The organism is Paraburkholderia sp. RL18-101-BIB-B (assembly GCF_046026985.1).
Lineage (GTDB): Bacteria > Pseudomonadota > Gammaproteobacteria > Burkholderiales > Burkholderiaceae > Paraburkholderia.
In genome coordinates, this window is the sequence record NZ_JARESV010000005.1 from 115,343 (window position 1) to 230,413 (window position 115,071).

The window sequence follows — 115,071 nt, forward strand, 5'->3', positions numbered from 1 at the left end:
CTGGTGTCGCCAGGAGTACCAGGACTCCGGAAAGCCATGACATAGCAGCACAAGCGGGCCGCTGCCCTGGCTGGCTACACGCATGCGCAGTGCTCCCACCTGCAGCGTCTCGAGGCGAAGTTCGTCCAAGGTCTGCTCCATGAGGTCAGTTTAGAGTAGCAAGCAACGCTGGCAGCCTGGCGGCGGCTGCTGCGGCCTTGGCCCCGCTCTCCTGCAACAAGGCGAGCTTGGCGGTGTCGTCGGGCCGCATGCCACGCATGATCGCGTTCTGGCTGTTCAGCCGGCATTGCGACAGCCAGGCGTTCAAACCCGCGTTCTGCCGCCAGCTTGTCATGTTAGCAAGGGTCACCGCCCACATGCGTAGCCAGTCGATCGGATGCTCGGGGCTGGGCACGAGGCGGCACAGCGCGTTCTGCTCGTCCGGATCCGCGACATGGCTCTCGACATACGCAATCAGCGCGGCGCTGAACACCGGTTGGCACCAGCGCACCATCAGCAGATTGATCTGGTCGCCGTCGAATATAGGCAGCGCGGGCGGCATCTGGATCGCGCGGGCGGAGCAGTCGATGTAGAGCGTATCGGGATCGGCGGGTAGCGAGCCTCGATCGAGCGTGATCTGCGTCGACTGCACCGATTGCAGATGACCGAGACGCACAATGTCTTCAATGCGCCGGAGTTGTTCCAATTCCGCTTGAGAAATGATGGCGCATCGGTACATGCTGGGTTCGACTGCCTTGTCGATGCGCACGAGCAGCCCGCGCCGCTCCAGCCTGGCAAATAGATCGGGGATCGAAGTCGCCTCGGCGATGGCTTCGAACTGACCGATGGTGCTGCCGATCGTCCTCTCCAGATTCTCCGCGCCGGGCTGCGTGTTGGCGCGGTCCAGCAGCCACGCATCGCGCGGCATGATCCAGCGGATACGCGACGGCGCCACTCCGTTTTGCAGCAGCCAGAGGCAGGCATCCATTCCAGTTTTACCGGAACCGACCACCGTATAGCAGGCATGCGGACCTTGTATGTCGGGTAGCCGGTTCAACGGAATGCAATTCACGTCTGCTGCAACCGTGTACTTGGGAGGATGCGTCGACGGCACTTCTGTCCGCGCATGAGTGGCGTTCACGAGTTTCCTGCGCGCAACGACTTGCCGTTCGTCGCCATTCATCAACGACTTGAAGTGATGCGTGCCGCCTACGCCCGCGCTGTATTCGCTCATTGGAAACCATTGAACGCGGCCCGAGGGCAAGAAGCGCTGCCGCATCACCTGGTCGAAATGGCTCAGCACTTCCGCGCCGCTCGCCAACTCGTACATGCCTATGTTCAGGCCAGTCTCGTCTTTGGTCCAGGTGCTCAGCTCGCGCGAGTTCACGCCGTAAAAGGCGGACGGCTGGTGCAGACCGACGAATGGATAGGCGTCGTTCCAGTGACCGCCGGGACGATGGTGTCTGTCAACCATCACCACGTGGGCATCGGTCTCGCTGAGCAGCGTGTCGACGAAGGCCATGGCAGTCGCGCCCGCGCCGATGACGAGGTAGTCGGTTTCGATCGGTTGAGTGTCCATTGTCTCTCGCTCCCGATGCGTTCTACGGCGGCAACGCATTGCCGATGAATCATGTCGGTGCCGTATGTAAGCGCTCCAGCGAATCAATAAACCTCAATCGATCATTTTGCCGAGTTGCCCATTCGCCCACCTCAAGGGGATACCCGCACGCGTAGCTCGATGTTGATCCGCTCATGAATGGCCTCGCAATGACGAACGAGCGCGGGACGCGAGAGCACGTACTGTTTCAGCGGCGTGTCGATCTCGTAGAAGTAGATGTTGGCGACAAAGCCATAGATCGCCGCGTCGACGGCGGCAGGCTCGGGTCCAAAAACAAATCCGTCGTCGCCGAGCAGATCCGCCACGACACGCAGATCGTCGATACCTCTCGCATAGACCTGCTCCGGCTCATAGCGGCCAATGCCTTGATAGTGATACCGCAACCGGTTGTATTCGCGCGCGGCTTCGAGATCGCTCGCGCTCACGTCTGCGTGCGTTGCGAGAATGGCGTCGCGGAAAGACGGCCAGAAGCGGTCGTCGCGCCAGCGTGAAAAGCTCATCGGCCAGTACAGGTCGTCGAGCGTTCGCCGGACCAGAAAGTCGAGATTCAATTGCCCCGGCGAGAGCGCGTGGTCGATGCCTAGATCGTATCGACGCTTTAAATGCACGATGATCCGGTCGCTATCGCCAATCGTTTCTTCACCGTCGACCAGATACGGCAACTGTCCGCGCGGTGCAAGGCTCGTGTCGAGGATGTGACGATGCTCGAAATCCATCCCGCACAGACGCATGAACGCGAATACCTTGAGACCGAAGGGATTGTTGTCGGCGACGCCAAACAGGTCGGGATACGAATAAAGCGTCAGCATGAGGCGCTCCTCGCCAGGGGCCGTCACTCTACGCGGAAGTCGCTACTGCGGCGCGCGGAAGTAAGCGGGTACGATGCTCCCAAGCTTACTCGACTCGCGGTTGAACGTCATGTAATCGGCGTGTGCGTCTCGTGCGCGCGCGAAGACGATATCGACCTGATCGGCTTTTTTTCCAGGCGCCGTACACAAGCTCCCGAACTCAGTGACCCAGACCGCTCTTGGCGAGTTGCTGCTCCACGAACTGGGCAAACAGTGAATGCAAATGTGTCGTCGGGTGAAGGTCGTCGGCAAACATGTACGTCTGGTCCGCGTTAGAGCTCACGTACGTAGGCGGCGAGCACAGCAAGGACGTATTATTGGGCGTTTTCTTGGGGTCGCAGGCCTGCGCCGTGTTCGAAACGGTGAAGCCATTGGCCTGAAAGTTCGCGATGATCCCGTTCAACCACGTGTAGGCATCGATCTGGATGACTTTCGCTTGCAGGCCACTGGTCTGCAACGCGGTGGTCAGGGTATCGTTGAACAGTTGCGATAACTGGGTCAAGTTGGCCCCGCCATCGGACGACGTGATGCCGTCCGGCGAGAGTCCGACATTCGGAAGATTGACAACCACGACGTGCACACCGCCGTTCTGGACGATCTGCCCGATTATCTGAGCGAGGGTGTTGGCCGCCGTCTGCACGGTCGGCGCCGCAGCCGGCAGCGGCCCGGCGCGAAGCACGTCGTTCGCGCCCGCCCAGACGAGCACCAGTTGATTGGCGTTAAAGCTGCTGTGCGCGGCCAGATAGCTCGAAACCTGCTGATTGACAGGCATTTCGACGTTGCCGATCACCGCAGTCAGAAAATCGGATTGGTTTGCCGGCGTCGCTACCGTGGCGCCGCCTTCCGCATAGCCGAGGCCGCCCTGCGCACTGAGCTTATGCGTAATGTCGATCGTGTATGCGGCCTTTAGCGTGTCGCCATAGTACTGCGCGACATTCTGAGTCCACACTTGTCCGGGATTCGTCGTGAAACGCCCGCCGCCGACAGCGCTTGCGAGCGGCGCGTAGGTGCCGACGTCGGAAAGACTGTCGCCGAACGAGACGATTTGCAGATTGATGCCGCCTGCCGGTGTGGCTGCGCTGCCGCTATTATTCGAGTCGCCTCCGTGCCCGCCACACGCCGCGAGCAGTGAGATCGCCGCGGCAAAAATTGCAGCGCGTACCTTGTCATTTATTCCATGCATCGCAGCGTCTCCCTAACCGGCCGGAGAGCTGTGGCCGCTTTGCGGCTTAACCGCGCGTCGCTCTCCCGATAAGCACTCCATTCAAGCAAAAAGCGTGCGCTGTCGCAGTTGGCGTTGCCGGGTTGTCATGCACGCTCTCGAGCGCGGCGGACGACATGAAGCAGTTACGGGGAGTACGACCGTCGTCAATTAAAGGATTCCATATCAATTCAGCGCCGGGATTTTCCGCATGTGCCTCATGACTTATCGGACACATCTGCCAGCGTAGAATCACACACTCACTTCGAAACACGCGCTCCCTATTACACACAAAACGGATCCGACATGGAAATCAAGTGGATCGAGGACTTCATCGCACTCTCCCAATATCAAAGCTTCTCGCGCGCGGCGGAGTTCCGCAATGTCACGCAGTCAGGGTTCAGCAGGCGCATTCAGTCGCTTGAGCAGTGGGTGGGCGCGGACCTGATCGACCGCAGCAGTTTCCCTCCGACGCTGACGCCAGCCGGGCAACTGTTTCGTGAGGCCGCGGTCGACATATTGGGCAAGCTGTTCGATACGCGAGCCATCATTCGCATCGATCAACGCATGGCCGGCAAAGGCTTGCAGATTGCAGCGGGTCATACGATCGCGCTGAGTTTCCTGCCCGCCTGGTTGAAGGCGCTGACGGCACGTTTCGGTGAGGTCCGTGCCCGCGTGATACCCACTAATGTCCACGACTCCATTCTGATGCTCGTGAACGGCAACTGCGAACTGATGTTCGCCTATCATCACCCGGAGCTTCCCCTTCATCTCGACCCGATCAGGTATGAGCATGTCACCGTCGGCGTCGATGTACTGCTGCCAGTCTGCCGGCCAAATCCACGTGGTGCGCCCGTCTTCCGGTTGCCGGGAACAGCGGCCCGTCCATTGCCGTTGATTTCGTATACAGAAACCAGCTATTTCGGCCGCTGCCTTGCACTGCTTTTGAGCCGGGTCGACACGACGCCGGCTTTGCGGCCTCACTACGAGTCCGATATGGCGGAGGTCCTCAAGAAACTGGTCCTGGAAGGCGAAGGAGTCGCGTGGCTTCCCAAAAGCTCGATCGTCACCGAACTCGACTCGGGCGAGCTGGTGCTCGCGGGCCGCGACACATGGAATCTTGAAGTCGAACTTCGCGCCTACCGTGATGCGTCGAATCGCAATGAGTTTCTCGACACGCTCTGGCGCCACCTTCGCGCCGCGTCACCTGCGGTCGATTAGGGGTTATCCCGCGTTATGCGAGTTTCGCATATCCCCATGCAGGACCCGCATCGAGTCTTTTTCGATCATCTCTATCATCCGTCCATACACAGAAACGCCGCGTCGCTAACGACGTTTTTGCCTCCTGCCAGCGTACTGCGGTCACGTCTGACCCTTGTGCGCATCCCTCGGACTGATGGAAATGAAAAACCGCCTAACTTTCTATATTGTGGTCGGCATGGCGCTCGGCGTGATTGTCGGCTACGTGTGCCACCGGAGCGCCGCCGGTGCTGCGGAAGCGAAGACCATCGCCGGTTACTTCTCGATCATCACCGATATCTTCTTGCGGCTCGTGAAGATGATCATCGCGCCGCTCGTCTTCGCCACGCTGGTGTCCGGTCTCGCCGGCATGGAAGGGACGAGCGACGTGCGCAGAATCGGGCTCAGGTCGGTGGGATGGTTCGTGTGCGCCTCACTGTTCTCGCTCGCGCTCGGCCTCGTCCTTGCGAACGCGCTGCAACCCGGCGCGGGACTGCATATGACGCAGACCAGTTCCGATGTGGCCACGGGCCTCAACACCGCGGGTCTGAACTTCAAGGACTTCGTCACGCATGCGTTTCCCTCCAGCATCATCGATGCGATGGCTCGAAATGACATCCTGCAAATCCTCGTCTTTTCGGTCCTGTTCGGCGTCGTCCTGAGCGCCATCAAAAAGGACCCGCGTGTCACACCGCTGATCGCCGCCATCGATGCGCTCGTACCTACCATGCTGAAGTTGACCGACTATGTGATGCGGCTCGCACCCATCGGTGTTTTCGGCGCCCTGGCATCCGCGATTACGGTGAACGGCCTGGATGTGCTGGCCACGTACGGCAAGCTCGTCGGCAGCTTCTATCTCGGTCTTGTCACGCTGTGGATCGTCCTCATCCTCGTCGGTCATGTCTTTCTGGGCAAGTCGATCTGGAAGTTGCTAAAAGCCGTCCGGGAACCCGCCATGCTCGCCTTCTCGACTGCGAGCAGCGAGGCCGCTTATCCGCGTCTGACCGAGAAGCTCGAAGCGTTCGGTATCGACAAGAAAGTCGTCGGCTTTACGTTGCCGCTTGGCTATGCGTTCAATCTCGATGGCTCGATGATGTACCAGGCGTTTGCCGCGATTTTCATTGCGCAGGCGTTCGGCATCGACATGCCGCTCAGCGCGCAAATCATGATGTTGCTGGTCCTGATGTTGAGCAGCAAGGGAATGGCCGGCGTCGCAAGAGGTTCCGTGGTGGTGGTCGCCGCTGTTGCGCCGATGTTTCACCTGCCCCCGTCCGGCGTGGTGCTGATCCTCGCTATCGATCAGATTCTCGATATGGGGCGAACCGCCACGAACGTGATTGGCAACAGCATCGCGACGGCCGTTATTGCGAAGTGGGAAGCGAAGCGGGCCGTCAAGCAGTTCGCCGATGGTGACAGCGTTGCCTTGGGCCAACTGCAAGGCGAGACGAAATGATCAGCGCAAGCGTGCTGAGCGGGAAGAAGTTCGGCGTGGTGGGCGGCCTGGGTCCACTGGCGAGTGCCGACGTCTTTTTCAAGCTCGTCAAATCGACGCCCGCGTCGAGCGATGCGGAACACGTCGACGTCATCTTCGAACAGCATCCCTTTGGCGGCGCGGTCACGGGTAGCGAAGCGACGACTCAGCGCAAGCTGTACATCTTCGACATGATGAGCAGTTTCGAGAAGCGAGGCGTGACGACCGTCGTACTCCCGTGCTTTCTCAGTCATACGTTCATCGATGAGTTGAAGGCTAACTCGCCCCTGCAGATTGTCGATATGGTCGAAGCCGTGCGCAGCCATGTTCGCAGAAAATTTCCGACCGCGCGGCGAATCGGCGTGCTGACCTCGGACTACACCCGTCGAAAAGGATTGTTTGAGAAGTATTTCGCGGCACCGGAATTTGAAATCATTCATCCCCGTCCACGTGACGGCGTCGACCTCATCACCGAAGCGGTCTACGGCGCGAACGGCGTCAAGAGCGGAAACCTGTCCGGCCGGCCCGTTGCGCTTCTGCGCGAGGCGTGCGAGGACCTCATTGCGCAAGGCGCCAATATCATTGTGCCGGGCATGACCGAGGTCGCACTCGTGGTCGGGGAAATGGGTGCTTTCCGAGTGCCACTGATCGATTCGAATCTTGCCTATGCGCAGTACGTGATAGCGGGCGATTACGGTTCGCCCGAATCAATCTTCAAGGTGGGCGTGGTGGGTGGGGTCGGGCCCGCGGCTACGGTGGACTTCATGCAGAAGATCGTACGCAACACGCCGGCGAATCGCGACCAGGACCATATCAGGCTTCTGATTGAACAGAATCCCCAGATTCCCGATCGCACGGAAAACCTGATCGGTGACGGGCCCGACCCGACTATTTCGCTTTACGCGACCTGCAAGAAGCTCGAGTCGGGCGATGCGGACCTCATCGCTATTCCGTGTAACACCGCGCATGCATTTGTTGAACGCATTCAGCCGTATCTCGGCATACCAATCGTCAATATGTTGACGGTGACGGTCCGCCATCTCCGCGAGACGTTTCCGCTGCTTCGTTCCGTCGGCGTGCTGGCAACTTCGGGCACGATCGCAAGCGGCGTCTACGAGAAGGCTCTTGAATCAGGAGGATTGCAGCAAATCGTGCCTCGCGCGGATTTGCAGGCGCGGGTGATGGAAGCGATCTACGGCAAGGAAGGCGTGAAAGCGGGATTTACCACCGGGCAGTGCCTGGACGATGTCTGCGCCGCCATTGACGGGCTCATTGCGGAAGGCGTCGAAGTGATCATCCTGGGATGCACCGAGTTGCCACTTTTATTGCCACAGAAGAGTTTCGTCGGCGCGACCGGCATGCACGTCAGTCTGGTCGACCCGACCGATGTCCTGGCACAGCAATGCGTGGCCCTGGCAACGGCGGCCGCGGAACGGCCCACTACCCGATCGGAACACTCACCCGGTCAAATTCGCTGACTAACGCGACATGCCAACGAACACAGTAGACGCCTGTAGAAAGTAGTACTGCCTGATGACGTCGACATGCGACGTCTTTCTTTGCGCTGTTAAATCCTTATAGGACACTGGACATGAACACCAAGACTACCCTTCAACAGGCTGCCTGTCTGCGTAAGTCGAGCACAACGCTAGCCGCTGTGCTTCTGGTATGCGCTGGTTCCTTGTACGGCACCAGCGTTTGGGCTGCGGAGACAACCTCTGATAACGCGGCCGCTACCGATGCGGCAAGCCCGGCCGCCGCCTCGCCGCGGATTCTCGTTTTGGCGACCGGCGGCACGATTGCCGGCACAGCCGACCCGCGTTCGGCCATTGGCTACAACTCGGGCAACGTCAAAGGTCAGGAACTGGTTCGGGCGGTTCCAGGCATTGAGAAACTCGGGAGCATCACCTCTGAGCAGATATCCAATGTCGGATCGCAGGATATGAACGACGAGATCTGGTTCCGGCTCGCGCGCCGCATCCAGGAGGCCTTCGATCGAAATGAAGCGGATGGGATCTTGATCACCCACGGCACGGATACGATGGAAGAAACGGCATTCTTCCTGCAAAACGTCGTGCGCTCGGATAAGCCGGTGATTCTGGTGGGGTCGATGCGGCCCGGCGGATCGACGAGCGCGGATGGCCCCAACAATCTCTACGAAGCCGTGGAAGTAGCAGCGAGTCCGAAAGCGCGAGGTCGAGGTGTGATGGTGGTCATGAATGATCAGATCCACGGGCCGCGCTGGATTACCAAGACCAACACGACAGCCGTGCAGACTTTTGCTTCGCCGAACGCGGGTGTAATCGGCTATGTAGATCCGGCCAGCATTCGTTTCGTCGCGCCCGCGCCTGCTCTTGCCTCGACACGCGATACCCTTGGCTTGCCGGCAAATGGCCGTCTACCGCGTGTGGAAATCGTCTATGCGCACAGCAACATGGACGGAGCGCAGATCGATCACGCTATTGCCGATGGAGCCAAAGGTATCGTGCTGGCGGGCGAAGGCGATGGCGATGCATCCAAGGAGGCGCTGGCTGCCCTCGACCGGGCGGCGAAAAAGGGCATCGTGGTTGTCCGCTCGACGCGCGTGATGTCGGGGTTCGTCAACAGAAACGTGGAAGTCGAGGACGACAAGCGTGGTTTCGTCGTCTCGCTCGATCTGAATCCACAAAAGGCGCGCTTGCTCACCCAGTTGCTGATCGCGAACGGTACAACCAATCCCGCCAAAGTCCAACAGGCGTTCTCCGGCACGTTTTGACGGGGGTGCGCGGCACGAGCCAATCTTGGACGGCCAAGCGGCCGTCTTCGATTGGCGAGCCGTGACAGCCGATCCGCTCGTTAGTCTCGCGCCCTGTCGATCGCGCTGACAGCCAACTCCCGCGCAAGGTCCGCGTACAGTTCGGCCCACTTGCCTATCAAACTGGGATCATCGGTCAGGAAAAGCGGGTGTTCGGCCCAGGCGCTGACATCCGCACCTTTCCAGGCCATTTCGAATATCCGCAACTCCTCATCCTCGCTGACGCCGACGTCGACCAGTTCGCCGAACGAGGCGAGGTTGGACAGCGACACCTCATGGGCCGCAATGCCGTGGATAGCACCCAGCGCGCCGGTCGCCCGCTTTCGAGCATCGTCGCGGCCACCGGCAAACAGGAACACGATGCTTTCGTCGTGCGCGTTGTTGAATACCGCCCGATACAGCGAGGTTTTGCAGCGATGGCTCAGTTGCGTGCCCATGGTTGCCCCCGGTTCCGAAAACTGTTCGTCGTTTTGCTCCGCCGCCTGGGTCCCGCTGATTGGCGTCTCCAAACGCTGCTGCCGGTCGCGGTATCTGTCGCTGCTCCAGTACAGGTAAATACCGCACACGACCAGGCAGGCCACCGCGAGAATCCCGACGCCCCCAAGTATCGCCAGATCCGCATGCGCCATTTCAGGCCTCCTCTAGTCTCGCGCGTGCCTCGCCCGCCATTTGCTGGACCATGCCGGCACGCCATCTATCAGAATACGGCGGCCCCGCTCGATTTTTTAAACCGTCCCACGCACGAAGCGGACGTGGGCGGCGAAGAATCGGTCCGCTCGCACCGCCGACGTGGCCATGATCCGCGAGCGTAGGGACGATGCTTCGAGTATCTGATGGGAGTTGTTATTGATCAACAGAGCACACCTCTCTATTGACCAATCGGCCCCGCTATAGGACGCTATTAGGCTGACGGCAGTGCACCGGACGGCTGTCACGCCCGCTCCGATCTTCCGAAACTGCGCCTCCGCATACGCCGGGCCTAGGTCGCGGCAACAAAGTCCAGCGGCTCCTTTTGCAGTTCAGCCGCGATGAAGTCGACAAATGCGCGACCCGCCAGGCGGGTGGCTCGGTCACCGGCCTTGTCTACGATGTAAAGACAGGCCATGTCGAAACGGTCGTCCCTTCTGCACCGCTGCGACCCGACTCGGATCAATGAACGTCAACAAGGCTCGGCGGCATGCGCAAGCTCTCGCGCATGCCGTCCACCGCATCTACACACCAGCCAGCGCCGGCAGATCCACCTCATATGAAACGCGTTCGCGCCAGCTACTCATCTCTGGCTGATGAACCACGCGACTCTGACGCGGCGCGCTTTCGACACGTCTCGGCAATGGCGCCGGATAACGCGCACGTTTCTTCTCCAGAATGGCCTGGCTCAAAAACTCAGCGCTGTAGGCATTCAACAAGTGCGCATGATGCGCTTCGATATAAGCGGCAATCTGCGCCTGTTCGCCTTCGATCATGGCCAGTAACGCCAGCGTCTGCGCATCCCAACGAAAGCGCAGGCCGAGTTCGTCGAAAGCGGCGTTATAGGCGCACAGCTGCGCCTGGATTTCGGCATGGTGCACGCTGTCGCCAGCGTCGAATTGCAAGGGGTTCATGGTCGTCTCCATCAGGCAGGTGGCATGACCAAAGAGTAGAAGAGCCCATGAATAAACAATAGTTAAAGTTTTTTCGAAAAACGATAGTGCTTTGTTTATATATTGGTTTACCCCAAGTAACCTCAGCGGCCCGATCTGCGCACTTAAACAGTGGAGCGTCGCCCTCAATCAAGCCATGGCTAAGGGCGACAGTCCATCCATTAGGAATACCTAATGCAAACCATAAAATGTTTTAACTTTTACTTATTACTGTTCTCGCGCAGCATCCCCTCAGACGCGCTGCACGACCTATTGCCTCTCACCCGGCGGTTTTGCGTTTGACGGGTAAGGGTTTTCGTTAGTGCAGCTCCCTCTGGCCGACCATTGGCGCCTCGTTGCCCGCAAACTTAGCGGCGATGAAGCGGTTCGATCACGTAGGTCCAACGCGCCGCTTGAGCGCGACGGAATATACAGGAGACGGAGACATGGGCTATTCCAGTGCATCGGAAAGAGGCCGTACTGCATTCACGCATCACCGCTGGGTGCAACTCGCGATCGGCATTGTGTGCATGGGACTCGTCGCGAACCTGCAATATGCGTGGACGCTGTTCGTCGTACCGATGGACAACGCCCACCATTGGGGACAAGCGGCGATCCAGACCGCGTTCACGATCTTCATCGTCACCGAAACCTGGCTCGTGCCCGTCGAAGGTTGGCTCGTCGATAAGTTCGGGCCGCGCCCGGTCGTAATCGGCGGCTCGCTGTGCGCGGCGCTCGGCTGGATCATCGACGCGCATGCGAGCAGTCTCGCCGCGCTGTATGTCGCGGCAGTCATCGCCGGGATCGGCGCGGGCTGCGTGTACGGCACCTGCGTCGGCACGGCGCTCAAATGGTTTCCGGACAAGCGCGGTCTCGCGGCTGGTTTGACCGCGGCGGGTTTTGGCGCTGGCGCGGCCGTCACCGTGATTCCGATCGCCGACATGATCCAGCGTTCCGGCTACCAGCACACGTTCATGTTCTTCGGCATTTTCCAGGGCGTCTGCATTCTGCTGCTCGCCACCATGCTGATCCGGCCGAAGCCGCCCGCAACCGCCGTCGCCGCTAAACGCATCGTCGCTAGCAAGATCGACTACACGCCAGGCGAGATGATCCGTTCGCCGCTCTTCTGGGTGCTGTATCTGATGTTCGTATTCGTCGCGGCCGGCGGCATCATCGCGACCGCGCAGCTCGGGCCGATTGCGAAGGAATACGGCTTTGCCAAGCTGCCTGTGAATCTGATGGGCGTCACGCTGCCGCTCCTCACGATGACACTGTCTATCGACAACCTGTGCAACGGCTTCACCCGTCCCTTGTGCGGCTTTCTGTCGGACCGCATCGGCCGGGAAAACACGATGTTCATGATCTTTCTCGGCGAAGGCGTCGCACTGCTAGGACTCATGCAGTTCGGCCATAACCCGTACGCCTTCATGTTCTTCGCGGCCGCCGTGTTCCTGTGCTGGGGCGAAATCTTCTCGATCTTCCCGGCGACCTGCGCGGACACGTTCGGCAGCAAATACGCCGCAGCCAACGCGGGAACGCTTTACACCGCGAAGGGCACGGCATCGATGCTGGTACCGCTTGCATCGGTGCTGTCGGTGAACGGCGGATGGAGCACGGTGTTCATCTCGGCCGCCGTGGTGTCGATCGCGGCAGCCGTGTCCGCAAAGTTCATCCTCGCCCCCATGAGAAAGCGCTGGATCGAAAACTCAGGCGCGCCGACCAGCGTGGTCATCGCTGAGGCAAGGCTGCAGCCGTCGTCCGGCGGCACGCCTGATTGACTGACCACGTGAGCGCACCGCTCGCAACAAACCACACAACGCCCCGCCACCAAGGAGAGATGTCATGGCAGAAGCCGACCAGCCCACAACAGACGAAACGTCGACACAACAGGCGACCGAGACGACCGACGGATTCCATCTCGTCATCGACGCGCTGAAACTGAACGACATCAACACCATCTTTGGCCTGGTCGGCATCCCGATCACCGACCTGGCGCGGCTTGCCCAAGCCGAAGGCATGCGTTTCATCGGCTTTCGCCATGAACAGCACGCAGGCAATGCGGCGGCCGTTTCCGGTTACATGACGAAGAAGCCGGGCATCTGCCTGACGGTGTCGGCACCCGGCTTTCTGAATGGACTGACCGCGCTCGCCAACGCGACCACCAACTGCTTCCCGATGATCCTGATCAGCGGTTCGAGCGAGCGCGAAATCGTCGACCTGCAGCAGGGTGACTACGAAGAGATGGATCAGTTGAATGCGGCCAAGCCGTACGCGAAGGCCGCGTATCGCGTGCTGCATGCGGAAGATATCGGCATCGGCGTGGCGCGGGCAATCCGGGCTGCGGTGTCGGGCCGTCCGGGCGGCGTGTATCTGGACTTGCCTGCCAAGCTGCTCGCGCAAACGCTGGACGCCGTGAAAGCGCAGCAATCGCTGGTACGCGTGATCGACGCCGCGCCGCGTCAGTTGCCCGCACCGGAATCGGTCAAGCGCGCAATCGATGTGCTGAAGAGCGCCAAGCGTCCGCTGATCCTGCTCGGCAAGGGCGCGGCGTACGCGCAGGCCGACGCGGAGATTCGCGCGTTCGTCGAACAAAGCGGCATCCCGTATCTGCCAATGTCGATGGCCAAGGGCCTGCTGCCCGATACGCACGAGCAGTCGGCGTCGGCGGCTCGTTCGTTCGTGCTGCAGGAAGCCGATGTCGTCGTGTTGATCGGCGCGCGTCTGAACTGGTTGCTCTCGCATGGCAAGGGCAAGACGTGGGGCGCCGAGCCGAAGAAGTTCGTCCAGATCGACATCTCGCCGACGGAGATCGACAGCAACGTCGCGATTGCCGCGCCGGTGATCGGCGATATCGGCTCGTGCGTGGCGGCGCTGCGCGAAGGCATCGATGCGAGCTACACGAAGCCGAGCGCCGAGTGGACCGGCGCGATCGCCGAGCGCAAGAACAAGAACCTCGCCAAGATGGCCGCGACGCTCGACAAGAATCCGTCGCCGATGAATTTCCACAGCGCGTTGCGTGCGATCCGCGACGTGCTGAAGACGCGCCCGGACATCAACGTCGTCAATGAAGGCGCGAACACGCTCGACTACGCGCGCAGCATCATCGACATGTACGAGCCGCGCAAGCGCTTCGATTCGGGCACGTGGGGAATCATGGGCATCGGCATGGGCTTCGCGATCGGCGCGGCGGTGACGAGCGGCAAACCGGTTGTAGCGATCGAAGGCGACAGCGCGTTCGGCTTCAGCGGCATGGAACTCGAAACCATCTGCCGATACGACCTGCCGGTCTGCACGATCGTCTTCAACAACAACGGCGTGTATCGCGGCACCGACGTGAACCCGACTGGCGGCAAGGACGTCGCGCCGACCGTGTTCGTGAAGAACGCGCGCTACGACAAGATGATCGAGGCATTCGGCGGCATCGGCTATCACGCGACCACGCCCGAAGAGTTGACGAAGGCGCTGCTCGAATCGATCGCTTCGGGCAAGCCGAGCCTGATCAATGCCGTCATCGACGAAGCGGCCGGCACCGAAAGCGGCCGACTGACCAATTTGAATCCGCAAAGCGCGGCAATGAAAAAGTAGTCTGGGCAACCACGGAGATTTCAACATGAGCAAACCTCTCGAAGGCATCAGGATCATCGACTTCACGCACGTTCAGGCGGGCCCCGCATGCACGCAGTTGCTCGCCTGGTTCGGCGCGGACGTCATCAAGGTTGAACGGCCGGGTTCCGGCGACGTGACGCGCAATCAGTTACGCGATATCCCCGATGCGGACGCGCTGTACTTCACGATGCTCAACAGCAACAAGAAGTCGCTCACGCTGGACACGAAAAAACCCGAAGGCAAAGAGGTGCTCGAAAAGCTGATCCGCGAATCGGATGTGCTGGTCGAGAATTTCGGCCCGGGCGCGTTGGACCGGATGGGCTTTTCGTGGGAACGGCTGAACGAACTCAACCCGAAGATGATCGTCGCCTCGGTGAAGGGCTTCAGCGACGGCCACCACTACGACGACCTGAAGGTCTACGAAAACGTCGCGCAATGCGCAGGCGGCGCGGCCTCCACCACCGGCTTCTGGGACGGCCCGCCGACCATCAGCGCCGCGGCGCTCGGCGATAGCAACACCGGCATGCATCTGGCCATTGGCATTCTGACTGCATTGCTGGGACGCGACAAAACCGGCAAGGGCCAGAAAGTCGCCGTGTCGATGCAGGACAGCGTGCTCAACCTGTGCCGCGTGAAACTGCGCGACCAGCAGCGGCTGGAGCGTGTCGGCTACCTCGAGGAATATCCGCAGTATCCGCACGGCGAATTCAGCGATGTGGTGCCGCGCGGCGGCAATGCGGGCGGCGGCGGCCAGCCGGGTTGGGTGCTCAAGTGCAAGGGCTGGGAAACGGATCCGAACGCTTACATCTACTTCACGATCCAGGGTCACGCGTGGGAACCGATCTGCAAAGCGCTCGGCAAGCCCGAGTGGATCGATGACCCGGCCTACAAGACGGCGGAAGCACGTCAACCGCATATCTTCGACATCTTCAAAACGATCGAAGGCTGGCTTGCCGACAAGACCAAGTTCGAAGCGGTCGACATCCTGCGCAAGTTCGACATTCCGTGCGCACCGGTGCTGACGATGAAGGAACTGGCCAACGATCCGTCGCTGCGCGCGAGCGGCACGATTGTCGAAGTGCCGCACAAGAAACGCGGCTCGTATCTGACTGTCGGCAGCCCGATCAAGTTTTCGGATATGAAGCCGGAAATCACCGCCTCGCCGCTGCTGGGCGAACACACGGAAGAAGTGCTCGCGAGCCTCGGCTACAGCAAGCAGGACATTTTCAACCTGCGCGAAGTAAAAGCGGTTTAAATGGTGCTATGCAAGGCCGGGTATAAGCCCGGCCTTGCCGATGCGGCGTCCCTGGCGGCGCCGTATTCTATTGAGCATTCGTGTTTTCACATTGGGGGAGCGCCATGCAGCAAGCCATCGACTTCCAGCAACTTGCCAACGCAATCGGCGACGCGATCATCATTTCAGACGCCCGCGGCAGCATCACATTCTGGAACCCCGCGGCTGAACGCATGTTCGGCTTCACGCAAAGCGAGGCGCTCGGCAACTCGCTGGACCTGATCATCCCGGAACGTCTGCGCGGCCGCCATTGGGACGGCTATCAGAAGACCATGGCAACAGGCGAAACCCGCTATGGCAACGACGTGCTGCGCGTCCCCGCCGTGCACAAGGACGGGCGCTCGCTGTCGATTGCCTTCACGGTCGCCTTGCTGCACTCGCCGACAAACGAACTCACCGGCATCGTCGCAGTGATCCGCGACGAAACCAGCCGCTTTCAGGAGGATCGCCTGCTGCGCAAGCGGCTTGCCGAACTGGAGGCATCCGCCGGCGCGTGAGCGCGTCGTTGCCCCAGTCCTTCGCCGTTCCCGCCGTCGTCTTGCCGTCCGTCGCTGTAGACTCTGCCAGATCGCGTTTTCAATCACACCGGATCAGGCAACATGGACCGCATCGACGCAATGAAGGTGTTCGTCGCCACGCTCGACGAAGGGAGCCTGGCCGGCGCGAGCCGTCGGCTCGGCCGCTCGCCCGCCGCGGTTAGCCGCGCCATTGCGTTCCTGGAAGAACATGTCGGCACGGCCCTGCTGCATCGCACGACACGCACGATCAAACTGAGCGAAGCCGGCGAGCGATATGCCGCCGCCTGCCGGCGCATTCTCACCGATCTCGAAGAGGCCGATCTGCTGATCGCCGGCGAGCGCTCCGCGCCGCGCGGGCTGCTCACGATCACCGCACCGGTGGCCGCCGGCCAGGACATGCTGCAGCCGATCATCGACGAATTCGTCGACCGCTATCCGGCGGTCTCGGTGCGCCTGAATATGCTCGACCGCCCGGTGAGCCTGATTGACGAAGGGATGGATCTGGCGTTGCGCATCGCTCATCTGCCCGATTCGACGCTGGTGGCGATCCCCGTCGGCGAAGTGCGGCGGGTCGTTGCCGCGTCGCCTCGCTACCTGGCGAAGCACCCGCCAATCACCGAACCTGCCGATCTGGCCCAGCATCAGATCATCTCCATGACCCACTTCGGCCTGGATTCGTGGAGCTTTCCGCCGCCGAACGGCTCGACGATTCCGCGCGTTGTGCAATTCACGCCCCGCTTTATCGTCAACAGTATTCAGGCGGCCGTGGCCTCGGCGGTCGCGGGACACGGCGTCACCCGCATGTTTTCCTACCACATCGCCGAACAGGTCAAGGACGGCTCGCTCAAGATCGTCCTGAGCGACAACGAGCCCGCTCCGCTGCCGGTCCACCTGCTGACGCCGCACGGGCGCCTTGCCGTGCCCAAGGTGCGCGCGTTCGTCGATTTCGCGGCGCCGCGCCTGCGCCAGCATTTCACCCAATCCCAGCGGATTACCACGCGAAATTGAATCGTTTCGCGGAAGAATGTCTACCGTGCCGCGTGGATTCTCTCTTCAATCGGTTCAATCTAGACTTAGTCCCATCGAGATCACCTAGCGCAAGCGGTCGGCCGTCCCGGCCAGTTCACTGACGCAACCGACGCCACGCTCGACTCGAATCGGCAATCTTCGCAACGGGCAAACATCCTGCACGTGGACGGCGGCCACAGCGCCGGCGCTCCAGGCATCGCTCGTCCCATTGCGAGGCATTCCGCATTCAGTTTGCAATCCTCATGAGAGGCATTGCGAGCCGTGACCTTCGTACCTATCGTGTCGAGCCCGCCAGCAAGACGAGTCGGCACGCAACCGAACAGTGGAGGCAGTGATGCAACGTGCAGTCGTCAACGAACCGATCCCGCCGGCATTCAATGTCTGGCGCGGCACGCTGGCAGGAGCCAGCGCGAGCCTTGTCGGTATCGGCCTCGCGCGCTTTGCTTATACCCCGTTATTGCCGGCGATCGTCAGCGCGCACTGGTTTCCGGCGTCGACCGCTGCCTATCTCGGTGCAGCCAATCTCGGCGGCTATCTGGCGGGCGCGCTCGCAGGCGGTTGGCTGGCACGGCGTTTCGACGCCACGTTCGTTCTGCGCGCGATGATGCTGCTCGTGACCGCCGCGTTCGTCGCCTGCGCGTTTCCGGTTTCGTTTCTCTGGTTCTTCGGCTGGCGCTTCGCATCCGGCCTGGCGGGCGGCGCGCTGATGGTGCTGGCCGCGCCGACGGTCCTCGCGCACGTCACCCCATCGCGCAAGGGCTTTGCGAGCGGTGCGATCTTCAGCGGCATTGGTCTTGGCATCGCGGCATCCGGGACGATCGTGCCGATACTGCTGCGTCAGGGCTTGATTCAAACGTGGCTGGGACTTGCCGCGATCTCCCTCGCGCTGACGGCCGTCGCGTGGAACGGCTGGCCCGGCCGAGGCGAATCCGCCGTGCAGCACACGGCGCATCACCGAGGGCATGGCCGGTCTTATCCGGCTGCATCGATGCGCGCGCTCTACACCGAGTATGCGTTGAACGCCGTGGGGCTCGTTCCGCACATGATCTTTCTGGTCGATTTCGTGGCACGCGGCCTCGGCAAGGGCCTCGATGCCGGCGCGCAATATTGGGTGCTGTTTGGACTCGGCGCGATTGTGGGCCCGTTGCTGAGTGGTCATCTGGCTGACCGTACCGGGTTCGGCCCGGCGCTGCGCGTGGCCTATCTCCTGCAGATCGTCGCGGTCGCGTTGCCGGCTGTCGTGCGCGGACCTGCGGCACTGATCGTGTCGAGCGTCGTAGTCGGCGCGTTCGTGCCGGGCATCGTCGCGCTCGTGCTCGGCAGGGTCAATGAATTGCTCGCCCATCATCCGGCTGCCCAGAAAGGCGCCTGGAGCGCGGCGACCACCAGTTTCGCCGTCTTGCAGGCCGTCGCGGCGTATGGCTTGTCGTTCCTGTTCGCGCACGACGGCGGCAACTACGCGACGCTGTTCGTGATCGGCGCGGCGTCTTTGGCGCTTGCTCTGGCGGTGGATCTGTTCGCGGCGCTTCGCTTCGGTTCGAAGCAAGCCTAGCCACACCGCTCCACGCGTTTCTATCCACTACTCGAACTGTGAGAACCCCATGACCTCCGATATCCGCTCTCTGCAAGCACTTGGCGTGCAACATCCCATCATTCAGGCGCCGATGGCAGGCATCTCGACGCCCGCACTGGCCGCCGCGGTTTCCAATGCCGGCGCGCTCGGCTCGATCGCCGTGGGTGCGAGCACCGCGCAGCAAGCGCGTGAACTGATCGTCGCGACACGCGCGCTCACGAGCAAGCCGTTCAATGTCAACGTGTTCTGCCATCGGCCGGCGTACAGCGATCCGCTTCGCGAAGCGACCTGGCTTGCGCATCTGCAGCCGCTGTTCGCCGAGTTCGGCGCCAGAACACCCGCTGCGCTCAAGGAGATTTACACGAGCTTTGTAGTCGACGAGGCACTGCTGCAAGTGCTGATCGAAGAGCGTCCCGCTATCGTCAGTTTCCATTTCGGGCTGCCATCGCGCGAATGGATCAATGAACTGCATCGCGCCGGCATTCTGCTGTTCGGTTGCGCGACCACGCCGCACGAGGCCATGCAGATCGAGCAGGCCGGACTCGATGCGATCGTCGCACAAGGTGCGGAAGCAGGCGGTCACCGCGGCGTCTTCAATCCGGACGATGACGCGATGATCGGCACCCTGGCACTGGTCAGGCTGATCGCAAAACAGTCGACGCTGCCGGTCATCGCCGCGGGCGGCATCATGGACGGTCAAAGCATTGCCGGCGCACTGCTCCTCGGCGCTCGCGCCGTGCAGATGGGCACCGCGTTCGTGCTGTGTCCCGAATCGGGCGCGGATGCCGCCTACCGGAGCGCACTGACCACCCAACGCGCGTACCGGACGGCCGTGACGGCCGCGATCTCCGGCCGCCCGGCACGTGGACTGAGCAACCGGTTCTTTACCGACGTCGACTCGCCGGACGCGCCGCCGCTGCCGGACTATCCGATTGCATATGACGCCGCCAAGGCGCTGAACGCCGCGGCCCGCGCAAAGGGCAGCACCGAATTTGCCGTCCAATGGGCCGGCCAGGGCGCGCCGCTCGCGAGAGCATTGCCTGCGGCGGAGCTGGTTGCCACGTTGGTGAGCGAACTTGCCGAAGCAGAGGGCCGGTCACGCTCGCAGTCATTTGCCGGGACGACGATATGAACACCCCTCCACAAGTTTCACTGCCGTCCGCTCAGGCAACGCGCAGTCTCGATTATTCCGCGCGACATGAGCGTTACTGGCGCCGCAATCTGGCCGTGTGCGTATTCGGCTCGTTCACCACGCTCGTCAGCCTGAGCATGCTGCTGCCGTTCTTGCCCATCTACGTCCAGCAACTCGGTGTGCAGTCGCAGTCCGCCGTCATCCAGTGGTCGGGAATCGCGTTCGGCGCCACGTTTTTTGGAACTGCGATCACCGCGCCCGTGTGGGGACGGCTTGCCGATCGTTATGGCCGCAAGCCGATGCTGGTGCGCGCGGCCGTCGGCATGGCGGTGGTGATGTCCTTGATCGGCATTGCGCACAACGTGCATCAGCTCGTCGCCCTGCGCTTGCTCGCGGGCCTGGTGGGCGGCTACTCGTCGGCGTCGACGGTGATGGTCGGCACACAGGCGCCGAAGGAACGCGCGGGCTGGGCGCTGGGCGTGCTGTCGACGGGCGCGCTGGCCGGCAATCTGATCGGGCCGCTCGTCGGCGGATTCTTGCCGGGCTGGCTCGGCATTCGCGGCACGTTCTTCGCCGGCGGCGCCATGATCGCGGTGGCCGCGTTGCTCACGATTTTCGTCGTCAAGGAAGATTTCGACCCGGCCACTCATTCCAGCCGACGTCCCGCCGAGCACGCACCGGCGAGCACGCATCGCAGCAACTATCCGGTGATCGCCGCGTTGCTCGTCACTGCGATGATGGTGCTGCTCGCCAACATGTCGATCGAGCCCGTCATCACGGTTTATGTCGGCAGTCTCGGCGTGCCGTCGCTTCATCTGGCGCGCGTGGCGGGTATCGTGATGGCCTGTTCGGCGTTCGGCAGCATGCTCACGGCGGCGCGCCTCGGCGCCTTGGCCGATCGGATCGGCAGCTGGAACGTGATCGTCGCTTGCCTGGTGTTGACCGGTCTGGTGATGATTCCGCAAGCGTTCGTTCACGCGTGGTGGCAACTGGCGGGGTTACGCGCGCTGATGGGCATGACGCTAGCCGGTCTCCTGCCTGCGATTGCCAAACTGGCCCGGCATGCGGTGGAAGAGCACAAGACCGGTCAGATGCTCGGTTACCTGCAGTCGGCGCAATTCAGCGGACAGGTCGTCGGTCCGATTATCGGCGGCGTGATCGCTGTTCATCTCGGGCTGCATTCCGTGTTCTTCGTCACGGGCTCGTTGCTGGTGGCGTGCGCCGCGCTTGCGCAGTGGGCGCGGACTCGTCAGCAAGCGGTCGCTTGAGCGAAGAGACAGTCCTCATCATTGGCCCGCGACGGTTTTACCCGACGGATTCTTTACCCTCGCGTGCAATTGAGTGCGAATCTCGCTCGCGACCGCCGGCGGCAGCGGAATATAGTCCAGGTCCTCCGCCGCCTGATTGCCGTTCGTCAGCGCCCAGTCGAGGAACCTCAGTGTTTCCTCGCCGCGCTCCGGTTTGGCCTGCGTACTGTGAACCAATATATAGGTCGCGCCGACGACGGGCCACGCGTTCTCGCCCGACTCGTTGGTCAAGATCGGAAAGAGCGATTTGGACCAGTCGGCACTCGCGGCGGCGGCCTTGAATGTTTCCGGTCCAGGCTGAACCACGGCACCCGAGGCATTATCCATGGCCGCGTACGACATATGATTCTGCTTCGTAAAATCCCACGCAACGTAGCCGATCGCGCCGGGCAGATGCTGCACGAAGGTGGCCACGCCTTCGTTGCCTCTTCCGCCTATTCCGCGCGGCCAGCGCACTGAAGTCCCCTCGCCGACTTTGCTCTTCCATTCAGGGCTGACCTGCGCGAGAAAGTGCGTCCAGATCAGCGTCGTACCTGAACCGTCGAGCCGACGGACCACAGCGATAGGCGTGTCGGGCAGCTTGATCGTGGGATTGATGGCGGCAATGGCCGGAGCATTCCAACTGATGATTTTGCCCAAATAGATATCTCCCAGCACACGCCCGGAGAGAATCAGTTCGCCGGGCTTGATACCAGGCAGATTGATGACCGGCACGATACCGCCGATCACCGTTGGAAACTGGAGCAGGCCATTCTTCGCCAGCTCGTCGTCGCTCAGCGGTGCGTCCGACCCGGCGAAATCGACCTGGCTGACCATGATTTGCTTTAACCCTTCCGTCGAGCCGACACCGCGATAGCTCACCGTCCCGCCGCCCGCACGCTGGTAGGCGTTGGCCCATTTCGTATAAATCGGCGCGGCAAAGGTGCTGCCGGCGCCGGTGATGTCGGCGCTGTGCGCGGCGACCGTCAATAAAGCGCCGGCCACACCGGCCAGCAATGTTTGTGTATAGCTCACGAAAGACCTCACTCGGAATTGTTGTCAAAGCTCATGAAGTGAAGCTCGCCGGGTAACGACGCGTGGCGTGAAGAAACTATTGTCTGGCGGGCTCTTTTAAACTTTCTATTTCCACCGGTTTGTCGTCGCGCTGCGGTGTGCCAACTGAAAATAGGACATCCGCGGCGCTGAAAAACTAACCCTCCTCATTACAGGACGGTGAAGGTCAGGAGGCAAATTGAATCGCTCTATCACCACGGCATGGAAATGACTCGTCATTCCGATTCGCCATGCTGAACAGCGCAACCCCTCCGTTCAAGCGAAAGTTCGTTGGACAGTCGCGTGGAATTCGCTTCGAGCACAGTGCCGGCATGGCCCTCGAAATTTTTACGTTGTAGGATGGGTATCGCAGTTTGCTAAGTGACGTGGCACGCGGTACCTTACGTTCACCTCACTTCCGTCCGCTTTGGGAACTCACGCAACTCGAGCCGATGAACTCCACACCTCATACGCGTGATACCGCATCTGCATCTGCATCTGCACAAGAGCGGACCTCGGATAATCCCGGCAAACGCGCCGGCACGGCTTCGCCGGACATGTCGCCGGCCGTGGCGTTTTCGACGCTGGCCGCGCCAATGGTCGCGCAGGTGGCGCAACGCACCGGCACCCTGTGCGTCAGTGCCGACCCGGAAAGTCTGCACAAACTACGTGTCGCGCTGCGTCGACTGCGTTCGCTGTGGTGGGCCTACGATCCGCTCATCGACAGATCGCAGGCAAGATGGCAGCGGCGCGAATTCAAGGCGCTCGCCGATTCCGCCGGGCAGACGCGTGACTGGGATATCCTGAAACACTTACTGGCGGAAGACGCGCCGACGCCGCACTCTTTTGCGGTGCTCATCGAAAGAGTCGATCTCTTGCGCGGCGAAGCGCTTTTGCGCAGTCGCGCAACGATCGCCGCGGCAAACGTCGAAGCCATGCTCGCGCAACGAATAGCGGGCGTGATGCTGCAACTCGACGCCTGCTCGTTTGACGAACCGCTTGCGGCATTCGCCGCGAACCGTGTTGCGAAGGCGAAGCGCGCGCTGCGAAAACGGATGGAGCGTGTGCTTAGGAATCCCGACGCCGTATACGCAGAGGTCCACGCAGTCCGAATCGCAGGGAAAAAGATGCGCTATCTGCTGGAGTTTTTCGCGCCTCTACTCGAAAGCGGGAACGAGATCGGCGTCGTAGAGCTCACCCAATTGCAGGACGAGCTAGGAAAGCTCAACGACATCGTTTCCAGTGAAGCGCTGCTCCTTGAGCATACAACTCAGCTTGGTGGGCGCGGCGTTGTAGAAGATGCGATAGCACATTTGAGGCATCGCAAAGGCGACCACATGCAACGTGCCGACGCACTGTTACGCGCGTTCAGCGACACGTTTGCCGGCGAGTGTCCCGACGCCGGCATGCGCTGACGGTATCGCATGCGCAGCCGTTATTGCTGAGGTCGGACGCAACACCTCGCCACTACCGTTCCCTGCGCCGACGAAATGCCCACCATCCCGCGAGCCCCGTAAAACCGGCGACGAGTAACACCATCACCCAGAAGCCGTGCCGGTTTTCAGCGAGCGGAATACCGCCCACATTCATGCCGAAGAAACCCGCGACGATATTGATCGGCATCGCCAGAACCGTCACCAGTGTGAGCGTGAACAGCGTACGGTTGTTCTGCTCTTCGAGGCGGGAAATGATCTCCTCCTGCAACAGCCTGACCCGTTCGATCAACCCGGCCACATCCGAGAGCACCACGGAGAACTCTTCCGTCGACTCGCGCAGGTCCTGCACGTCCTCCGAATGCAGCCAGCGCGGCGGCCTTGCGAGCAGACGGAAGATCGCGCCGGGTTCAGGCGCGAGCATGCGCTGCAAGCGCGTCAGCATTCGGCGCATCGCGCCCAGATCGATCCGGTTCTGCGTCGGCCGCTGCGACAAGAACCGGTCCTCGATCCGATCGACGTCGGCGCTGGTTCGCCGGACGATCTGCACCAACAGGTCCGCCTGATCACGCATCAGGTGAACCAGCAATTCCGCTGGAGACCGGAATACCTCGCCTTCCCGAACGGATGCGCGCAATCGGTCGACCGAACGCAGCGGCTTGAGACGCGCGGTCACGATGATCCGTTGATTCGCGTAAATCCACAGCGTCGCAATCTCGGAGGGAATGAACTCCAGATTGAACATGACGTCGTTCACGACCGCGCGTAGCGCGCCGTCCGCATGTTCGATACGTGTGGAGTGCGAGCCTTCGCGCAACGCGTCGAAGAAAGTCTCGGGCAAGTCGAGCTGGGCTCTCATCCAGCGCTCGCTAGCGCTGTGCGCCAGATTGAAGTGGAGCCAGAGAAACTCGCTGCCTTCCTTCGCTGGGCCGTTCGCGTCGTGGGCCTGGAGCCATTCGGCGACTTCGTCGGCGTCGACGGAGCGTCCGGCGCGAGTCGAAGAAAACAGAAAGCCGCAGACCATGCCGGACGAGTCCGCGCCGTAGGTTTGCAGTAGCAGATCAGATCTCATAGGTCATTCATTCAGCGTTTGCTTCCCGTGCGGGATTGGCCTATCCAGCAATTTGCCGGCCGAAATCCGAACCGTGGCGATCGCCACGCAATTCCAACTTCAGGCGCCGCACAGATTGAACCGGAATCAAAGGCCTGAGCATATCGCGGCCGATCAAAAGAAGGTTAACCCGCTAGTTTTCACGACGTCGACTTAGCGAATGCTTAAGCTTAGGCAAGCGGATCATTTAACTTGAGTAGTCACAAGAACGTCATATTTCACCCTTAAGTTGCAGCCCATCGACGGCGACCGCGTCGCCATGAGGAGTCTCACCATGAATCTCAAGCAACTTACGCTGGTTGTGTGTGCGCTGTGTGCCAGCGCCGCGCACGCCGCCGACATCACAGGCGCGGGCAGCACCTTCGCCGCGCCGATCTATACGAAATGGGCTGACGCCTATCAAAAGACCGGCGGCGGCAAGGTCAACTATCAGGGCATCGGCTCGTCGGGCGGCATCAAGCAGATCATTGCGAAGACCGTGGATTTTGCCGGCTCGGACGCCCCGCTCAAAGACGACGAACTGGCCAAGGACGGCCTGTTCCAGTTCCCGACGGTGGTCGGCGGCGTGGTCCCGGCAATCAACGTGCCGGGTGTGAAGCCTGGCGAACTGGTGCTGTCGGGCGAAGTGCTCGGCAGCATCTATCTGGGCAAGATCAAGAAGTGGAACGATCCGGCGATCGTCGCGCTGAATCCGAAAATCAAGCTGCCGGATACCGACATCGCCGTGGTCCGCCGTGCCGATGGGTCGGGCACGAGTTTCATCTGGACCAACTATCTGTCCAAAGTGAGCCCGGAGTGGAAATCGAAAGTGGGCGAAGGCGCGACCGTGAACTGGCCGACGGGCACGGGCGGCAAGGGTAACGACGGCGTCGCCGCTTTCGTGCAGCGCCTGCCGGGCGCGATCGGCTACGTCGAATGGGCGTATGCGAAGCAGAACCACATGACCTATACCGCGCTGAAAAATGCAGCGGGCACAGTGGTCGTGCCGGCGACTGATACCTTCAAGGCCGCAGCAGCCGGCGCCGACTGGTCGAAGTCGTTCTACCAGATCCTGACGAACGAGCCGGGCAAGAACGCGTGGCCCGTGGTCGGCGCGACGTTCGTGCTGTTGCACACGACTCAGGACAAAGCACCGCAAGGCGCCGAGACGCTGAAGTTCTTCGATTGGGCATTCAAGAACGGCGGCAAGGCGGCCGACGATCTCGACTACATCTCGCTGCCGGAATCCGTGACGGCTGAAATCCGCACGCAGTGGAAACAGAAGGTGAAGGACGCATCGGGCAAGCCGGTCGCGCCGTAAGCGTCGGACTCATGGGGCGCGCGTTGCGGGCGCGCGCCTTTCTTCATCATACGTTTGAGCGGCTGGCACGCGTCAGGTCGTGACCTTCGACATGACCGCCGTCGCCGGATCGTAACGGTAGCCCTTCTGCGCAAGTTGGTGCGTCATCGTCGCGGCGATCAGTTTTTGCTGCATCTCTCTCGAGATCAATTCGTGGTCCGGCTTGAGCCGCTCCAGTTCGGATGAAAGCCGCCGGACGAGTGCCACTTCGCCGGTGCTGCGGGCGTCGATGAACAAGATCTTCTCGCTTGCCAGACCGAGCCGCTGTTTCAGGTCCTTTGCGTGCACGACCCACTGTTCGGCCGTGGTGCGAAGCTCGTTCATGGCCTTTGCATGAGCCTTGGCTTGCGCCGACACTTGACGTTGCAACGTCGCGACTTCCTCCGAGCTGTCGTTCTCCTCGGCGCGGGCTGCTAACTGCTGAGCGCGCTGAGTGTGTTGCGCGATAGCGGCGGCTTGCGACGCGACGCGCTGCTCCAGCTGCGCGACATGCTGTTCGGCCGCCTCCGCGCGTTCCTTCACAGCGGACGCATCCTGTGATAGCCGAGCGAGGTTGGCGCTGACCAGTGTCTTCGCCTCTGTCACGGCACTGATCTGCTCCCGCGCCTCGTCCAGTTCATGCGTGACGCGCTGGAACTCGCTGAGTTGGGCCGACGTTTCCTCGGCCCGCGCCTCGGCTGCCTCGCGCTCCGCTGTCAGCACAGCGCGGGCTTGCTCCAGTTCAGCTTCCAGTGCGGTGAGCCGCGCATGGTTCTCGTTTGCCTGCGCCTCGAAAGTTTTTGCTTGCGACGAAGCCGCTTCCAACTCCGCCGACAACCGGGCCGCTTCTTCCTGGCTGGCCTGAATGGCGCTGCTGAACTTTGCGATCTGCTGCTGGATCCGGTCGCGCTCTTCAGTGGCTCGCGCTATTTCATCGTTCTTGCTTGATATCTCTGCGGCCAACGCAGCTCGTGCCTTGCGTTCTTCGTCGAGCAAAGCCGTCGTGGCTTGCTGATCGTCAGCTTGCAACGCTGCGTGCTGCGCGAGCTCTACTACACGTGCCTCGGCTGCTTGCGCACGCGACGTAGCCGCGCTTAATTCCTCGGACAGTCGCGTCGCTTCTCCAGTCTTCGCCTGATGGGCGTCGCGCAAAGTGGCGAACTGCTGCCGCGTCTGATCGTGCTCCCCAGTCACTCGCGTTACATCGTCGTTCCTGGCCGAGATAACCGCGGTCAACTCTTCACGTGCTTTGCGTTCCTCTGAAAGCGATGCGTTCGTCGCTGTCAGCTTGTCGTGAGCCAACGCCGCACGCTGCTCGAGTTCTTCTATACGTGCCTCTGCCGCCTGCGCGCGCGATGTCGCCGCGCTCGCTTCCTGCGACCATCGTGCCACTTCTTGCGAGTTCGCCTGATAAGCGGCGTCCAACGTTGTGACTTGCTGCAGCGCCTGATCGTGCTCCTGAGTGACTCGCGTTAACTCATTGTCCTTGCTGGAGACAAGCGAAGCCAATTCCTCGCGTGCCCTGAGTTCCAATGCAAGCAGCGCCGTCGTCTTGTTCAGGCTGTCATCTTGCAAAGACAAGCGCTGCGTGAGTTCGTCCACTCGCGCCTGTGCTTCCTGCGCTCGCGACGAGACCGCGCTTGCCTCCTGCGACTTGGCCTCATAGGCTTCGCGCAAGGTTGAGATTTCCTGCTGCGCAAAATCACGCTCTTGAGCGACTCGCGTCATTTCATCGTTCGTGACGGAGACAATCGAAGCCAATTCCTCACGCGCCTGGCGTGCTTCTTCAATCGATGCCTTTGCATCTTCCAGGCTAGTATCTTGCAACGACACACGTTGCGCGAGTTCTACAACGCGCGCCTCTGCGGCTTGCGCACGTGACGAAGCCGCGCTCGCCTCTTGCGACAGCTGAGCCGCTTCTTGCGACTTCACCTGAAAGGCGTCGCGCAAAGTGGCGATTTCCTGCTGCGTCTGATCGCGTTCCTGCGTGACTCGCGTTACTTCATCATTCTTGCTCGAGACAAGCGCGGCCGACTCCTCATGCGCCTTGCGTTCCTGTTGAAGCAACGCGTTTGTATCCTCCATCTTGGCCTGGGCCACCGACGCACGCCGCACGAATTCCTCAATGCGCGCCTCCGCCGCTTCAGCACGCGACGTGGCCGCGCTCGCCTCATGCGACCATCGCGTCACTTCTTCTGTTTTCGCCTGACAGACGTCGCTCAACGTCGCGATCTCGTGCCGCGCCTGATCACGTTCCCGCGTGATCTGAGCGACTTCATCGCTTTTGTCCGCGAGAGAGGCGGCCAACCCTTCGCTCGTGAGCCGTTCCTCGTCGAGCGATGCATTCACCGTCTTCAGCTTGGCGTCTTGCGCGGACGCTTGCTGAACCAGTTCGCCCACATGGGTCTCAGCCGCTTCAGCGCGGCCGTTGGCGGTCGCGAGTTCCGCTTCGAGGCGTTGAGCGGCACTTTCCGACGCGCTCAGCGCGTCCGTCAGCGCGCTGAGTCGATTGCGCCCCGTTTCGATCTCATCAATCGTCTTTTGATATTCGGCGAGCGCCTCGTCCCGTTCCGCGAGGGCCGCTTCGAGATCCTGGTTCACCGTGGCGAGACGTTGGTTGAACGCCTTCTCCGCATCGTGTTGAGACGCCGCCCAGATCCGATCCGCGGCGCTGATCACCGTTTCGGCGAGGCCCTCCGGCAATCCGGGCTGGGCCTGCACTTGCGGCGTTTCCGCCTGCCGCGCTTCGCGCCAGCGTTGCAAGGCCGCGACTATCGCCACTAGTGAACCGCCGCGTACCTCTTTCCAGATTGTCACTGGCGACACTCTTCTGCCTTCTTCGACCATGCGGTCGGCGATTGCAGCGATCTGCTCATCGGTGATGGTGTCTGTGTCCGTGGACATATGCGCCTCAAGAATCAATGTAGCGGGGCGAAAGGTTAAATTTTCAATACGTTACTACGTCTGCGGACGTCCGGCGACGTTCGGGATACAAGCTAAATGACAGCTAGCAGGATGCGAACCGATGATATTAGGGCTCAACGGACTTCCCGAATGCATGGAACAACGGGCCATAAGGCGGCTATATCGTCGCGGATCGCTCGCGCAAGAGAGGTAGCGGCGATACCGGTAGAAGAGCTTGCCTTGTTAGCCCGCAACGACGTTGCAACAATGCAGGCGAACCGATTGGGCCGCCCGTCGGCGCGAAAGCCACGAAGCGGCGTCGACGTGACACACCTGATACCGAGGCATACGGCCATGCGCATTTCGTTTCTGCACACGATGGATGGAAACCGGCAAGTGTTTGAGCAGGCAGCCAAAACGCTTGGGCTGCGGGCGGAAGATCTTCAGCATGAAGTGAGGGCGGATCTTCGCGAGGCTGTCGATCAAGCGGGGACGTTCTCCGACGAGTTGCGAGCCCAGACAAACCAGCGCCTTCTCGCGCTGGCAGCCGATTCCGATGCTGTCATTCTGACTTGCGCCACGCTCGGGCCGGCCGTGGCCGATATCAGGAGTCCCCGTGTGCCTATCGTCCGAGCGGACGTCGCTTTGGCTGCGGCGGCAGCAGAAGCGGGCGGAAGAATCGTCGTGTTGTGTGCCGCTGAATCGGCAATCGAATCGACCAGGAAGCTCTTCGCGGAGCACGCAAGCAAAAGCGCGGCATCGGTGGAGGTCGTTCACGTTGGCCACGTTTGGGCGCTGTTCAGAGCGGGCGACGTTCAAGCATGCCTGGCAGCGACCGCATTGTCTGCGGATGAGGCGTATGAGGCGGGTGCGACCGTTGTCGCGTTCGCTCATCCGTGGATGGCGCCCGCCGCCGATCTCGTCCAGAAGGGAAGACGGCCGCTCGATAGTCCGAGCGCGGCGCTGCACGTTGCAACGCGGCGATTCAGCGAACGCTCGGGTCACGCCTGACCGGGATCGAAGCTAAATCAGCCGCACTTCAAATCCGCTCACCACGGCGATCGCTTGTCGCTTCGTCCAAAATGCACGACGCGTGACTCAGCTTCGTCCACGGCGAACACGGGCGCAGTTTGCAGTTGCTGTTCGTGCAAATCGAGAAGCCTGGTGATCGGCGCGCAGTCCGCTGCCGCGATCAGCCAGATGTCTTCACTCGCGCTACGGGCGGCTGCATCCAGAATACGTTCGGCATCGATATATAAATCACGCTCCAGCGCACCGAATCCGGCCTGCTGAAGATACCAGGCCAGGTAAAGCGCCTTCACCAGTTTCGCCAGCAATTCGCCGTTGCCCTTGCCCGCCTGAAATGCGGCCAAGGCGAGATGCCAGCGCAACGACTGTTCTCGCACGTATGTCGCGCTATGCGGCAAGAGCTTGGCTTTGCCAAGCGGCTTTCTGCGCGCCTGATTCCCCGTTGGTCGTTTTTTACGATTCTGAGACATGGATCGTTTATCTTGTCGATGCTGCTTTTAATTCCAGCATCGTAATGCATGCGACAAAGAAAAATCCACCATCAAGGCGACTTAACATAATCTATTGATATGCCATTCGCATACCAAGCTTTGTGATTAAATGAATTCGATCTAATGATATTTTGTAAGCATATGTTTTTATTAAAATTTCCATAATCAGTTGACCGAGATTGCCTCGCCGATCGGGGAATGACGTTACGAAGGCTAGCGGATGGTATGACAGCGCAGCGTGTAGCGCAATATCTTAGCTAATGCCTTCCGTCCAAACCGACGCGATTATCAAGCCCGCTATATAAAACGAGACTTGCAACCTAAGTTAATAGTTGGTCCAGCCATAGCACCGTCGCTGCCGGCCGTACGCAAAGACTAAAGTTTCCAATGAGAAAAACACGCGCAGATCCCACACGGTTCGATCGCGCTGATCCTTTCCGCCGCTTAAGCCAAGCGCGACCGCTCAAAGCGCCACCGATGGCCCCACCGCCTACACCCAACCCTCCCCGCGAAACTTGCGGCTCGCCCCAAATGTTATTATCGGAAACAACACCGTCCCCCTAAAGCGCGCATTCGAAGCATCAAGCCCCATGGACACCCATCTCGCCAAACCCGCCGATCCGTCCACCACCGACCTCGGCCGCCGTGTCCGCGCCGCCCGCCAGGCGCAGGATCTGACGCTGGAAACCGCCAGCCGCCTGTGCGGCGTGTCCCGTTCGACGCTCTCCAAGGTCGAAAACGGCCTGATGTCCCCCACTTTCGACGTCCTGCAGAAAATCGTCCTCGGATTGAAGATCGAAATCGGCGAGCTGTTCGGCTCGACACCGAAAGTCAGCGCCAGCGGGCGTCGCGCGCTGACCCGCAAAAACGAAGGCCAACGCCACGCGTATCGCGGCTACCAGATGGAACTGCTCGCCACCGACCTCGCGCACAAAGCGATGCTGCCGTTTCGCATCCGCATCTCCGCGCACACGCTCGACGCATTCGACGACTGGGGTCGTCACGAAGGCGAGGAATTTCTGTATGTGATCAGCGGCAGCGTGTGCCTCTATTCGGAGTTGTACGCGCCGACGCATCTGAACGCCGGCGACAGCCTCTACTTCGACAGCCGCACCGGTCACGCGGCGGTCTCCACGAGCGAAGAAGACGCCGAAGTGTTGTGGATGGCGACCAGCGCCGACATTCCGCAAGCGCCGGTCGCCATTGAATCGACGAAGAAGTAACGCAAGCACCTCAGTGCGCATGAATGCGCTTTAGCGCGCCGCCAACGCCCGCTGCGCAAGTTGCGCAATATGCATTGCGTGTCGCCCCGTGCCCTGCTCGATCTGCTCTCGGCAACTAAAACCGTTGGTCAACACGATCGTCTCCGCGTCCGCCGCACGCACCGCGGGAAACAACTTGTCTTCGCCGATCTTCGTAGACAGCGCGTGATGCTCCGCGTTAAAACCGAACGATCCGGCCATGCCGCAGCATCCCGTATTGAGCAGTTTCCATTTCACGCCGAGCTTGTTCAGCAGCGCGGTATCGCCCTGCATGCCGAACAGCGCCTTCTGATGACAATGTCCGTGCACGATCACGTCCGCGTCAAGCGTCGGCCAATCGAACGGCTGACGCGCGACGAAATCGGAGAACAGGAAAGTCTGCGCCGACAGTTTCTTCGCTAGCGGATGGCCGGGCAGTTGCTTCAGCAATTCGTCCTTAAACACCGACAAACAACCGGGTTCGAGACCGACGAGCGGCACGCCGGCGGCGATATCGTCCGCGAGGTCGTCGAGAATGTGCGTGAGCAGTTCGCGCGCGCGTTCGAGCAGGCCAAAGTCATACAGCGGACGCCCGCAGCACAAACGGTTCTTCGGCAACATGACGTGCCAGCCCAGTTGCTTTAAAACATCGGCAGCGGCCTGCGCGATCTCGGGCGTGAAATGATCGTTGAACGTATCCACCCATAGGATGACTTTCTTCACCTCGCCGCGAGCATCACGCGCCGTTTGCGGCGAACGCTGCGCGATCTGCCTGTACGTGGCATCCGCGAATCGAGGCAATTCACGCGTTTGCGCGACGCCGGCCAGCCACTTACCGAACGAAGACAAACCCGGCGCCGACGTCATGAAGTTCGTCAGACGTGGCAAACGCGCCGCCCACGGCGCCCATTCGCCGATCCGTCCCATGAACAGCGCCTGCCGTGGCCTGCGATTCGTCTCGTAGTAATGCGAAAGAAATTCCGCCTTGTACGAAGCCATGTCCGTATGCGTCGGGCAATCGGATTTGCAGCCCTTGCACGCGAGGCACGTATCGAGCGCTTCCTTCACTTCGCGGCTTTGCCAGCCGTCCGCGATCACATCGCCTTGCAGCATTTCCCAGAACAGATGCGCGCGGCCACGCGTCGAATATTTTTCTTCACGCGTCGCGCGATAACTCGGGCACATCGTGCCGCCATCGAGCGAGCGGCATTTGCCCATGCCGATGCATCGCTCGATCTCGCGCTGAAAACCGTCGCCCTCCTGGCTCGCGAACGTCAGTCGGGTTTGCAGCGTGACCGGCTTGTAAGCGGGCCCCATGCGCAGGTTCTCGTCGACGCGATATGCGTGCACGACCTTGCCCGGATTCAGACGATTGGCCGGATCCCAGATCGCCTTGAACTGCTCCATCGCCTGCATCAGTTCAGGGCCGTACATGATCGGCAGAAACTCGGCCTTCGCCTGACCGTCGCCGTGTTCGCCCGACAGCGAGCCGCCGAATTCGACCACCAGTTCGGCCGCTTCGCGCAGAAACTTGCGCCACGTCGCGACACCTTCCGCGCTGCGCAGATCGAAGGTAATGCGCGCGTGCACGCAGCCATCGCCGAAATGGCCGTAGAGACTCGTCTCGTAACCGTAGCGATCCACCAGCGCCTGGAACGCGCGCAGATAGTCGCCGAGACGCAACGGATCGACCGCCGCATCTTCCCAGCCGACCACCGGGTCCGGCGTGCCGGAATCGACCGATAACGCCACCGCCGACGCGCCGGTCTCACGAATCGACCACACCTTCGCCTGCAACGCGCGATCTTCGACGAGCATCGCCGACACATTCGGCCCTGCTTCGCCCGAGGCAAAGTAAGCGACGGCGGCTTGCGCTTCGCGCATCACATCGTCTTGCGTGTCCGCGCCGAATTCGAGCACGACCCACGCATCGCCTTCGGGCAGCAACGCGATCTCGTCCTTTTTCAAACCGCGCGCCTGCAAGCCGCGAATGATCGCGCGGTCGAGTCCTTCGATAGCGATCGGCCCGCAGCGCATGAAATGCGGCACGGCATCTGCGGCCGCGTAGATATCCGTGAAGCCGACCACGACGATCACGCGCTCGGCCGGGCTCTTCACGAGACGCACTTTCGCCTGCAAGGTGAGCGCGCAGGTCCCTTCGGTGCCGACCAATGCACGTGCGACGTTAAAGCCGTTTTCCGGCAGCAGTTGATCGAGATTGAAGCCCGACACACGCCGCTTGATCTGCGGGAATTTCGCGCGAATCTGCTCGGCGTAGGCGTCGCGCAGTTGCTTCAGCGCGGCGTAGATCTCACCCTGACGGCCACCTGCCGCGATGATGCGTTCGAGTTCCTGATCGGATGTCGGACCGACCCAGAAACGCGCGCCGTCGAAAGTCGCGATTTCCAGCGCTTCGACGTTTTCGACCGTCTTGCCGGCCATCACCGAATGCGCGCCGCACGAGTTGTTGGCGATCATGCCGCCGAGCGTGCAGCGGCTGTGCGTCGCCGGGTCGGGTGCGAAAGTAAGGCCATGCTGTTCCGCGGCATCGCGCAAGGTATCGCAGACCACGCCCGGCTCGACGACCGCGACGCGCGTGACCGGATCGACCGACACGACACGGTTCACATACTTGCTCGCGTCGGCGACTACCGCGACGTTGACGCACTGCCCGTTCTGCGACGTGCCGCCGCCGCGCGCGAGAAACGGCACGTCGTTGCGGCGGCAGGCGGCGAGCGTGGCCAACAGATCATCCACATCAGCGGGCACAACGACGGCGAGCGGCACTTGTCGATAGTTCGACGCATCCGCCGCATACAGCGCTTTCGAGCCCTGGTCGAAGCGCACTTCGCCGCGCACGTGGCTGCGCAGATCGGCTTCGAGCGCCTGCATCACAGCGGCGCTGCCCGCAAAAGGCGTGGCGATGCGCGGCGTCTTCTTCAACGCGCGGCGGCCGGCACCGTCCAACTCATCGACGCTTGCGCCTTGTTCTTCATCAAATGACGTTCCCACTGCGCTCCCCGTTTCTCGTGCCGATGCCGCCGATTCGCGCTCAGGCAGCCTGGCTCGCGGTCATCTTGAAGATGCCCTGTGCGTTGCCCGCGTCGAAACGCAGGTCCGTTTCCCAACGACGCGCGTCCTGATCGAAAGTCCGCTTGCGCGTAATGAACTCGTAAAACGAGCCCGGCACTTCACGCGTCACGATGCCGCCGTCAGCCGCGCGGAACTCGCGCTGAACGAGGTCCGCGCGATATGCAGTCTGAAACACACGGCCCGAGCGTGAACGCTCCACTTCTGGTTTCATCGGACGACCCTTGGCCTTCTCGTCGTCGGAGAGTTGAAAGACATCCGCGACGCGATCGGTGGCGTGATTGAAAGCGTTGCCTTCGGTCGCGATCCATGCCATCTCCGCCGATTCCTTCAACAATACTTCGTAATCGGCTTCGCGTGGCATGTCGTGCTGCCGCGCGAACGCGCCGACGATCACCGGCAGCAATTCATGCGCCGCGTCGAGCGGCAGCACGCCGTCGCGCTCGAGCTCCCACAACTGGCCGATGGCGCGAGGCGTCAACGGATCGCGCGACGCGCCGATCACGTTGGTCACGGCCTGCTGAAATTCTGCCGAGAACCGCTCGGGATGCAATTCGCTGACGAAGAACTGCGCGATTTCATCGGGCGCGTCGTCGTGCGCCCAGGCGCGGCCGGTCATGCCGAGGCGGTCGAGTGGATAGCGGCCGTTGATGCTGAAGCCGAGCGGACGAAGAATGCGTGCGAACGCGGCTTCACCCGTCGGCAGCGCGCCGCTGTGCGGCCAGCGCACCGTGCGCAACGCGCCGTGATCGAAGTACACGCTGCCGCCTGCCGCGATCGTCTCCTCGGTGTACTGGCGGCCGTTCGCCGAGCGCGCCAGCAGATCTTCGAACAGCGCCATGTTCATCGCCTGCGCGAGCTCGGCGCGCGTGACGATGCCGTCCTCCCATTCGTCCAGGATGCGCGGATGATTCAGCGTCGCGAAGAGCCGGGTGGTTTTGTCGGCGCCGAGCAGTTTCAGCAGCAGTTGTTCGACATTCGCATTCTTGATGTTTCGCATAGCGGCTCTCTCCGTAACTTTGACGGGCGCTGATTCACATGTTCGAGCAGACCTGCCGGTGCGGGTGCAAGCCGCAGGACGGCACGATCGAAGGCGTGATTATTCAAACCTGCCGGCTTGCCGTAAAGCGAGATAAAATCGCGACTTGATGCGTTTTTGGAATCAACGTGCGAAAGTTCAAGATCCCCAACATGGGCGCGCTGCTCGCTTTCGAAGCCGCCGCGCGGCACGAGAGCTTCACGCATGCGGCGCGCGAACTCTTCCTGACCGAGAGCGCGGTGTCGCGGCAGATCAATACGCTGGAGAGCAATCTTGGCGTGCGGCTGTTCGTACGCGTCAAACAGCGCGTGGTGCTGACGAAGGCAGGCAAGGTCTATAGCGCGCAAGTGCGGCGCTCGCTGGAACAACTCGATCGCGACACGCTGTCCATCATCGCGCACGGCAGCGGCGGCGGTTATCTGGAACTGGCCGTTCTGCCGACCTTCGCGTCGCAATGGCTGATTCCGCGGCTCGCGGCATTCAATAGGCAGTATCCGGACGTCCGCGTGAACATGGGCGTTCGAACCGGCACGTTCCCGTTCGCCGACACCCATTTCGAGGCCGCGATTCATTACGGCAAGCCCACATGGCCGGGAACGTCGGCGGATTTTCTGTTTAGCGAGGAGGTGGTGCCGGTGTGCGCGGCGAGTTTGCTGAAGCGGCCCGTTCAAGGCGCCGCTGAGCTTCTGGACTATCCGCTGCTGCATTCCACCACCCGGCCTGACGGCTGGGCGTCATGGTTCGCCAGCATGGGTGTCGACGACAACCGGACCATGCAGGGCGTGCGCTATGAACTCCACACCATGCTGATCAGTGCGGCCGCGGCCGGTCTCGGCATTGCGCTGGTGCCGCGCTTTTTCGTCGAAGCGCAACTCGACCAGCTTGGGCTCGTGATTCCGCTCAACGTGCCCGCGGTCGCCGACTCCGCGTACTACCTCGTCTATCCGACCGAGTTGAGTCATGGCAAGCCGCTGGCGAGTTTCCGCGAGTGGCTGCTGCACGAAGCCGCCGCCTACAGCGCGGTGAATCCTGAGTTGGCCGGCCCGCCCTATACCGGTTGAGCCGGCGTCAGATCAAACCTCAAGCGCCCGCTTGTTCGCGCGCCTTTGCCAGCGCGCTCAAATTGCCTTCGCCGAAGCCGTGATGACCTTGGCGCTGGACGATCTCGAAGAATATTTCGCCGGCGCGGCGCCGCACGAAGGTCTGGAAAAACAGCAGCGGCACGCCGTCCGCGCCGATCTCGCCGTCCACCAGCACGTGCGTGCCCTTGAGCCGCGCGACGTCGAGCCCATGACCCGGCAGACGCGCGTCGAGTTGCTCGTAGTAGCGTGGCGGCGGCTCGACGAACTCGATGCCGTTCGCGAGCAATTGTTCGACGCACGCGAAGATGTCGTCGGTCGCGAGGGCGATATGCTGCACGCCTTCGCCCGGATGGTCTGGCAGGTACTCATGCATCAGGTTGGTCCGGCTCGTGCCTTCCTCGTACAAGGGCACGCGGATCGCGCCGCACGGCGACACCATCACGCGCGATTCCGCCGAGACATGCCAGTTGGCGTGCAACTCGTGAATCTCGCGGAAGTTGAGCAGGTCGCGGTAGAAGTCGAGCCATTCTTGCATCCGGCCCTCGCCGACCGTTTGCGTCAGATGATCCACCGCGACGAGGCCGGTGCCCGCATGGCTCAAGTCGGCATGCGCCGTGTCGATTTCGATGGGCCGGAAGTCGATATCGAAGATCGAGATATCACCGAGGCCGCCACGCTGGCCGCCGCGGCCGCGCCAACGGTCGACGAAATAGATGTGCGAGTCGCCGATGCCCTGAATGGCCGGAATCAGCAGCTCGCCCGTGCCGATCTTTTCGCCTTCGAACGCCCATGCGCCGAGTTCGATCGCGCGGTCGAAGGCGCGCTGCGCGTCCGCCACGCGAATGCCGATCGCGCAAATGCCCGCGCCGTATTCCTCGGCATAGCGCGCGGCGAACGAATCCGGCTCGGCGTTGATGAGGAACTGCATCTCGCCCTGACGATAAAGCGTGACGTCCTTGCTGATATGCCGCGCAATCGCCTTGAAACCGAGTTTGGTGAAGGTTTCGCCAAGCGCCTGCGGATCGCGCGCGGCGAACTCCACGAATTCGAGGCCGGCGGTGCCGAGCGGATTGTGCTCAGGCGCCGACACGGCGCGCAGCGCGGCGTCTGGAGTGGGCAAGTCGCTGGGCATGGCAATCTCCTTTACAGTCTTTCGACGCTGTTCCTGCTGTTTCCGGTGTTCGGTGCAAGCCGCCGCCACATCCGCAGTGTGACACCACGGCTTTTGCACCGTGTTTGTACACCGGGTAGCCGGGCGTCCGCAACCTTCATTTTGTACCGGATGGTTCACACGACGGCGCGCCAGCATGCCTCGCGGCGCTCACCACCATGATTGAGTACCGGACGCCCTATTTGCGGCTCCGTTTCTGCACCCTTTTACCGGCCGCCTTATCCGCGCTCGACGCCATGCGCTGCTGCGCGACCTCGCGCACCGCCTCGATAAACGCCCGCCCGACCGGCGACGGCTGCGTGTCCGAGCGGCGGATCAATCCGACCGGCTCGCCGGTGCCGGCAAAGGGCAACGGCAAACGGACCAGCATGCCGTGCGCCAGCTCGTATTCGACAGCGCTCAGCGGGACGAACCACACCGCGTCGTTCTCCAGCGTCAACGCGCGGCCCGTCGAAACGGACAATACCTCGACGAACGCCGACAACGGCGGCACGCCCCACGCGCTCAACAGACTGTCCGCCGATTGCCGGATCAACGTGCCGAACGGCGGCAACACAACCGGAAAATCCTCGAGCGAGGTTGCCGGCAAACCCGCGCCCGCCGCGAGCGGATGCCCGGCGCGCACCACCGCGATCAACGGCTCGCTGAACAACTGCTCGAAACTGAGCCCGACCATGCGCTCGGGATCGGCCAGACGTCCGATCGCAAATTCGATCGTGCCCGCTTTCAGGCGCTCGAGCAATTCCGGGTTGGCGCCGGTCGCAAGACGCACGATCACGCGCGGCCACAGAGTGGCGAACTGCTTGAGCACCGGTGGCATCAATGCCGCCGCGACGGTCGGCAGGATGCCGATTTCCAGCGTGGCCGCGGCCGCGCCTTCCGCGCGCGCCAGCAGATCGACACCCTGGCGCAACGCGCTGACGCAGGCGCTCGCGTGCGGCATGAAGAGTTGGCCCTCGCGGGTCGGCACGGCGCCGTGGCGGCCGCGCTCGAACAGCTTCACCCCGAGAATCGCTTCGAGTTCGGCAACGGTCTTGGAGACCGCGGGCTGAGTGATCGACAGGCTGTCAGCGGCCCGCTGGACGCTGCCGAACTGCGCGACGGCCAGAAAGCACTGGAGATGACGGAATTTGACGCGGCTATCCGCGAGACTGCGTTGCATAACGGCAGGTTATACGAAAAGGGCGAAAACGTCATTTTGCATAACCTCTCAGGTTGGATAAAGTCTTTCCATAACGCCGTATCCCACAATTCCTCGAAGGAGACACTGATGGACGATTCCTTTCTCAGCGCGCGTGACTTCTCGTCGCATCCCGCTTACGTCTACCCCGGCTACGGTTCGTCGGTCAAACGCGGCCCGACGCGTCCGCTGATTCCGCTGAAGGAAAAGCTGCGCGACCAGCGCGTGCCGGTCTACGGCACCGATGACCTCGGCGCGCTCGACCACGACCTGACGCGTAACGCCGTACGCAATGGCGAGCCGCTTGGCGAGCGCATCATCGTGACGGGCCGCGTGCTCGACGAAGGCAACCGCCCGGTGCGCAACACGCTGGTCGAAATCTGGCAAGCCAACGCCGCCGGCCGCTATGTTCACAAGGCCGACCAGCATGACGCGCCGCTCGACCCGAATTTCCTCGGCGCGGGCCGCTGCATCACGGACAACGAAGGCCGCTACCGTTTCCTGACGATCAAGCCGGGCGCATATCCGTGGGGCAACCATCCGAATGCGTGGCGTCCGAACCATATCCACTTCTCGCTCTTCGGCGACCATTTCGGCTCGCGTCTCGTCACGCAGATGTACTTCCCCGGCGACCCGCTGCTGGCGTTCGACCCGATCTTCCAGGGCACGCCGGAGCACGCCCGTGACCGCCTGATCGCGGATTTCTCGCTCGACACCACGCAAGAGGCCTATGCGCTCGGCTACGACTTCGACATCGTGCTGCGCGGCCGCAACGAAACTCCGATGGAGCGCTAAGCCATGACGACCCTCAAGCAAACGCCTTCGCAAACGGTCGGACCGTACTTCGCGTATGGTCTGTGTCCGCAGCAGTACGATTTCGATTTCAAGAGCCTGTTCACGCCCGTTCTGGCTGACCGCGAAGCGGCCGGCGAGCACATCACGATCGTCGGCCAGGTGTTCGACGGCGACGGCAAGGTGATCGGCGACGCCATGCTCGAAGTGTCGCAGGTGGACGCGAATGGGCACTTCCCGGAGTCGCGCGACGAAATCCTGAAGACCGGCTTTCGCGGTTTCGCGCGTGTCGGCACCGGCACGGATCCGCATAAACGCTTCGTCGTGGAAACGGTGAAACCGGGCCGCGTCAGCCCGGATGAAGCGCCGCATCTGAATGTGATCCTGACCATGCGCGGCATGCTGCTGCACACTTTCACGCGCGTCTATTTCGAGGACGAAGCCGCGGCGAATGAGAAAGACCCCGTACTGGCAACGGTTCCAGCGGACCGGCGCGCCACGCTCATCGCCCGCCGCGAGCCGCATGTGGCTAACGTCTACCGCTTCGATATCTACATGCAAGGCGATAAGGAAACCGTATTTTTCGATCTTTGACGCGGTTTTTCTACACTTTCATATAGCTTTCACATACACTGAGCATGATCCTTCTAGCGACTGGATCGCGAAACTCCGAGTAGTTGAGCCCGCCTTGCGCGGGCTTTTTTTTGGTCTTTTTCGGCCTTCCTGTCTGATGAATAGCGCTTAGCGCAACGAACAGCGCAGCCAGCGGCTGATTCTCGTCACGTCGGCAATGTGATCGTGCGCGCCTGGCGCACCCAACACCACGATGTCGACCGGCCTGCCGTGCACCCTCATTCGCACGACAACACAGTGTCCGGCCTCGTTGATGAAGCCGGTTTTCTGCAGAACGATCGAGCGGTCGCCGCCTCGCACCAGCGCATTCGAGTTCTGATAACTCAGGCTAGCTCGCCCGCCGCCGGGTAAAACCACTTGCGCGCGATCGGTGGAATAAGCGCGAATCAACGGATAACGGCTGGCCGCGGCGACCAGCAACGACAAATCCCGCGCTGTCGAAACGTTTTGCGGCGACAAGCCCGTGCCGTTCACAAACGACGTATGCCGCATACCGAGCGCGCGCGCCTTCGCATTCATCGCGGCGACGAAGCCCGGACGGCCGCCCGAATAATCGCGACTGAGCGCGGCCGCAGCGCGGTTCTCCGACGACATCAGCGCAATATGCAACATGTCATGGCGCGACAGCGTCGAACCGACACTCAAACGTGAACCGGTGAACTTGTCGAAATCCTGGTCCTGAACCGTAACGTTAAGCGGCGCATTCAATGCATGCCTCGTATCGAGCGACACGACGGCTGTCATCAGTTTGGATACCGAAGCGATTGGCATGACTCGGTCAGCTTGCTTTTCAGTGAGTACGGTTTGCGTTCGTTCGTCGACGACGTAGACGGATCTGGCGCGCAGCAACGCGCGCGATTTCGGCGTATAGCCGCAGCGCGCCAGCAGGCGAAGCCCTTTATGCGGCATCGACGCGCGCGACGCTGATACATGTTGCGTATCGCGCTTTGCCGCCAACTCTGCAGGCCGCCTCGCGCCGCGCGCATCCCGCGCATTGCGCACAGCTTGCCGGCGATGTCTGGGTTTGACCTTGCTGGCATGCATCGTCCGTTCGGTGCCCGTCACGTGCTTGCGCTTGTGCGTGACACGACGCCGAGCCTTGCCGGGAGTGGGCTTCTTCGCTTTGCTCGAGCGTTTGGCTTTCGCTTTGGACGTGTGCCTCGTGGACGTTTCGACGTGCTGGCTCACGCGCACGGACGGCTGACGTGCAGGCTGGTGGGCCGCACCAAACGACCCGCCGATATTCAGCCACAACAGGCCGAATACCGCGAGACAGCGGAGCCACGCAGGGAAACGACAAGCAGGAAATTCAGATGAAGGAGTTCGACGACCGTACGGCATGCAGCTTCCAGTTCTGTGCCGCATGCGCCCGTAAGAAAGGGCACGGAATCGGCAACGACGCGCCGATCTTAAGGCAGATCGCGCATGCGATCAACGGCAAAGGAACGCGCCGGCAGGCTATGCGATAACCCCACGCAAGCGGCAGACGCCACTCTCAGCAACGGAAATGATCGATGTTCTGTCCAGCGTAAATCGCGCGCGCGAGCCAGTCCGGTTTATCACCGTGACCGTCCCACGTATTGCCGTAGGCGTCGCGATACATCACGGCCCGGGTCGCGGCCGCATCGGTTTCGATCGCTTCGGCGAGCGCTTCTATCGTAATGCCGTATTCGTCCATGCGTCGGCGGATCCATGCGACCAGGCGCTCACGCGCATTCCCGTCGAAGTCGAGCTGCCGTTGTTCTCCAAGCTCTTTCATAACGTACCGGTGTCGCGGCTAATAATGCTCGCGTTAGAAAAACAAAAGGCTTCGCTAAACAACGCGAAGCCTATGCGTGATTCAGATGGCTCGAGTGCGAATCGAACTCGCGATGCCTCTCCCGATGCGGGAGAACTCGCACCTGGAAATCATGCCCATTAAATCTTGGATTATGGGGAATTCGTCGGCAACCGGATCGAATTGCGCTCGTGTCTCGCCCCGTGGTTCGGAGCTGCTTCAGCGTATGGAAAGCGATTCTAGCATCCAATTTCTTTTGCTTGCAGCAATGAATTGTTAGTCCGCGTTGCAGGGCTTTTCAATTCCCATTGGGTTATCCAGACTGTTAGCAGAAGCGGCAATACTCATCGACAAGAAATGAGCGCGAAGCAAAGGGACAAAAGCAAAGCCTCGCACTCTCATGTTATGTTTCACTGATAGCACGCTAGCGCACAGGAGACACTCGACCATGACCGCTTCAACCGCCATCATCACCATCCTCGTCGCACTCCTGTTAGGCGCCATGAGTCCGGGACCGAGTTTCGTCATCGTCGCCCGTAATGCGATCAGCTTGTCGCGCGGCGATGGTCTCGCCACCGCCATTGGCATGGGCGTCGGCGGCGTGTTCTTTAGCGGCATCGCGTTGCTCGGTCTCTATACCTTGCTGGCGAGCGTGGAATGGCTCTATGTCGGCCTGAAAGTGGCAGGCGGCCTCTATCTGATCTATCTGGCGTCGAAAATCTGGCGTGGCGCCGCCAAACCGCTCGCCTTCGATGCCACGCAAGCGGTCCAGGCCAATGCCCGTAAATCTTTCTGGATCGGCTTGAGCACACAACTCAGTAATCCGAAGACAGCCGTTTATTACGGCAGTATCTTCGCGGCCCTGCTGCCGCAACATCCGCCGCTGTGGTGCTACTTTGCATTGCCGCCTGCGATCTTCGCTATCGAAGCCGGCTGGTACACCGTTGTCGCGCTGTGTTTTTCGAGCAAGCGGCCGCGCGAAATTTACCTGCAATGGAAAGCCTGGGTCGATCGCGTCGCCGCAAGCGCCGTCGCCGCGCTGGGATTGCGCCTCATCCTGACGGCACACAAAGTGGGTATCTGAAACGCGTTGCCGCTCGAACGGCTTGCCGTGCCGCGTCGCACGGCAAGCCGGGAACCAGGGCTCTATCGGCAAGCGCGCAGCGCAAGCCGTTCGCGGCACCCGGCAAAACAGTTACAAGATAAGTGTTGACGTTGATACACCTCGGCGGTTACTGTGGCATCCGAAGTTCAAGAAGTTCGATTGCTGTTCATCAATGTCTCGCTCCCTCAGCGGTATTCGTTGTCCTCTCCCTCCTTGACGCTTCACGCGCTCTTTCACAGAGCACATCTTTCTATTTTTACCTCAAGGATTCTTCATGGATACCGGTACCGTTAAGTGGTTCAACGACAGCAAAGGCTTTGGCTTCATCACCCCGGACAAGGGCGGCGACGACCTGTTCGCACACTTCTCCGAAATCAGCGGCGACGGCTTCAAGACGCTGGCTGAGAATCAGAAAGTGAGCTTCGAAACGAAGCAAGGCCCGAAGGGTCTGCAAGCGGCCAACATCAAGCCGCTGTAAGTTTGAAGGGCTCGGTGTCCGGCAACGGACATCGGGCTGCAGCGACATCCTCGCGGAGCTTTATCTCCCACAGTTTGCGCGTATCGCTTTGAGCTGCATGCCATTCAAGCAGCTTGCCTGAGCGCCAAACGCCTCGTTGCACCTCATTCTCCCCTCCGGCTTCAACGCCCATTTTTCGCTTTTCCGACTGCGTCAGGATTCGGCTCGCAATGGCTTGAATCAGCTCGTCCGCGCGACTCGTACAAGGGTCCGCAAGGCAGGCGCGCACTCGAACATCATTAAAATATAAAATGCAAAACAAACATATTCATCACTACAACGGCTATGCCGTCAAACCCTCGGCGCATCGTTTGCCCGATGGCACTTTTTCATCCAATCTGCTGCTCGAACGCGCCGACAGCGCGCGCACCGAAGGGCGCTACCAGTTCTATTCGCTCGATTACTTCACGAACGAAGAACAGGCTTTGCAGCACTCGGCACGCTGGGCACGTCATTGGGTCGACACGCGCGGCTAAGCGCGCGACCGGCGCGCAATCCTATTCGATGGCGCGCACGTGATCCACACAGCGCGCAGTACCGGCACAGGCGTACCATTCGGCACGCCATACTCATACGCGCAACCGCATCATGGCTTTTCTTCGGCCTTGATGCGCGCGCGCAGTTCGAACTTCTGAATTTTTCCCGTCGATGTCTTCGGCAATTCGCCGAAGCGCACCGCTTTCGGCAACTTGTATCCCGCAAGAAAGAGCCGGCAGTGCGCAATGATCTCTTCCGCGCTCACCTGAGCGCCCTCCTTGAGCTCGACGAAGGCGCACGGTACCTCGCCCCACTTCGCGTCCGCCATCGCCACCACGGCAGCTACGGACACCGCAGGGTGACGGTACAGCGTGTCTTCGACCTCGATGCTCGAGATGTTCTCGCCGCCGGAAATGATGATGTCCTTGCTGCGATCGCGAATGCGGATATAGCCATCGGGCATCCGCACGCCAAGATCGCCGGTATGGAACCAGCCGCCCTGGAAGGTGGCGTCCGTCGCACGCTCGTTCTTCAGATAGCCCTTCATGCAGATGTTGCCGCGGAACATGATCTCACCGATGGTCTCGCCATCGGCGGGCACGGGCGCGAGCGTGTCCGGGTCGAGCACGGTCACCGCCGCTTGCAGGTGATAGCGCACGCCCTGCCGCGCGTTCAGTTCGGCGCGCGCGCTGTCGTCGAGCGACTCCCACTCTTCCTGTTTTGCGCAGACCGCGGCCGGCCCATAGGTTTCGGTGAGTCCGTACACGTGCGTGAGATCGAAGCCGATCTCCTTCATCTTCGCGATCACCGCCGGCGCGGGCGCCGCGCCCGCCACCATCGTCGACACGCGATGCTCGATGCCCTCGCGCCATTCGGCCGGCGCGTTCGCGAGCGCGCTCTGAACGATCGGCGCGCCGCAATAGTGCGTGATGCCTTCGCGGCGAATCAGATCGAACACCGTCTTCGCATCGAATTTGCGCAAACAGACGTTGACGCCGGCACGCGCGGCTACCGTCCACGGGAAACACCAGCCGTTGCAGTGGAATAGCGGCAAAGTCCACAGGTAGACCGCGTGCTTGGGCATATCCCATTCGAGGATATTGCTGAGCGCGTTCAGATACGCGCCGCGATGGTGGTAGACCACGCCCTTCGGATCGCCGGTCGTGCCGGAGGTGTAGTTCAGCGCAATGGCATCCCATTCGTCGGCCGGCAGGGTCCACGCGAATTCGGGGTCGCCGGATTGCAGGAACGCTTCGTAGTCTGTCGCACGGATGAATTGAGCCGGATCGGCGGGCATCGCGTCCGCCACGCTGATCACGCGCAGGTCCGGAAATTCCAGCGCGGCACGATGCGCGAACTCGCCGTACTCGGTATCGACGATCAGCGCCTTCGCCTCGCCGTGGCGCAGCATGAACAGCAGCGACGACACGTCGAGCCGCGTGTTCAGCGTATTGAGCACGGCGCCGGCCATGGGCACGCCGAAGTGCGCTTCTATCATCGGAGGAATGTTGGGCAGCAAGGCCGCGACCGTGTCGCCACGCTGAATGCCGACTCGCTGCAGCGCGCTGGCCAGACGCCGGGCGCGCTCGTAGGTCTCTCGCCAGTTCCGGCGAATCTCCCCATGGACGACCGCAGGCCGCTCACCGTAGACTTCCGCTGCGCGCACGATGAAATCGATCGGCGTTAGTGGGACATAGTTGGCCTCACGGCGCTCGAGGCCTGCTTCGAACATGTGCTTCATCGGATCGTCTCCAGAGGCGCTGGTCGCGCCGTCGATTATTCTGACTGATGAACTAGGCTAACAATTGCCATGGTGAACTGTCTGTCATTCAAATGACAGAGTGGCGCGCCCTGGCGCTGCCACATCCACATTCGCCCGAAAACCCGCAAGCTGCCATGAACGACGCTCCGCTCACCGCCCCCGCCGACGCCCGCCCGCGCAAGCCGGAACGGGTCGCGCGCGCGGATCTGCCGGGCCTGTTCGCCACGTGCGCGTGGTTCCGGGCGCTCGCCGCCGAGCATCAGGCCTTGGTGCTCGCCAGCGCGGACGCGGAGCATCTGGAAGGCGGCGCATGGATCGCGCGCCGCCAGGAGCCGTCGGACTACTGGATCGGCGTGCATTCCGGTCTCATCAAACTTGCCATCTATAGCCCTTCGGGACGCAGTTGCACGCTGTCCGGCGTGCCGCGCGGCGGCTGGTTCGGCGAAGGCAGCGTAATCAAGCGCGAACTGCGCAAATACGACGTGGCGGCGATTCAGCCCTCGCTGGTCATGTTCGTGCCGTCGGAGACGTTCCACACGCTGCTGGAGTCGAGCCTGCCGTTCACCGGCTTCGTGATCCGGCAACTGAACAACCGCATGGGCGAATTCATCGCGTCGATCCAGAATAGCCGGTTGCTCGATGTCGATGCGCGCGTCGCACAGTCGCTCGCGCAATTGTTCAACCCGGACCTCTATCCCGACACCGGCCGCACGCTGGCCATTTCGCAGGAAGAAGTCGGCCTGTTGGCGGGCGTGTCGCGTCAGCGGATCAATCAGGCGCTGCAAAACCTCGAACGGCTGCAAATTTTGCACCTCTCGTATAACCAGATCGACGTGCTCGACCTCGAACGCCTGGGCGCGTTCGGCCGGGAACAGATCTAGCGCCCAACGCCCTACCAGCCCCGTTTTTGCCCCGCATGTTTCGGCGGTCGCCTGCGCGCGGCCGTTCGACTGTTTTTCGAGCAACCGGATAAAGAAAGCGCCGCACGCGCCGTTATGCGAGCTATGCAGCGCAGATTGCAGCCTCTCCCTATTCCGAGCTCAACGTATTGTCGAATCCGATAATGAACCGTCTGACACTGAAACAGAAATTGTGGGTGCCATTGCTGCTGTGCTGGGCTGCGCTCCTGATCGTGACCGTTGTGAACGCGTACGAAGCACGTAACGGTCAAATGGACGCACGGCGCGCGGATCTGGCCGACGTCACGGACATGGCGGCATCGATCGTCGCGGACTATGCGAAGCAGGCCGACGCCGGCAAGCTCTCCGCCGACGAGGCGAAGCAACAAGCCATTGCCCGCGTCAATGCCCAACGCTACGGCGCATCCGGCTACGTGACGATCGTGCGCAGCGATTCGGTCATGATCGATCATCCGATGAGCCCGAAGCTCAACGGCAAGGACATGAGCGGCTTTCGCGACGCCAAAGGCAACGCGCTGTATCACGACATCGCCCAGGCCGGCGGCTCGGCGACCGGCGCCGGCTACCTGCGCTACTGGTGGCCGAAACCCGGCGAGACGACGCCTAGCGAGAAGATCGGTTATGTGAAGCGCTTCGTCCCGTGGGGCTGGGACTTCATCGCCGGCGCTTACATGGACGACATCGAGGCGCAGTTCTACACGACACTCGCGCGCTCGGCCGGCATGCTGGTGGTGTTGGGCGTGATGGTGTCGTTCGTGGCGTCGCGCGTGGTGCGCAGCGTGTCGCGCTCGATCGGCGGCGAGCCTTCCGCGGCGGCTTCGATTGCGATGCAGATCGCGCGCGGCGATCTGGCCACGCGCATCGACTTGCGCCGCGACGACAAGTCGAGCCTTCTGTTCTCGTTGCGTGAGATGCGCGATCAACTCGCGGCCACCGTCGCGCGGATCAAGACGTCGGCGGAGACGATCACCGTCGCTTCGAAAGAAATCGCCGCCGGCAATCTGGATCTGTCGAGCCGCACCGAGGAACAGGCCGCGTCGTTGCAGCAGACTGCCGCGAGCATGGACGAACTCACCAAGACCGTCACGCAGAACGCCGACAACGCGGCGACCGCGTCCGAACTGGCCGGCGACGCGTCGGCCATCGCCGCGCGCGGTGGCCAGGTGGTCAACGACGTCGTCGAGAAAATGGCGGGCATCACCGATAGTTCGCGCAAGATCGGCGAGATCATCGGCGTGATCGAGGGGATCGCGTTCCAGACCAACATTCTGGCGCTGAACGCCGCGGTGGAAGCCGCGCGCGCCGGCGAAGAAGGCCGCGGCTTCGCGGTGGTCGCGGGCGAGGTGCGCAATCTCGCGCAACGCAGCGCGACAGCGGCCAAGGAGATCAAAGTGCTGATCGATCAGTCGGTCGCGCAAGTCGGCGAAGGCTCGACGCTCGCGGGCAAAGCGGGTAGCACGATCGGCGAGGTGGTCGACGCGGTGCGCCGCGTGACGGCCATCATGAACGAGATTTCGGCGGCTTCGAAGGAACAGAGTTCAGGTATCGGCGAAGTCAATCTCGCGATCCGTCAGATGGACGATGTGACGCAGCGCAATGCCGCGCTCGTCGAGCAGGCCGCCGCCGTGGCCGGTTCGCTCGATGAGCAGACCGAACAGCTGCGACATGCCGTCGCCGTATTCAAGGTCGAGCAAGCTGCGTGATTGAGTGACGGTCGGTCTTTCCAGATCCGCAGGCCTGCTGACCGATAAAAGAAAGGCTGTCGCCGGGAACCCGGCGACAGCCTTTTTATTTGCCGTTGCGAAGCCGCAATCTACGCGGCACTCACACCGCTCTTTCGCGTAACAGGCCGCTCCAGAATCGCGTCGGTCTCGAACAGCGTGAACACGATGTCGGCTAGCACGCCCGACTTCTTCCAGCGCAGATAGTAGCGATGCGCCGTCTGATACGGCGCGTAGCGCTCCGGCATCGCGCTCCAGGGCGCGCGTGCGCGCAGCACCCACATCACGCTATTCACCACCCAGCGGATATCGATGCTGGGACGCCCACGCCGAGGTCCAAGGGACTTCATTTCAGGCAGCAGCGGCACGATGCGATGCCATTGCTCGTCAGTGAGATCGTGATTGGTCGGCAAATGAGGTTGCGTCTTTCGGGCGGAATTATCCATGCGGTAAAAGCGCGCGGCCGCCGCGTACAGGCTGGCGTGGCCGCGAAATAGCGTCTATCAATCAATGGATTTCAGACTAACCGAAGCACGCTTCCGCGAAGGTTAACTCTTGTCAGACGGACCCGAATAATTGTCAGAAACTGCAATAAGTTATTGCGCTAAAGGACTTTTGGCGCGACGAGGGTGCTGGTCTATCATCGGCGCGCCGGCGCATGGTCAGCTTGCGCGTGCCGGACTTGAATGAAAAATCCATAACCACATAAGCAGGAATGCCAGTGAGACAAATAAGACTCCTCAAGACCGCCGCCATCGTGGGTGGCGCCGCCCTCGCGATGACCTCCGAGCAAGCCTCGGCACAGAGCTCGATCACGCTGTACGGCGTCGCTGACGTGAGCGTTCGCTATCTGACGAACTCCAACGCCAAAAACGATGGCCGCCTGTTCATGACGAACGGCGCGATCACCAATAGCCGCTGGGGTCTGCGCGGTTCGGAGGATCTGGGCGGCGGGCTGAAGGCGATCTTCGATCTGGAAAGCGGCATCAATCTGCAGGACGGTTCAGCCTCGGACAGCCAACGGCTCTTCAACCGCAATGCGTATGTGGGCCTGAGCAGCCAATACGGCACGCTCACGCTGGGCCGTCAGAAGACACCGTTGTTCGACCTGCTCGGCGACACCTACGACCCGCTCACGGTCGGCAACTACTTCGAGAACTCATGGCTGCCGGGCGCGCTCGGCGCAGGGCTCTATGCGGACAACGCCATCAAATACACCGGCACGTACAAAGGCCTGACCATGGCCGCGATGTACTCGTTCGGCACCAACTCGGAGTCGACCGGCGCGGGCGGTTTCTCCGGCCAAGTGCCGGGCCATCTCGGCGCGGGCTCGATGTACGGCTTCACGTTGTCGTATGTGGCCGGCCCGTTGAGCGTCGCAGGCGGCGTGCAGCAGAACAGCGACAACAGCAATCACAAGCAGACCATCTTCAACGCGAACGCCGTGTATGCGTTTAGCACGGCGAAGGTGTACGTCGGCTATCTGCATTCGAAAGACGACACCGGCTTCGTCGATAGCGCGCTGGCGCAGCAGACGCTCGTGCCCGGCGTGGATATCCTGAAGGGCTCGGGCCGCGTCGACAACGGTCCGTTCGCCGGCGTGACGTGGCAGGCAACACCCGCACTCACGCTGACGGGCGCAGCGTACTACGACCACATGTCCAATGCGGCGATCGGCAACGGACAACTGGGCAGCGGCAATCGCTATACGTTGGTGGCGCTGGCTGAGTACGCATTGTCCAAGCGCACCGAGGTGTACGGCACGGTCGATTTCGACAAGGTATCGGGCGCTGCGTCGGTCGAATTACCGGGCAAGAGCAATCAGACCGGCGTTGCGCTCGGTCTGCGTACGATTTTCTAAGGCACGCAGGGCCGCTCGAGCCCAGCAAGGCGCGCGGCATCCGGCATATTCACGCCGGGCGCCGACCGGCGAAAACGTGCGCGCATAAAAAAAGGTGCCGCGAACGGCACCTTTTCGTACAACAACCAGCTTCTGCTGAAGCTTAGAAGCGGTGACGCAGACCGACGGTAGCAGCCGTCTGGTTCTTCGACGACGACGGCAGTTGCGTGTTGTCGCCGCTGTAGATCGAAGCGACACCGCCGTCGCCCATTGCGTGCTGGTACACGGCTTGAGCGTAGACGTCCGTACGACGCGACAGCGAGTAGTCAGCCTGCAGGCCGATCTGGTGGTAGCGCACCGACTCCGAACCACCGTTCGCACCAACGCCGTAGCCCTTGCCGTCCGTGAACGTGTAAGCAACGCCCAGGCCCAGAGCCGGGGTCACGTTGTACTTGCCGTTGACTTCGTAGTTGTTAGCGCGCAGCGATTGCTGGCCAGCCGTGAAGTTGTCCGAACGCGATTGCGTCCACGCCAGACCGACGGTAGCCGGGCCGAAAGCGTACGAACCAGCAACGCCGAATTCACGTTGACGGAAGTTGCCGACGTTGCCTGCCAGTGCGTTGACGTACGAACCGTCCGAAGCACCGGTGTTACCTGCGCCCGGGTTGTTTTGCTGTGCGTAAGCAGCACCCAGGTGCAGACCTTGCCACTGGTATGCAGCACCAACGCTGTATTCGCGGTTGTTTGCGAATGCGCCAGCCTGGTTCGAGAAGCCGTACGTGCCGCCGAACGTGAAGCCAGCGTAGTTAGCGCTCGAGTACTTGATCGAGTTGTTGACTGCGTAGCCGCCGTTCGTGTTCAGGTTGTCGTTGTTGAACGGGTGCGCGAAGTACGTACCGCCCCAGCTGCCCGTTGCGGTCAGCGGTGCCAGGTAGTCTTGAGCTGCGTCATATTGACGACCCAGCGTGACCGTACCGAATTGCGCGCTCGACAGACCGACGAAAGCTTGACGGTTGAACATGCCGTTGTTGTTAGCGAACTTGCCGTTGTTGATGTTGAAGCCGCTTTCCAACGTGAAGATTGCCTTCAGACCGCCGCCCAGGTCTTCCGAACCGCGCAGACCGAACATGCTTTGGTTGATGCCGCCGCTACCAGCTGCCCACTTCGAATTGTGGTTGACGTTGCTCGTGTAAGTCAGGCCCGCGTCCAGCAGACCATACAGGGTCACGCTGCTTTGTGCGTGAGCGACGGAAGCGAACGATGCGGCAACCGCAACGACGATGAGACTCTTTTTCATGCGTGGGACTCCTGTTCGATAAATTTACGCGGGGAGCGGGACCTGCCTCGGCAGCGCATGCATCGCACCCACTGCCGCCCTGTTCGCCGACCCGTTTCGGATCAGCCGGGCACCCTTGAAACGAAGCGTGAGTGTAGGGGGACACCCTGGTAGCGAGGCCGGCAATTCACGCAACAGGATTTTTCAGAATCAGCAATAATCTAATTGCCGCAGGCATTAAGTCTTTGTTTTTCCGGCATTAATTGCAAAATTAGGCAAGTGTCGCACCTGCTCTGAACATAAGTAATTTGCAACTTCTCAATATTGTCAGTTGTGTGTATGCAACAGGGTTTTCATATTCCTGTCGTAATCGGGTCGGAACGATTAAAAAATCAGAAACTTCTGACTGCCCGAAAATGAGGCAATTAGGCCGCACGCATTCAGTTCAATGTAAATTTATTTTAGAAAACCTGGAACTTAATTGAATGAATGGAGTCGTTTGATTCAAACCGGATTAGCCAGTGTCATTGAACTGGTCATTAATGTCTTTGCGGAGTGGAATGAATTTAATGGAAGTTGCGGGGGCGATTCCGCGCACTTCGCAAGCCCGCGTGTCGAAGGGGAAAGCCTTCAGCACGGGCGTTGCCCGGAGGTGAGATGCGGCGCCGACCGCCGCGTGACAAAAACCCGTGCTGAAAGCGGATGGCACACATCGAACAGCCTTCCGCCTCCATTAAACGGCACGAACGTGCGATTTTTTACACGGAGTTTCCCTAGTTCCCGGCAAGCACGGCCTTATGGCTTGTCGTGCGATCGCCGGAGCGCGTCCTCATCCTCGGGAGAAGCGCCCGGCGCAAGCGGATCGGCTTCGGGCGGCACGCCTGGCAACGGACGCGGCTGCTCGTCGGGTTCATCGAGCGGCTGGTTGGCGGGGTCGGCAACGGGGTCGATAGTCGGATCGGTTTGCATGATGAGCGTCCTGAGGATGGGAATATCTCCCAACACTCAGCGCGCAACGGCTATTCCCGAGGTTCCGGCGCCACGGTCAACTCGCTCGGCCTTGCGCCGCCGTCTCGATCGGTTGATGTCCGGCTGTAGAAATTGCCCCGTGTACGCCGAAACTTTCAACGCCCAATCGCGCGACTGAACACGCCGCGCCCTGTCACGAGACTAATGGCGATCCGGCCGCGAGCGCGGCATCTCGTCGCCCGAACCGGTCAGGAACGGCTCCAGCCCGAACAGCCAGGCAAAGCAGAAGGTGGCGCGCGTCAACGCACTGACCTGCTGTCGTTGCGGCGCACTCTCACCGGCGCCTTCCAGCGGAGTGGCCAGCAAGGGTCGAGTCTGCACAAACTCAGTAGCGGTGTGGTCAGGTCGCATGATCGTTCTCGTTATTGATATGGTTTGGACGCCGAGCTTATGCAAACGACGTGCCACTCGCACTGACCGACCTCGGGCCGACTGCTACTCAGATTAGCGCCGCTATCGCAAATGGCGTCTGTGCGCCGGAGCGCGAAACGGAAGCAACGAGATGACGAGCCGAATCCTGCAAAAGAGGGATTAAATCGAACGGAGTTTGCGCCGGCAACGGCAGAAGGAATGACGATATTGCCGCGACGTGAAATGCGCCGCTTAACACGCTCGCTTAACTCACAACATCCGATCTGAAGCGCTTTGGAAATCCCGCCAATGCTGTGACGAACATCTTTCACCCAACCGGATAGAAATCCGCCATGCGTAGATTAATAGCGCAGCGAAAGTGACATATTGCCGCGCCCGATATCCGCTTCACGCCATAAAAACAAAAAGGGTTCCGACATTATCGGAACCCTTTCTTAGCATCGATGGTGGGCCGGGTCGGATTCGAACCGACGGTGTCCTTTCGGAGGCGGATTATGAGTCCGCTGCCTGCAACCAGCACGGCGTCCGGCCCAAGAAAAAAGACCCGGTCGTGAAGGCCGGGCCTATTCGTTGATTGGCCGACATACTACACGAAAAAGGGGCCTTCGCAACCGCTTCGCTACGGCGAAACAACCGCGAGGCCCCTTCAAACCGCTACATCATTTGCAACCAACGCCAGCTTCGATCAATTCCCTTCGAGGAACGACTTCAGCTTGTCCGAACGGCTCGGGTGACGCAGCTTGCGCAGCGCCTTCGCCTCGATCTGACGGATCCGTTCACGCGTCACGTCGAATTGCTTGCCGACTTCTTCGAGCGTGTGATCGGTGCTCATCTCGATACCGAAACGCATGCGCAGCACCTTCGCTTCACGCGGCGTCAGCGAGTCGAGCACGTCCTTCACGACATCGCGCATGCTGGCATGCAAAGCGGCGTCGGCCGGCGCAACCGTGTTGTTGTCTTCGATGAAGTCGCCCAGATGCGAATCGTCGTCGTCACCGATCGGCGTTTCCATCGAGATCGGCTCCTTCGCGATCTTCATGATCTTGCGGATCTTGTCTTCCGGCATTTCCATCTTCTCGGCCAGCGTTGCCGGATCCGGCTCGAGACCGGTTTCCTGCAGAATCTGACGCGAGATGCGGTTCATCTTGTTGATCGTTTCGATCATGTGAACCGGAATCCGGATCGTGCGCGCCTGGTCCGCGATCGAACGCGTAATGGCCTGACGGATCCACCACGTTGCATACGTGGAGAACTTGTAGCCACGACGATATTCGAACTTGTCCACCGCCTTCATCAGGCCGATGTTGCCTTCCTGAATCAGGTCGAGGAACTGCAGACCACGGTTCGTGTACTTCTTCGCGATCGAGATCACGAGACGCAAGTTCGCCTCGGTCATTTCGCGCTTCGCCTGACGCGCCTTCAGTTCACCCGCCGCCATCTGACGGTTGGTTTCCTTCAGGTCCTTCAGCGGCAGCACGACACGCGCTTGCAGATCCAGCAGACGCTGCTGCTGTTCGCGAATGGCCGGGATGTTCCGCGTGAGGATCGCGCTATACGCGTGACCTTCACCGACGATCTTGTCGGCCCATTCGAGATCCGTTTCGCTGCCCGGGAAACGCGCGATGAATTCCGCACGCGGCATGCCGCACTTGTCGACCACCGTATGCAGGATCTGACGCTCGACCTGACGCACTTCGTCCACTTGCGCACGCAGCGTGTCGCACAGACGCTCGACGGTGCGCGCGGTAAAGCGGATCGTCATCAGCTCGTTCTGGATCGTTTCCTGTGCCTTCAGATACGACTTGGACTTGTAGCCTTCCTTCTCGAACGCGCGACGCATCTTGTCGAACCATTCGCTGATCATCGCGAATTTTTCGAGCGACGCACGCTTGAGCGCTTCCATCTGCGCTGCGTTGGCCGTAGCTTGCGCCGTGCCGTCGTCTTCTTCCTCGTCCTCTTCCGCGTCCTCTTCGACTTCCTCGTCTTCGCTCTCAATCGCTTCCGCTTCCTGCGCGGAGAAGCCGTCCGCGTCTTCCGCGTTGGCGTCGATCAGGCCGTCGACCAGTTCGTCGATGCGAATTTCCTCGTTCGCGACGCGCTCCGCCATCGCCAGGATGTCGGCGATCGTGGTCGGGCACGCGGAGATGGCCATCACCATGTGCTTCAGGCCGTCTTCGATCCGCTTGGCGATTTCGATTTCGCCTTCGCGCGTGAGCAGCTCCACCGTGCCCATTTCGCGCATGTACATGCGGACCGGGTCGGTGGTGCGGCCGAATTCCGAGTCGACGGTGGACAGCGCAACTTCCGCTTCCTCTTCCACTTCGTCGTCCGACGAAGCCGCCGGCGCGTTGTCGTTCAGCAGCAGCGTTTCAGCGTCCGGGGCCTGCTCGTACACCGCCACGCCCATGTCGTTGAACGTGCTGATAATGCCTTCGATCGCCTCGGTCTCGGTGAAGTTGTCCGGCAGGTGGTCGTTGATTTCAGCGTACGTCAGGAAGCCGCGCTCCTTGCCGAGCTTGATCAGCGCGCGCAGTTTGGAGCGGCGTTCCTCGAGTTCCTCGACCGTGCCCGGCTGTGACGACGCGAAAGCGTCTTTCAGCAGCGCTTTTTCCTTTGCACGACGATCGCGAGCCTTGGCCTTTTCCACCTTGGCTGGAACAGCCGCGGGGCTTTCTTCGCTTTGGGTTGCGTCGTCATCGACGGGTACTTCGTTCAGCTTTTTCGTCATGGAGTTCGCCGTACCGGCTGTAGTCTCGACTCGCGGCTGGTGGACAACAGCCGTTTGAACCGTGGATACTGGAACCTCGCGCACTACCGCATCGTCCTGCGCGGCAGCCGCTTCCCTTGCGCTTCTGACACCCGACCCCTTCGTGGCCGGTACTGCTACAACTTTCGCCGCCCTGTCCGGCTCCGCTCGCGCAGCCGACGTGGTCGAGGACTTCTTCCCGGCAACCGGTGCAACGCTAACCGCAGACGTTTTTCTGGTGGAAGAAACTAACCTGGCCTCGGTGACCTTTCTGGTCCGCTCCGTGGAGCTTGTGCCTGTTGTTTTCTTTCCGCCCGTAGTTCCGCCCGTAGTCTTTGCCATCGCATCGCCTTTTCGCCTTTGCTAGGAAAACCCTTGAAAAACAAACCGCTGGAAACCTTTTATTATACCACCCAGGCTTCCTGCGCTCCGCCTACAGCCCGAGCTGGCGCTTCATGTCAGCCCGCTTCCGATTAAGCTCCGACAGCTCCGCAAACTCCTCCGGCGTGTGCCGGGATTGCCGCGAAAGCTGCTCGAGACGATCGCAGTAAGCGTCGTACCGCATCTTCAGGATCGCCGCCTTCAGTTCCTCGCCGACAATCCGTTCCTGCTCGCGCCGTTCCTCGATGACGGTCGCATCTTCCGGGTCCTTCAGCAGTAAATCCCGGACGTTTTCATCATAGTCTAGAATTTTGCGAAAGATTTCCTCGAAAGTTGGGGCGTTCGCGCCGTTTCGCAATAGGTCGGACAACAACTGAAACTCTGCCGAATCGCCCAGCGCACGCGCGTGCGTCGTCACTTCCTCGAACAACTCGCCGTGCCGCGTGACCGTGAGAAGAGCCTGTTCGGCCTCTTCGTCCAGCACGGACACCGTGCGCGGATACATCACCAGATTGCGCAGCGTTTTTTCCTCGATCCCGGTCACACTGCGCCGGTCTTTGCGGGCCGGCGCAGCGCGGGCCGCCGCCGCGATGCGCGAATCGACCTCGCATAGCGCGGCGACCTCGTCGAATGGCACGTCGAGCCGGTCGGCGAACATATGCATGATCTGGGCGCGCAGCGCGTTGGCCGGCAGCGCCTGCAGCAGCGGCTTGGCGTCGAACAGCGCGCGGGCCCTGCCTTCCGGCTGATCCAGCTCCTTGCCGGTCAGCACCTCGTTCAGCATGAACTGCGACAGCGGCATGGCCCGCTCGACCTGCTCGGCGAAACCCTCGGTGCCGAATTCACGCACATAGCTGTCCGGATCGTGCTCGGACGGCAAAAACAGGAACCGGATGGTCCGGTTGTCCGCCGCATGCGGCAAACAGGCGTCCAGCGCACGCCGGGCGGCGCGCCGGCCGGCCGAATCGCCGTCGAAACTGAAGATGACCGTGTCGGTCTGGCGCATCAGTTTCTGCACATGAATCGGCGTGCAGGCCGTGCCGAGCGTGGCGACCGCGTTCTGGAACCCCAATTGGGCCAGCGCGACCACGTCCATATAGCCTTCCACGACCAGCACGTAGTGCTGCTCGCGAATTGCCAGACGCGCCTCGAACAGCCCATACAGCTCGCTGCCCTTGTTAAATAAAGGCGTTTCGGGCGAATTCAAATATTTGGGCTCGCCGCCGTCCAGCACGCGGCCGCCGAAGCCGATCACCTGACCTTTCACATTGCGTATCGGGAACATGACGCGCTCGCGAAAGCGGTCGTACCTGCGGTTCTGGCCCTGAGCGTCGGACTTTTCGCTGACGATCACCAGACCCGATTCGACCAGCGAATCGTCGCGGTAGTTCGGAAAGGCCGCTTCGAGGTTCTGCCAGCCGTCCGGGGCATAGCCGAGCCCGAAACGGGCCGCGATCTCGCCGGTCAAGCCGCGTTTCTTCAGGTACTGGATCGCGACCGGCGCGCTGCGCAGTTGCTTGCGGTAGAAGTCGCAGGCGGTCTGCATGACATCGGAAAGCGCGGTGGTAACCGCTTTGGACGCCGCCGGCGCATAGCCGCCGCCGGAACCGCCGCCGCCATAGCCGGGCGATGGCTCATTCGGCACCGTCAAGCCGACCGACTGCGCCAGTTCGTTGACCGCTTCCGGAAACGATGAACCGACGTGTTCCATCAGGAACCCGATGGCCGTACCATGCGCGCCGCAGCCGAAGCAGTGATAGAACTGCTTAGTCGGACTAACCGTAAACGAAGGGCTTTTCTCGTTGTGGAACGGGCACAGCCCCATGAAGTTCGCGCCGCCCTTTTTCAACTGCACATACCGGCCGACCACGTCGACGATATCGACGCGGTTGAGCAGGTCCTGCAGGAATGACGGAGGAATCACAGTAAATGACGCTGCCTAAAAACTCAGCGCCGCGCGCGCCGTCGAAATAACGGCATGCACAGCGCGGAAATACGGGAATTTACTTCGCGAGCGCGGCTTTGACTTGCGCCGAGACAGCGGTCATGTCGGCACGGCCGGCCAGCTTCGGCTTGAGCACGCCCATCACTTTGCCCATGTCCTGCGGGCCGGCTGCGCCGGTTTGCGCCACCGCGGCCTGCACTTCGGCGACGATCTCCGCCTCGGACATCTGTTCCGGCATATAAGCAGACAAGATCGCCAGCTCGGCCTTTTCCTTGTCGGCCAGATCGGTGCGGCCAGCGGCTTCGAACTGGCTGATCGAGTCTTTGCGCTGCTTGATCATCTTGTCGATGACCGCGGTGATCGCGGTGTCGTCGAGCGTGATGCGCTCGTCGACTTCGCGCTGCTTGATCGCGGCGAGCAGCAGACGGACCGTGCCGAGGCGCTCGGTCTCACGTGCCCGCATGGCGGCCTTCATATCGTCGTTGATCCGGTCCTTGAGACTCATCACTCACCTGAATGCGTTGGAATTTGAAAAACCGGCCAGGCTAATTGCATCAACACGCGCATCAACACGAATACCCGCTTGGGACTGCTTCCTCAAGCGGGTTGGCACACTGTGCGTTATGGTTGCGACCCTGCCGGCTGGCCCGAAGGGCCGTGTTTTCCGTGATGGCACCTGTCGTGCCCTCACCGGTTGAATGTCGCCGCTCCGTTCAACGGGAACCGCGGCAACGCCAGAATCAGTAGAACTTCTTTGGCAGCGTCTGGCCACGCAGACGCTTGAAATGACGCTTCACCGCAGCCGCCTTCTTACGCTTGCGCTCAGCCGTAGGCTTTTCGTAAAACTCGCGAGCGCGAAGTTCCGTCAGCAAGCCGTTTTTCTCCATGGTGCGCTTGAACCGGCGCATGGCGACTTCGAACGGCTCGTTGTCTTTTACGCGGATGGTCGTCATTTTTCAATAACGGAACTTTGTAAAGGTTCAGGAGTATAGCAGAGCTTTCTCACAAAGCCAGAGCGCCGTCAAGCCCCTCTGGCATACTCCGCGGCCGCCTGGCCGGCCGCCACACCCGATGCCCACGCCCATTGAAAGTTGTAGCCACCCAGCCAACCGGTTACGTCGACAGCTTCGCCGATGAAGTACAAGCCCGGCGCGCGCGCGCTCATCATCGTCGATGACGACAGGTCGCGCGTGTCGATGCCGCCGCGCGTCACTTCGGCTTTGCGATAGCCTTCCGTGCCGTTGGGGGTGAGCGTCCAGCGCGACAGGGCTTCGCCGACGCGGCGCAGGGTTTTGTCCGGCAAATCGGCCACGCGGGCTTCGGCGGAAATCTGATGGGTTTCCAGCCAGACATGGGCGAGCCGCTGCGGTACCCATTCCGACAACAGATTGGCGATCTGACGCTTGGTGCCGGTTTTCGCCTCGAGCAAGGCGGTCGTGGCGTCCTGGGCCGGCAAGAGGTTGATGTGAATCGGCTCGCCGGGCTGCCAGTAGCTCGAAATCTGCAGCACACCCGGGCCGGAAAGGCCGCGGTGGGTGAGCAGCAGGTCTTCGTTGAACTCGGCGCCGGTCTTCTTGTTGCCGGTCGCCAGTTGCACTTCCAGCGAGACACCGGACAGCGCCGCGAACGGCTCCCAGTCGGCTGCGGCGAAGGTCAGCGGGACTAGCGCGGGGCGCGTGTCGATCAGCTTGTGGCCGAACTGTTTGGCAAGACGGTAGGCGAAATCGGTGGCGCCGATCTTGGGAATCGACAGTCCGCCCGTTGCGACCACGAGCGCGCGCGCCATGATTGGCCCCGACTGCGTATCCAGCGTGAAGCGCCCTTCCGGGTCCTGCCGCACCTGCTCGACCGACAGCGGCGTGCGCCATGCCACGCGGCCCGCGTCGCACTCGTGCTTCAACACATTGATGACCGCGTCGCTCGATTGGTCGCAGAAGAGCTGGCCTTTATGCTTCTCGTGCCACGTCACGTGATGGCGCTTGAGCAGCGCCATGAAGTCGCGCGGCGTGTAGCGCGCGAGCGCCGAGCGGCAAAAATGCGGGTTGGCCGACAGGTAATTGGCCGGGCCGGCATACAGATTCGTGAAGTTGCAACGGCCGCCGCCGGAGATGCGGATCTTCTCCGCGAGACGCTGCGAGTGGTCGATCAGCACCACGCGACGGCCGAGTTGCCCGGCCACGGCCGCGCACATCATGCCGGCCGCGCCTGCGCCGATCACTGCGATATCGAAGGATTCCATGGGGCCGCATTGTACCCGCGCGTCGGCGGCGCCTTGCCCGCACTGCTATACTTTCAGGCTTGCCTTCTCACTGTCGGGCGCCTGGGTTTTGTTAATCCGGCGTCCACTCAAGCGACCCATCATGCTCGTTCTCGGCATCGAAAGCTCTTGCGACGAAACCGGTCTCGCGCTCTACGACACGGAGCGCGGCCTGCTTGCGCACGCGCTGCATTCGCAAATTGCGATGCATCGGGAGTACGGCGGCGTGGTGCCGGAACTGGCGTCGCGCGATCACATCCGGCGTGCGCTGCCGCTGCTCGAAGAGGTGATGGAACGCGCCGGCGCGGCCCGCGGCGACATCGACGCGATCGCCTATACGCAAGGCCCGGGTCTCGCGGGCGCGCTGCTGGTCGGCGCGAGCGTCGCCAATTCGCTGGCCATGGCGTGGGACAAGCCGACTATCGGCATTCATCACCTCGAAGGGCATTTGCTCTCGCCGTTGCTGGTGGATGAGCCGCCGCCGTTCCCGTTCGTCGCGCTGCTGGTGTCCGGCGGTCACACGCAACTGATGCGCGTGACTGACGTCGGCGTCTACGAGACGCTCGGCGAAACGCTGGACGACGCAGCCGGCGAAGCCTTCGACAAAACCGCCAAGCTGCTCGGCCTCGGTTACCCGGGCGGCCCGGAAGTCTCGCGCATGGCCGAATTCGGCACGCCGGGCGCGGTGGTCCTGCCGCGTCCCATGCTGCATTCCGGCGACCTGGATTTCAGCTTCAGCGGCTTGAAGACCGCTGTCCTCACGCACGCCAAGAAGCTCGGCGGCTCGAATATCTGCGAGCAGGCGAAAGCCGATCTGGCGCGCGGTTTCGTCGACGCGGCTGTCGAGGTTCTGGCGGCGAAGTCGCTGGCCGCGCTCAAGAAGACGAAGCTCAACCGGCTGGTCGTCGCGGGCGGGGTCGGCGCGAACCGGCAATTGCGCGAGGCGCTTTCCGCTGCCGCGAAGAAGCGCAATTTCTACGTGCACTATCCGGACCTGTCGCTGTGCACGGACAACGGCGCGATGATCGCGCTGGCCGGTGCCTTGCGACTGCAACGCTGGCCCGATCAATCGGGCAAGGACTACGCGTTCACGGTGAAGCCTCGCTGGGATCTGACGTCCCTCGCACGCTGAGTTCGACATCGTTACGCCGTAAAAAAAGCCGCTTCAAGAAGCGGCTTTTTTGATGCAGTCGGCAAACGCGCGTATCAAGCCACGCGCTTATCCCGCTCGATCACCGCGTACGCGCTGTGATTGTGAATCGACTCGAAGTTCTCGGCTTCCAGCACGTAGGCGACGATCCGCTCGTCCGCATTCAGACGTTGCGCGACATCGCGCACCAGGTCTTCGACGAACTTCGGATTTTCATAAGCACGCTCGGTCACGAACTTCTCGTCCGGGCGCTTGAGCAAGCCCCACAGTTCGCACGAGGCTTCTTCTTCGGCGATACGAATCAGTTCTTCCACGGCCACATCGCCTGCCAGTTCGGCGTTGATCGTGACGTGCGAGCGCTGGTTATGCGCGCCGTACTGCGAGATCTTCTTCGAGCACGGGCACAGGCTCGTCACCGGCACCAGCACTTGCAGGAACAGACGCGTCGCGCCGTTGCGAGTGTCACCCGTCAGCGTGACTTCGTAGTCGAGCAGGCTCTGCACGCCCGACACTGGCGCGGTCTTGTTCACGAAGTACGGGAACGACACCTCGATGCGGCCGGCCTCGGCTTCGAGCTTTTCGAGCATGGCGGCGAGCATGGTGCGGAACGTGGCCGGCTCCAGCGGCGCCTTGTTCTCTTCGAGCAAGGCGACGAAGCGCGACATGTGCGTGCCCTTCTGCTCAGCCGGCAGATGTACGTCGAGGTTCCACGTACCAACCGTCGGCTGCACCTCGCCACCTTGCGTGCGCACCGTCAGCGGATGGCGCACGGCCTTCACGCCGACACGCTGAATCGGGATCTGACGAGTGTCGGGCGTGCTTTGCACGTCGGGCATCACAAAGGCGGGATTCATCTGATTCATTTCTTGTCCTTTCAGGAAACGCCGGACCGCCCTGAGTCTTCGCCCCGAAGGAAGTCCCCTTCGGGATTCCCTCGTGAGGGCTGCCGCAAAGCGACAGGTTCGGCGGCTCCCAGCGGCCGCGCGAATCAAGGCGCGCAATGGCGAACGCCGGCCCCTGCCGGCGTTGGATGATGGGCCCGAAGGCCCACCGATTCAAAGTGGAGATTGCTTATGGCGGCCATGGCACGGCGGCCGCACCGCGAGCGGCGACGCTTTACGCGACGCGCTTCACCGACGACTGTCCGCCGACCGCGCCGCTCGACAGGAAGCGCTCGCGGATCGACTTGGTGATACCCGCGGCGTCGAGACCACACGCGGCGAGCAGCTTGGCCGGGTCCCCATGATCGATGAACCGATCGGGAAGGCCCAATTGTAGTACGGGTCGCATAACCCCACTTTCAAGCAGGGCTTCGACGCAGGCCGAACCCGCGCCGCCCATTACGCTGCCTTCTTCGACCGTGACGATGGCGTCGTGCGTTTCGGCCAGTTGACGGACCAGATCGGCGTCGAGCGGCTTCACGAAGCGCATGTTGGCGACCGTTGCGTCCAGTTGCTCGGCGGCTGCCAGCGACGGCGCGACCATCGTGCCGAATGCCAGAATCGCAATGCGCTTGCCAGCCGGCTGCGACGTTTCACGACGAATCTCACCCTTGCCGAGCGGCAGCGCCACCATCTGCTTGACGGTGGCGACGCCCGTGCCGGCGCCGCGCGGATAGCGCACCGCCGTCGGGTTCGGTTGCTGCAACGCCGTGTACAGCATCTGGCGGCATTCGTTTTCGTCCGACGCGGCCATCACCGTCATGTTCGGGATGCAGCGCAGGAACGCCAGGTCGTAAGCGCCCGCGTGCGTCGCGCCGTCCGCGCCGACCAGACCCGCGCGGTCGATGGCGAACACCACCGGCAGGTTCTGCAGCGCGACGTCGTGAATCAGTTGGTCGTAAGCACGTTGCAGGAAGGTCGAGTAGATCGCGACCACCGGCTTCATGCCTTCCGCGGCCAAACCGCCGGCGAACGTCACCGCATGTTGCTCGGCGATGCCGACGTCGAAGTAACGGTCCGGGAAGCGCTTCTCGAACTCCACCATGCCCGAGCCTTCGCGCATAGCCGGCGTGATACCGACCACACGTGCGTCCAGTTCAGCTGCGTCGCACAGCCATTCACCGAATACCTGCGTGTAGGTCTTCTTGGACGGCGTGCTGGCCGGCTTGATGCCTTCAGCCGGATTGAACTTGCCCGGGCCGTGGTACAGCACCGGATCGGCTTCGGCCAGCTTGTAGCCCTGGCCTTTCTTCGTCACGACGTGCAGGAATTGCGGACCGCGCAGTTCCTTGATGTTCTGCAGCGTCGGGATCAGCGAATCGAGATCGTGGCCGTCGATCGGGCCGATGTAGTTGAAGCCGAACTCTTCGAACAGCGTGGCCGGCACGATCATGCCCTTGGCGTGCTCTTCGAGCTTGCGCGCGAGGTCGAGCATGGGCGGCGCGACGCGCAGCACGCGTTCGACGCCGGCACGCGCGGCGGCGTAGAAGCGGCCCGACATCAGGCGCGCCAGATGGCGATTCAGCGCGCCGACCGGCGGCGAAATCGACATGTCGTTGTCGTTCAGGATGACCAGGAGCGGCACGTCGTCTTCGACGCCGGCGTTGTTCATCGCCTCGAACGCCATGCCGGCCGTCATCGCGCCGTCGCCGATCACGGCGATGCCCATGCGGTTGTCGCCCTGCAGCTTGCTTGCGACCGCCATGCCGAGCGCGGCGGAAATCGACGTGCTGGAGTGCGCCGTGCCGAACGTGTCGTACTCCGACTCGTCACGTTTAGGGAAACCCGAGATGCCGCCCAGCTGACGCAGCGTGTGCATCTGGTCACGGCGGCCCGTCAGGATCTTGTGCGGATAGGTTTGATGGCCGACATCCCAGACGATCCGGTCGTGCGGCGTGTCGAACACATAGTGCAGAGCAATGGTCAACTCGACCGTGCCGAGGTTGGACGAAAGATGGCCGCCCGTCTGCGATACGCTGTCGAGCACGAAGGCACGCAACTCGTCGGCAAGCGGTTGCAATTGGCGGCGATCGAGGCGGCGCAGGGCTGCCGGGTCGTCAATGGTTTTCAGCAAGTCGTACATCGTCGTTCCATTGTAGGAAAACTTACGCGCCCGCACTTCATACATGCGCTTCGCAACGGAGGCGCGCGGCGGCGGGCTTTCGCGTTCAGCTAACCCGGTTCACCACCAGGTCGGCCAATTCGGCAAGACGCTGCGCGCGTGCGCCAAACGGCGCCAGCGCGGCGTGAGCGTCGCTGCGCAGCTGCGCTGCGAGCGCGCGCGACGCGTCGAGCCCAATAATCGACACGTAGGTCGGCTTGCCGTCCTTCGCGTCTTTACCTGCCGTTTTGCCGAGCGTCGCGGAATCGGTCGTGACGTCGAGAATGTCGTCGACGACCTGAAACGCGAGGCCGACAGCGGCCGAATACGCGTCAAGCGAACGCATGGCGTTCGCATCCGGCGTTTCGCCCGCCAGTGCACCCATGCGCACCGCGGCGCGCAGCAACGCGCCGGTCTTCATGCGGTGCATGGTTTCGAGTTGCGTGCGCGTCAGCGTGTGGCCGACACTCGCCAGATCGATGGCCTGCCCGCCGCACATGCCGATCGAGCCGCTCGCCAGCGCCAGTTCGCGCACCAGCGCGGCCTGCTGCGCCGGGGCCAGAACGTCCGACGTCAACGCGACGAACGCCTGCGATTGCAGCGCGTCGCCGACCAGCAATGCCGTCGCTTCGTCATATTTGACGTGTACCGTGGGCTTGCCGCGACGCAGCGCGTCGTCGTCCATGCACGGCATGTCGTCGTGGACGAGCGAGTACACGTGGATCATTTCCAGCGCTGCCGCCGCCGCGTCGAGGCACTCGGCGCGCGCGCCGGTCAGCTCGCCGGCCGCGTGGCACAGCAGCGGGCGAACCCGCTTGCCGCCGCCCAGCACCGCGTAACGCATGGCTTCATGCAGCGTGGCGGGCTCGGTCGCCTCGCTCGGCAGATAATGTTCCAGTGCCGTTTCGACGCGCTCCAGTACCGAGCGCATCCATTGTTCGAATGTCATAGGTCGTCCCCGCTTTCAGTAGCGGCTGTGCCTGCGGTATTCATGGGCAGCGGCTTGAGCGTCTCGCCGTCGAGCACGCGCACCTGCTGCTCGACCTTCTCGAGCTGCTGCTGGCAAAACGCCACGAGAGCCGCGCCGCGCCGGTAGGCGGTGAGCGATTCCTCGAGGCTGAGATTGCCGCTTTCCATGCGTGCAACCAGCCCTTCCAGCTCCGCCTGGGCGGCCTCGTAATTCTCGGGCAGCGGCGTGGTGTCGACGCCTTCGGCTGGCGTGGCTGCAGTATCTTTCGACGCGGTCTTCGCCATGAATAGTCGCAAAATTAAAACAAGTCGGACATTCTACGGCAAAAGCGATATTTCCGAGCCGCCCGCCGCCCTACGCCCGCCTTCCCGCTGCGCGCCGTCCTAGCAGTCTCGCAGAAAAAAAACGATCGGTCTGCGGCGAAAAAGCCGAACTTTCCTGAGATTTTTGACCCAAATCAGGCACTTAACGGCCCCAAAGAAGGGGAAACAGGTATAATTGCGGGCTCCCTAAATCGAATCTTCGATGGTTGGGTTGTTCACTGCTTTCACGTCTTCACGGGAGTGGGAATGTCCAATCTGAGCAATGCATTGCAGTTGCGGTCTGTCCACAGCCAGCTGCCAGTCACGGCTTACTTTGACGAAGCGCTTCTAACGCGCGAAATCGAAACCCTTTTCAAGAAAGGTCCTCGTTACATCGGCCACGATCTCATGGTGCCCGAAGCGGGGAATTATTTTGCTTTGCCGAGCGAGAGCGAAGGGCGTGTGCTCGTCCGTAACCAGCAGTCACAAGTCGAACTGCTGTCGAACGTGTGCCGCCACCGGCAAGCCATCATGCTCAACGGCCGCGGCCAGACGGAGAACATCGTCTGCCCCCTGCATCGCTGGACGTACGACCTGAACGGCCAGCTCCTCGGTGCGCCCCATTTTGCGGATAACCCCTGCCTGAATCTCGGCGCCACGTCGCTGCAGAACTGGCAAGGCCTGCTGTTCGAAGCGCAGGGGCGCGACGTCGCGCGCGATCTGGCGCGCCTCGGCACCAAGGAACACTTCGATTTTTCGGGCTTCATGTTCGATCACGTCGAAGTGCACGAGTGCAACTACAACTGGAAGACCTTTATCGAGGTCTATCTGGAGGACTATCACGTCGCGCCGTTCCATCCGGGCCTCGGCAGCTTCGTCAATTGCGACGACCTGACGTGGGAGTTCGGCGAGTGGTACAGCGTGCAGACGGTCGGCGTGCACAAGGATCTGGAGCAGCCGGGCAGCCCCACGTACCGCAAGTGGCACGACGAAGTGCTGCGCTTTCGCGGCGGCAATCCGCCTGAATTCGGCGCGATCTGGATGGTGTACTACCCGGGCATCATGATCGAGTGGTATCCGCACGTGCTGGTGGTGTCTTGGCTGATTCCGCGCGGTCCGCAGAAAACCACCAACGTGGTGGAGTTCTATTACCCTGAGGAAATAGCGCTGTTCGAGCGTGAGTTCGTCGAAGCCGAACGCGCCGCCTACATGGAAACGGCCCGCGAAGACGACGAGATCGCGGAACGCATGGACGCCGGCCGCCATGCGCTGATGAATCGCGGCGAATCGCAGGTCGGCCCGTATCAGAGCCCGATGGAAGATGGCATGCAGCACTTCCACGAATTCCTGCGGCGCGAACTCGGTACGATCTGAGTGGCGCCGAACCAGATTCACCAGATTCTTCCGGCAGGATCAATGCATGGAAAGACGGGCTTCGACCCGTCTTTTTTTGTTTAGACTTAGAGGATAGCTTGGCCATCCGTAGGCGGCGCCAAGCCGCCGAGCGGAGCCGCCATCGCCCGCATCGAGCTTTGCATGGGACCCGAGCGAGCGCTAAAGCGCTAACTCTGATCGACAGGAGACGTCATGCCCCACACTCACTACACCACTCTGATTTCCGCGACCAATCTCGCGGAACGGCTTGCCGCCGCGCCGGGCAGCGTGTTCGTCATCGACTGCCGGTTCGATCTGGCCGACACGGAAGCCGGCGAAAAAGCCTATCTGGCCGGGCATCTGCCGGGCGCGCATTACCTGCATCTCGATCGCGATCTGTCGGGGCCGAAGAACGGTCACAACGGCCGCCATCCGCTGCCGGATCGTGCGCGGCTGGTGGAGACGCTGGAGTCGCGCGGCCTGAAGCAGGGCCAGCAGGTCGTCGCGTACGATGCGCAAGGCGGCATGTACGCCGCCCGTGCATGGTGGCTGCTGCGCTGGCTCGGTCACGACGCGGTCGCGCTGCTCGACGGCGGCCTGCAGGCATGGGAAGCCGGCGGTCATCCGCTGACGCAGGACGCGCCGGCCCAGAACACCGGCGACTTCAAGGCAGGCGCGCCGCTGTCCGTCACGGTCGATGCGCAAACGGTCGAGCGCAATCTCGGCTCGAAGGAACACGTGGTGGTCGACGCCCGCGCAGACGATCGTTATCGCGGTGAGAACGAGACACTGGATCGCGTCGGCGGCCACATTCCCGGCGCGCTCAACCGCTTCTTCAAGAACAACCTCACCGCCGACGGCCGCTTCAAACCGGCTCATACGTTGCGCGAGGAATTCCACGCGCTGCTCGCCGACACGCCGCCGGAACACGTGGTGCTGCAATGCGGCTCGGGCGTGACGGCATGCGTGAATGCCCTGGCGATGGAAGTTGCCGGCCTGCACGGCGCCGCGTTGTATGCGGGATCGTGGAGCGAGTGGAGTTCCGACCCGAAGCGGCCCATCGCGACGGGCCCGAATCCTTGAGCGTCCCAGCGAAAGCCACAGCACGTCGTTAGCAAAAAGCCGTTGCCGCCCCGAAAGCGGCAACGGCCTTTTTTATCGCAAGCGAGGGAGCGGGGACCGCCTCAAGCCACCCCATGCTGCTTGAACCACACCAGCACACGGCGCCAACCATCCTCGGCATCGGCCTTCTTGTAGCTCGGCCGGTAATCCGCGAAAAACGCGTGGCCCGCATCGTCATACACGACGAACTGCGAACCACGGCCCGCTTGCGGCCCTTGCGCGACGGCCTGCTTCATCTGTTCGAGCGTGTCCTGCGGGATGCTCTGATCTTGCAACCCGTAAAGCCCCAGCACCGGCGCATGAAGTTGCGCGACCTGATCGAGCGGATTCGCCGGCATCATCGCGTTCTTTTCGCCCGTTACCCGTCCGTACCAGGCGACACCCGCCTTCAGTCGCGGGTTATGTTCGGCGTACAGCCACGCAATCCGCCCGCCCCAGCAAAAGCCGTTCACGCCAAGCCGGTTCAGATCGCCGCCATGCTCTCCGGCCCAGGCGACGGTGGCATCGAGATCGCCCATCACCTGGTCGTCCGACACCTTGCTGACCACTAGCGCGCTGATCTGCTGCATGCTTGCATGAACGGTCGGATCGCCCTGCCGTTCAAAAAGATTCGGCGCGATCGCGAGATAGCCCAGCTTGGCGAAGCGCCGGCATACGTCGGCGATATGCTCGTGCACGCCGAAAATCTCGTGCACGACGATGATCACCGGCAAGTGCGTCTTGCCCTTCGGCTGCGCGCGATAGGCCGGCACCAGCGTGTCGCCGGAGCGCACCGCGATTTCGCCGGCTTCGAGGCCGTCAGTATCGGTATGAATGGTTTGCGCCGAGACGGGCAGCACGGCGGCGGCGAAGCCGGTGCCGAGCGCGGCTTTAATGAAAGTACGTCGGTTGAAGGGGACGTGCGGGACCAGGCTGTCGATATCGGGTTTCAGCATGCGGGCACTCCTCGGTTGAACGTTGGAGGCAACAGGATACGCCTGACAGGCATCCTGTTGCAGATGCAACGTTCCCGGGCCGGCCGGGCGCATCGGCACACGTCAGTGCAGCTTGACCCGCGGCAGCGTGGTGCGGCGCAACCAGTGCGCGAAGGTATCGAGCACCATCCGCGCGTAGCCGTGCAGCGCGGCGATATGCAGCCGGTACAGCGACATATACATGAAGCGCGCGAACAGCCCTTCGATCAGCATATTGCCGCCGATCACCCCGCCCATCAGATTACCGACCGCGCTGAAATGCCCGAGTGACACCAGCGACCCGAAGTCGCGATAGGTGAACTCCGGCAGTGGCTTGTTTTCGAGCCGCGCCGCCAGCGCCTTCATCAAAAAGCTCGCCTGCTGGTGAGCCGCCTGCGCGCGCGGCGGCACGTTGCGCTCGTTGCCCGGCCACGGACAGGCGGCGCAATCGCCGAGCGCGAAGACGTTGTCGTCCGTTTCGGTTTGCAGCGTGCGGCGCACGATGAGTTGGCCCAGCCGGTTGACCGGCAAGCCGTCGAGTTCGCTCAAAATCGCCGGCGCCTTGATGCCGGCCGCCCACACCGTCAGATCGGCGCGCACCGTTTTGCCGCTCGCGGTGCGGATCATGCCGGGCGCGACTTCGGCCACGGTTTCGCCGATCATCAGCTTCACGCCGAGCTTGGTGAGCAGTTCGGCCGTGGCGGTCGAGACCCGTTCCTGCAAAGCCGGCAGAATGCGCGGCCCCGCTTCGATCAGCACGATGCCGACGTCATGCCGCGGATCGAGCTTATGCAAGCCGTATGCGGACAACACCTGCGCGGTGTTGCGCAATTCCGCCGACAGTTCGACACCCGTCGCGCCGCCGCCGACAATCGCCACCTGAATGCGCGGCTCGCCCGTGGACGACGTGCCCGGCCCCGATTCGACCGGTTCATGCACTTGATGCTCGGCGCGCATGCATGCCGCGATCAGGCGTTTGCGGAAACGCTCGGCCTGGCTGACCGTATCGAGTGCGAGGGAAAATTCAGGCGCGCCTTTGACGCCGAAGAAGGCGGTCGTGCTGCCGATCGCGATGATCAGCGTGTCGTATTCGAGCTGGCGTTCGGGCAGCAACTCGGCGCCGTCGTCGTCGAGCACGGTGCCGAGCGTGAGGCGCTTGTTCGCGCGGTCCAGTCCCGTCAGTTCGCCCTGCTGAAATTCGAAGCCGTGCCAGCGCGCTTGCGCGGCATATTCGAGTTCCTGCGTGAACGGGTCCATGCTGCCCGCCGCCACTTCATGCAGGAGCGGCTTCCAGATATGAGTCGGATTGCGGTCGACGAGCGTGACCTGCGCCCGCACACCGCCCTTGCTCTTGTGGGGTGCATAGCGATCGCCCAAACGCGTCGCCAGCTCCAATCCCCCCGCGCCTCCGCCAACCACGATAAAACGATGCATTGAACTCTCCGTGTTTGCCGATGGGTTATGCGTCGTTCGGCGCCCATGAGGATTCACATGAGCGCCGTCTTTCAGCGATTGTCCGCGAGCAGCACGGGTTGTCACAAGCCATCAATACGCATGTGTGACATGCGCACGACGATATCGCGTCCCGTCACACGCACGTCAATGCGCTTCTTCCCAGTTCAGGCCGGCACCCACTTCGGCGACCAGCGGCACTTTCAGGTCGGCGACACCGCACATCAACTCGGGCAAGCGCTTGCGCACGTCGGACAATTCCGCGTCCGGTACTTCGAGAATCAATTCATCGTGCACCTGCATGATCATGCGCGTGCCGATCTTCGAGGCTTCGATCCAGTCCTGCACCGCGATCATCGAGAGCTTGATCAGATCGGCGGCCGTGCCTTGCATCGGCGCGTTGATCGCGGCGCGCTCGGCGGCCTGACGGCGCGGGCCATTGCCGCCGTTGATCTCCGGCAGCCACAGGCGGCGGCCGAACACCGTCTCGACGTAACCCTTGGCCTTGGCGCTCACACGCGTTTCGTCCATATAACGCGCCACGCCTGGATAACGCGCGAAATAGCGGTCGATATAGAGCTTGGCTGCGTCGCGCGTGATGCCGAGGTTCGCGGCAAGACCAAACGAACTCATGCCGTAGATCAGACCAAAGTTGATGACCTTGGCCACGCGGCGTTGATCGTTCGACACTTCGAGCGGCGTCACGCTGAAGATTTCCGCCGCGGTGGCGCGGTGAATGTCTTCGCCCTGCGAGAATGAGCGCAGCAGCGATCCGTCGCCCGAAATGTGCGCCATGATGCGCAGTTCGATCTGCGAATAATCCGCGGAGACCAGCTTGTGTCCGGGCGGTGCAATAAACGCTTCGCGAATACGGCGGCCTTCGCCGGTGCGCACGGGAATGTTCTGCAGGTTCGGGTCGTTCGATGCAAGGCGCCCCGTGACCGCCACAGCCTGCGCATAGTTCGTATGCACGCGGCCCGTGGTGGCGTTGACCATGCGCGGCAGCTTGTCGGTGTAGGTCGACTTCAGCTTCGACAAGCCACGGTGCTCAAGCAGAATCTTCGGCAGCGGATAGTCTTCGGCGAGCTTTTGCAGCACTTCTTCGTCGGTGGACGGTGCGCCGCTCGGCGTCTTCTTGACCACCGGCAGTTCCAGCTTCTCGAAGAAGATCTGCCCGATCTGCTTCGGCGAGCCCAGATTGAATTCGCCGCCGGCCAGCACATACGCTTCGCTTTCCAACTGGATCAGACGCGTGGCGATTTCGCTGCTTTGCTGACGCAGTTTCTCCGCGTCGATCAGCACGCCGGTGCGCTCCATCTTGCGCAGGACACGCGAGGTCGGTAGTTCGATCCCGCGATAGACGTACTCGAGCGTCTTCTCCGCAGTCACTTGCGGATACAGCGCCTGATGCAGCCGCAAAGTGATATCAGCATCTTCCGCCGCGTATTCGGCGGCCTTGTCCAACGCGACTTCGTCGAAGCCGATCTGCCCTGCGCCCTTGCCCGCGACCTCTTCGTACTTGATGGTTTTCACGCCGAGATGGCGCAGCGCGAGGCTGTCCATGTCGTGCGTGCGATGCGATTCGACCACGTACGATTGCAGCAGCGTGTCGTGTTCGACACCGCGCATTTCAATGCCGTAGTTCGCCAGCACCTGCTCGTCGTACTTGAGATGCTGACCGACCTTCTTGTGCTCGGCGCTTTCCAGCCACGGCTTGAGTTTCGCGAGGACTTCGTCGCGCGGCAATTGCACGGGCGCGTCCGGGCCGCGATGCGCGAGCGGCACATACGCCGCCCGGCCGGCTTCAACCGACAACGACAGGCCCACGATCTGCGCAGTCATGGGGTCGAGCGAGGTGGTTTCCGTGTCGAACGAGGTCAGCTCGGCCGCGTTGATCTTCTCGAGCCATGCGTCGAATTGCTCCCACGTCTGCACTGTGTCGTAGTGCCGCTCATGATCCACCGACAAAGCCGGCGCCACATCCGTTTCCGGACCTTCCACGGCGTCCGCGATTTCTACTTCGCGCAGCCACGTCTTAAAGCCGTGGCGCGTGAACACGTCGCGCAACTCCTCGCGCGATTCCGGCCGGCTTTGCAGGCTTTCCTCGATCGACACGATATGGTCGGTCATATCGCAGTTGCGCTCGACCGTGACGAGTTTCCTCGCCATTGGCAGAAAATCGAGCGCTCTGCGCAGATTGTCTCCTACCGCACCTTTAATTTCGTCCGCATGTGCGACGATGCCATCCAGCGACTCGAATTGCGTCAGCCATTTGATCGCTGTTTTCGGCCCGCATTTCTCGACGCCGGGGACGTTGTCGACGGTATCGCCGATCAACGACAGGTAGTCGATAATGCGCTCCGGCGGCACGCCGAACTTGGCGAGCACGCCGGCGCGGTCGAGCGTTTCGTTAGTCATCGTATTGATGAGGGTGACATGATCCGACACAAGCTGCGCCAGATCCTTGTCACCCGTCGACACGATCACATTCATGCCACGCTTTTCCGCTTCGGTGCTGAGGGTGCCGATTACGTCGTCGGCCTCGACGCCTTCGATCATCAGCAAGGGCCAGCCGAGCGCGCGCACGGCCACATGAATCGGCTCGATCTGGCGCGAGAGGTCGTCCGGCATCGACGGGCGATTCGCCTTATAGTCGGGATACCAGTCGTCGCGAAACGTTTTGCCCTTGGCGTCGAACACGCACGCGCTATACTCTGCTGTGACTTCCTTGCGCATGCGCCGCAGCATGTTGATCATCCCGTAGAGCGCACCCGTCGGACCACCGTCGGGGCTGCGCAGATCCGGCATCGCATGGTAGGCCCGGTACAGATAACTCGAACCGTCGACCAATAGCAGGGTCTTACCTTCAAGGCTTCGTTCTTCAGGCATTATGACTAAGAGAAAAGTGATTCCGAGTCTGCGATCACTCGCAGATCAAGAGCGCGCAACGGCCAAAAAGGCCCGCGCATCGTGGCAGATGTTCACGATTATGGCAGAGTTTATCGAGGCGACCGAGTACCTCTCGGAGATTCGTCCGGCTGTCAGCATCTATGGTTCAGCGCGCCTGAAGCCGAACTCGCCCTACTACAAACTTGCCACGCAAATCGCGCGCAAGCTCTCGGATGCCGGCTTCGCCGTGATCTCGGGCGGCGGCCCGGGCATCATGGAGGCGGCCAACAAGGGTGCCCATGCGGGCAAGGCGCCTTCGGTCGGCCTGAACATCGAATTGCCGCACGAGCAATCGGGCAATCAGTGGCAAGACATCTCGTTGCGCTTCCGCCATTTCTTCACGCGCAAGGTCACGTTCGTGAAGAACTCGGACGCGGTGATCGTGATGCCCGGCGGCTTCGGCACGCTGGACGAACTCGCCGAAGTGCTCACGCTGATCCAGACCAAGAAGTCGCGCCATGTGCCGATCATTCTGGTGGGCGCCGAGTTCTGGGAAGGCCTGCTTGCGTGGTTCAAGAACTCGCTCACGCCAATGGGCCTGATCAATCCGACCGACATGGACCTCATGCAGGTCATCGACGATCCGGACCAGGTGCTCGAAGCGGTGCTGAAGTTCTATGAAGACCGCGAAGAAACCGAGCCGCAGCCAACCAAGTCGGACGAAGACCGGATGTTCTATCTGTGAGGCTGCCGCTTCGCGCTCTTGCGCGAGGTGAACGCAAGGCAACGCAGTGCATGAACACGCGCACGCTAACGGGCAGCCTCGAGGCTGCCCGTTTCCGTTTTATCGATTTGATCGCCTTGCGCTTGCAGCCATTCGCAGAACTGCGCCACTAACGGTGCATCCGCGACCTCGCGTCTCGCCACCCACCAGTAGCCGCGTGCATCGATACGCGGACCCGCCAGCGGCACCACGAGCCGTCCCGACGCCAGTTCATCCGCCAGCAAGGGCAACGGACCGAGCGCCACGCCGAGCCCGTCCACCGCGGCCTGCAAGGCCAGATAGAAGTGATCGAACGACTGCTTCTTCCGGCATTTCGCCGTCACCCCAGCCGCCGATAACCAGTTGCGCCAGGCATCCGGACGCGTATCGGAATGCAGCAGCACGTGCCGCGCGAGATCGTCGGCGACCTTGATCGGCGAACGTTGCAATAACGCGGGACTGCACACCGGAATCTCGGTCTCGCCGAGAAAATGGCCGCTCGCGCAGTTGGCCCAATGCGCGGGACCGCGCCGCACCGCGACGTCGAAGCCATCCAGCGTCTCGACCGGCGCGTTCGAGGTCGCCAATCTCAGCTCCACATTCGGCACCTTGCGCTGGAACTGATGCAGGCGCGGCAGCAGCCACTTCATCGCGAAAGTGGGCAACGCATTCACGCGCAGCACACGGACGACGCCGGTGTCACGCAGTTGATCCGTCGCGAGCGCGATGCTGTCGAACGCAGCCTGAACGGTGGCCAGGTAGCGGCGCCCGTCGTCGGTCAGGCGCACGCGCTTGCCGCGACGCTCGAACACCTGCACGCCGAGCCACGTTTCGAAAGCGACGACCTGCCGGCTGATTGCACCGTGCGTCACATGCAATTCGTTCGCCGCGGCGGTGAAGCTCTCATGCCGCGCGGCGGCTTCGAAGGCGCGCAGCGCCGGAAAAGGAGGAAGGTTTCGGGCCATGCTTGTGATTCTAGATCACAAGGCGGTGCTCAAAAATCGTTTTGCTCGACGCCGGTTCGGCGCTAACCTCCTGAGCTTGAACTGGAAGCTAACCAATATGGACCACGATCTCACCTCGTCCGAGCCCGTGCTGGCGCCTACGCCCACATTGCGGGAAATCTTCGGCGGCTTTCTCGGCCTCGGGCTGGTCTCCTTCGGCGGCGCACTGCCGCTGGCGCGGCGCGCATTGGTCGAACAACGCCGCTGGCTGAGCGCCGACGAATTCACCGACTTGCTGGGCCTCTGCCAATTTTTGCCGGGCGGCAACGTGATCAATCTCTCGGTGGCGATGGGCATGCGCTTTCGCGGCGTGCCGGGCGCGCTGGCCGGCCTGCTCGGACTGATCGCGGGGCCGTCGCTGGTGGTGATCGGCCTCGGCGTGCTGTACGAGCACACGCAAAACGACCCGCACGTGCGCCATCTGTTTGCGGGTCTCGCCGCCGCCGCGGCCGGCCTGTTGATCGCGATGGCCGTGAAAATCCTGCTGCCGCTACGGCGTAGCCCAATGGCCGCGCTCATCGCGGCACTCGGCTTCATTGCGATTGCGATCATGCGGCTGCCGCTTCTGCCCACCATGCTGGTGTTGACGCCGCTCAGCATCTATATCGCGTCGAGGAGGGCACGATGAACGAGACGCTCATTGCCCTCGCCGTTATTTTCAGTCAGCTTTCGCTGCTCGCGTTCGGCGGCGGCAATACGATTCTTCCGGAGATGCAGCGTCAAGTGGTGGACGTGCATCACTGGATGCCGGCCAGCGAATTCAGCGCGCTATTCGCACTCGCGCAAGCCGCGCCGGGGCCGAATCTGATGATCGTCACGCTGATCGGCTGGCACGTGGCCGGTTGGGCGGGCATGCTGGTGACGTCGGTGGCGAAGTTCGGGCCGTCGTCGCTGGTGACGATCCTCGCGGTGCATGCATGGGAGCGATTCAAGGACCGCCCATGGCGGCGCTACGCGCAGTTGGGGCTCATGCCGGTGACCGCCGGCATCATCGCGGCGAGCGCGGCGCTGATTGCCGAAGCGTCGAACACGACGGCCATCGCGTGGGCGATCACCTCCTTCACCGTTGTCATGGCGATGACGACGCGCATTCATCCGCTGTGGCTTCTGGCGGTCGGCAGTTTGATCGGGCTGGCGGGCTTCGGGCAGCTTTGACCTTGATCGAGCACGAGCGCGCCGAAGCGGCGCTCGCCCTCGTCTGTCGAAGAAGCCGCTTACTGAAACGCGACTTCCGCGAAGCTGCGCAGCTTGCGGCTATGCAAACGATGCAGCCCGTTCATCCGCAATAGCTCCATCGCCTTCACGCCGATCTGTAGATGCTGATCGACCTGCGCGCGATAGAACTGATCCGCCATGCCGGGCAGCTTCAATTCGCCGTGCAACGGCTTGTCCGACACGCACAGCAAGGTGCCGTAAGGCACGCGGAAACGGAAGCCGTTCGCGGCAATCGTCGCGCTCTCCATGTCGAGCGCAACCGCGCGGCTTTGCGAGAGCCGCTGCACCGGCTCGCGATGATCGCGCAACTCCCAGTTGCGGTTGTCCACACTCGCCACCGTGCCCGTACGCATCACGCGCTTCAGTTCGACGCCGTCCAGTTGCGTGACCTGTGCGACCGCGCGCTCCAGCGCCACCTGCACTTCGGCGAGCGCCGGAATCGGCACCCACAGCGGCAGGTCGTCGTCGAGCACGTGATCCTCGCGCACATAGCCGTGCGCCAGCACATAGTCACCGAGACGCTGCGTATTGCGCAAGCCCGCGCAGTGGCCGAGCATGATCCACGCATGCGGGCGCAGCACGGCGATGTGATCGGTAATGGTCTTCGCGTTCGACGGCCCGACGCCGATGTTGATCATCGTGATGCCGCTGCCGTCCGCGCGCTTCAGGTGATACGCGGGCATCTGCGGCAAACGTGGCGGCGCCGTGCCTTCCTGCTCCTGTTCGCCGAGATTCGCGTTGTACGTGACCACGTCGCCGGGCTCGACGAACGACGTGTATTCGCTGCGATAGGCGCGCAGTTCCTCGTCGTCGGTATGGGCCATCATCGTGCGGCCGAGTTTGACGAATTCGTCGATATAGAACTGGTAGTTCGTGTACAGCACGTAGTTCTGGCAATGCGTGGGCGAGGTCGCCGTATAGTGCTTCAGCCGATGCAGCGAGAAATCGACCCGCGCCGCGGTGAACAACGCGAGCGGATGCGGCTCGCCCGGCAGCGGTTCATACGTGCCGTTGACGATGCGATCGTCGAGCAGCGCCAGGTCCGGCGTGTCGAACACATCGCGCATCAGGAACAGGCGCTCGCGATCCAGATCGCCTTCGAGGTGGATGCCTTCGGCGAAAGCGAAATGAATCGGAATCGGCTGGTCCGACACGCCGACTTCGATCTGCACGTGATGATTCTTTGCCAGCAGGCGCAATTGCTCGCGATAGTAGTTGCCGAACAGATCGGGCCGCGTGACCGTCGTCTCGAACACGCCCGGACCCGCGACGAAGCCATACGAACGGCGCGAGTCGATATGCGTGTTGACCTCGGTGCACACCCGCACGAACGGATAGCAGGCGCGTACCCGGCGTTCGAACAGTTCGTTGCGGCGATAGCGCGCGAAGGCGTCGCGCAGAAACGAAGTGTTCGCTTCGTAGATCGCCGAGAGGCGGGTGACGGCCTCGGTCGCGTCGTCGAAGGATTCGGTTGGGAAGCTGTTGGCGGGAGTCTGCACCGCGCGTTGATTAGTATCGTTGTTCATCTTCATTCGCCTCTAATGATGAGGCCACATTACCACGGAACCGTGACTCGCCAAATCACCTGGCGGTGCTGCAACACACGCTACGGCACCGCTCGCAAGATTGCGCGCACGCCGCACGAAAGCGGCGCAAAATAAGGCGATCGCGCCCGAGGACCAGGTGGGATTTGCTAGAATCGGGGCACCATATTGGAGAATCACCATGAAGCCGCTCCTTCCCGTCGCCGTTGCGCTGGCCCTCGCCTTCGGCAACGCCGCGATGGCTGCCCAGCCTGTCGACGATACACCGGCTCCCGGCGCGCCCCAGTCCGCCAACGAACGGGCCGGTTTGCCCGATCTGGAAAAGATCAATCGTCCGGCCGCCGAGGTCAGCTCGAAGGTTGAAATCAACGTCCCGCGCACGCCGAGCTTCTACGAACGCAGCGCCAACGGCACCGAAATCACCGAATACCGCGACAAAGGCAAGCCCGTCGAAATCAACGTGCATTCGAATCTCGGCACGCGCTATCAGATGAGCGCGCCGCTCGACACGTCGCCCACCGTGCGCGACAACGGCCGTGCAAGCACGCGTTTGCCGTCGGTGCACCTGGCCTATTGATGCATGCCGGGGCGGCGCCCCGGTGTGGGGGCCGCCCCGATCCAGGCGCCCGCGAGGCGCCGTCCCGGGCCTCAGTCTGCTTGCCGGGTCTCACGCTGGTGGTAAGGCGTTGAAATGCCGCAGCGTTTCACGGCCCCGCAAGAACGCTTTTCCGATACCGAATTTGCCGCACATCGCACTGGCCGCACCGCGCCAGCCCGACCAACCTGATCTGACGTTTCCCGCATGGCTGTCTTCACCGCTGTCACCGAACCCCAACTTGCAGAATGGATGAGCCATTACGATCTCGGCGACGTCGTCGAATTTCGCGGCATTTCCTCCGGTATTGAGAACAGCAACTTCTTTCTGACGACGACGCGCGGCGAATACGTCCTCACGATTTTCGAAAAGCTGACGGCCGAACAACTGCCGTTCTATCTCGACCTCATGCGGCATCTGGCTGCGCATCGCGTGCCGGTGCCGGACCCCATGCCGCGCGAAGACGGCGCGCTGTTCGGCACCTTGCATGGCAAGCCCGCCGCCATCGTGACCAAGCTCGAGGGCGCGCCGGAATTGGCGCCGGGCGTCGAACACTGCATCGAAGTCGGGCAAATGCTGGCGCGCATGCACCTGGCAGGACGCGACTACACGGGCTATCAGCCGAATCTGCGCAGCCTGCCGTGGTGGCAGGAAACCGTGCCGACCATCCTGCCGTTTCTGGAAGGCGAGCAACGCGATCTGCTGTCGTCGGAACTGGCGCATCAGGAAGCTTTCTTCGCCTCGGCCGATTACGCCGCGCTGCCCGAAGGCCCCTGCCACGCCGACCTGTTCCGCGATAACGCCATGTTCGCGCACGCCGCGCCGGACACGGGCCACGAAGTGCGCCTTGGCGGATTCTTCGACTTCTATTTCGCCGGCTGCGACAAGTGGCTGTTCGACGTGGCGGTAACGGTCAACGACTGGTGCGTCGACCTCGCCACCGGCAAACTCGACGACGCGCGCACCGAAGCCATGCTGCGCGCCTACCAGACCGTGCGCCCCTTCACCGTCGAAGAAAACCGCCATTGGGGCGACATGCTGCGAGCGGGCGCGTACCGCTTCTGGGTCTCGCGCCTGTATGATTTTCATTTGCCGCGCGCGGCCGAACTGCTCAAACCGCACGACCCCGGCCATTTCGAGCGCATTCTGCGCGAACGCCTAACCGGCGTTGCACTTCCAGGCATCCATACCTCATGCAACTGATCGAAGTCCCCGCGAAAGCCGGCTATGTGTGGTTCCGGCAGGGTATCTGGCTGTTCCGCAAGAACCCGCTCGCGTTCCTGACGCTGTTCTTCACCTATCTGCTGGTGATGACGCTCGTTTCGCAGATTCCGGTGGTCGGCGGCGTGTTGCCGCTGGCCTTCATTCCGGGCGTCGCGGTCGGCTTCATGGCGGCGTGCCGCAACACGATCGCCGGCAAACCGGTGTTTCCGACCATTCTGGTGGACGGCTTTCACTCGTACGGCCCGGTGGTCGCCAAACGGCTGCTGGTGCTCGGCGTGCTCTACGTCGTCGCAATGGCGCTGGTGCTGGCCGCTTCGGCACTCGCCGACGGCGGCATGCTGCTGAAGGTCATGCTCGGCGCCGCCGCGATGGATCAGGACGCGATCGCCAACAGCAATATCCCGCTGGCGGTGATCACGGCCTTCGCGGTCTACATTCCGGTGGCGATGATTTTCTGGTTCTCGCCGATTCTCGCCGCGTGGCATGACGTGCCGCCCGTCAAGGCGATGTTCTTCAGCCTCGTCAGTTGCTGGCGCAACCGCGGTGCGTTTATCGTGTTCGGCGCGCTGTGGTTCGCGGTGGCGTTGACGGTGTCGCTCGGCTTGTCGGCGCTGATGCAGGCGCTGGGCGCGGGCGACTTCGCGTTTGCGATCCTGATGCCCGCCACGATGATCGTCACCACGATGCTGTACTGCTCGTTCTACGCGACCTATCGCGGCTGCTTTGGCGTGCAAACGCCCGAAGCACCGGACTTGCCGACCACACCAGCGGCTTGAGTTCCGTTCAGGCGCGGGCGCTGTTCTGGCGCCCGCGCCTGTGCTGCCCTCTCGGCAGCGCATGCCTTCGCCGTTTCCTGAATCACCAGCTGCACTCGTCAAACTGTGCCGATTTGCGGCACAATGGTTTGCGCGCAATCCATTTGCACGCTCTTTTATACGAGATGCACCATGACCCAGCGCCCCGCTTTGCCTTTCACGCTCGACGAGCAACTCTGCTTCGCCCTCTACTCGACCTCGCTTGCCATGACGAAGGCGTATAAGCCGCTACTGGACAAGCTGGGCCTGACGTATCCGCAATATCTGGCCATGCTGGTGCTGTGGGAGAGCGACGACGTCACGGTCAAAGACATGGCCGCGCGCCTGAACCTCGACTCGGCGACGGTCACGCCGCTACTCAAGCGCCTCGAGACACAAGGGCTGCTGGAGCGGGTGCGCGGCGTCGAAGATGAGCGTCTCGTGTATATCCGGCTCACCAAAGCCGGCTCGGCGCTCAAGCGCCAGGCGCGCGAAGTGCCCGCGGAAATCTTGTGCGCAACCCAGCAGAGGCCCGAATTTCTGCTGCGTTTGCGCGACGACCTGACTCGCCTGCGCACCACCCTCAACGATTACATGGACCTCTAGTCGGCCCGTTGCAAAACGTGCGCTATCGCTATGATGCAAAAATTAATTTGCACACAAATGATTTGTGTACTATCTTACTCACATGCCGCTGCGACAGTGCTCCGCCAGAACGGCGGGCTCGGCAAAGAGCGGCAAATTTGCAGATCCTGACAACCCAGACATAGGAACAGCACCATGAACATCCTCTACAAAGCAAGCGCAACGAGCACCGGTGGCCGCGACGGCCGTGCAGTATCGTCGGACAATGCATTGGACGTTAAGCTGGCAGCACCGCGTGAACTGGGCGGCACCGGCGCAGCAGGTACGAATCCGGAACAACTCTTTGCAGCAGGCTACTCGGCGTGTTTCCTGAGCGCCATGAAGTTTGTCGCCGGCCAGAAGAAGCAGACCTTGCCGGCGGACACGCAAGTCACGGCGGAAGTCGGCATCGGCCCGAACGACAAGGGCGGCTTCGCACTCGACATCGATCTGCGCGTCTCGCTGCCGGGTCTGGACGCCGGCGCGGCGAAGGAACTGGTCGACGCAGCGCATCAGGTCTGCCCGTACTCGAACGCCACGCGTAACAACGTCGACGTCCGTTTGCAAATCGCGTAAGCGACGGATTCGATGCATCGCTAAAGAACCGCTTGAGCGGCGCGGAAAACCTCGCCGCCGGCCACGCACGGCGCCCGCACCCTGCACAATAGGAGCGGGCGCTGTGGCGTTTACCGACGCGGCATGCGATGTGCGACGCAGGGCCATACCGTCGCTTGCAGCGCTCTCGGCCGGCGATAGCGCGGCCATGCACTTAGTTCCACTCTCCACGTTCCTGATGACACGCGTCCGACAACTGAACGACTCCTTCGACACCGGTCTGGTCTGGTTTCGCCGCGACCTGCGCAGCACGGACAACGCCGCGCTCTACTACGCGCTCAAGCATTGCGAAAGCGTGTGGTGCGCATTCGTGTTCGACACGACGATCCTGCAGCCGCTGGTCGACGCGTGGCAGGCTCGTCATCCCGATACGCAGCCGCAGGATCGCCGCATCGAGTTGATTCTTGCGGCGCTGGGTGAACTGGACGAAGCGTTGCGCGCGAACGGCGGCGGCTTGATCGTGCTGTACGGCGAACCCGCCGACCTGGTGCCGAAGCTCGCCGACGAACTCGGCGCGGACGCGGTTTTCGCGAATCACGACTACGAGCCGGTCGCCATCGAGCGCGACGAGACGGTCCGCGAGCGGCTCGCTGAAGCCGGGCGCCAGTGGCTGACGTTCAAGGATCAGGTGATTTTCGAGCGCGACGAGGTGCTCACCGGCCAGAACAAGCCTTTCACGGTGTTCACGCCGTACAAGAACGCATGGCTCAGGCAACTGACGGCCTTCGATCTGAAGCCGTATCCCGTGGAAACCTACACGAAGCATCTGGCCGCGCCGCCGTCGAAGCTGGACCGCCGGTTACCGACGCTCGCTCAACTCGGCTTTGCGCCGAGCAACCTGGCGGAACTGGACCTGCCCACCGGCATGAGCGGCGCGCAGCATCTGCTCGACGACTTCGCGACGCGTATCGACAGCTACAAGGACCGGCGCGACTTCCCCGCCGCCAAAGGCCCGAGCTACCTGTCGATGCATCTGCGCTTCGGGACGGTCTCGATTCGCACACTTGCGCGCCTCGCCCACGAGATGTCGCTGCAACCCGACGGGCAAGGCTCCGCGACGTGGCTGTCGGAGCTAATCTGGCGAGACTTCTACTTCATGATCCTGGCGCATCATCCGCGGCTCGCAAGCGGCGCGTCGTTCAAGGAAGAGTACGACCGGCTGCGCTGGGAACAGGGCCCGGAGGCGGACGAAGCGTTCGCCGCGTGGTGCGACGGCCGCACGGGCTACCCGCTCGTCGACGCCGCGATGCTGCAACTGAATCGCACCGGCTATATGCACAACCGCTTGCGGATGGTGACAGCGAGCTTCCTGGTGAAGGATCTGGGCGTGGACTGGCGGCTCGGCGAACGGTACTTCGCCGAACAGTTGAACGACTTCGATTTCTCGGCGAATAACGGAGGTTGGCAGTGGGCGGCGTCGACAGGATGCGACGCGCAGCCTTATTTCCGGATCTTCAATCCGATCACGCAGTCCGAAAAATTCGACGCCGAAGGACGCTTTATCAAACGCTATTTGCCCCAGCTCGCGAAGCTGCCATCGAAGTGGATTCATGCGCCGTGGCTGGCGGGAGCGGACCGGCTCGCGGAATTCGGCGTGGTATTGGGCAAGGACTATCCGGCACCGATCGTCGACCATGCCGAAGCGCGGGCACGCACGCTGGCCCGTTTCGGCAAGTGAGCACCCGCTTACGCCGTTTTGCTTTGATTCCAGATATCTGAAGGAGACTCGGGGATGCGCCGATTGCCGTCGCTGCTGGTGTTTCTTGTTTTGGCGTTCGCAGCCGCGTTCGTTGCGAGCCGGTTTTTGCCCGACGCCTGGTACGTGGCGCTGCAAAAGCCCGCGTTCAATCCGCCGGACTGGGTGTTCCCGCCGGCGTGGTCGGTGCTGTATGTGCTGATGGCGATTGCCGCCTGGCGCGTGTGGAAACGCGACGGCCTGAGCGCATCGATCGTTTTATGGCTGGTGCAGTTGCTGTTCAACGCGGCCTGGATGTGGCTCTTTTTCGGCCTGCATCGACCGGGCGTGGCGCTGGCCGATATTTTGATACTGCTGATCTTGATCGTCGCGCTGACATGCGCATTCTGGCGACGAGACCGCTGGGCAGGCGGATTATTGATGCCCTATGTCGCCTGGGTGGCGTTCGCCGCGGTGTTGAATCACGCGTTGTGGCAATTGAATCCGGCTGTCTGAGTGCTTGCGACAATCTGCGACAGCTTGGGCGCCTCACCCGAACACCGGCGTCGCAATCCGCGCCGATGTTTTTGACTTGCGCAGCTTAGTGCTGGCTCATCCACGACGGTTGGCGAAGGTTCGCCTCACGGTCCAGCTTACGCATACGGAATTCCAGATCGTACAGATCCGTTGCTTCGGCGAGGAAAGCGTCAGCGCGTTCTTTCGCGAGTTGATCGGGCGATTTGGTCAGAAACAGAAACAGGCGGCTAAGCAGATACATGGTCAACCTCGGCAATGAGTTTAGGCGTTAACGCCTAAGGGATAACCCGTATTATAGGGAAAACCCTAGGAACGCGCCAGCACTCATTTCGAAGTGTTGCTCCAACGTCACCGTGCGCCCGCTGAGGCCGCTGCGGCGTCCGCTTCCGCGATACGACCCGTGCCTGTGCGGCGCTGGTGCTTGAAAAATTCCCACACCATGGCGCTTGCGTCGGGACCTTTGGCTGAATGAAACGGCACGGCGTCGTCGCCACCGCTCCAGGCATGGGCGAGCCCTTGCACGCGGCACAGACGCACCACACGCCGCCCGCCGCGCAGGTAGTCGCGCATGACCACGCCGCCCTTGCGGTCCTCGCGGACTTCACCGGATTTGCGCGCGCCGTTCTGGTCGACGATGCGGTTCAGGCGGAGAAACTGCACGGCCAGTTGGTCGGCATTGATCGGCGAGACCACATGGTCGGCGTCGCCGTGGATGATGATGGCCGGCATGCCGGGGTAACGCGCCACGTCGGCGGTTTCGTCGACCAGTTCGGCCGGTTCGCGGCGCGCACCGCGCCGCATCACGTCCATCGCCGCGACGCCGGAACGCGCCTCGCCGAAAGCGGGGCCGGAATGCAGCGCGACCGCTGCGAAATGCTCCGGATAGTTGACGGCCAGAAGCGCCGTCAGGCCGGCGCCGGCGGAGATTCCGGCGACGTACACGCGCTCGCTGTCGAAACCATGCTGCGCGACCAGGGCGTCCACCAGCGACACCACCGCGCGCGCTTCGGCACCGCCGGCGCTATCGCCGGCGTCGTACCAATGCCAGCAGCGGTGCGAGTGCACGTGCTTCGACTGTTCCGGATAAACCACGGCAAAGCCGAAGCGGTCGGCGAGCACGTTCATCCGCGTGCCTTCGGCGAATTCGTCGATCGACTGCGTGCAGCCGTGCAGCATCACCACCAGCGGCATGGCCTCGAGCGCATGGCCCGTCGGGACATACAAGCCGTACTGAAGATGATTGACGAGCCGGCCGGGCGCGGCGGGCGCCGAGTGGAACGAGCGCGTCCACGAGCCGCTTGCCCATGCCGACGCGCGCGGACGGACCCGCGACTCGCGGGCGGCGGCACGCGGCACTTCGCGCTTGGCGGGCGCACGCACCACCGCATCCAGCTTGACCGGGCGAACTTTGGTGGACGGCTTACTGGTGGCGGGCCGGGCCGGTCGCGTCGTGGTCCGCTTGGTGGTTTTGCGGGCGTGCTCGGTTTGGATCGCGAGCAGCCGCTTCAGACCGCGCAGCCAGATTTTCGATAGACTTTTTGCCATTGGCGGAAAACCTCGCAAAAAGGGACAGGGTCCGTCCGGTAGAACGGCGCTTTGTTGTGCAATGCACAATAACACCAATCCTCATGCGATGCTGGAACCCTGGAATGCTATCCGGGACCGAATTTTCCGCTTGGCGAACCTTGTCACGAGGCTGGCGTCAAAGCCCGGCAAGGCTCGTCCGCTGTTTATCTGCCATTTGTCGGCCGAATCTTTATCACTTGTTCGTCAGCTAACGTTAAGCGGCAAAAAGCTACGTGCGCGGCGCGCCGCCCTGCAGCACCCGTCTATACTGGCGGTTGATTCTTTGCCGCGCGGGACTTACGCCGCGCCGGCCGAGTCGGCGATTTGCGCCGCTCGTGCGTTAACCCACCACCAACCCGATTCTACGCGGCCTTGGTCGCGCTTTTGCCATGCCCGATTTACCTGCCCACCTTTGGTATTCGATCACCAGCCTCGGCGGCGCCGGCATGACGCTGCCGCTCGCGTTCGCCATCGCGTTGTGGCTGGCGGTCGGCTACACATGGCGGATAGCGGCGGGCTGGCTGCTACTGCTCGGCGCGGCCATCGGCATTGTGACGGTGACGAAGCTGGCATTCCTCGGCTGGGGTGTCGGCGTGCGAGAGCTGGACTTCACCGGCGTCAGCGGCCATGCCATGCTGTCCACCGCGGTCTATCCGGTCGTGCTGTTCCTCATACTGTTGCCGGCGCGTCCGGGCATCCGTTTGGCCGGCGTGCTGCTCGGCCTTGCCGCGGGGATCGCGGTGGGGTTGTCGCGCGTCGTGCTGAGCGCTCACTCGCCGTCTGAAGCCATTACCGGCTGCCTGACCGGCGCCCTGGCGGCGCTGGTGTTCGTCCGCCTCGCGTGGCATGCGGAGCCGGGCCGGCTGTCGGTTCTGCCCGTCGCCGTCAGCATGATGGTCCTCGCGGTGCTGGTGCACGGCGTGCACGTGCCGACGCAGCGCTGGGTCACGCATATCGCGCTGAAAGTATCCGGTCATGACCGGCCGTTCATTCGCGCGAAGTGGAAGGCGGTACGCGATGTCCGTCCGGCTACGGCGCCGCTGTCGCAAACGCTCAACACGCTGGCGCCGCCGCATTCGTCCGACGCCTGAATCATCTCCCGTTGCTCGACGAGCCGCTTCATGCGCACGGCTGAATAATTGTCATGGGCCACCGTTATAACCTTTCCTATATTACGATAGCGTTTTAACCCGCCGATCCGGTTCACGCCGGACTTCCAATCCTTCATGACACTCTGCCGCCGCCTTCTGAAGCAAGCGCTGTTCGTCGCCAGCGCTGTCTCCGTCGCCATCAGCGCCAACGCGCACGCCGACGAACTGGTGGTTTCCGCCGCCGCCAGCCTGACCAACGCGTTCAAGGCGGTCAGTGAAGTGTTCGAGCAGCAGCATCCGGGCACCAAGGTGCTGCTGAACTTCGGCGCCTCCGACGTACTGATGCAGCAGATCGTCAAGGGCGCGCCCGCCGACGTGTTCGCGTCCGCGGATCAAAAGGCCATGGACAAGGCCGCCGCCGAAAAAGTGATCGTGCCGGCCACGCGCCGCGACTTCGCCGCTAATTCACTGGTGCTGATCGTGCCGACCGACAGCCATTTCGCGCCGACCGGTCTGAACGATCTGACTTCGGCGAGCGTGAAGCGCGTCGCGTACGGCGATCCGGCTTCCGTGCCGGTCGGCCGATACACCCAGGGCGCTCTGCAGGCCGCGGGCGTGTGGGATGCGGTGAGCGCGAAGGCGGTGCTGGCCTCGAACGTGCGTCAGAGCCTCGACTACGTGTCGCGTGGCGAAGTCGACGCCGGCTTCGTGTTCAGCACCGACGCCGCCGTCATGCCGGACAAGGTCAAGGTCGCGCTCAACGTACCGACGCAAACGCCGATCACCTATCCGATCGCGCAAGTGGAAGGCAGCCGCCACGCAGCGGACGCGCAAGCGTTCATGAACTTCGTGCTGTCGCCGGCCGGCCAGGCCGTGCTCGCCAAGTACGGCTTCAAGCCCGCGCACTAACTTCACCGGGACGACTCACGCTCATGCAACAGGCCTGGATTCCGCTTCTGCTGTCGTTGAAAGTGGCGGGCTGGGCCACCGCGCTCAATCTGGTATTCGGCGTCGCGGCGGGCTTCGGTTTGTCGCGCTGGCGCTCCGGCGCGCGCGACGTGATCGACTCGCTGCTGATGCTGCCGCTCGTCATGCCGCCCACCGTGCTCGGCTATTACCTGCTCGTTCTGCTCGGACGGCGTGGCGTGATCGGCGGCTGGCTCGACCGCTTCGATATCCAGTTGGTGTTCACCTGGCAGGGCGCGGTGATCGCGTCGACGGTCGTGGCGTTTCCGCTCGTACTGAAATCGGCGCGCGCCGCCTTCGAGGCCGTCGATCCGCAACTCGAGCGCGCCGCGCGCACGCTCGGCGTCAGCGAAACGGCCGTGTTCTTTCGCGTGACGCTGCCACTCGCCGCGCGCGGCATTCTCGCCGGCGGCCTGCTGGCGTTCGCGCGGGCGCTCGGCGAATTCGGCGCGACGCTGATGATCGCGGGCAATCTGCCGGGACGCACGCAGACGCTGTCGGTAGCGGTGTATTCAGCCGTGCAGGCCGGCGACGACAGCACCGCGAATTTCCTCGTGCTCGTGACCTCGGTGACGTGTGTCGTGATCCTGTTGCTCGCGGGGCGTCTCGTGCCGCAGCACACGTTGTTGAAGTCAGGTTGATATGCTGCTCGCCGTCGACATCCGCAAGACCTTCCAGAGCGCCGAGCGCCGCTTCACGCTCGACGTCGCCTTCAAGGCGACCTCACAACGCGTCGTGCTGTTCGGGCCGTCGGGTGCGGGCAAGAGTCTGACGTTGCAGGCTATCGCCGGCCTGCTGCGTCCCGACGAAGGCTCGATCACGCTGCATGGCAACGCGCTGTTCGACAGCGCGCGCGGCGTCGATCTGAAACCGCAGGCGCGCAAGCTCGCCTATCTGTTTCAGGATTACGCGCTATTTCCGCATCTGAATGTGCGGCAGAACATCGGCTTCGGTTTGCAGCAGGGTTGGCTCAATCCGCGCAAGCGGATCGCGCATCCGCAGATCGATTACTGGCTCGATGCGCTGGAGTTGAAGAGCGTGGCGGGCAATCATCCGGCGCAGCTTTCCGGTGGACAAAAGCAGCGCGTGGCGCTGGCGCGAGCGCTCGTCGCGCAACCTCAGGTGCTGTTGCTGGACGAGCCGTTTTCGGCGCTCGACAGCGCCTTGCGTCAGCGCATGCGCCGCGAGTTGTCCGATCTGCAGACACGGCTCGATATTCCGATGGTGTTGATCACGCACGATCCCGACGATGTCGCCGCTTTCGGCGATCAGGTCGTGCAGGTCAGCGATGGCTGCGTGCGCGAGGATCATCCGTTCGCCGGCTATGCGCGCAGCGAGCCTTGACTCGATCGTTAGCGTTTCGCGCGCTCAGTCCTTCACCCCGAGAATCACACTCGACGCCTTGAACGCGGCGACAGCGCTCCCGCCTTCCACGAGGCCGAGCGTGTCGACGCTCTCATTCGTGACGACCGCGGTAATCACCGCGCCGCCATCCAGCACCAGCGAGACCTCGGCATTCACCGCGCCGCGCTTCACGCTCTGCACCGTGCCGCGCAACTGATTGCGCGCCGAGAGTTTGAGCGGCGCGCCGCTTTCGTTGTCGACGAGCAGCACGACCCACGACGCCTTGATTAACGCGAACGCCGCCGCGCCCTCGACGAGGCCCAGCGTCTCGGTGCTTTCATGCGTGATGACCGAGACAATCGCATGGCCGCCAGGCAGCGTCAGCACGACTTCGTCGTTGACAGTGCCGCGCGTGATCGCCGACACCGTGCCATACAGCTGATTGCGCGCACTCGTCTTCACGCCGATGCGGCCAATCAGATCCCAGTCCGTCGCGAATCCTTCGATCGCCGCGCCCGCGCGTTCGAGAAAGCGTTGGTGCTCGCGCTCCACCGCACGAAACGTCTCGATCAGCTTGACGGCGCGCGGCGTCAGCGTGGTGCCGCCACCGCCTTTGCCGCCGGTCAGGCGCACCACGAGCGGCTCGCCGGCGAGATTGTTCATCGTATCGACGGCATCCCACGCGCCTTTGTAGCTCATGCCGACGGCTTTGGCCGCGCTAGTGATCGAGCCGGTCTCGCCGATCGCCGCGAGCAGCGCGATCCGCGACGCGCCGCCGAGCGTCTGCGCGCCCGCCTGAAACCAGACGGAACCGCCGAGCTCGAGATTGTCGCGGGAAGGATCGGTGTGGTCGGATGTCATGGCGAGGAGCGGTCGATGAGCGAGGAAAGGACGACGAATCATTATAGCGACGCTGACTCGCGTCACCGGCCGCGCAGCCAGCCGACTTCGAAGCGGGATAGATGGGATACTTTCAGTTCGACGCTTCGAACACCACGCCCTTTGCATTTTCGGCGCGCCGCAACGTCAACAAGGAGCAAGACAGTGAACATCGATCTATCGGGCAAGACCGCTATCGTCAGCGCATCCACGGCGGGCATCGGGCTTGCGATCGCCACCGGCATTGCCGCGTCAGGCGCGCAGACCATTATCAACGGACGCAAGCAGGAAGCGGTGGACCGCGCGATCGAGACGATCCGCAAGACCGCGCCGCAAGCGAAATTGCAGGGCTTCGCGGGCGACCTCGGCACGCTGGAAGGTTGCGACGCGTTGGCGAAAGCCATACCGCAGGCGGATATCCTGGTGAACAACCTCGGCGTCTTCGGACCCGGCGACATCTTCACCACTGACGACGACGACTGGGAGCGCTACTTTCAGGTCAACGTGATGTCGGGCGTGCGGCTCACGCGCCATTACCTCAAAGGGATGATGGAGCGCAAATGGGGCCGCGTGGTGTTCATCTCGTCCGAGTCGGCATTGAATATTCCGCCGGATATGCTCGCCTATGGTTTTTCGAAGACCGCGCAATTGAGCATCGCGCGCGGCGTCGCCAAACAGGCGGCCGGCAGTGGCGTGACAGTGAATGCCGTGCTGCCCGGACCGACCCTGTCCGACGGCTTCCGTTCGATGGTCGAAGACACCGCGAAAGAGCAAGGTAAAACCGTCGAACAGGTCGCCGCGGAGTTCGTCCGCGAGCACCGAAGCAGTTCGATCATCCAGCGCGCGGCCACCACCGAGGAAGTGGCGAACATGGTTGTCTACGTCTGCTCGCCGCAGGCCTCGGCGACGACCGGCGCGGCGCTACGCGTCGATGGCGGCGTGATTGATACGATTGCGTAACGTTGCCGCTTTTCTAACGAACGACGGGCGGCATGGCCGCCCGTCTTCACGTCATGTCATGGCCGCAAACTTCACAACGCGTACTGCGCGATGCCGTTGCCGAACGACCAGTTCTCCTTCAGCACCTCGACGAGATTGATGAATACATCTTCTCGTCGCAGCCCGGGCGATTCCGCCAGTTCGTCCGCCATGCGCTTGTACAGCGCCTTCTTCATCTCAAGCGTGCGCGTGTTGTTCAACGTGATCTGAATGATCACGAGATCATCGCTTCGCTGCACGTTCAGATACTGATCGTCGTACACAAAATTGCTGGCCTCATGCTCGGTGATCAGCATGAAGATGTCGTCCTTCGGCACGTTGAAGGTGTCCACCAGCGAACGCTGGATGCTCTGCGTCACCGCCTTCCGGTATTCGGCGGACTTGCCTGCGCGCAATGCGATTCGTGTGAGCGGCATGATGAAACTCCTTGGCTGCGGTTGATTGGGTAAACACAGCTTAGGCGCACTCAGTCATAATGAACAGACATCATTGATGATTTCATCTATATCCATCGAAAATGAAAGTTCTCGATCTCGACGCGGTTCGAGCGTTCGTTCTGGTCGCCGACCTGCACAGCTTCACGCGTGCGGCGGATGCGCTCGACACGACCCAATCGGCCGTCAGCCTCAAGCTCAAGCGGCTGGAAGCCCATCTGGGTAAGCAATTGCTCGAGCGTACGCCGCGTGTGGTGCGCCTGTCCGCGGACGGCAACGCGTTCCTTAGCGCCGCGCGCGACCTGCTGAACGCGCACGAACGCGCGCTGGGGTCGCTATCGGTGGAGCGTCGGCGGCTCGCGTTGGGGCTCAGCGAGCATGTCGCGGGACCGGACTTGCCGCTCCTGCTCGGCAGGCTCAATGCGCACGATCCGGGGCTGGTGATCGAACTACATCTGGGCATGTCCGCCGCGCTGCTCGCGCAATTCGACGAACGCCGCCTCGACGCGGTCATCGTTCGCTATGGCGCCGACGAACCGCCACGCGACGACGCCCAGGTGCTCTTTAGCGAACCGCTCGGCTGGCTCGCCACGCCGGCATGGTTGCCGCGAGTCGGCGAGCCATTGGCGCTGGCGCTGTTGAGCCCGCCGTGCAACGTGCGCGACGTGGCACTGCGAGCGCTCGCGCAGGCGGGCGTTGGCTGGCAGGAAGTATTCGTCGGCGGCGGCGTGGCGGCCGTCGGCGCGGCCGTGGCGGCGGGCCTGGCGGTGTCGCCGCTGGCGCGCCGCGTGGCGCCGCGCGGCCTGATCGACGTCGGCGCGCGGCTCGGTTTGCCGGCGCTGCCGGAATCGCGCGTCACGCTGCATTCGCGGGTTAGGGACGAGCGGTCGGCGGAGACGTTGCGGCTGGTGACCAACGGGTTGGCGATGCAATGACAAAACGACTCACCGCCTTCCCCCGCGGATAAACTTCGCCGCCTTTCGCTTAAGCTAGAAAAGTTATCCCTTTTAAAGTAGATCCGTGGACCTCGACCCTCGACAAACCGCCGCCGTCCGCGCGGTCATCGAAACCGGCAGCTTCGAGCAGGCCGCTGTGCGGCTGAATCTCACGTCGTCGGCGGTATCGCAGCGTGTGCGGGCGCTCGAAACACGGCTGGGCAACCCACTGATCGTGCGCACGCGGCCGTGCCGTGCGACGCAGATGGGCCAGCGTCTGCTGCAATATCTGCGGCGCGCCGCCCTGCTCGAAGACGATTTCGCCAGCGATCTTGCACGTGCCGACGAAGCGCTCCTCAGCGTCGCCGCCGCCGTCAATGCGGACACGCTGTCGACGTGGTTTTTCCCCGCCCTCTCCGACATCCTGCTGCAAGAAAACGTGCTGCTCGACCTGACCGTCGACGACCAGGACCACACGCACGCCCTGCTCGCCTCCGGCCTCGCGATCGGCTGCATCACCACCGAACCGGCGCCCATGCGCGGCTGCTTCGCCGAACGGCTCGGCGCCATGCGCTACCGGCTGGTGGCGTCGGCGGCGTTCGTGCAGCGATGGTTTCCGAATGGCTTGACGCGCGAAAGCGCGCGGCGCGCGCCGGTGATCCTGTCCTCACGCAAGGACGCATTGCAGGCGCGTTTTCTCGAGACGCGCTTCGGCCTGCCGCCGGAAGCCTATCCGTGCCACTACGTGCCCGCGCCGGTCCCGCGTTACATGGCGATCCAGCGCGGCCTGGCGTACGGCATGGTGCCCGAACTGGAATTCGGCGATGCGTTAGAGCGCGGCGATCTGATCGACCTGGCGCCGAAGCAGCCCACCGACGTCGAGTTGTACTGGCACGCGTGGAAGGTCCAGTCGCCGCGCCTGGAAAAGCTGTCGGCGCGCATCGTCGAACTTGGGCGCACCGCGTTGGGGGCGCCAGGCAGCAAACCGAAGCGCAAACGCGCGGCTTGACCGCGGATCAGTGAAGAATCGGCGGCAGCGAACCGCTGCTGGCCGTGGCGGGATTGCTCGTGGCGTTCGCCGGATTGGCGTTAACGTTTGCGGACGGCGCCGGCACATTCACGTGGGATGCAGCCGGTTTCGCCGCGCCGGTTTTCGCCGCGACCTTAGCCGTTTGCGGGTTAGCCTGACGAGCCGGGACCACCAGATTCGCGTGCACGACCTTGCCCTGCCTCGGTTGGGTCTGGACGAACTGCGCGTGCGGCTTTTTACTCTGCGCCATCACGGCCGCTTTCGATTGGGTTTTGCCTCCATGCGTCGCGCTGATCCCGCTCTTCGCGGCGCCCTTGGCCGCCACCTTCTTCACGCTGGCATGCGCCGCCGGCTTGTTGGCATGTCCCGTCGTCGCTGTCACGTGCTTCGAAGCGGCCTTCGACGCTGTCTTCGAACCGGCGCTAGACTTGACCTTCTTGCCCGGCTTCGTGACATGCCCGCTCGCCTCTGGCGGATTCCATACTTCGGCATAACCCGCGGCCATGGCCGCGCCCGACACACACCACACGGCAAGCGCCGCTCCTGCTGCAACTGCTCGAACGCCCATCTCCTGCTTCTCCTGATCTTCGACTTTATGACGAGCCCGGATTATATTCTCTTGCAAAAATCCACATTTAGACTAATATCAATTTCAAGTGCAAATTAGGACTTACCCGCTCATGGCTCACGCTGCCCGTGCCACCCAGCCCGAAGCGCCGATTCGTCGGCCGGTTTCGGAACCCACGTTAACGGAAATGTCCGCGGCGGGTCTACGCGCGTTCTTCAAAATCGCGCACGACTGGGACCTGAACGCGGAAGAACAGATCGTGCTGCTCGGCTCGCCGGGCCGCTCCACCTACTTCAAATGGAAGTCGGCGCCTGAAACGGCCCGCCTCGGGCGCGGCACGCTAGAACGCCTGTCACTGCTGCTCGGCATCTATAAAGCGCTGCAAATCCTGTTGCCGCAAGCCAGTGCCGCCGACACCTGGATCAAACGTCCCAACAGCGCGCCGCCGTTCGGCGGCCGCCGCGCGCTGGACCGCATGCTGGCGGGCAACATCAGCGACCTCGTGGCCGTGCGCCAGTATCTCGACGCAATGCGAGGCGGCTGGGCGTGACACAACCGCATTGGCAGGACCGCTGGCGCACGGCGCCGCTCGATTGGTCGCCCGCGTATCGCGTGATTCCGACGCGCTTTCCCGCCGTCAATCTGTTCGACCGGGTCGCTTCGCCGGAAGATTTCGACGCCCTCTACGCGCTCGAAGCCATGACCAACGACCGTCTGCGCACCGAAGTCGGCGAGCTCGATCTGGTGCCCCGCGAAGAACGCCGTTTCGGACCAGGCTACGGGCCGATCATGGCAGCGTTGACCCATCTGAATCCGCTCGGCAGCCGTTTCTCGGACGGCACATACGGCGTGTTCTATTGCGCGCGCTCACGCGCCACCGCGATCGCCGAAACGCGTTATCACACAGGGAAATTTCTGGAAGCGACGGCCGAGCCGCCCATGCGCCAGCAGATGCGTCTTTACACCGTCGCCGCGCAAGGCAGCGTGGTGGACATTCGCGGCGACGCTTCGGTGGATCTCGCGGTGCTGTCGCCGGATGACTATCTGGCCGGACAGTCTCTCGGCCGGGCCATCCGCGAGGGAGGTGCGCCGGGTATCGTGTATCCGTCGGTACGCGATGACGGCGGCGAGTGCCTCGCCGCGTTCAAAACGACGCTGCTGCGCGACTGCCATCACGCGGCGTATCTGGAATACAACTGGAATGGCACGAGCGTGGATATGGTGTTCGAACTCAGCCAGGTCGGCTGATAGCTCGGCCTAAATGGACTGCGCGTGGCCTGCGCGCGCAGTCGCCAACGCCGCCGTCAAGGCAGCGCCAGCGCCGCCGCGCCTTCCGCGCGTGCCTCTTCGGTCGAGACGGACCAGCGCCGCAACGCCAGCGGCTCCACGATCGTGAGCTTGCCGCCCGGCCCGAACGCGCCGGTGTCGATGAACACCTGTGAGCCGACCTGCTTGATGTCGCGCATCGGCGTGTGGCCGCAATAGGTCAGCGAGAGACCGCGCTGCCGCTGCGGATCGCCGTTGCCCAACGCCAGGTCGCGGCCCCACAACAATCGCTGGCGGGTGTCGGCGGAGAAATTCCCCGCGTCGAGCTCCGCGTCCGAGCCGAAGAATTCGGCATGCAGAATATTGAAGCGCTCCTTGCCGCTGCCGACCACGCGCGCAAGCGGCAACCCGCGCACGATTTCTGCGTAGTGCTGCAAGCGTTCGTCGGATAGCTGCGCCGCCCAGATGCCGCCGATTCCGTACCACCATTGACGCCGCAAGCGTCCGTCGGCCACCGCGCACAGCGTGTCTTCGTGATTGCCGAGCACGGCGAAAAACCACGGCTTGTCGAGCAGCGCCAGAGCCAGTTCGGAATTCTCGCCACGATCCACCAGATCGCCGACCGAGAAGAGCCGGTCGCGCTCCGGGTCGAACGTGATCACGCGCAGCAGATAGCGCAATGCATCGACGCAGCCATGCAGATCCCCGACCACGAAGTCGCGGCCGCTCCGGTTGGCCGGGTGATGCTGGACGGAATTGACGAGTACGGTAGCCATGCGTTCATGATAATGCGGCATCCGCAATGCGTATGCGCGCTGCCTATCGTTTCTTGGCGCCGTGGAGGGCGAGAATGACGCAAATCAACGCAAAAGCGCCATGTTTCCGGCAGGCCTTACCGGAAACACGCCGTCTGCGCGGTCACTATTGCTGAGTTCGCAATTTGCCGATCTGATCAGCCGTCACGGTCGATTGGGGATTGCCGAACTGTTTGGTCACATAGTTGGTGATGGCGGCCACCTGGTCGTCGGTGAGCTGGCTGGCGAATGCGGGCATCAACACGTCCGCCTGTTTCGTCGTACGGGTGACGCCGTGCAGGATCACCATCGCCAGATTGTTGGCGTCGCTCGCACCCACCACGGAGTTGTGAATCAGCGACGGATACGCACCCGGCGCGCTCGCGCCCACGCCTTGACCCGTCCAGCTATGGCAGCTTGCACAATTGGCGACGAACAGTTGCGCACCGTTCACGGCGTGGACGGCGGTGCCGCGCAGCGCCGTGACGTCGTCGGCGGGATTGCCCCACTGGTCGCGCGGGCGCGATTCGCCGCCGCTGATCGGCGGCACCGCGCGCAGATACGCGACGATCGAGCCGAGATCCTCGCGCGTCAGATATTGCGTGCTGTCGGATACCACTTCGGCCATCGGACCGGCCGCATTGGCACGGCCCGGCGCCGCGCCGGTCGACAGATACGACACCAGTTCGTCGTCGCTCCAGTTACCCACGCCGCTGTTCTTGTCCGACGTGATGTTGTACGCGTGCCAGCCGGCCTGCACCGTGCCGGAGAAACGCGAACTCGTCTTCAAGCCCTGCGTGAAATTGCGCGGCGTATGGCATTCCTCGCAATGCGCGAGCCCTTGCACCAGATACGCACCGCGATTCCACTCGGCGCTTTGCTTGGGATCGGGCACGAAGCGGCCCTCGGTGAAATTGAACAGGTTCCAGAACACCATCAGCCAGCGCTGATTGAATGGGAATTTCAGGCTGTTGCCGGGCGGCGTGTAGTGGATCGGCGTGAGCGTGTTCAGATACGCGCGAATCGCCAGCACGTCCTGGTCGGTGACCTTGGTGTACTCCGCATAAGGGAAGGCCGGATACAGGCGCTCGCCGCCTTTGCCGATGCCCTCATGCATGGCGCGCAGAAAATCGACGTCGCTCCATTGGCCGATGCCGGTGTCCGGATCGGGCGTGATGTTCGGCGTCACGATGGTGCCGAACGGTGTGTTGATCGGCAGCCCGCCCGCGAAGGGCCGCGCTTTGTCCGCCGTGTGGCACGCCACGCAATCGCCGGCGCGCGCGAGGTATTCGCCGCGCTTGACCAGGTCGCCGCCGGCCGCCGTCACCGGCAAGGCCGCGCCGCTGATCGCTTGCGAGGCGTCGTCGGCGCGGGCCTGCGTGATCGGCAGTTCGTCGTTACGTTGCGTGTCGGGGCCGTGCGCCTCATACCAGGCGACGTACAGCGCGAACAGCGAAAAAATCGCGGCCAGCGTCGCGACTCTGAGGTGGCGGCGGCGGGCGTTCCGCGCAAGCGCCTCGAGCGGCTGCACGCGAGAGGTGTTCTTCGTCATTGTGGCTCTCCGTTCACGCTCAGATTTCACGCTTGAGCTTGTCGGCCAGCTTCAGCGACAGGGCCGCGATCGTCAGCGTGCAATTCACCGAGGCCGCGGTCGGCATCACGCCGCTGCTGGCGATGAACAGATTGGAGTGGTCATGCGTGCGGCAGTCCGCATCGACGACCGAATCCGCCGGATCGCTGCCCATGATCGTGGTGCCCATGATGTGATTGTTCGGCGCGAAGGTGTCGTCGAAGGTGACCTCGGCGCCGCCGAACAGCGCGGCGATTTGCGCATACAGTTCGTGCGTATTGGCCGCGCTTTTCTTCACGTAGTCGTTGATCGAGTAGTAGATTTCCGGCTGCGGAATGCCGAGCGCATCCTTGTGATCCGCCGACGGCACCACGCGGTTCTGCGGCTCCGCCAGGTGCTCATGGAAGCTGTTGATATTCAGCGTGCGCGCCGCGCGGTCGCGTATCTGCCGGTCGAGTTCGGCGCCGGTCAGGCCTTTTTTCAGGAGATCGGCGGTCACGCTCATCGTGGGCACGCCGTTCGAGAGATGCAGCTTCTTCGCGGCGTAGTCCGAACGGAACGCGCCATCCCGGAAGTTGACAATCGACGTCATCTCCATCGGTCCGCGTCCCGGCCACAGCGGTTCATTGGCGAGGAACGCGACGCCCGTGCCCGGATGATCCATCAGGTTGCGGCCCACCTGATCGGAACTGTTGCCGACGCCGTGCGGGAATTTATCGGACGTCGACATCAGCATCAGCTTCGGCGTTTCGATGCCGTTCGCGGCAAGCACGAACAGTTTGCCGCTCACGCGCGTGCTGTTGCCGTTCGGGTCCTTGTAGTGGACCGCGGTGATCAGCCCTTTGTTGTCCGCTTCGACGCGATACACCACCGCTTCGGGAATCAGTTTCGCGCCGGCCTGTTCGGCTTTCTCCGCATGCACGACGCCGTTGTACATCGCGGCGATCGGGCAGATCGGCATGCAGTTGTTGTTGCCGCAGCAGGTGGGCCGCGCGTCGTACGGACGGCTGTTGCGGGCCACCGGCTCGGGCACGACCTTGAAGCCTTGCGCATTGAGCACGTCGCTGAAACGCTGATCCATGTACGAGAGCGGAAGCTGGCCCATCGGATACGGTTTCGAGCGCGGCGAGCCGAGATCGATCGAACTGCCGGGACCCGACACGCCGAGCTGCACTTCAGCCGCCGAATACCACGGCTCCAGCGTTTCATACGGATAAGGCCAGTCGCGTCCCACGCCGTACAGCTTGTGCAACTGGAAGTCCGACGGCAACAGCCGCCATGCGGCGGCCGCCCAATGCCAGGTCGTGCCGCCCACCAGCCGCAGGTACTGCGAGCTATACGGATAGTCGCCTTTCTGGATCAGATAATTGTTGGCGGGCGCGTACTCGGGATGCGGCGCATAAGGCGTCGATGGATACGGCGTCGCGAAATCCGACTTGACCGGCGAGTTGCGGAAGTTCTCGACGATCTGCCAACGCGGAATGCGCGGCCCGGCTTCGAGCAGAATCACCGACGCGCCGGCCAGCGCCATCTGATGCGCAACCAGTCCGCCCGCCACGCCCGAACCGACTACGACGATGTCGGCGGAATTTGAGTTTGCCATTGTTGCCCTCTTGTGCAGAGCACTTATCTTTGTTTGCGTTGTTTGCTGTACTCGCGTGCCGCCACTGCGCCGAATGACTCAATCGAACAATGCGGCACGCGCGAGACGAACATCGCTCACGCGCTCAACGGTTTCTTCGTCCAGTAGAACGGCACGTCCCGGCAATAGGACGGAATCGTGAGCACGTCCTTGACGGGCTCGAACATCAACGCTTTTTCATAAGCAACCACGTCCACATGCGGCATGTCGCCGACAAGGCCGAGATACCACGCGCGCATGATCGCGCTCACGGATTTCGCGAGCGCGGGCTGGTCGACTTGCAAAGCCTGCGTGACGGTATCCGACGGTACGCCGCCATGACCTTGCAGCCATGTGTTGAGCGCGGCGACGTTCTGCGTGAACTGACTGTCGGATTTGGCGAGGGCGTCGTAGACGCGTTTGCCGAGCGGGGCGTCGAAGCCCGTACGGCCGGTGAGACGCTGCGAGAGTGCAAGGAATGCGTCGAGCCCGCCGCCCGCGGGCGTATCGGCAAACGCCGGGGCGATCCATGAGAGCGAGCGGCCGGCGCCGGCAAACGCGAGCGCCGCGGCTGCGGCGCATGCACCGAGCACCCACGCTCTGCGCGAGGCGGACAACGACAACTCAGCTGGATGCGTCACTTCATGGTGCGCATCATTGTTGTTGGGTACATCTGTCATGGGGACTCCAGATGGTGAGTGATTCTCAACTTGCCTCGCGACCCTGGCGTGATGCCATTCGCGCGTGGCGTCGATCTCTACCCCAAACCTGGCCTAAGCGCCGCTTGAGCGGTCTTTTGTGAGCCCGCACGTACCCAGTGCGAGCTGAGCTACGTGGTGCTGATGACATCCGTATGAAACCGCATGCACGGCATGGCATGCGCGGCAAAAAAAAACGTGCCGCCTGCCAATCGCCTTTCAACTGAAAGCGGCGCGCAAGGGCGTTGCGAAAGACTATAGCCTGTGACCCGCCCATTCGACAAATGGTGGTCCAGGCGCGGGTAGAATCCGCGACAGCGAGCGCCCCACACCCTACATTCCATGCTCACAAAATACTATCCACAGGTTCTTCGCAATCGACCGCGCATGCTGGTCGGCCTTGCGCTCGGCATCGTCGCCGCGCTGGCCGTGCCCGCCCACACACGCCCGATGGTCCGCGTGCTGGCCGGTTGGGACGCGGCCATCTGGAGCTATCTGGCGATGATCTGGGTGCACATGGCCGTTGCCGACGAAGGCCGCGTGCGCGAATTCGCCCGTCGCGACGATGAGAACGCCGGCGTGGTGCTGATGGTGATCTGCGTGGCCACCATTGCGAGCATTGCCGCCATCGTGCTGGAACTGGCCTCGGCCAAGGGGACAGCCGGCGCCTCCACCGTCTGGCACTACGCGCTGACGGGGCTCACGATGTTCGGCGCATGGTTCTTGATCCCGACCATCTTCACGCTGCACTACGCGCGAATTTACTACGACACCGACGCAAAGGAAACGCCGCTGCTATTTCCCGACCATGCGCTCCAGCCGGACTACTGGGACTTCCTGTATTTCTCGTTCACCATCGCCGTGGCGTCGCAAACCTCTGACGTGGTGCTGCGCTCGCGTTCGATTCGCCGCGCCGCGCTCGCGCAATCCGTCCTGTCGTTCTACTTCAACGTGGCGGTCCTGGGTTTGTGCGTGAACATCGCGGCGGGCTTGCTCGGTTCTTCGTAATACTGTCGACACAAAGCCTCTCACGAATACGCTCGCCGAATAAGACTCCGCCTTTGCGGGCATCGCCCCGTCCCTGACGCGCCACGTGTAAATCCCGGACCGAGGCCGCCCGTTTTACACGGCGGCGGCCGTACGTGCGACGGGTCTTGGCGCCTCGCGCCTTCTTTCGCACTTGCCTCCGAAGCTTGCTGCAGTGCGTACGCTCACCCCTCCATCGCTGCCGTCCGAGCCGCACTGGCACAGCGTTTGCTGCGTCTTCCAAATCGATCTGGCCGGCCGTGCAATCGACGCCTGGCGTCAAAGCACCCTTTACTGGCCAGCGGCGTGACGATCTTTGCACTACATTGACCAGTACGCGCCTTCGCTTGACGCATCGCGCGGTATCCGGCTCTGGAAGCCCAATGAGCGCTGTGATCGCATGCCACTTGCATCCACACCGCAGCAGGACGAATCTGGAAACGATCGATGGAACCTCGAAACGGGTACGCGCCGCGGATTTACTTTTTTCATTCACTTCTGGTTGGGCCGCTCGATGCATGGCCTGCGCAGTTCGCGCATGCAGCCGCGCTGGGCTTCGATCACGCGCTGATCGGCAGCCTCTTCGCGCCTGGACGAGCCGGCCACGGACAGGTGGTCGGCAACCACGCCCGCCTGCATCCGGTATTCGAGACCCAGCAGCCCGCCAGCGAGGCGATACGCACGCTCGCGAGCGCCGCCAGTCAGAACGGCCTGACCTTGCTGGTCGATCTGGTGATCGACCGGATGGCCGCCGATGGCGCGCTGTACGCCGAACATGCCGACTGGTTCCACCCATTCGAGTCTGAAGAGGCGCGGCTCGACCCCCGCCACGTGCATCGCGAGGACAACGTCGCGTATGCCAACTTCAACGACGCCGGCAGCAGCGCCGCGTTAGTCGGCTGGTGGACGCAGCAGTTGCTGGCGCTCGCCGAGGCGGGCGTGGGCGGCTTCCGGTTCGATTCGCCGCATCGCGTGCCGGCCGCCGTCTGGCGGCAATTGGGCGACGCGGTCCGCGCGCAGCATCCCGAGGTGCGTTTTCTCGCCGCCACGCCCGGCCTCGCTCGCGGCGATCTGCTCGGCCTGCAAGGCGCCGGCTTCGACAGCGTGTTCTCGTCGGTGCGCTGGTGGGACTTTCGCGCAAGCTGGATGGTCGAGGAACATGCCGCGCTCGCGTGCATCGGCGCGCCGATCGCGTTTCCCGAAGCGCCTTACGGTACCCGCCTCGCCGCCGAGTTGAGCGATTCGCACGACGCCGCCATCGTCGAGCGGGCCTACCGGCGCGCGTTGTTCACGTCGGCCGCCATCGGTACGGGCTGGATGATGCCAATGGGTTTCGAATACGGCATCACCGAGCCGATGTCGCAAACGCGCGGCGATGCTTCGCAGTTCGCCCTCGCGGTCCAGGCGAAGCATTTCGATCTCTCGGAACGCATCACGCACGCCAACCAGGTGTCGCGCAATACGAAGACGCTGCACGCCAACGGTGAATTGCGCCCGCTCAGCGGGCCCGGCGCACCCGCGGCGGTGTTGCTGCGCGCCGACCAGCCCGACCTGCGCGAGGCCGACGAAGCGATTTTGATCGCGATCAATCCCGAACTCGGCGCACCGGTACGCGTCGACCCCGCGCGCTTCCTGGCGGGCGTGCCGGGCAACTTCACACGCTTCGTGCCGCTCGATGCGCCCGCCAGCGCCTCACCCGTTACGCTGACATCGTTCACGCTCGCGCCCGGCGCGGTCGGACTGTTCCGCGCGGTCACGGAGAAGCCGATCCGTCTCGCGCCACCCATCGACAAGGCGAACAGCAAGCGCAGCGGCCGCAAGACCGTGATCGAGGCGCTAAGCGCGCCGCGCGTGGCGATCGAGAGCGTGACGCCTTCGGTCGACAACGGCCGCTTCGCGGCCAAGCGCAGCGTGGGCGAACGCGCCGAAATCACCGCCGCGATCTTCGCCGAAGGTCACGACAAGATCGCCGCCGCCGTGATCTGGCGCGCCGCCGACGAAACCGCCTGGCACGAAGTGTTGATGGAACCGGCCCAACCCGCCGGCCTCGACATCTGGAAGGCGCGCATTCCGCTCGAACGCCTCGGCCGGCACGAATTCACCGTGATCGCCTGGCGCGACGACTTCGCTTCGCTGGTCGAGCACGTCCAGAAGAAGCTGAAGGCGGGACAGACCGTCGAACTCGAACTGGACGAGGCGTCGCATCTGTTCGCACTGGTGCTCGCCGAGGTCGAAACCGCGGAAGGCGCGGTCACCGAACCGCTCGAACATATCGTCAAGGTGTTCACCAAGGCCGACCCGGAAACCAAGCTCGCGCTGCTGCTCGCGCCGACCACCGCGAAAGCGATGACCGCCGCGCGCCACCGGCCGTTCCTGAGCCGCGATCCGGTCATCTACAAGATCGACGCCGACCGCACCGCCGCGCGCTTCGCCAGCTGGTACGAAATCTTCCCGCGGTCGATGAGCGACGACGAATCGCGCCACGGCACCTTCGCCGATGTCACGACGAAGCTGCCGCGCATTCGCGACATGGGCTTCGACGTGCTGTATTTCCCGCCGATTCACCCCATCGGCGTGGCGAATCGCAAAGGCCGCAATAACACGCTGAACGCGCAGCCGGGCGACGTCGGCAGTCCGTATGCGATCGGCGGGGTCGAAGGCGGGCACACAGCCGTGCATCCGCAACTCGGCACGCTCGACGACTTCAAGACGATGCTTGCCGCCGCGCACGCGCATGGCCTCGAAATCGCGCTCGACTTCGCGGTGCAATGCTCGCCGGATCACCCGTGGCTCAAGGAGCATCCGACGTGGTTCGCGTGGCGCCCCGACGGCACGCTGCGCTACGCGGAGAATCCGCCGAAGAAGTATCAGGACATCGTCAATCCCGACTTCTATGCGCACGACGCCAAGCCCGATTTATGGCTCGCGCTGCGCGACGTGTTCCTGTTCTGGATCGAAGCGGGCGTGCACATTTTCCGCATCGACAATCCGCACACCAAGCCGCTGCCGTTCTGGGAGTGGGTGATCGGCGACGTGCGGGCGCGCTATCCCGACACGATCTTCCTCGCCGAAGCCTTCACCCGGCCGCGCATGATGAACCGGCTCGGCAAGATCGGCTTCTCGCAGTCGTACACGTACTTCACGTGGCGGGAATCCAAGCGCGACTTCATCGAGTACATGACCGAACTCACGCAAACCGGCGCGCGTGATTCGTACCGGCCGAACTTCTTCGTCAATACGCCGGATATCAACCCACGGCACCTGCAATCGCAAGGGCGCACGGGCTTTCTGATTCGCGCCGCGCTCGCCTCGACGCTGGCCGGTTTGTGGGGCGTGTACAGCGGTTTCGAGCTATGCGAGGCCGCCGCGCTGCCGAACAGCGAGGAATATCTCGACTCCGAGAAGTACCAGTTGCGCGCGTGGGACTGGAACCGGCCCGGCAACATCGTCGGCGAGATCACTGCGCTGAACCGGATTCGCCGTGCGAACCCGGCGCTGCAAACGCATCTCGGACTGACGTTCCTGCCCGCGCACAACGATCACATCCTATTCTTCGAGAAGGCGACCGAATCGCGCGACAACGTGATCCTCGTCGCGATCAATCTCGACCCGTTCAACGAACAGGGCGCGGATATCGAATTGTCGTGGGAGACTTTCCAGAAATGGAATCTGCACGACCACGGCCCGCTGGAAGTCACCGACCAGATGACCGGCGCGCGCTTCGAATGGCACGGCCGCTGGCAGCACGTCCAGCTCGGGTCGGGCCAGCCGTTCTCGATCTGGCGCATCGCGCCGCTCGGCGGCCTGCCCGCCGAACGGCCGGATGAAGCCGACAGCGACTATCACGCAGACGCTGGCAACCCAACCTCAACGGAAGGTGCGACATGAAGCGTGACGACCCGGCTCAAAGCACGACACAGTCACCGGTGGGCAATGCCCCTGGCAACACGGCCAAGCCGCGCACGAATCGGCGCGGCAAACCGGCGGCCTTGAGCGACGATCCGCTCTGGTACAAAGACGCGATCATTTATCAGGTGCACATCAAGTCGTTCTTCGATGCGAACAACGACGGCGTCGGCGATTTTCCCGGGCTGATCGCGAAGCTCGACTACATTGCCGAGCTCGGTGTGAACGCGATCTGGCTGCTGCCGTTTTATCCATCGCCGCGGCGCGACGACGGCTACGACATCGCCGACTACCGCAACGTGCACCCCGACTACGGTCAGATCGCCGACGTGAAGCGCTTCATTCAGGAAGCACACGCACGCGGCATTCGCGTGATCACAGAACTGGTGATCAACCACACGTCGGATCAGCACCCCTGGTTTCAGCGCGCGCGCCGCGCGAAGCCGGGTTCGAATCACCGCAACTACTACGTGTGGTCCAACACCGATCAGAAATACCAGGAAACGCGGATCATCTTTATCGACTCGGAGCCGTCCAACTGGACGCACGATCCCGTGGCGGGCGCGTATTACTGGCACCGTTTCTACTCGCATCAGCCCGACCTGAATTTCGACAATCCGGCCGTGCTGAAGGAAGTGCTGCAGGTCATGCGCTTCTGGCTCGATATGGGCATCGACGGGCTACGGCTCGACGCGGTGCCATATCTGGTGGAACGTGAGGGCACGAACAACGAGAATCTGCCGGAAACGCACGAGGTGCTCAAGAAGATTCGCGCCACTATCGACGCCGAGTATCCGAACCGGATGCTGCTCGCCGAAGCCAACCAGTGGCCGGAAGACGTGAAGGAATACTTCGGCGATGAAGACGAATGCCACATGGCATTCCACTTTCCGCTGATGCCGCGCATCTACATGTCGATAGCGAGCGAAGACCGCTTCCCGATCACCGACATCATGCGGCAAACGCCGGACCTCGCCGAAACGAACCAGTGGGCGATTTTCCTGCGCAATCACGACGAATTGACGCTGGAGATGGTCACGGATTCCGAGCGTGACTATTTGTGGAACACCTACGCGAGCGATCGCCGCGCGCGGCTGAATCTCGGCATTCGCCGCCGCCTCGCGCCGCTGATGGAGCGCGACCGCCGCCGTATCGAACTGATCAATTCGCTGCTGCTCTCCATGCCGGGCACGCCCGTGATCTATTACGGAGACGAACTGGGCATGGGCGACAACATCCACCTCGGCGATCGCGACGGCGTGCGCACGCCGATGCAGTGGTCGTCGGATCGCAACGGCGGATTTTCGCGCGCCGATCCTGAGCAACTGGTGCTGCCGCCGGTCATGGGCTCACTGTACGGTTTCGACGCAGTGAATGTGGAAGCACAAAGCCGCGACCCGCATTCGCTGCTGAACTGGACCCGGCGCATGCTCGCCACGCGCCGCGCGAAACAGACGTTCGGGCGCGGCACGATCCGTTTCCTGAAGCCGGAAAACCGCAAGATCCTCGCGTATCTGCGCGAAATGCCTGGCGAGCCGCCGATCCTGTGCGTGGCGAATCTGTCGCGCGCGCCGCAAGCGGTGGAGCTCGATCTGTCCGAGTTCAACGGCTCGGTGCCGATCGAAATGACCGCCGATTCCGTGTTCCCCGCCATCGGCCAACTGACGTATCTGTTGACGTTCCCGCCGTACGGCTTCCTGTGGTTCCTGCTGTGTGAGGGCAGCCAGCGTCCGACGTGGGCACAGGCCCATTCGGAGTCGCTGCCGGAATTCGTGACGATCGTGATCCGCGAAGGCCAGGTCGGTCCGACGCCGGAGAACGTACGCCTGCTCGAATCGGAAGTGCTGCCTTCGTGGCTGAGCCGGCGCCGCTGGTTTGCGTCGAAGGATCAGAAGCTCAATGCGGTGCGGCTCGCGGCGTTGACCACGATTCCGCACGGCGGTTTCGCTTTCACCGAAATCGAGGCGGACGTGGGTGGTCACACCGAACGCTACGTGGTGCCGATCGCCATTACGTGGGGCGGCGAAACGACTTTCCCGTTGTTCAAGCAACTGGCCTTCGCGCGCGTGCGGCGCGGCCGCAACGTGGGACATCTGACGGACGCCTTTGCGTTGCCGATCTTCGCGCATGGCGTGATGCGCAAGCTGCGCGAACGCGCCGTGGTGCCGACCGTGCAGAAGAGCGAAATCAAGTTTCTGCCGACTGAGCGTTTCGCCGAACTCGAGGGGCTCGGCGAACGGCCGGAGATCCGCTGGCTCGCGGCGGAACAGAGCAACAGTTCGTTGATCATCGCCGATGCAGTCGTGCTGAAACTGGTGCGCCGCCTCGTGAGCGGCGTCCATCCGGAAGCCGAAATCAGTCGCTACCTGACGCAATTGGGTTACGCGAATACCGCGCCGCTATATGGCGAAGTGGTGCGCGTCGATCCCGAAGGCGTGCCGCATACGCTGTGTATTCTGCAAGGCTATATCGAGAATCAGGGCGACGCGTGGAACTGGTCGCTCGACTATCTGCGCCGCTCCGTGGACGAACTCGCGATCGCCGTCGATACCGAATCGCAATCGGCGTCGGACCGCACCAACGAGGCGATTCTGGTGGAAGGCTACAGCACGTTGGCCGGCATCATTGGCAGACGGCTGGGCGAATTGCACGTGACGCTCGCCTCGCCGACGGACGACCCGGCGTTCGCGCCGGAACCCGCCAGCGCGGAGCAGGTGAAGGCATGGGTGGACGGCACGCAGGCGATGCTCGCCAGCGCGCTCGATCTGCTCGCGCCGCGCATCGAGCAGATGAGCGATCCGGAAACCAAGGCGCTGGCGCAAAGCCTGATCGACCGTCGCAAGGAACTGGTGGCCGTCGTCGACAAGCTGGTTTCCGCCGACGCGGGCGCGCTGCGCATTCGCATTCACGGCGACTTCCACCTCGGCCAGGTGCTGGTCGCGCAAGGCGACGCGTATCTGATCGACTTCGAAGGCGAGCCGGCACGCACGCTCGAAGAACGTCGTCAGAAGTCGAGCCCGCTGCGTGACGTGGCTGGCCTGATGCGCTCGCTGTCGTACGCAAGCGCCGCTGCGCAGTCCACCACGGAGGCCGCGCCGCAACAGACCGCCGATCGCAAGCGCACGCTGTTCGACCGTTTCCGCGCGTATGCCACCGAGACGTTCCTCAGCGAGTACCGCGCGGCTGCCGCGCAAGCGTCGACGCCGCTCGTCGCGCCCGAAGCCGAACAGGCCTTGCTCGATCTGTTCCTGATCGAAAAAGCCGCCTACGAAATCCGTTATGAAGCGGCCAACCGCCCGACGTGGCTCAGCTTGCCGGTACGCGGCCTCGCCGCGCTCGCCAGCCGTTTGCTCGGCGACACCGGCGCACACGGCCACGATTCTTCAACCCAGGCGCCAGGCGCCGCCACGCCGCCTAACCCGGCCGAGGGCGACTATGAGTGAGCATGATCCGGCCGTAGGCCTTCAACCGCTCGAGATCGACGCGCTCGTCGAAGCGCGCCACCCCGATCCTTTCTCACAGCTCGGGCTGCATCAGACGAACGCGGGGCCGGTGGTGCGCGCACTGTTGCCGAACGCCGCGCACGTCAGCGTGATTTCCCGCGCCGACGGTGCGTTGCTCGGCGAGCTCGAACAGTTGCGGCCGGGCCTCTTTGCAGGCCGCGTCACGGCCGCGGCGCCGTACCGTTTGCGCATCGACTGGCATGGCGTGGTGCAGGAAATCGAGGACACATATTCGTTCGGTCCGGTTCTCGGCGACGAGCCGCTCGGCCGGCTCGCCGGCGGCGATCCGTACGCGGTGCTCGAATGCCTCGGCGCCCATCCGATGGAATTCCACGGCGTGCCGGGCGTGCGCTTCGCCGTGTGGGCGCCGAACGCGCGGCGCGTTTCGGTGGTGGGCGACTTCAATGCGTGGGACGGCCGCCGTCATCCGATGCGGCTGCGGCATCAGGCCGGCGTGTGGGAATTGTTCGTGCCGCGCGTCGGTCCAGGCACGCGCTACAAATACGAGCTGCTCTCGCGCGACGGTCATCCGCTGCCCCTGAAGGCCGATCCGTGCGCGATGCAAACGGAAAAGCCGCCGGGCACCGCGTCGATCGTTGCGCATGTCGACGAAATCGAGCAGTTTCCGTGGACCGATCACGAATGGATCCAGTCACGCGCCAGCAAGCAGACGCCGCGTTCGCCAATCTCGATCTACGAAGCGCATGCCGAGTCCTGGCTGCGCGTCGCGGAACAAGGTCAGCGCGGACTCGACTGGGATGAACTCGCGGAGCGGATGATTCCGTACGTGAAAAGCATGGGCTTCACTCACGTGGAGTTCATGCCGATTGCGGAGCATCCGTTCGGCGGATCGTGGGGCTATCAGCCGCTTGGGCAGTTCGCGCCGTCGGCGCGCTTCGGCAAACCCGAACAGTTCGCAAGATTCGTCGACAAGGCGCACGAAGCCGGACTCGGCGTGATTCTCGACTGGGTGCCGGCGCACTTTCCGAACGACGCGCATGGCCTGATCGACTTCGACGGCACGCCGCTCTACGAGCACGCCGATCCGCGCGAAGGCTATCACCAGGATTGGAACACGATGATCTACAACCTCGGCCGCAACGAGGTGAGCGCGTTCCTGGTCGCATCAGGGCTGGCGTGGTTGAAGCGCTATCACGTCGACGGGTTGCGCGTGGATGCGGTCGCATCGATGCTGTACCGCGACTATTCGCGCGCCGCTGGCGAGTGGGTGCCGAACATTTACGGCGGCCGCGAGAACCTCGAATCGATTGCGTTCCTCAAGCGCCTGAATCACGAAGTCGGCTACGTGCCGGGCGCGCCGGGCGCAATCACGATCGCCGAGGAATCGACCGCGTGGCCGGGCGTGACGGCGCGTGTCGAAGACGGTGGCCTCGGTTTCCAGTTCAAGTGGAACATGGGCTGGATGCACGACACGCTGCACTACATGGAAGAAGATCCGGTCTACCGCCAATACCATCACCACATGCTGACGTTCGGCATGGTGTACGCGTATTCGGAGCGCTTCGTGCTGCCGCTCTCGCACGATGAAGTAGTGCACGGCAAGGGGTCGCTGCTCGGCAAGATGCCCGGCGACAGGTGGCAGAAGTTCGCCAACCTGCGCGCGTACTTCGGTTTCATGTGGACGCATCCCGGCAAGAAGCTGCTGTTCATGGGCGGCGAATTCGGCCAGATGGCGGAGTTCGATCACGATACGTCGCCGCATTGGCATCTGCTCGACGATTCGAACCATCACGGCGTGCAGAAGCTGGTGCGCGACCTGAACCGGCTGTACAGCGAAGAGCCCGCGCTGTATCTGCTCGATTGCGAGCCGGGCGGCTTTGAATGGCTGATCGGCGACGACAGCGGCAACAGCGTGTTCGCCTATCGCCGCACCGATGGCGCGGGCCGCGAACTCGTCGTAGTGTGCAATATGACGCCGGTGCCGCGGGTGGGTTACCGGATCGGCATGCCGCGCGGCGGACGCTGGTCGGAAGTGCTCAATACGGACGCCGGCGTGTATGGCGGCTCGAACATGGGCAACGGCGGCGTGATTCACACCGACTCCCAATCGAGCCATGGCTGGCCACATTCCGCTTCACTGACGCTGCCGCCGCTTGCGACGATCGTATTGCGCGCGGATTGATGGAGGTGCTGTGAAGCGAGCGCGCGGCGTGCGAAATCTTCGCGCCGCGCGCTCGTTGCATGAAGACCCACGACAGCGTTCAACAATCAGAACAAGGAAGGGGAATCATGTCGCATGCAATGCCCGACCGGCTTCTGCCCGGTTCGCCGTATCCGCTCGGCGCCAGCTGGGATGGCCTCGGCGTCAACTTTGCGGTGTTTTCGGCGAACGCGCAAAAAATCGAGCTTTGCCTGTTCGATCCGACCGGCCGCAAGGAAATCCGCCGCTTCACACTGCCCGAATGCACCGACGAAGTCTGGCACGGCTACCTGCCCAACGCGCATCCGGGCACCGCTTACGGGTTTCGCGCGCACGGGCCGTATCAGCCGCAGCATGGGCATCGCTTCAACCCGCACAAGCTGCTGCTCGATCCGTACGCGCGCAAACTGGTCGGACAGTTTCGCTGGTCGGATGCGCTGTTCGGTTATCGCGTGCATTCGAATCGCGCTGACCTTTCTATCGACCGGCGCGATTCGGCGCCCGCCATGCCGAAGTGCGTGGTGATCGACGAAGCGTTCGACTGGTCGCACGACAAGCGCCCGAATGTGCCGTGGGGCGAAACCATCGTCTACGAAACGCATGTGCGCGGCGCCTCGATGTTGCGCGCCGATTTGCGTCAGCACGAACGCGGCACGTTCGCGGCGCTGGCTTCGCCGGAGTTCATCGAGCATTTGCTGAAACTCGGCGTGACCGCCGTCGAATTGCTGCCCGTGCATGCGTTTCTCAACGACCGCTTCCTGGTGGAACGCGGGCTGCGCAACTACTGGGGCTACAACACGGCGGCATTTTTCGCACCGGAGCCGTCGTATCTGAGCACGCACCGGCTCGACGAAATGCGCATCGCCGTGCGTCAGTTGCACGCGGCCGGCATCGAAGTGATTCTCGACGTGGTCTACAACCACACCTGCGAAGGCAACGAGATGGGGCCAACGGTGTCGTGGCGCGGCCTCGACAATGCCAGCTACTACCGCCTCATTCCCGGCGACGAGCGTCACCATATCAACGACACAGGCTGCGGCAACACGGTGAATCTGCCGCATCCGCGTGTGCTGCAAATGGTGATGGATTCGCTGCGCTACTGGTCGACCGCTTTCAACATCGACGGCTTCCGTTTCGATCTCGGCGTTACGCTCGGCCGTGAGCAGCACGGTTTCGACCCTGGCTCCGGTTTCTTCGACGCGTTGCGCCAGGACCCGATCCTGTCGCAACGCAAGCTGATTTCCGAGCCTTGGGATATCGGACCGGGCGGTTATCAGCTAGGCAATCATCCGCCGGGTTTTGGCGAATGGAACGACCGTTTCCGCGACACCGTGCGCCGTTTCTGGCGCGGCGACGCCGGTTTGCGGCCCGATCTCGCCGCGCGTCTGACCGGCTCGGCCGATCTGTTCAATCGACGTTTCAGGAAGCCGTGGGCGTCGGTCAATTTCGTCACGTCGCATGACGGTTTTACGTTAGCGGATGTCACCGCTTACGAGCAGAAGCACAACGAAGCCAATCGCGAAGACAACAACGATGGCCACAACGAGAACTGCAGCCGCAACTGGGGCGTGGAAGGCCCGAGCGACGACCCCGCGATTCTCGCCACGCGCAAACGCGTGGCGCGCTCGCTGATCGCCACGCTGCTGATGGCGCTCGGCACGCCGATGGTGCTGGCCGGCGACGAATCGCTGCGCACGCAGAACGGCAACAACAACGCGTACTGCCAGGACAACGAAATTTCATGGCTCGACTGGGAACGCGCTGAATCGCCGGACGGGCAGCAGATGACCGCGTTCGTCGCGCGCGTGATCGCGCTGCGCAAGCAACATCCGCTGTTGCGCGAAACGCGCTTTCTATTCGGCGATCGTGAAGTGTTGCCCGGCCTGTTCGACGTGGGCTGGTTCGACGAGCACGGCGACCCGCTCACCATCGAGGCCTGGCAGGATCCCGAAGGCCGCGCGTTCACGCTGCGGCGCGCGGGTCCAGGCTTAAACGGCGAAACAGAAGTATTGTTGATGATGCTCAACGCCAACGAGGAAACACTGCGTTTTACGCCGCCCGCCCCGCACCTGGAATGGCACGTGCTGTTAGACACTGCTGAGCCGGAGAGCACGCCGCATCGGCTGGCGGTTGGAGAGGTCGAAGTGGCCGCGCATAGCCTCGTGATGCTGGCTGCGCAGCCGGTGGGCGAAGCGGATTGGCAGGCGGGCTGGAAGGCCGGCGCGCAGCACGGACCGCGGCTGTTGACTGCACTTCCGCCCGATCCTGGTGCGCATCCGCCCAGTAGCGATATGTCGCCGACTACTTAGGGGTAGCGGCGCCGCGAGCGACGCATAACACGCGGCTCGAAAGCAAAACTGAATGGTGACGAATCATGTCCGAAAGTCCGATTGATCCTCATGCGCATCATCACGCGCACTGTTTGCCGTTCGGCGCGCAGTTGCTAGGCGCGACGGGCACGAAGCCGCGCACGCGGTTTCGCTTTTGGGCGCCTTCCTGCCAACACGTCCAGGTGGAAATCGAAAACGGCCCTGCCCAAGGCACGCACGATATGACGCCCGCCGGTAACGGCTGGTTCGAAGCAAGCGTCGACGGCGGCGCGGGCACGCTGTACCGCTTCCGGTTGGATGGCGAGCATGCGGTGCCCGATCCGGCATCGCGCTTTCAGCCGCAAGACGTGCATGGGCCGAGCGAAGTCATCGATCCGCGCGCGTACCGTTGGGAACACACGAACTGGCATGGCCGGCCTTGGGAAGAAACGGTGTTGTACGAGTTGCACGTCGGCGCAATGGGCGGTTATGCGGGTGTGCAGAAGCGCCTGCCGGAACTCGCCGCGCTCGGCGTCACCGCCATCGAACTGATGCCGTTGAACGACTTCCCCGGCAAGCACAATTGGGGCTACGACGGCGTGTTGCCGTATGCGCCCGATTCCGCCTACGGCCGCCCAGAAGATCTGAAAGCGCTGGTCGATGCCGCGCACGGTCTCGGCCTCATGGTGTTTCTCGACGTGGTCTATAACCACTTCGGCCCGGACGGCAACTATCTGCACCAGTACGCCCGCTCATTTTTCCGCGAAGGCACGCACACGCCGTGGGGCCCGGCGATCGATTTCGAGCGCAGCGAAGTGAGCGACTTCTTCACGGATAACGCCGTCTACTGGATCAACGAATATCGTCTCGACGGACTGCGTTTCGACGCGGTGCACGCTATCGACAACCACGCGTGGCTGCGCGAATTGTCCGATCATATCCGTGCCAAAGTGCAGCACGGCCGGCACGTGCATCTGGTGCTGGAAAACGAGCACAACAGCGCGAGCCTGCTGGAAACGCATTTCGACGCGCAATGGAACGACGACGCGCACAACACCTTGCACGTGCTGCTGACCGGCGAAACGGAAGGCTATTACCACGCGTACGAAGACCAGCCGATCCGCCGTCTCGCGCGCGTGCTGTCGGAAGGCTTCACCTATCAGGGCGACCCTTCGCCGATACACGACGGCAAGCCGCGCGGCGAAGCGAGCGGTCATCTGCCGCCCACTTCGTTCGTGATGTTCCTGCAGAACCACGATCAGATCGGCAACCGCGCGTTCGGCGAGCGGCTGCGCAAACTGACCTCGGACGACGCGTTGCGCGCCGCCACCGGCCTGCTTCTGTTGTCGCCGCAAATCCCGCTGCTCTTCATGGACGAGGAGTACGGCTCCACTCGACCCTTCCTGTTCTTCACCGACTACGCCGGCGATCTCGCCGACGCGGTCCGCGAAGGACGGCGCCGCGAATTCGCGCGCTTTTCCTCGTTCAGCGACGAGAAACGCCGCGCGCAGATTCCCGATCCGAACGACGTGAAGACGTTCGCGGCATCGTCGCCGGCGGCGTCGCACACAGCGCCGAATCACGAAGGCGATGAAGCGAAAGATCGCCTCGACTGGATGCACTTCTACAAATCCGCGCTCGCTGTGCGCGCCAAACTGATTA

At 62.5% G+C, this 115,071-nt stretch carries 98 protein-coding genes and 1 tRNA gene (2 of these 99 only partly in view); 54 read left to right on the top strand and 45 right to left on the bottom strand.

All coding sequences use genetic code 11. The annotated features are described in order from the left end of the window. The 4 genes from P0D73_RS11180 to P0D73_RS11195 all read right to left on the bottom strand — a co-directional run. Positions 1-129, bottom strand: the 5' end (the start) of a protein-coding gene (locus P0D73_RS11180; RefSeq protein ID WP_408431344.1) for an alpha/beta fold hydrolase. It extends 831 nt beyond the left edge of the window; only the first 129 of its 960 coding nucleotides appear in the window; its start codon is at positions 127-129; its stop codon lies off the left edge, out of view. Between the two features lie 16 nt (positions 130-145). Then, complete coding sequence (locus tag P0D73_RS11185; protein ID WP_408431346.1) at positions 146-1,558, bottom strand: NAD(P)-binding protein; 1,413 nt, start codon at positions 1,556-1,558, stop codon at positions 146-148. 131 nt (positions 1,559-1,689) lie between these two features. Continuing rightward, positions 1,690-2,406, bottom strand: a complete 717-nt coding sequence (locus tag P0D73_RS11190) for a glutathione S-transferase C-terminal domain-containing protein (protein WP_408431348.1) — start codon at positions 2,404-2,406, stop codon at positions 1,690-1,692. 199 nt (positions 2,407-2,605) lie between these two features. After that, positions 2,606-3,628: an SGNH/GDSL hydrolase family protein gene (locus tag P0D73_RS11195; RefSeq protein ID WP_408431350.1), complete on the bottom strand. Its 1,023-nt coding sequence runs from the start codon at positions 3,626-3,628 to the stop codon at positions 2,606-2,608. 324 nt (positions 3,629-3,952) lie between these two features. Between P0D73_RS11195 and P0D73_RS11200 the strand changes: the two genes are divergently transcribed. The 4 genes from P0D73_RS11200 to P0D73_RS11215 all read left to right on the top strand — a co-directional run bounded on the left by P0D73_RS11200 (position 3,953) and on the right by P0D73_RS11215 (position 9,111). After that, entirely contained in the window at positions 3,953-4,867 is a 915-nt protein-coding gene (locus P0D73_RS11200; RefSeq protein ID WP_408287080.1) for a LysR substrate-binding domain-containing protein, read from the top strand. A gap of 181 nt (positions 4,868-5,048) precedes the next feature. Beyond that, the gene (locus P0D73_RS11205; protein ID WP_408178536.1) at positions 5,049-6,338 is read left to right on the top strand and encodes a dicarboxylate/amino acid:cation symporter; all 1,290 of its coding nucleotides are present in this window, start codon (positions 5,049-5,051) and stop codon (positions 6,336-6,338) included. Beyond that, positions 6,335-7,834 carry a cysteate racemase gene (gene cuyB, locus P0D73_RS11210; RefSeq protein ID WP_408431352.1) on the top strand — a complete coding sequence of 500 codons (1,500 nt, stop codon included), beginning with the start codon at positions 6,335-6,337 and terminating at the stop codon, positions 7,832-7,834. The genes P0D73_RS11205 and cuyB overlap by 4 nt, the downstream gene beginning before the upstream one ends. A gap of 113 nt (positions 7,835-7,947) precedes the next feature. After that, on the top strand, positions 7,948-9,111 hold the full coding sequence (locus P0D73_RS11215) for an asparaginase (RefSeq protein WP_408431354.1): 1,164 nt from the start codon (positions 7,948-7,950) through the stop codon (positions 9,109-9,111). 80 nt (positions 9,112-9,191) lie between these two features. Here P0D73_RS11215 and P0D73_RS11220 read toward each other — a convergent pair whose 3' ends face one another. Both P0D73_RS11220 and P0D73_RS11225 read right to left on the bottom strand, forming a co-directional pair. Next, positions 9,192-9,779 carry a hypothetical protein gene (locus P0D73_RS11220; protein ID WP_408178533.1) on the bottom strand — a complete coding sequence of 196 codons (588 nt, stop codon included), beginning with the start codon at positions 9,777-9,779 and terminating at the stop codon, positions 9,192-9,194. Between the two features lie 582 nt (positions 9,780-10,361). Continuing rightward, positions 10,362-10,919 carry a hypothetical protein gene (locus P0D73_RS11225; RefSeq protein ID WP_408178532.1) on the bottom strand — a complete coding sequence of 186 codons (558 nt, stop codon included), beginning with the start codon at positions 10,917-10,919 and terminating at the stop codon, positions 10,362-10,364. 296 nt (positions 10,920-11,215) lie between these two features. Between P0D73_RS11225 and oxlT the strand changes: the two genes are divergently transcribed. The 8 genes from oxlT (at position 11,216) to P0D73_RS11265 (ending at position 21,189) form a co-directional block, all read left to right on the top strand. After that, positions 11,216-12,547 (top strand): oxalate/formate MFS antiporter, encoded by a 1,332-nt coding sequence (oxlT, locus tag P0D73_RS11230; RefSeq protein ID WP_408431357.1) that lies wholly within the window; start codon positions 11,216-11,218, stop codon positions 12,545-12,547. Positions 12,548-12,611: 64 nt separating this feature from the next. Further along, a complete protein-coding gene (oxc, locus tag P0D73_RS11235; RefSeq protein ID WP_408316003.1) occupies positions 12,612-14,354 on the top strand; it encodes an oxalyl-CoA decarboxylase in 1,743 nt (580 codons plus the stop codon). Between the two features lie 25 nt (positions 14,355-14,379). Beyond that, the gene (gene frc / locus P0D73_RS11240) at positions 14,380-15,630 is read left to right on the top strand and encodes a formyl-CoA transferase (RefSeq protein WP_132383802.1); all 1,251 of its coding nucleotides are present in this window, start codon (positions 14,380-14,382) and stop codon (positions 15,628-15,630) included. A gap of 104 nt (positions 15,631-15,734) precedes the next feature. Next, the gene (locus P0D73_RS11245) at positions 15,735-16,166 is read left to right on the top strand and encodes a PAS domain-containing protein (RefSeq protein ID WP_408178530.1); all 432 of its coding nucleotides are present in this window, start codon (positions 15,735-15,737) and stop codon (positions 16,164-16,166) included. 102 nt (positions 16,167-16,268) lie between these two features. After that, positions 16,269-17,195 (top strand): LysR family transcriptional regulator, encoded by a 927-nt coding sequence (locus P0D73_RS11250; RefSeq protein ID WP_408251890.1) that lies wholly within the window; start codon positions 16,269-16,271, stop codon positions 17,193-17,195. A gap of 355 nt (positions 17,196-17,550) precedes the next feature. Then, the gene (locus P0D73_RS11255; RefSeq protein WP_408287072.1) at positions 17,551-18,768 is read left to right on the top strand and encodes a YbfB/YjiJ family MFS transporter; all 1,218 of its coding nucleotides are present in this window, start codon (positions 17,551-17,553) and stop codon (positions 18,766-18,768) included. A gap of 49 nt (positions 18,769-18,817) precedes the next feature. Further along, positions 18,818-19,921 carry an NAD(P)H-dependent flavin oxidoreductase gene (locus tag P0D73_RS11260; protein WP_408431360.1) on the top strand — a complete coding sequence of 368 codons (1,104 nt, stop codon included), beginning with the start codon at positions 18,818-18,820 and terminating at the stop codon, positions 19,919-19,921. Then, positions 19,918-21,189: an MFS transporter gene (locus P0D73_RS11265; protein ID WP_408431362.1), complete on the top strand. Its 1,272-nt coding sequence runs from the start codon at positions 19,918-19,920 to the stop codon at positions 21,187-21,189. The genes P0D73_RS11260 and P0D73_RS11265 overlap by 4 nt, the downstream gene beginning before the upstream one ends. 18 nt (positions 21,190-21,207) lie before the next feature. Here the strand turns inward: P0D73_RS11265 and pstS (P0D73_RS11270) are convergent, their stop codons facing one another. Further along, positions 21,208-22,242: a phosphate ABC transporter substrate-binding protein PstS gene (gene pstS / locus P0D73_RS11270; RefSeq protein ID WP_408178525.1), complete on the bottom strand. Its 1,035-nt coding sequence runs from the start codon at positions 22,240-22,242 to the stop codon at positions 21,208-21,210. 614 nt (positions 22,243-22,856) lie between these two features. On the opposite strand from pstS (P0D73_RS11270), the gene P0D73_RS11275 reads away from it, so the two are divergent. Next, positions 22,857-23,675 (top strand): CHAD domain-containing protein, encoded by an 819-nt coding sequence (locus tag P0D73_RS11275; protein WP_408431364.1) that lies wholly within the window; start codon positions 22,857-22,859, stop codon positions 23,673-23,675. Positions 23,676-23,727: 52 nt separating this feature from the next. Here the strand turns inward: P0D73_RS11275 and P0D73_RS11280 are convergent, their stop codons facing one another. After that, the gene (locus tag P0D73_RS11280) at positions 23,728-24,765 is read right to left on the bottom strand and encodes a transporter (protein WP_408287066.1); all 1,038 of its coding nucleotides are present in this window, start codon (positions 24,763-24,765) and stop codon (positions 23,728-23,730) included. Between the two features lie 298 nt (positions 24,766-25,063). Between P0D73_RS11280 and pstS (P0D73_RS11285) the strand changes: the two genes are divergently transcribed. Next, positions 25,064-26,104 (top strand): phosphate ABC transporter substrate-binding protein PstS, encoded by a 1,041-nt coding sequence (gene pstS, locus P0D73_RS11285; RefSeq protein ID WP_279388652.1) that lies wholly within the window; start codon positions 25,064-25,066, stop codon positions 26,102-26,104. A gap of 72 nt (positions 26,105-26,176) precedes the next feature. Here pstS (P0D73_RS11285) and P0D73_RS11290 read toward each other — a convergent pair whose 3' ends face one another. Beyond that, complete coding sequence (locus P0D73_RS11290) at positions 26,177-29,026, bottom strand: DNA-binding protein (RefSeq protein WP_408431367.1); 2,850 nt, start codon at positions 29,024-29,026, stop codon at positions 26,177-26,179. 354 nt (positions 29,027-29,380) lie between these two features. On the opposite strand from P0D73_RS11290, the gene P0D73_RS11295 reads away from it, so the two are divergent. After that, a complete protein-coding gene (locus tag P0D73_RS11295) occupies positions 29,381-30,037 on the top strand; it encodes an arylsulfatase (protein ID WP_408178521.1) in 657 nt (218 codons plus the stop codon). Between the two features lie 38 nt (positions 30,038-30,075). Here the strand turns inward: P0D73_RS11295 and P0D73_RS11300 are convergent, their stop codons facing one another. Then, positions 30,076-30,417 carry a hypothetical protein gene (locus P0D73_RS11300; RefSeq protein WP_408315992.1) on the bottom strand — a complete coding sequence of 114 codons (342 nt, stop codon included), beginning with the start codon at positions 30,415-30,417 and terminating at the stop codon, positions 30,076-30,078. Between the two features lie 719 nt (positions 30,418-31,136). On the opposite strand from P0D73_RS11300, the gene P0D73_RS11305 reads away from it, so the two are divergent. After that, positions 31,137-31,769: a helix-turn-helix domain-containing protein gene (locus P0D73_RS11305; protein WP_408178519.1), complete on the top strand. Its 633-nt coding sequence runs from the start codon at positions 31,137-31,139 to the stop codon at positions 31,767-31,769. 30 nt (positions 31,770-31,799) lie between these two features. On the opposite strand, the gene P0D73_RS11310 is transcribed toward P0D73_RS11305, so the two are convergent. Beyond that, positions 31,800-34,799 (bottom strand): FAD-binding and (Fe-S)-binding domain-containing protein, encoded by a 3,000-nt coding sequence (locus P0D73_RS11310; RefSeq protein ID WP_408431369.1) that lies wholly within the window; start codon positions 34,797-34,799, stop codon positions 31,800-31,802. Between the two features lie 40 nt (positions 34,800-34,839). After that, complete coding sequence (locus tag P0D73_RS11315; protein WP_408431371.1) at positions 34,840-35,877, bottom strand: DUF1338 domain-containing protein; 1,038 nt, start codon at positions 35,875-35,877, stop codon at positions 34,840-34,842. A 167-nt stretch (positions 35,878-36,044) separates the two neighbouring features. On the opposite strand from P0D73_RS11315, the gene P0D73_RS11320 reads away from it, so the two are divergent. After that, the gene (locus P0D73_RS11320; protein WP_408431373.1) at positions 36,045-36,977 is read left to right on the top strand and encodes a LysR substrate-binding domain-containing protein; all 933 of its coding nucleotides are present in this window, start codon (positions 36,045-36,047) and stop codon (positions 36,975-36,977) included. Between the two features lie 19 nt (positions 36,978-36,996). Here P0D73_RS11320 and P0D73_RS11325 read toward each other — a convergent pair whose 3' ends face one another. Together P0D73_RS11325 and pcaQ are read right to left on the bottom strand one after the other, a co-directional pair. Beyond that, the gene (locus P0D73_RS11325; RefSeq protein ID WP_408431375.1) at positions 36,997-38,130 is read right to left on the bottom strand and encodes a 4-hydroxyphenylpyruvate dioxygenase family protein; all 1,134 of its coding nucleotides are present in this window, start codon (positions 38,128-38,130) and stop codon (positions 36,997-36,999) included. A gap of 217 nt (positions 38,131-38,347) precedes the next feature. Continuing rightward, positions 38,348-39,331, bottom strand: coding sequence for a pca operon transcription factor PcaQ (gene pcaQ / locus P0D73_RS11330; protein ID WP_132383774.1), 984 nt, complete (start codon positions 39,329-39,331; stop codon positions 38,348-38,350). A 108-nt stretch (positions 39,332-39,439) separates the two neighbouring features. Between pcaQ and pcaH the strand changes: the two genes are divergently transcribed. Further along, positions 39,440-40,144 (top strand): protocatechuate 3,4-dioxygenase subunit beta, encoded by a 705-nt coding sequence (pcaH, locus tag P0D73_RS11335; protein WP_408178514.1) that lies wholly within the window; start codon positions 39,440-39,442, stop codon positions 40,142-40,144. Between the two features lie 3 nt (positions 40,145-40,147). After that, the gene (gene pcaG, locus P0D73_RS11340; protein ID WP_132383770.1) at positions 40,148-40,735 is read left to right on the top strand and encodes a protocatechuate 3,4-dioxygenase subunit alpha; all 588 of its coding nucleotides are present in this window, start codon (positions 40,148-40,150) and stop codon (positions 40,733-40,735) included. Positions 40,736-40,882: 147 nt separating this feature from the next. Here the strand turns inward: pcaG and P0D73_RS11345 are convergent, their stop codons facing one another. After that, positions 40,883-42,115, bottom strand: coding sequence for a serine hydrolase (locus tag P0D73_RS11345; RefSeq protein WP_408431377.1), 1,233 nt, complete (start codon positions 42,113-42,115; stop codon positions 40,883-40,885). Here P0D73_RS11345 and P0D73_RS11350 point away from each other — a divergent pair. Continuing rightward, positions 42,088-42,243, top strand: a complete 156-nt coding sequence (locus P0D73_RS11350) for a hypothetical protein (RefSeq protein ID WP_408178624.1) — start codon at positions 42,088-42,090, stop codon at positions 42,241-42,243. The two genes, P0D73_RS11345 and P0D73_RS11350, sit on opposite strands and share 28 nt — an antisense overlap. A 26-nt stretch (positions 42,244-42,269) precedes the next feature. Here the strand turns inward: P0D73_RS11350 and P0D73_RS11355 are convergent, their stop codons facing one another. Further along, a complete protein-coding gene (locus P0D73_RS11355) occupies positions 42,270-42,533 on the bottom strand; it encodes an H-NS family nucleoid-associated regulatory protein (RefSeq protein ID WP_106282679.1) in 264 nt (87 codons plus the stop codon). A 466-nt stretch (positions 42,534-42,999) separates the two neighbouring features. Here P0D73_RS11355 and P0D73_RS11360 point away from each other — a divergent pair, with 466 nt between their 5' ends. From P0D73_RS11360 to P0D73_RS11370, 3 genes are all read left to right on the top strand, one after another. Beyond that, complete coding sequence (locus P0D73_RS11360; RefSeq protein WP_408431379.1) at positions 43,000-43,635, top strand: LysE family translocator; 636 nt, start codon at positions 43,000-43,002, stop codon at positions 43,633-43,635. A gap of 295 nt (positions 43,636-43,930) precedes the next feature. Further along, positions 43,931-44,134, top strand: a complete 204-nt coding sequence (locus tag P0D73_RS11365; protein WP_012428559.1) for a cold-shock protein — start codon at positions 43,931-43,933, stop codon at positions 44,132-44,134. 290 nt (positions 44,135-44,424) lie between these two features. Beyond that, on the top strand, positions 44,425-44,649 hold the full coding sequence (locus P0D73_RS11370; protein WP_132383764.1) for a hypothetical protein: 225 nt from the start codon (positions 44,425-44,427) through the stop codon (positions 44,647-44,649). A gap of 110 nt (positions 44,650-44,759) precedes the next feature. On the opposite strand, the gene P0D73_RS11375 is transcribed toward P0D73_RS11370, so the two are convergent. Beyond that, a complete protein-coding gene (locus P0D73_RS11375) occupies positions 44,760-46,391 on the bottom strand; it encodes an acyl-CoA synthetase (protein WP_408431381.1) in 1,632 nt (543 codons plus the stop codon). Between the two features lie 92 nt (positions 46,392-46,483). Here P0D73_RS11375 and P0D73_RS11380 point away from each other — a divergent pair, with 92 nt between their 5' ends. Both P0D73_RS11380 and P0D73_RS11385 read left to right on the top strand, forming a co-directional pair. Continuing rightward, positions 46,484-47,293, top strand: coding sequence for a Crp/Fnr family transcriptional regulator (locus P0D73_RS11380; RefSeq protein ID WP_408431383.1), 810 nt, complete (start codon positions 46,484-46,486; stop codon positions 47,291-47,293). 182 nt (positions 47,294-47,475) lie between these two features. Next, positions 47,476-49,035, top strand: a complete 1,560-nt coding sequence (locus tag P0D73_RS11385) for a methyl-accepting chemotaxis protein (protein ID WP_408431385.1) — start codon at positions 47,476-47,478, stop codon at positions 49,033-49,035. Between the two features lie 110 nt (positions 49,036-49,145). Here the strand turns inward: P0D73_RS11385 and P0D73_RS11390 are convergent, their stop codons facing one another. Further along, a complete protein-coding gene (locus tag P0D73_RS11390) occupies positions 49,146-49,499 on the bottom strand; it encodes a transposase (RefSeq protein WP_408431387.1) in 354 nt (117 codons plus the stop codon). Between the two features lie 332 nt (positions 49,500-49,831). On the opposite strand from P0D73_RS11390, the gene P0D73_RS11395 reads away from it, so the two are divergent. Continuing rightward, the gene (locus P0D73_RS11395; protein ID WP_408178619.1) at positions 49,832-50,914 is read left to right on the top strand and encodes a porin; all 1,083 of its coding nucleotides are present in this window, start codon (positions 49,832-49,834) and stop codon (positions 50,912-50,914) included. Positions 50,915-51,056: 142 nt separating this feature from the next. Here P0D73_RS11395 and P0D73_RS11400 read toward each other — a convergent pair whose 3' ends face one another. The 9 genes from P0D73_RS11400 to P0D73_RS11440 all read right to left on the bottom strand — a co-directional run bounded on the left by P0D73_RS11400 (position 51,057) and on the right by P0D73_RS11440 (position 60,881). Continuing rightward, entirely contained in the window at positions 51,057-52,190 is a 1,134-nt protein-coding gene (locus tag P0D73_RS11400) for a porin (RefSeq protein ID WP_132383752.1), read from the bottom strand. A 774-nt stretch (positions 52,191-52,964) separates the two neighbouring features. After that, positions 52,965-53,138 (bottom strand): hypothetical protein, encoded by a 174-nt coding sequence (locus tag P0D73_RS11405; protein ID WP_408431391.1) that lies wholly within the window; start codon positions 53,136-53,138, stop codon positions 52,965-52,967. A gap of 201 nt (positions 53,139-53,339) precedes the next feature. Further along, the gene (locus P0D73_RS11410; protein ID WP_408287042.1) at positions 53,340-53,549 is read right to left on the bottom strand and encodes a hypothetical protein; all 210 of its coding nucleotides are present in this window, start codon (positions 53,547-53,549) and stop codon (positions 53,340-53,342) included. A 465-nt stretch (positions 53,550-54,014) separates the two neighbouring features. Next, a tRNA-Ile gene (locus P0D73_RS11415) sits at positions 54,015-54,102 on the bottom strand. Positions 54,103-54,255: 153 nt separating this feature from the next. Then, on the bottom strand, positions 54,256-56,658 hold the full coding sequence (rpoD, locus tag P0D73_RS11420) for an RNA polymerase sigma factor RpoD (protein WP_408315965.1): 2,403 nt from the start codon (positions 56,656-56,658) through the stop codon (positions 54,256-54,258). A gap of 91 nt (positions 56,659-56,749) precedes the next feature. Beyond that, positions 56,750-58,621: a DNA primase gene (gene dnaG / locus P0D73_RS11425; protein WP_132383746.1), complete on the bottom strand. Its 1,872-nt coding sequence runs from the start codon at positions 58,619-58,621 to the stop codon at positions 56,750-56,752. Positions 58,622-58,700: 79 nt separating this feature from the next. Beyond that, a complete protein-coding gene (locus P0D73_RS11430; RefSeq protein WP_011490548.1) occupies positions 58,701-59,147 on the bottom strand; it encodes a GatB/YqeY domain-containing protein in 447 nt (148 codons plus the stop codon). A 235-nt stretch (positions 59,148-59,382) separates the two neighbouring features. Continuing rightward, positions 59,383-59,595, bottom strand: coding sequence for a 30S ribosomal protein S21 (gene rpsU, locus P0D73_RS11435; protein WP_408178504.1), 213 nt, complete (start codon positions 59,593-59,595; stop codon positions 59,383-59,385). 68 nt (positions 59,596-59,663) lie between these two features. Continuing rightward, complete coding sequence (locus tag P0D73_RS11440; protein WP_132383744.1) at positions 59,664-60,881, bottom strand: BaiN/RdsA family NAD(P)/FAD-dependent oxidoreductase; 1,218 nt, start codon at positions 60,879-60,881, stop codon at positions 59,664-59,666. Between the two features lie 121 nt (positions 60,882-61,002). On the opposite strand from P0D73_RS11440, the gene tsaD reads away from it, so the two are divergent. Continuing rightward, on the top strand, positions 61,003-62,031 hold the full coding sequence (gene tsaD / locus P0D73_RS11445; protein WP_132383742.1) for a tRNA (adenosine(37)-N6)-threonylcarbamoyltransferase complex transferase subunit TsaD: 1,029 nt from the start codon (positions 61,003-61,005) through the stop codon (positions 62,029-62,031). Positions 62,032-62,105: 74 nt separating this feature from the next. Here the strand turns inward: tsaD and folE2 are convergent, their stop codons facing one another. The 4 genes from folE2 to P0D73_RS11465 all read right to left on the bottom strand — a co-directional run bounded on the left by folE2 (position 62,106) and on the right by P0D73_RS11465 (position 66,345). After that, a complete protein-coding gene (folE2, locus tag P0D73_RS11450) occupies positions 62,106-62,912 on the bottom strand; it encodes a GTP cyclohydrolase FolE2 (RefSeq protein ID WP_132383740.1) in 807 nt (268 codons plus the stop codon). Positions 62,913-63,165: 253 nt separating this feature from the next. Then, the gene (gene dxs, locus P0D73_RS11455; RefSeq protein WP_132383738.1) at positions 63,166-65,073 is read right to left on the bottom strand and encodes a 1-deoxy-D-xylulose-5-phosphate synthase; all 1,908 of its coding nucleotides are present in this window, start codon (positions 65,071-65,073) and stop codon (positions 63,166-63,168) included. Between the two features lie 85 nt (positions 65,074-65,158). After that, a complete protein-coding gene (locus P0D73_RS11460) occupies positions 65,159-66,040 on the bottom strand; it encodes a polyprenyl synthetase family protein (RefSeq protein WP_408287033.1) in 882 nt (293 codons plus the stop codon). Beyond that, complete coding sequence (locus tag P0D73_RS11465; protein WP_007178839.1) at positions 66,037-66,345, bottom strand: exodeoxyribonuclease VII small subunit; 309 nt, start codon at positions 66,343-66,345, stop codon at positions 66,037-66,039. The genes P0D73_RS11460 and P0D73_RS11465 overlap by 4 nt, the downstream gene beginning before the upstream one ends. A 285-nt stretch (positions 66,346-66,630) precedes the next feature. Here P0D73_RS11465 and P0D73_RS11470 point away from each other — a divergent pair, with 285 nt between their 5' ends. Together P0D73_RS11470 and P0D73_RS11475 are read left to right on the top strand one after the other, a co-directional pair. After that, positions 66,631-67,737: an aromatic ring-hydroxylating oxygenase subunit alpha gene (locus tag P0D73_RS11470; protein ID WP_408431394.1), complete on the top strand. Its 1,107-nt coding sequence runs from the start codon at positions 66,631-66,633 to the stop codon at positions 67,735-67,737. Between the two features lie 213 nt (positions 67,738-67,950). Further along, positions 67,951-68,820 (top strand): sulfurtransferase, encoded by an 870-nt coding sequence (locus tag P0D73_RS11475; RefSeq protein WP_132383732.1) that lies wholly within the window; start codon positions 67,951-67,953, stop codon positions 68,818-68,820. Positions 68,821-68,921: 101 nt separating this feature from the next. Here the strand turns inward: P0D73_RS11475 and P0D73_RS11480 are convergent, their stop codons facing one another. The 3 genes from P0D73_RS11480 to polA all read right to left on the bottom strand — a co-directional run bounded on the left by P0D73_RS11480 (position 68,922) and on the right by polA (position 74,153). Continuing rightward, positions 68,922-69,794, bottom strand: coding sequence for a dienelactone hydrolase family protein (locus P0D73_RS11480; RefSeq protein WP_408431396.1), 873 nt, complete (start codon positions 69,792-69,794; stop codon positions 68,922-68,924). A gap of 102 nt (positions 69,795-69,896) precedes the next feature. Continuing rightward, a complete protein-coding gene (locus tag P0D73_RS11485) occupies positions 69,897-71,246 on the bottom strand; it encodes an NAD(P)/FAD-dependent oxidoreductase (RefSeq protein ID WP_132383728.1) in 1,350 nt (449 codons plus the stop codon). A 165-nt stretch (positions 71,247-71,411) separates the two neighbouring features. Beyond that, positions 71,412-74,153, bottom strand: a complete 2,742-nt coding sequence (gene polA / locus P0D73_RS11490; protein ID WP_408315951.1) for a DNA polymerase I — start codon at positions 74,151-74,153, stop codon at positions 71,412-71,414. Between the two features lies 1 nt (position 74,154). Between polA and P0D73_RS11495 the strand changes: the two genes are divergently transcribed. Further along, complete coding sequence (locus tag P0D73_RS11495) at positions 74,155-74,898, top strand: LOG family protein (RefSeq protein ID WP_106282655.1); 744 nt, start codon at positions 74,155-74,157, stop codon at positions 74,896-74,898. Between the two features lie 65 nt (positions 74,899-74,963). Here the strand turns inward: P0D73_RS11495 and P0D73_RS11500 are convergent, their stop codons facing one another. Next, a complete protein-coding gene (locus tag P0D73_RS11500) occupies positions 74,964-75,881 on the bottom strand; it encodes a transcriptional regulator GcvA (protein ID WP_408431398.1) in 918 nt (305 codons plus the stop codon). A gap of 97 nt (positions 75,882-75,978) precedes the next feature. Between P0D73_RS11500 and P0D73_RS11505 the strand changes: the two genes are divergently transcribed. Both P0D73_RS11505 and P0D73_RS11510 read left to right on the top strand, forming a co-directional pair. Beyond that, positions 75,979-76,548: a chromate transporter gene (locus P0D73_RS11505; protein WP_408431400.1), complete on the top strand. Its 570-nt coding sequence runs from the start codon at positions 75,979-75,981 to the stop codon at positions 76,546-76,548. Next, complete coding sequence (locus P0D73_RS11510; RefSeq protein WP_132383722.1) at positions 76,545-77,075, top strand: chromate transporter; 531 nt, start codon at positions 76,545-76,547, stop codon at positions 77,073-77,075. Before P0D73_RS11505 ends, P0D73_RS11510 begins: the two co-directional genes overlap by 4 nt. A gap of 59 nt (positions 77,076-77,134) precedes the next feature. Here the strand turns inward: P0D73_RS11510 and P0D73_RS11515 are convergent, their stop codons facing one another. Beyond that, positions 77,135-78,661: an AMP nucleosidase gene (locus P0D73_RS11515; RefSeq protein ID WP_012428586.1), complete on the bottom strand. Its 1,527-nt coding sequence runs from the start codon at positions 78,659-78,661 to the stop codon at positions 77,135-77,137. A 199-nt stretch (positions 78,662-78,860) separates the two neighbouring features. Here P0D73_RS11515 and P0D73_RS11520 point away from each other — a divergent pair, with 199 nt between their 5' ends. From P0D73_RS11520 to P0D73_RS11550, 7 genes are all read left to right on the top strand, one after another. Beyond that, positions 78,861-79,256, top strand: coding sequence for a hypothetical protein (locus P0D73_RS11520; RefSeq protein WP_132383720.1), 396 nt, complete (start codon positions 78,861-78,863; stop codon positions 79,254-79,256). 225 nt (positions 79,257-79,481) lie between these two features. Further along, the gene (locus P0D73_RS11525) at positions 79,482-80,477 is read left to right on the top strand and encodes a homoserine kinase (RefSeq protein ID WP_408178495.1); all 996 of its coding nucleotides are present in this window, start codon (positions 79,482-79,484) and stop codon (positions 80,475-80,477) included. After that, positions 80,468-81,274 (top strand): BPSS1780 family membrane protein, encoded by an 807-nt coding sequence (locus tag P0D73_RS11530; protein WP_132383716.1) that lies wholly within the window; start codon positions 80,468-80,470, stop codon positions 81,272-81,274. The genes P0D73_RS11525 and P0D73_RS11530 overlap by 10 nt, the downstream gene beginning before the upstream one ends. 171 nt (positions 81,275-81,445) lie before the next feature. Then, on the top strand, positions 81,446-81,898 hold the full coding sequence (locus P0D73_RS11535; protein ID WP_408431402.1) for a MarR family winged helix-turn-helix transcriptional regulator: 453 nt from the start codon (positions 81,446-81,448) through the stop codon (positions 81,896-81,898). A 174-nt stretch (positions 81,899-82,072) separates the two neighbouring features. Further along, positions 82,073-82,492, top strand: a complete 420-nt coding sequence (locus P0D73_RS11540; RefSeq protein WP_106282649.1) for an organic hydroperoxide resistance protein — start codon at positions 82,073-82,075, stop codon at positions 82,490-82,492. Positions 82,493-82,709: 217 nt separating this feature from the next. Next, the gene (locus P0D73_RS11545) at positions 82,710-84,209 is read left to right on the top strand and encodes a cryptochrome/photolyase family protein (protein ID WP_408431464.1); all 1,500 of its coding nucleotides are present in this window, start codon (positions 82,710-82,712) and stop codon (positions 84,207-84,209) included. A gap of 54 nt (positions 84,210-84,263) precedes the next feature. Further along, positions 84,264-84,722, top strand: coding sequence for a TspO/MBR family protein (locus P0D73_RS11550; protein WP_408287015.1), 459 nt, complete (start codon positions 84,264-84,266; stop codon positions 84,720-84,722). Between the two features lie 85 nt (positions 84,723-84,807). Here the strand turns inward: P0D73_RS11550 and P0D73_RS11555 are convergent, their stop codons facing one another. After that, positions 84,808-84,984 carry a DUF3563 family protein gene (locus P0D73_RS11555; RefSeq protein WP_132383708.1) on the bottom strand — a complete coding sequence of 59 codons (177 nt, stop codon included), beginning with the start codon at positions 84,982-84,984 and terminating at the stop codon, positions 84,808-84,810. A 107-nt stretch (positions 84,985-85,091) separates the two neighbouring features. Then, entirely contained in the window at positions 85,092-86,288 is a 1,197-nt protein-coding gene (locus tag P0D73_RS11560) for an extracellular catalytic domain type 1 short-chain-length polyhydroxyalkanoate depolymerase (RefSeq protein ID WP_132383706.1), read from the bottom strand. Positions 86,289-86,698: 410 nt separating this feature from the next. Between P0D73_RS11560 and P0D73_RS11565 the strand changes: the two genes are divergently transcribed. The 4 genes from P0D73_RS11565 (at position 86,699) to P0D73_RS11580 (ending at position 89,710) form a co-directional block, all read left to right on the top strand. Then, complete coding sequence (locus P0D73_RS11565; protein ID WP_408431405.1) at positions 86,699-87,400, top strand: phosphatase PAP2 family protein; 702 nt, start codon at positions 86,699-86,701, stop codon at positions 87,398-87,400. A gap of 135 nt (positions 87,401-87,535) precedes the next feature. Then, positions 87,536-88,309 carry a molybdate ABC transporter substrate-binding protein gene (modA, locus tag P0D73_RS11570; RefSeq protein ID WP_408431407.1) on the top strand — a complete coding sequence of 258 codons (774 nt, stop codon included), beginning with the start codon at positions 87,536-87,538 and terminating at the stop codon, positions 88,307-88,309. Between the two features lie 23 nt (positions 88,310-88,332). Beyond that, positions 88,333-89,007: a molybdate ABC transporter permease subunit gene (modB, locus tag P0D73_RS11575; RefSeq protein WP_132383700.1), complete on the top strand. Its 675-nt coding sequence runs from the start codon at positions 88,333-88,335 to the stop codon at positions 89,005-89,007. A 1-nt stretch (position 89,008) separates the two neighbouring features. Continuing rightward, positions 89,009-89,710: a sulfate/molybdate ABC transporter ATP-binding protein gene (locus P0D73_RS11580; RefSeq protein WP_408431409.1), complete on the top strand. Its 702-nt coding sequence runs from the start codon at positions 89,009-89,011 to the stop codon at positions 89,708-89,710. A 24-nt stretch (positions 89,711-89,734) separates the two neighbouring features. On the opposite strand, the gene P0D73_RS11585 is transcribed toward P0D73_RS11580, so the two are convergent. Then, positions 89,735-90,571 (bottom strand): TOBE domain-containing protein, encoded by an 837-nt coding sequence (locus tag P0D73_RS11585; RefSeq protein ID WP_408287006.1) that lies wholly within the window; start codon positions 90,569-90,571, stop codon positions 89,735-89,737. Positions 90,572-90,754: 183 nt separating this feature from the next. Between P0D73_RS11585 and P0D73_RS11590 the strand changes: the two genes are divergently transcribed. Beyond that, a complete protein-coding gene (locus P0D73_RS11590; RefSeq protein ID WP_408431466.1) occupies positions 90,755-91,549 on the top strand; it encodes an SDR family NAD(P)-dependent oxidoreductase in 795 nt (264 codons plus the stop codon). Between the two features lie 71 nt (positions 91,550-91,620). Here the strand turns inward: P0D73_RS11590 and P0D73_RS11595 are convergent, their stop codons facing one another. Continuing rightward, on the bottom strand, positions 91,621-92,004 hold the full coding sequence (locus P0D73_RS11595) for a tautomerase family protein (RefSeq protein ID WP_408181639.1): 384 nt from the start codon (positions 92,002-92,004) through the stop codon (positions 91,621-91,623). A 101-nt stretch (positions 92,005-92,105) separates the two neighbouring features. Between P0D73_RS11595 and P0D73_RS11600 the strand changes: the two genes are divergently transcribed. Beyond that, positions 92,106-92,957 carry a LysR family transcriptional regulator gene (locus P0D73_RS11600; RefSeq protein WP_408431411.1) on the top strand — a complete coding sequence of 284 codons (852 nt, stop codon included), beginning with the start codon at positions 92,106-92,108 and terminating at the stop codon, positions 92,955-92,957. An 85-nt stretch (positions 92,958-93,042) separates the two neighbouring features. After that, positions 93,043-93,966: an HTH-type transcriptional regulator ArgP gene (locus P0D73_RS11605; RefSeq protein WP_408431413.1), complete on the top strand. Its 924-nt coding sequence runs from the start codon at positions 93,043-93,045 to the stop codon at positions 93,964-93,966. Between the two features lie 7 nt (positions 93,967-93,973). Here the strand turns inward: P0D73_RS11605 and P0D73_RS11610 are convergent, their stop codons facing one another. After that, positions 93,974-94,555 carry a hypothetical protein gene (locus tag P0D73_RS11610; protein WP_408181645.1) on the bottom strand — a complete coding sequence of 194 codons (582 nt, stop codon included), beginning with the start codon at positions 94,553-94,555 and terminating at the stop codon, positions 93,974-93,976. A 112-nt stretch (positions 94,556-94,667) separates the two neighbouring features. On the opposite strand from P0D73_RS11610, the gene P0D73_RS11615 reads away from it, so the two are divergent. Continuing rightward, the gene (locus tag P0D73_RS11615; protein ID WP_408181646.1) at positions 94,668-95,105 is read left to right on the top strand and encodes an MbcA/ParS/Xre antitoxin family protein; all 438 of its coding nucleotides are present in this window, start codon (positions 94,668-94,670) and stop codon (positions 95,103-95,105) included. Then, positions 95,102-95,803, top strand: a complete 702-nt coding sequence (locus tag P0D73_RS11620; protein WP_408285045.1) for an RES family NAD+ phosphorylase — start codon at positions 95,102-95,104, stop codon at positions 95,801-95,803. Before P0D73_RS11615 ends, P0D73_RS11620 begins: the two co-directional genes overlap by 4 nt. A 56-nt stretch (positions 95,804-95,859) precedes the next feature. On the opposite strand, the gene P0D73_RS11625 is transcribed toward P0D73_RS11620, so the two are convergent. From P0D73_RS11625 to P0D73_RS11640, 4 genes are all read right to left on the bottom strand, one after another. Further along, the gene (locus P0D73_RS11625; protein ID WP_408181650.1) at positions 95,860-96,597 is read right to left on the bottom strand and encodes a metallophosphoesterase; all 738 of its coding nucleotides are present in this window, start codon (positions 96,595-96,597) and stop codon (positions 95,860-95,862) included. 145 nt (positions 96,598-96,742) lie between these two features. Continuing rightward, a complete protein-coding gene (locus P0D73_RS11630; RefSeq protein ID WP_408431416.1) occupies positions 96,743-98,167 on the bottom strand; it encodes a c-type cytochrome in 1,425 nt (474 codons plus the stop codon). 19 nt (positions 98,168-98,186) lie between these two features. After that, positions 98,187-99,788, bottom strand: coding sequence for a GMC family oxidoreductase (locus P0D73_RS11635; RefSeq protein WP_408181654.1), 1,602 nt, complete (start codon positions 99,786-99,788; stop codon positions 98,187-98,189). Positions 99,789-99,904: 116 nt separating this feature from the next. Further along, the gene (locus P0D73_RS11640; protein WP_408431418.1) at positions 99,905-100,486 is read right to left on the bottom strand and encodes a sugar dehydrogenase complex small subunit; all 582 of its coding nucleotides are present in this window, start codon (positions 100,484-100,486) and stop codon (positions 99,905-99,907) included. Between the two features lie 360 nt (positions 100,487-100,846). On the opposite strand from P0D73_RS11640, the gene P0D73_RS11645 reads away from it, so the two are divergent. The 6 genes from P0D73_RS11645 to treZ form a co-directional block, all read left to right on the top strand. Beyond that, positions 100,847-101,512 (top strand): DUF1345 domain-containing protein, encoded by a 666-nt coding sequence (locus P0D73_RS11645; RefSeq protein ID WP_408431420.1) that lies wholly within the window; start codon positions 100,847-100,849, stop codon positions 101,510-101,512. Positions 101,513-101,977: 465 nt separating this feature from the next. Further along, a complete protein-coding gene (locus P0D73_RS11650) occupies positions 101,978-105,418 on the top strand; it encodes an alpha-1,4-glucan--maltose-1-phosphate maltosyltransferase (RefSeq protein ID WP_408431422.1) in 3,441 nt (1,146 codons plus the stop codon). Next, entirely contained in the window at positions 105,415-108,879 is a 3,465-nt protein-coding gene (gene treS / locus P0D73_RS11655) for a maltose alpha-D-glucosyltransferase (protein ID WP_408431424.1), read from the top strand. The genes P0D73_RS11650 and treS overlap by 4 nt, the downstream gene beginning before the upstream one ends. Beyond that, entirely contained in the window at positions 108,872-111,082 is a 2,211-nt protein-coding gene (glgB, locus tag P0D73_RS11660; protein WP_132383666.1) for a 1,4-alpha-glucan branching protein GlgB, read from the top strand. Before treS ends, glgB begins: the two co-directional genes overlap by 8 nt. Before the next feature lie 107 nt (positions 111,083-111,189). After that, entirely contained in the window at positions 111,190-113,409 is a 2,220-nt protein-coding gene (gene glgX, locus P0D73_RS11665; protein ID WP_132383664.1) for a glycogen debranching protein GlgX, read from the top strand. A gap of 65 nt (positions 113,410-113,474) precedes the next feature. Then, a protein-coding gene (gene treZ, locus P0D73_RS11670) for a malto-oligosyltrehalose trehalohydrolase (RefSeq protein WP_408285027.1) crosses the window boundary here: on the top strand, positions 113,475-115,071 show its 5' portion. Its footprint extends 326 nt past the window's final position; only the first 1,597 of its 1,923 coding nucleotides appear in the window; its start codon is at positions 113,475-113,477; its stop codon lies off the right edge, out of view.

What these genes read in the sequence shown, in the direction of transcription:
- P0D73_RS11185 (WP_408431346.1), bottom strand. Translation starts at nt 1,558, where the DNA reads ATGGACACTCAACCGATCGAAACCGACTACCTCGTCATCGGCGCGGGC.
- P0D73_RS11190 (WP_408431348.1), bottom strand. Translation starts at nt 2,406, where the DNA reads ATGCTGACGCTTTATTCGTATCCCGACCTGTTTGGCGTCGCCGACAAC.
- P0D73_RS11195 (WP_408431350.1), bottom strand. Translation starts at nt 3,628, where the DNA reads ATGCATGGAATAAATGACAAGGTACGCGCTGCAATTTTTGCCGCGGCG.
- P0D73_RS11200 (WP_408287080.1), top strand. Translation starts at nt 3,953, where the DNA reads ATGGAAATCAAGTGGATCGAGGACTTCATCGCACTCTCCCAATATCAA.
- P0D73_RS11205 (WP_408178536.1), top strand. Translation starts at nt 5,049, where the DNA reads ATGAAAAACCGCCTAACTTTCTATATTGTGGTCGGCATGGCGCTCGGC.
- cuyB (WP_408431352.1), top strand. Translation starts at nt 6,335, where the DNA reads ATGATCAGCGCAAGCGTGCTGAGCGGGAAGAAGTTCGGCGTGGTGGGC.
- P0D73_RS11215 (WP_408431354.1), top strand. Translation starts at nt 7,948, where the DNA reads ATGAACACCAAGACTACCCTTCAACAGGCTGCCTGTCTGCGTAAGTCG.
- P0D73_RS11220 (WP_408178533.1), bottom strand. Translation starts at nt 9,779, where the DNA reads ATGGCGCATGCGGATCTGGCGATACTTGGGGGCGTCGGGATTCTCGCG.
- oxlT (WP_408431357.1), top strand. Translation starts at nt 11,216, where the DNA reads ATGGGCTATTCCAGTGCATCGGAAAGAGGCCGTACTGCATTCACGCAT.
- oxc (WP_408316003.1), top strand. Translation starts at nt 12,612, where the DNA reads ATGGCAGAAGCCGACCAGCCCACAACAGACGAAACGTCGACACAACAG.
- frc (WP_132383802.1), top strand. Translation starts at nt 14,380, where the DNA reads ATGAGCAAACCTCTCGAAGGCATCAGGATCATCGACTTCACGCACGTT.
- P0D73_RS11245 (WP_408178530.1), top strand. Translation starts at nt 15,735, where the DNA reads ATGCAGCAAGCCATCGACTTCCAGCAACTTGCCAACGCAATCGGCGAC.
- P0D73_RS11250 (WP_408251890.1), top strand. Translation starts at nt 16,269, where the DNA reads ATGGACCGCATCGACGCAATGAAGGTGTTCGTCGCCACGCTCGACGAA.
- P0D73_RS11255 (WP_408287072.1), top strand. Translation starts at nt 17,551, where the DNA reads ATGCAACGTGCAGTCGTCAACGAACCGATCCCGCCGGCATTCAATGTC.
- P0D73_RS11260 (WP_408431360.1), top strand. Translation starts at nt 18,818, where the DNA reads ATGACCTCCGATATCCGCTCTCTGCAAGCACTTGGCGTGCAACATCCC.
- P0D73_RS11265 (WP_408431362.1), top strand. Translation starts at nt 19,918, where the DNA reads ATGAACACCCCTCCACAAGTTTCACTGCCGTCCGCTCAGGCAACGCGC.
- P0D73_RS11275 (WP_408431364.1), top strand. Translation starts at nt 22,857, where the DNA reads ATGGTCGCGCAGGTGGCGCAACGCACCGGCACCCTGTGCGTCAGTGCC.
- P0D73_RS11280 (WP_408287066.1), bottom strand. Translation starts at nt 24,765, where the DNA reads ATGAGATCTGATCTGCTACTGCAAACCTACGGCGCGGACTCGTCCGGC.
- pstS (WP_279388652.1), top strand. Translation starts at nt 25,064, where the DNA reads ATGAGGAGTCTCACCATGAATCTCAAGCAACTTACGCTGGTTGTGTGT.
- P0D73_RS11290 (WP_408431367.1), bottom strand. Translation starts at nt 29,026, where the DNA reads ATGTCCACGGACACAGACACCATCACCGATGAGCAGATCGCTGCAATC.
- P0D73_RS11295 (WP_408178521.1), top strand. Translation starts at nt 29,381, where the DNA reads ATGCGCATTTCGTTTCTGCACACGATGGATGGAAACCGGCAAGTGTTT.
- P0D73_RS11305 (WP_408178519.1), top strand. Translation starts at nt 31,137, where the DNA reads ATGGACACCCATCTCGCCAAACCCGCCGATCCGTCCACCACCGACCTC.
- P0D73_RS11315 (WP_408431371.1), bottom strand. Translation starts at nt 35,877, where the DNA reads ATGCGAAACATCAAGAATGCGAATGTCGAACAACTGCTGCTGAAACTG.
- P0D73_RS11325 (WP_408431375.1), bottom strand. Translation starts at nt 38,130, where the DNA reads ATGCCCAGCGACTTGCCCACTCCAGACGCCGCGCTGCGCGCCGTGTCG.
- pcaQ (WP_132383774.1), bottom strand. Translation starts at nt 39,331, where the DNA reads ATGCAACGCAGTCTCGCGGATAGCCGCGTCAAATTCCGTCATCTCCAG.
- pcaH (WP_408178514.1), top strand. Translation starts at nt 39,440, where the DNA reads ATGGACGATTCCTTTCTCAGCGCGCGTGACTTCTCGTCGCATCCCGCT.
- pcaG (WP_132383770.1), top strand. Translation starts at nt 40,148, where the DNA reads ATGACGACCCTCAAGCAAACGCCTTCGCAAACGGTCGGACCGTACTTC.
- P0D73_RS11350 (WP_408178624.1), top strand. Translation starts at nt 42,088, where the DNA reads ATGAAGGAGTTCGACGACCGTACGGCATGCAGCTTCCAGTTCTGTGCC.
- P0D73_RS11345 (WP_408431377.1), bottom strand. Translation starts at nt 42,115, where the DNA reads ATGCCGTACGGTCGTCGAACTCCTTCATCTGAATTTCCTGCTTGTCGT.
- P0D73_RS11355 (WP_106282679.1), bottom strand. Translation starts at nt 42,533, where the DNA reads ATGAAAGAGCTTGGAGAACAACGGCAGCTCGACTTCGACGGGAATGCG.
- P0D73_RS11360 (WP_408431379.1), top strand. Translation starts at nt 43,000, where the DNA reads ATGACCGCTTCAACCGCCATCATCACCATCCTCGTCGCACTCCTGTTA.
- P0D73_RS11365 (WP_012428559.1), top strand. Translation starts at nt 43,931, where the DNA reads ATGGATACCGGTACCGTTAAGTGGTTCAACGACAGCAAAGGCTTTGGC.
- P0D73_RS11370 (WP_132383764.1), top strand. Translation starts at nt 44,425, where the DNA reads ATGCAAAACAAACATATTCATCACTACAACGGCTATGCCGTCAAACCC.
- P0D73_RS11375 (WP_408431381.1), bottom strand. Translation starts at nt 46,391, where the DNA reads ATGAAGCACATGTTCGAAGCAGGCCTCGAGCGCCGTGAGGCCAACTAT.
- P0D73_RS11380 (WP_408431383.1), top strand. Translation starts at nt 46,484, where the DNA reads ATGACAGAGTGGCGCGCCCTGGCGCTGCCACATCCACATTCGCCCGAA.
- P0D73_RS11385 (WP_408431385.1), top strand. Translation starts at nt 47,476, where the DNA reads ATGAACCGTCTGACACTGAAACAGAAATTGTGGGTGCCATTGCTGCTG.
- P0D73_RS11390 (WP_408431387.1), bottom strand. Translation starts at nt 49,499, where the DNA reads ATGGATAATTCCGCCCGAAAGACGCAACCTCATTTGCCGACCAATCAC.
- P0D73_RS11395 (WP_408178619.1), top strand. Translation starts at nt 49,832, where the DNA reads ATGACCTCCGAGCAAGCCTCGGCACAGAGCTCGATCACGCTGTACGGC.
- P0D73_RS11400 (WP_132383752.1), bottom strand. Translation starts at nt 52,190, where the DNA reads ATGAAAAAGAGTCTCATCGTCGTTGCGGTTGCCGCATCGTTCGCTTCC.
- P0D73_RS11405 (WP_408431391.1), bottom strand. Translation starts at nt 53,138, where the DNA reads ATGCAAACCGATCCGACTATCGACCCCGTTGCCGACCCCGCCAACCAG.
- P0D73_RS11410 (WP_408287042.1), bottom strand. Translation starts at nt 53,549, where the DNA reads ATGCGACCTGACCACACCGCTACTGAGTTTGTGCAGACTCGACCCTTG.
- rpoD (WP_408315965.1), bottom strand. Translation starts at nt 56,658, where the DNA reads ATGGCAAAGACTACGGGCGGAACTACGGGCGGAAAGAAAACAACAGGC.
- P0D73_RS11430 (WP_011490548.1), bottom strand. Translation starts at nt 59,147, where the DNA reads ATGAGTCTCAAGGACCGGATCAACGACGATATGAAGGCCGCCATGCGG.
- rpsU (WP_408178504.1), bottom strand. Translation starts at nt 59,595, where the DNA reads ATGACGACCATCCGCGTAAAAGACAACGAGCCGTTCGAAGTCGCCATG.
- P0D73_RS11440 (WP_132383744.1), bottom strand. Translation starts at nt 60,881, where the DNA reads ATGGAATCCTTCGATATCGCAGTGATCGGCGCAGGCGCGGCCGGCATG.
- tsaD (WP_132383742.1), top strand. Translation starts at nt 61,003, where the DNA reads ATGCTCGTTCTCGGCATCGAAAGCTCTTGCGACGAAACCGGTCTCGCG.
- folE2 (WP_132383740.1), bottom strand. Translation starts at nt 62,912, where the DNA reads ATGAATCAGATGAATCCCGCCTTTGTGATGCCCGACGTGCAAAGCACG.
- dxs (WP_132383738.1), bottom strand. Translation starts at nt 65,073, where the DNA reads ATGTACGACTTGCTGAAAACCATTGACGACCCGGCAGCCCTGCGCCGC.
- P0D73_RS11460 (WP_408287033.1), bottom strand. Translation starts at nt 66,040, where the DNA reads ATGACATTCGAACAATGGATGCGCTCGGTACTGGAGCGCGTCGAAACG.
- P0D73_RS11465 (WP_007178839.1), bottom strand. Translation starts at nt 66,345, where the DNA reads ATGGCGAAGACCGCGTCGAAAGATACTGCAGCCACGCCAGCCGAAGGC.
- P0D73_RS11470 (WP_408431394.1), top strand. Translation starts at nt 66,631, where the DNA reads ATGTCCAATCTGAGCAATGCATTGCAGTTGCGGTCTGTCCACAGCCAG.
- P0D73_RS11475 (WP_132383732.1), top strand. Translation starts at nt 67,951, where the DNA reads ATGCCCCACACTCACTACACCACTCTGATTTCCGCGACCAATCTCGCG.
- P0D73_RS11480 (WP_408431396.1), bottom strand. Translation starts at nt 69,794, where the DNA reads ATGCTGAAACCCGATATCGACAGCCTGGTCCCGCACGTCCCCTTCAAC.
- P0D73_RS11485 (WP_132383728.1), bottom strand. Translation starts at nt 71,246, where the DNA reads ATGCATCGTTTTATCGTGGTTGGCGGAGGCGCGGGGGGATTGGAGCTG.
- polA (WP_408315951.1), bottom strand. Translation starts at nt 74,153, where the DNA reads ATGCCTGAAGAACGAAGCCTTGAAGGTAAGACCCTGCTATTGGTCGAC.
- P0D73_RS11495 (WP_106282655.1), top strand. Translation starts at nt 74,155, where the DNA reads ATGACTAAGAGAAAAGTGATTCCGAGTCTGCGATCACTCGCAGATCAA.
- P0D73_RS11500 (WP_408431398.1), bottom strand. Translation starts at nt 75,881, where the DNA reads ATGGCCCGAAACCTTCCTCCTTTTCCGGCGCTGCGCGCCTTCGAAGCC.
- P0D73_RS11505 (WP_408431400.1), top strand. Translation starts at nt 75,979, where the DNA reads ATGGACCACGATCTCACCTCGTCCGAGCCCGTGCTGGCGCCTACGCCC.
- P0D73_RS11510 (WP_132383722.1), top strand. Translation starts at nt 76,545, where the DNA reads ATGAACGAGACGCTCATTGCCCTCGCCGTTATTTTCAGTCAGCTTTCG.
- P0D73_RS11515 (WP_012428586.1), bottom strand. Translation starts at nt 78,661, where the DNA reads ATGAACAACGATACTAATCAACGCGCGGTGCAGACTCCCGCCAACAGC.
- P0D73_RS11520 (WP_132383720.1), top strand. Translation starts at nt 78,861, where the DNA reads ATGAAGCCGCTCCTTCCCGTCGCCGTTGCGCTGGCCCTCGCCTTCGGC.
- P0D73_RS11525 (WP_408178495.1), top strand. Translation starts at nt 79,482, where the DNA reads ATGGCTGTCTTCACCGCTGTCACCGAACCCCAACTTGCAGAATGGATG.
- P0D73_RS11530 (WP_132383716.1), top strand. Translation starts at nt 80,468, where the DNA reads ATGCAACTGATCGAAGTCCCCGCGAAAGCCGGCTATGTGTGGTTCCGG.
- P0D73_RS11535 (WP_408431402.1), top strand. Translation starts at nt 81,446, where the DNA reads ATGACCCAGCGCCCCGCTTTGCCTTTCACGCTCGACGAGCAACTCTGC.
- P0D73_RS11540 (WP_106282649.1), top strand. Translation starts at nt 82,073, where the DNA reads ATGAACATCCTCTACAAAGCAAGCGCAACGAGCACCGGTGGCCGCGAC.
- P0D73_RS11545 (WP_408431464.1), top strand. Translation starts at nt 82,710, where the DNA reads ATGACACGCGTCCGACAACTGAACGACTCCTTCGACACCGGTCTGGTC.
- P0D73_RS11550 (WP_408287015.1), top strand. Translation starts at nt 84,264, where the DNA reads ATGCGCCGATTGCCGTCGCTGCTGGTGTTTCTTGTTTTGGCGTTCGCA.
- P0D73_RS11555 (WP_132383708.1), bottom strand. Translation starts at nt 84,984, where the DNA reads ATGTATCTGCTTAGCCGCCTGTTTCTGTTTCTGACCAAATCGCCCGAT.
- P0D73_RS11560 (WP_132383706.1), bottom strand. Translation starts at nt 86,288, where the DNA reads ATGGCAAAAAGTCTATCGAAAATCTGGCTGCGCGGTCTGAAGCGGCTG.
- P0D73_RS11565 (WP_408431405.1), top strand. Translation starts at nt 86,699, where the DNA reads ATGCCCGATTTACCTGCCCACCTTTGGTATTCGATCACCAGCCTCGGC.
- modA (WP_408431407.1), top strand. Translation starts at nt 87,536, where the DNA reads ATGACACTCTGCCGCCGCCTTCTGAAGCAAGCGCTGTTCGTCGCCAGC.
- modB (WP_132383700.1), top strand. Translation starts at nt 88,333, where the DNA reads ATGCAACAGGCCTGGATTCCGCTTCTGCTGTCGTTGAAAGTGGCGGGC.
- P0D73_RS11580 (WP_408431409.1), top strand. Translation starts at nt 89,009, where the DNA reads ATGCTGCTCGCCGTCGACATCCGCAAGACCTTCCAGAGCGCCGAGCGC.
- P0D73_RS11585 (WP_408287006.1), bottom strand. Translation starts at nt 90,571, where the DNA reads ATGACATCCGACCACACCGATCCTTCCCGCGACAATCTCGAGCTCGGC.
- P0D73_RS11595 (WP_408181639.1), bottom strand. Translation starts at nt 92,004, where the DNA reads ATGCCGCTCACACGAATCGCATTGCGCGCAGGCAAGTCCGCCGAATAC.
- P0D73_RS11600 (WP_408431411.1), top strand. Translation starts at nt 92,106, where the DNA reads ATGAAAGTTCTCGATCTCGACGCGGTTCGAGCGTTCGTTCTGGTCGCC.
- P0D73_RS11610 (WP_408181645.1), bottom strand. Translation starts at nt 94,555, where the DNA reads ATGGGCGTTCGAGCAGTTGCAGCAGGAGCGGCGCTTGCCGTGTGGTGT.
- P0D73_RS11615 (WP_408181646.1), top strand. Translation starts at nt 94,668, where the DNA reads ATGGCTCACGCTGCCCGTGCCACCCAGCCCGAAGCGCCGATTCGTCGG.
- P0D73_RS11625 (WP_408181650.1), bottom strand. Translation starts at nt 96,597, where the DNA reads ATGGCTACCGTACTCGTCAATTCCGTCCAGCATCACCCGGCCAACCGG.
- P0D73_RS11630 (WP_408431416.1), bottom strand. Translation starts at nt 98,167, where the DNA reads ATGACGAAGAACACCTCTCGCGTGCAGCCGCTCGAGGCGCTTGCGCGG.
- P0D73_RS11635 (WP_408181654.1), bottom strand. Translation starts at nt 99,788, where the DNA reads ATGGCAAACTCAAATTCCGCCGACATCGTCGTAGTCGGTTCGGGCGTG.
- P0D73_RS11640 (WP_408431418.1), bottom strand. Translation starts at nt 100,486, where the DNA reads ATGACAGATGTACCCAACAACAATGATGCGCACCATGAAGTGACGCAT.
- P0D73_RS11645 (WP_408431420.1), top strand. Translation starts at nt 100,847, where the DNA reads ATGCTCACAAAATACTATCCACAGGTTCTTCGCAATCGACCGCGCATG.
- P0D73_RS11650 (WP_408431422.1), top strand. Translation starts at nt 101,978, where the DNA reads ATGGAACCTCGAAACGGGTACGCGCCGCGGATTTACTTTTTTCATTCA.
- treS (WP_408431424.1), top strand. Translation starts at nt 105,415, where the DNA reads ATGAAGCGTGACGACCCGGCTCAAAGCACGACACAGTCACCGGTGGGC.
- glgB (WP_132383666.1), top strand. Translation starts at nt 108,872, where the DNA reads ATGAGTGAGCATGATCCGGCCGTAGGCCTTCAACCGCTCGAGATCGAC.
- glgX (WP_132383664.1), top strand. Translation starts at nt 111,190, where the DNA reads ATGTCGCATGCAATGCCCGACCGGCTTCTGCCCGGTTCGCCGTATCCG.